Source organism: Dyella telluris, assembly GCF_014297575.1.
Classification (GTDB): domain Bacteria; phylum Pseudomonadota; class Gammaproteobacteria; order Xanthomonadales; family Rhodanobacteraceae; genus Dyella; species Dyella telluris.
Genome location: NZ_CP060412.1, coordinates 3,490,692 through 3,604,103 on the forward strand (window position 1 = coordinate 3,490,692; position 113,412 = coordinate 3,604,103).

Below are 113,412 nucleotides of genomic sequence, written 5' to 3' on the forward strand. Positions count from 1 at the left end.
CAGCAGGCCGATACCGGCACCAAGATGATCCACATCGGCAAGGGCACCAAGTCGAAGATCGTCTCCAAGGGCATCAGTGCCGGCCGCAGCTCCAACAGTTACCGTGGTCTGGTCAAGGTGGAGAAGGGCGCCGAGGGCGCGCGCAATTACACCCAGTGCGACTCGCTGCTGATCGGCAAGAAGTGCGGCGCGCACACCTTCCCGTACATGGAAGTGAAGAACCCCACGGCCATCGTCGAGCACGAGGCCACCACCTCGAAGATTTCCGATGACCAGCTGTTCTATTGCCGCAGCCGCGGCATCGGCGAGGAAGACGCCGTGTCGATGATCGTCGACGGCTTCTGCAAGCAGGTGTTCCGCGAGCTGCCGATGGAATTCGCAGTGGAAGCCAAGAAGTTGCTGGAAGTGTCGCTGGAAGGCGCGGTGGGATGAGCGTGGGCAACAGGTGCCGATGCATTGGTCGCAACATCGCACGCAACCTCACCCTTGCTCGTCATTCCTGCGAAAGCAGGAATCCAGTGTCTTCCGTGACACGAGCAAAGGCGCTGGATTCCTGCTTTCGCAGGAATGACGGTGTCTTTGAGATGTTCTAGAAATCGGTAGCGCAGCTCCATAGAGCGTGAGCTACCCGAAGCCGTACCGCTGATCGCTTTTCCCAAATCCACATTCAATCGCCGATACCCGCCATGCTAAAGATCGAAAACCTGCACGCCCGCGTCGAGGGCAAGGACATCCTCAAGGGACTCACGCTCACCGTGAATCCCGGCGAAGTGCACGCGATCATGGGCCCCAACGGCGCCGGCAAGTCCACGCTGGGCAACGTGCTTTCGGGGCGCGATGGTTACGAGGTAACGGCCGGCACGGTGACCTTCAACGGTGTCGACCTGCTGGCGCTGGAACCGGAAGAGCGCGCCGCTGCCGGCGTGTTCCTGGCCTTCCAATACCCGGTGGAGATCCCGGGCGTGAACAACACCTATTTCCTGCGCGCCGCGCTCAACGCGCAGCGCAAGCAGCGCGGCGAGCCGGAACTCGATTCCATGCAGTTCCTGAAGCTGGTGCGCGAAAAGCTGAAGATCATGCAGATCTCCGACGAGCTGCTGCACCGCGCCGTGAACGAAGGTTTCTCGGGCGGCGAAAAGAAGCGCAACGAGATCTTCCAGATGGCCGTGCTCGAACCCAAGCTCGCCATCCTCGATGAAACCGATTCGGGCCTGGATATCGACGCGCTCAAGCAGGTGGCGCAGGGCGTGAACGCGTTGCGTTCCAGCGAGCGTGGCTTCCTGGTGATCACGCACTACCAGCGCCTGCTTGACTACATCGAGCCGGATTTCGTGCACGTGCTGGCCGATGGCCGCATCGTGGAGAGTGGCGACAAGACGCTGGCGCTGAAGCTGGAAGAGCAGGGCTACGCGTGGGTGAACGACAAGGATCCCGCGCTGACCGGAGCCTCGGCATGAGCGAGCCGCAACGCACGCCCTTCGTCGATTCGCTGCTGGAGGCCGCCGCACAGGCGCGCCTGCCGGGCAGCGGCATCGGCTGGCTGGATGCCGCGCGCCGCGAGAACCTCGAGGCATTCGCCGAGGGTGGTCTGCCCGATACCCGCATGGAGGCGTGGAAGTACACCGCGCTGCGTGCGCTGGGCCAGCGCCGTTTCGCCGCCGCCGATGCGCAGGCCGCGACGCGTGCCACTGAGGTCAATGGCTTCGCCTTGCCCGGCATCGATGGCCCCACGCTGGTATTCGTCAATGGTGTGTTCCGTCCGGAACTTTCGCGCGTCGACGCGTTGCCTGCAGGCCTGAGCCTGCAGCCGCTGTCGCAGGCGCTGCAGGGCGATGCCGAACCGCTGCGCTTCGCGCTGTCGCGTCATTACCGCGAAGGCGGTGACGTGTTTGCGCGCCTCAACGCGGCACTGGCCGGTGATGGCGTGGTGCTTCACGTGGCTGCCGGTACGAAGGTGGAAGAGCCGGTTCGCCTGCTGTTTGTCGGCGCACCGGCGGACGAAAACGTGGCATGGCACGTCCGCCACGTGGTCGAACTGGGCGAAGGCGCTGAGCTGTCGCTTGTCGAACAGCATGTGGCCACGGACGCGCACCAGAACCTGTGCACTCAGGTCACCGACATCGTGCTGCGTCGTGGCGCGAAGCTGCGCCACGTGACCCTGCAGGACGCGGCCGAAGGCAGCACGCTGGTGCGCCACGACAGCGTCCATCTGGACGAAGAAGCCCATGCGGCGCTCTACGTGCTGGAGCTGGGCGGCTCGCTGGTGCGTCACGACCTGCACGCGGCGCTGGCGGGCGACCGTTCGCGCCTGGATACGCGCGGCGTGTTCGCGCTGCGCGGTCGCCAGCACGTCGACACGCAGATGGCCATCCGCCATCAGGCGCTCAACACGGCATCGGAGTCGGTGTGGCGCGGCGTGGCGGACGAGCGTTCGCGCGGCGTGTTCCGTGGCGCCATCGTGGTGGCCGAAGGTGCCGACGGCAGCGATGCCAGCCTCAGCAGCAAGAACCTCCTGCTGTCCGGCCAGGCGGAGATCGACACCAAGCCGGAACTCGAAATCTACGCTGACGAAGTGAAGGCGGCACACGGCGCCACCGTGGGCCAGCTCGACGAGCGCTCGTTGTTCTACCTGCGCTCCCGCGGCATTCCGTTGGCCGAGGCGCGCGCCATGCTTACCGCGGCGTTCTGTCGTGCGGTGTTCGAATCGCTGCCCGACGAAGGGCTGCGCGAGCACATCAATGAGCGACTGATGGCGCAACTGCCTTCCGCCTGACGGGCGGCCCGACAGCAACCGGTGAAACGAACACGATGAACGCACAGACCCAGCCGAGCCCCACCGTCTTCGACGTGCAGCGCATTCGCGCCGATTTCCCCTTGCTGTCGCGCACTGTGCACGACAAGCCGCTGGTTTATTTCGACAACGCCAACACCAGCCAAAAGCCGCTGAGCGTGATCGAGGCGGTGGACCAGCATTACCGCCTGCGCAACGCCAACGTGTCGCGCTCGGTGCATCAGGTCGGCGAAGAGGCCACGGCCGCTTATGAAGGCGCGCGCGACAAGCTGGCGCGCTTCATCAACGCCACCTCGCGCAATGAGGTAATCCTCAACTCGGGCACCACGCAGGCGATGAACATGATCGCCTACAGTTACGCGCTACCGCGCCTGAAGCCGGGCGACAGCATCCTCACCACCGTGATGGAGCATCACGCCAACATCGTGCCGTGGCAGCTGGTGGCCAGCCGCACCGGCGCGACGGTGAAGGCGGCGCCGATCGACGAGCGCGGCGAACTGATCCTCGAGAAGTTCTTCGAGATGCTCACGCCCGACGTGAAGCTGGCCTGCGTCACGCACGTCTCCAACGTCCTTGGCACGGTCAACCCGGTGCGCGAGATTGCCCGCGAGTGCCGCAAGCGCGGTATTCCGCTGGTGGTGGACGGCTCGCAGGCCGTGCCGCACCGGCCGGTGGATGTGCAGGCGCTGGGCTGCGATTTCTATGCCTTCACCGGCCACAAGATGCTCTCGCCCACGGGCACGGGTGGCCTGTGGGCGCGCAAGGAACTGCTGGAGGCCATGCCGCCGTTCTTCGGTGGCGGCGAAATGATCCGTGAGGTCAGCTTCGCCGGCACCACCTTCGCCGCGCCGCCGCACAAGTTCGAAGCAGGCACGCCGAACATCGCCGGTTTTGCCGGCGTGGGCGCCGCCATCGACTACTACGACTCCATCGGCTTCGACGCCATCCACGCGTGGGAACAGCAGCTGCTGGCCTACGCCACGGAACGCCTGCGCGACATCCCCGGCCTGCGCCTGTTCGGCGAGGCAAAGGAAAAGGAACCGGTCATCTCGTTCCTGATCGAGGGCGCGCAGGCCACCGACCTCGCCACGCTGCTCGACCTGCAGGGCGTGGCCGTGCGTTCCGGCCACCACTGCGCGCATCCGCTGATGCAGTTCTACAAGGTGCCGGCCACCCTGCGTGCCTCGCTCGCGTTCTACAACACGCGCGAAGAAGTGGATGCCTTCATCACCGCGCTGCTGAAGGTGCGCAAGCTGCTGATGTAATCATCGGCAGCCTCGCAGGCGCACGAGGTCATCAGTGCGCCTGTTCCAGCTTCTTCTTCTGTTCGTGGATATAGCCGATCTCCCCCAGCGACTTGGGTTCGCCGGGGATGAGCGTCAGGCATTCGCGGTATTTGGCTTCCGCCTCATCGAGGCGATGCAGTTCGACCAGTACATAGCCCTGTCCTCGCAGGGCAGCGCATTGCATGGGTGTCACGCCGTCGGCCGCCGTGAGCGGCGCGTATTCCTGGCCCGCCCGGTAGTGCTCCATGGCGCCGTTCCAGTCACGCTTCTGCATCAGCACATAAGCCAGTTCATTGCTGTATTGGGCATCAAACGGTGCAAGTGCGAGCGCCTTCTCCAGCTCGGCCTGTTCGTCGTCGTAGCGATTCATTTCGCCATAGGCATAGCCGCGTGCCCAATAGGCCATGGCCCAGGCGGGGCCGAGTACGACGACGTTGCGTTTGTCCTTGGCGCCGATGCCGGCGTACAGCAGGGCATCGGTGGCGCCTCGTGCGCTGTAGGTGTCCTTGGGATGCTGGCCGTACTTCGCTTCGTACTTGTTTATCACCGCATTGATGGGCCCGTCGATGGCGGCCAGGATCTGACCGGCCTGGATCATCTTCAGTCCCTCGAGCACTTGCTGCTCGTCCGCGTCGACCACCGGCTTGCCCGACTTGTCCATGGTTATGTTGATGGTAGTGCCGCCGGACTTGTTCGCGGTCACGCTGGCGGCGGTCACCTCCTGTGTCGCGGCGTTGGCAGGCGGTAAGGCCGCCGCGGCGAGCAGGGTGGTGGCGAGAACGGCGAGTGCTGTCGAGCCCATGGAGATCCTTCCCTGCAGGTTGTGGTGTCCGGTAGGTGAAACGCCTGTACGCGCGAAGCGGGTGATCTCAGTGTTTCACGTCCGCGGGTGCCACGCACTGGTGATCGCGGAACAGCGCCCATTCCTCACACTGCCGGCCATCGGCAAACACGCAGATCCCGGTGACGTTGCCGGCTTCATCCTTGCGCAGGTCCAGCTTGCCGCCTTGATTGACGCAGGCTACCGATGCGGGATTGGCCATGCCGACCGAAGGCGGGTTGTCGGGCGGGGGCACAGGTGTGCTGGAGCAGGCGCACACAGCGAGGGCGAATGCGATCGGGGTAGCGATTTTCATCAGGGCGTCCTGCACGGAGGGGCTGGGCGAAATATAGTCCCGTGCCGGGGCGGCAGCATCCGGCAGCGTCTGATGGCGCTGTTCCCGGGCCGGGCGACAATGTGCGACACACAGGGAGCTGGACAGATGGAACGACTTTTATCGCGCTTGCCCTCGATACCCGCGATGGCATGCGCATTCACGATATGGCTCCTGTTGCTCGCCGGGCCGGCGCACGCTACGGATGTGCCGGCCCTGCAAGGTCCGGTGAACGACTACGCGCACGTGCTTGGTGATGACGCCGCCGTCATCGGGGCAAGGCTCGCTGCGGACGAGCAGCGCACCGGCAATCAGGTCGTGGTGCTGACCGTGCGCAGTCTCGGCGGGCAGGACATCGAAAGCTACGCCAATGACGTGTTCGCCCAGTGGAAGCTGGGGCAGAAGGGCAAGGACAACGGTGTGCTGATGGTGGTGGCGGTGGATGACCATCGCATGCGCATCGAAGTCGGCTATGGCCTGGAAGGCACGCTGACCGACCTCGCCAGCTCGCGCATCATCCGCGAACGCATGCAGCCGCGATTCGCCGACGGCGACTACGCCGGTGGCGTTGAATCGGGGGTGGATGGCGTGCTGGGCGTGCTTGACGGTGAGGCGGCGGCGTCTCCGGCGCCAGCGGATGAATCGCCTGCCCAGGTCATTGCGCGCGAAGGTTTCTGGAAGTCGGGTGCCGGCATCTTCGTGGTGCTGGTTGCGCTGTTCTGGTTGCTGTTCACCTGGATGGCATCGCAGGGCGGCAGCTGGTGGTCGATGTTCTTGCTAGGCCCGCTCACGATACCGCTACTGCTGCTCCTGTTCCCCTGGTGGGGTGTGGCGTGCGTCTACGCTCTGCATCTTTGCCTGGCCACGCTGTGGCGTCGCAGGCAGATGCGTGGCGAATTCAGGCTGGGCAAGAAGACGAAGTACAGAACGACGGTACGCCAGTGGCCGCCGTCGCTTGCCGACATCCTGCTGTGGACCGGGCCGCGCAAGGGCGGCCTGACCGGATATGGCGGGGGTGGGCGTGGAGGCTCGGGTGGAAGCGGCTCCGGTTCGTCGTCCTCGGGCTATTCCGGCGGCGGTGGCAGCTCGGGCGGCGGTGGTGCATCGGGCAGCTGGTGACGCGAAGGCCAAAAAGAAAACCCGCGAGCATCACGCCCGCGGGTTTTTTCATGCACGTGCGGTGGTAACGGCTGTTACCAGATCTTCACCTGCTTGTCCGCCGGACGCACCATCGCGTCACCCGCCTTGCACTGGAAGGTCTGTGCAAAGGCCGGCATGTTCGACGGTGCACCGATGGCGCGGAACTGCGCCGGTGCGTGCGGATCGGTGTTGAGCAGGGTGAGCTGTGCTTCCGGACGGATGCTGCCGCGCCACACGCGTGCCCAGTTGAGGAAGAAGCGCTGATCCTGCGTGTAGCCATCGATCTTCTTCTTCGCTTCGGCCGGGTTGCGCTTCAGTGCCATCTGCAGGGCGTCGTAAGCCGCGTTGAGGCCGCCGAGGTCACCGATGTTCTCGCCCATGGTCAGCTTGCCGTTGACGAACTTGCCCGGCAGCGCTTCGTAGTGGTTGAACTGGTCGGCGAGCAGGTCGGTGCGGGCTTCGAAGGCCTTGCGGTCTTCATCGGTCCACCAGTTGACGTTGTTGCCCTGCGCGTCGAACTTGCTGCCCTGGTCGTCGTAGCCGTGGCCCATTTCGTGGCCGATCACCGCGCCGATGCCGCCGTAGTTGAGTGCATCGTCGGCGCTGGCGCTGAAGAACGGCGGCTGCAGGATGGCGGCCGGGAACACGATCTCATTCTTCAATGAGTTGTAGTACGCATTCACCGTCTGCGGAGTCATGCCCCATTCGGTGCGGTCCACCGGCTTGCCGATCTTGCCGACCATGTAGTCGTAGTTGAACTTGTCGGCGGCCTGCACGTTGGCGAAGTAGCTGCCGGTGGACGCAATGGTCAGGCCCGTCCAGTCACGCCACTTGTCCGGATAGCCGATCTTCGGGGTGAAGGTGGCCCACTTCTCCAGTGCCTTCTTCTTGGTGGCCTCGCTCATCCACGGCAGGTTTTCGATGCGGTTCTTGTAGGCGGCGCGCAGGTCGCCCACCAGCTGTTCCGCGCGTGCCTTGGATTCCGGCGAGAAGGTCTGCGCCACGTAGAGCTGGCCCAGTGCCATGCCCATGCCGCCTTCCACGCTGTCCAGCGTGCGCTTCCAGCGCGACTTCATTTCCTTCTGGCCGTTGAGCGTCTGCGCGTTGAACGCGAAGTCTTCCTTCTGGAACGGCGTGGAGAGGTACGGCGAGGCCGCGTCGATGGCGTGGAAGCGCAGGTAGGCCTGCCAGTCGCTTGCCGGCACGTCGGCCAGCATCTTGTCGAATTCTGCGAAGAACTTCGGCTGCGACAGCGAGAAACCGTCCGTCACGTCGGCGCCCTGTGCCTTGAAGAAGGCCGCCCATTCGAAGTGCGGCGTCACCTTGTCGGCATCGGCCATGCTGACGAAGTGGTAGCGGTTCTCCGGCTGGCGCAGCTCGGTCGGCACCAGCGAAGCGGCGGCGAGACGCGTTTCGAAGGCCATCACGGCTTTCGCCTGCTTCTGTGCGTCGGCCTCGCTGACGCCGGTCAACTGCAGCGTGCGCGCGATATGCGCCACGTATTCGGCACGGATCTTCTCGAAGTCCGGCTTGCTGTAGTAATCGGCGGTCGGCAGGCCCAGCCCGCCCTGATTGGCGTAGGCGATCTGGCGGCTGGAATTCTTGAAGTCGGCGTTGCCGTAGAAGCGGAAGCCAACCGGATTGCCCTTGGCGTAACTCTCGGTGATGTAGGCGACCACATCCTTGCTGTTCTTCAGCGCGTCGATGCGCGCCAGTTCCGGCTTGATGGGATCGAAGCCGGCCTTCTCGATGGCGGCTTCATCCATGCCCGAGGCATAGAAGTAGCCGATCTTCTGCTCGATGGAACCCGGCTTGGCGCTGGCGGCATCCTTGGCGGCCTTGTCCACGATGCCGTGCTGCACGTTCAGGCTGTCTTCGCGCAGTGCGTCGAAGGAGCCCCAGCGCGTGCGGTCGGCGGGAATCGGGTTGGCGGCAAGCCACTTTGCATTGACGAAGCCGTTGAAGTCGTTGCAGATGTTCTTGCTGGTGTCCAGTTCCTTCACATCGAAGTTGCCGGAGGGGCCGGCCAGTGCGCCGGTGCACAAGGCCAGGCCCATGGCCAGCGCCAGCGGTTTCACAATGCGGTTCTTCATGCGGATCGGTGCTCCCTCTGTCTTCGGTGTGCGGCGGCCCCGGTGTGCGGCCGCGTCGGATCAATCCGCGACACTAGTCAGCGCCGGAGAGGGCGGCACAGTGTCGAAGGTCATGTTGGCGCAAGGTTTGAGGTCGGTGGCGATCAGTGGCGGGATGGGAGTGCGCGGACGTGCATCGACGCGGGCTTTCTGCCCGTCATTCCGGCCCTTGCCCCCTTTTGCGGGGTGCGCCGGAATGACGGGCAAAAGGCGGGGGCCGGGGCCTTGATGCCCGCTGCCATGGCAGCCGCTATCATCGGCAGATGCCAAACCCGTCCGAACTCCTGTTCCGCCTGGCCAATCACCAGGACGTCGCCACCATCGTCGCCTTGGTCGAATCCGCGTATCGCGGCGAATCCGGCCAGCGCGGATGGACCACCGAATCCCATCTGCTCGACGGCCAGCGCACTGATACCGAAAGCGTCGCCGCGCTGATCGGCGTTGACGGCAGCGTGGTGCTGCTGGCGGAGCAGGGCGGTGAACTGGTGGCCTGTTGCCATATCGAGCGACAGGATGCCTCCGGCTATTTCGGCATGTTCGCCGTCAACCCGCTGCTGCAGCGCGCCGGCGTGGGCCGTGCCGTGCTCGCGGAAGCAGAACGCATCGCGAAGGAAACCTGGCAAGCCACCGCGATGCGCATGTCGGTGATCGAGCAGCGCGAGGATCTGATCGCCTGGTACGTGCGCCGTGGCTACGCGCTGACCGGAGAGACGCGTCCATTCCCCTATGGCCAGCCGCGCTTCGGCATTCCGCGACGCGACGACCTGCGCTTCGTCTGGCTGAGCAAGCCGCTGCACGAGGTGACGGCATGAACATGGCCGACTGGATCTTCGTGGGCACGCGCAGCGAACTGCTGCCTGGCGAGTTCAAGGTCGTGTGGGATGGCGACACCGCCATCGCCGTGTACAACATCGACGGTGACCTCTACGCCATCGAAGACGTTTGCAGCCACGACGGCGGTGAACTTGCCGGTGGCGAAGTGCATGGATTCGAAGTGGAATGCCCGCGCCATGGCGCGCGCTTCGACGTGCGCAACGGTGCCGTGACGTGTCCTCCGGCTTATGAGCCGATCGCCAGCTTCCCCGTGCACGAGGTTGATGGCCAGATCTGGACGCGCGACGACAGGTGAGTCGAGAAGTGAGTGAAGAGCATTGAGCAGCGAGAGGAGTATGCGTCTTCTCTCACTACTCACTCCTCTTTACTCACTCCTGCTCTAAAGCCGGTAAACAAACGCCAGCGTGGTGGTGAGCTGATTGGGCGTGCCGTAGCTGCGCACCAGCGGGCTGCCCGCTGCCTGGCCCAGCAGTCGCGTGTAGTTGAGGGCGAAAGCAAAGCCCGTGTGCAGGCTGGTGGGCATGAAGGCGTCGTATTCGAGGGATACCTGCTGGCTGCCCGCGCCGGGCGACCAGGGCGCGATGTCGAGCTTGGCCGCCTGCTCCGGCGAAACGCCGAAGAAGCGCCGCATGGCCGGGCCGTTCATGCCCTGCCACTGCAACTGCAGGCTGTGGTTGAGGTAGCCGATGGCGGGAAGGTCGTAGTCCGCGTACAGGTTGAGGTACGCACCCGCACCTTGCGTGTCATGGCTCAGGTTGCCGCCGATGTTGAGCTGCAGGGTGGCCTGGTATTCCAGATAGCCGCCCGCGTTGATGCGCGGACTGAGCGAATCGATGACGCCACCGAGTTGCGAGCCTAGCTCATCGTGATCACGGCCCCACATATAGTTGCCGTAGATGCCGCCGCGCCACTTGTCGCCGTGGATCAGGTCCACGGTGAGGCCATCGAGCGTCGACAGGGTGATATGCCAGGGCAGTTCGGCCTGGATATACGGAATGGCCTGGTTGCGATGGTCCTTCGAGCCCAGCCACGCCGGCATGCGCTGCACGCCGGCACCGAACATGTCGTTGGGGCCGTCGGTGGGGTTGTCGGCCAGTGCGTTCGTGGACAGGCCCAGCGCAAGCATCAGCGCGACGACGCGCATCGACGATGCGTGCGGGGAACGACGACAGCTCATGCGCCTACGACTCAGCTACCGGGTTTGGCAGGTGCCGCAGCGTTGCCGGTGAACTGCACGATCACCCGCTGGCCGATGCGCAGCGATGCAGGCGGCGGCTGGTCGAACACCAGCACGCACTGCACGGTGCGGGTGTTGGCGCGGATCAGCGGATCTTCCTCCAGCGCACTGGGGCCAAACACGGTACCGATGCGCTGCACGTGGGCGCTGAGCGTGGGGGCCCCGCTGCCGCTGTCGTCCACCACCTGGGCAGGCATGCCGTCATGCACGGCACCGACAAACGATTCATTGAGTTCGGCGCGCACGATGCGCGGCTGCTCGGGCAGCAGCACGAACGCTGGACCACCCTGCGGCGACACGGTGGCACCCGGCTGGATATCGCGCTCCACGATCTGGCCGTCGAACGGAGCCAGCAGGGTGCGCTGCGCCAGCTCGTAACGGGCGGCATCCAGCTTCTGCGTAGCCAGCGCCTGCGCGGCACGCAGGTTGTCGAGTTCGCCCTGCAGCTGCTGGGCGGCATCCTTGGCGTCATCCGCGCTCTGGCCATCGCCGGCACCGGCGGAGGCGGCAGCAGCCAGGCGCGTGGCGCGCTGCTGGGATGCCTTGAGGCGGGTTTCCAGCGAGCCGGTCTGGGCCTGCGTCTGCTTCAGTTCGGCCTCGGCGGCGTTAACGGCCAACTGCGCGGGTTTGGTGTCCAGCACGGCCAGCACCTGGCCTTTGTGCACATGGTCGCCTTCGCGCACCTTGATCTCGGCCACCACGCCTTCGCGCGGCATGCTGAGCTTGAGCAGGCCGCCTTCGATATCCACGCGCCCCCGTGCCACCGCCGTATAGGCAGGGGCCGGAGCCGCGGCCGACGTGGCGCTCTTGTCGGCGTCGCTGTGCGAGCAGGCTGCCAGCAACGACGAGGCAAGGGCCAGGGCGAGCAAGGTGTGGACGGGACGCAAAGTCATGCAGAAGGTTCCTCGAGGCCTGACGTTGGCGTCGATGTCTGGGATGGCACCCGGTCGCTAAGGATACGGCCATCTTCCATGGCGAGCACGCGGTCGGCGTGGCCCACCAGGCGCGGGTCATGGCTGACGCACAGCACCGTGGTGCCGTGCGCGCGGGCGATGCGATGGAGGATGTCGATCACGATCTGGCCGTTGGCTGCGTCGAGCGCGCTGGTTGGCTCGTCGGCGAACAGCAGGTCCGGTTCCTTGGCCAGCGCGCGGGCAATGGCTACGCGCTGCTTTTCGCCGCCGGAGAGTTCCGATGGACGAAGCTTCATGCGCGGCCCCAGGCCCACTTCTTCCAGCGACGCCATGGCGCGGCGGCGCGCTTCGGCCGGTGAGAGGCCCAGGTAGCTCAGCGGCAATTCCACCTGCTCCAGCGCATTGAGCGCAGGGAACAGGTTGAAGCCCTGGAAGACGAAGCCGGTGTGCAGCAGACGGAAACGTTCCAGCGCACGCGTATCGAGATGATTGAGGTCCTGCTCAAGCGCGAATACCTGGCCGCCATCGGGGCGTTGCAGGCCGCTGAGGATGGCCAGCAGCGTGCTCTTGCCGCAGCCGGAGGGACCCGAGATGAGCGTGAGTTCGCCCGCGCGCACATCCAGCGTCAGGTCGTGCAGCACCGTGCTGCGGATGTCGCCCGAGGTGAACGACTTGCTGACGTTGCGCGCCTGCAGCGACACCGTGGGCTTGGCATGGGCCATGGGTGATGGGTGACTCATCGCTTACCTCAACAACGTGGCCGGGTCGGCACGACGCAGGCTGCGCATGGCGGCCAGTCCGGAGACGATGGCCAGGCCCATGCAGAGCGACAGACAGGCCACCGTGGCCCACGGGCCCAGCGCCACCGGTACGCTGCGGCTGCGCGCGAGCGCCAGCGCGAGCACGCCGAGGACGGCACTGCCGAGCAAACCCAGCGCACCGACCCAGAAGGCCTGTTCCATCACCACCTTGCGCAGCGCGCCCACGCCCACGCCCAGTGCATTGAGCGTGGCGTATTCGCGGATCGAGCCGATCACCGCGGCGACCAGGGTCTGGCTGGTGATCACCACGCCCACGAGGAACACGATGCCGGCCAGGAACAACACGCCGGCGCCGGCACCGGTATCGAATATCCAGTAGAGCTGTGAACGGCGCGCAAAGTCCCTGGCCGTCCATACGTCGTAGCTGCCGAAGGCCGTGTTGCCGCGCAGGCGGGCCGCCACCTGGTCGGCCTCGGCCGGATTACGCAGCTTGGCCACGAAATAGGTCATGCGGCTGCTGTTGGACGGATCGGTATCCAGCGTGGAAGCCGTGGCCAGCGACGCCACCACATTGACGCCACCCAGCGCACGCAGGCCGCTGCTGACACCCACCACGCGCACGCGGTGGCCATTGATCACGGCGCTGTCGCCCACGCCGACGCCCAGGCCTTCCAGGTCGGCCTTGTCCACGATGACGGCATCGGGCTCGTTGAGGCGTGCGCGCAGGGCCAGCGGCAACGCGTGCGCGAACATCATGCCGTCCGGCCGTGCGTTGATGCCGGAGACGAACACCGAGACGCCGCCGGTGTCGTTGGGGCCACGCCAGTCGGCATCGACCCAGTGGAACGGTTCCACTGCGGTTACATCCGGGTCCATGCGCAGGCGCATTTCCACGCCTGCATCGATGGAGCGGCCAAGGTTGACGCTCTGCGTGCCGGGGTAGCCGGCCCACAGGTCACCGGACGAGCCGGTGATGTACACCGCGGCGCTGCCGAAGATGCCGAGCACCAGAGCCACCTGCAGCAGCTGCAGCAGGCCGGCGAAGCCCACTGCCACCACGGCCGGCAGGAAGCGGCGCCACTCATAGATGAGGGTCTTGCGGGCCAGCGCGACCATCAGTTGGGGCTCCCGCTCTCCGCCGCGGCGGGAGCCGGCGCCGGTGGATTGGGCATGTGCGCACCGCCCAGGGCCTTGTAGAGCGAGACATAGGCCAGGTCTCGCGCGGCAATGGCGCTGACCAGTTCAAGCTGGGCGCGCTGGTTCTCGATCAGGCCGTCCTGCACGTCCAGGTTGCTGCCCAGGTTGAGCTCGGCTCGCTTGTGCAGCGCGGCCATGCTGCTGCCCAGCGCCTCGGTGGCATGCTGCGTGGCCTCTTCGCGCATGCGCAGCTGCTCCAGGTCGCCCATGGCCGTTTCGGCCTCGGCCACACCTTGCAGCACCGCCTGGCGGTAGGCGTACACGGCGGCCTTGAGTTCATGGTCCTTGGCATGCGCGGCCGACACGCGCTGGCCCCAGTCGAACAGCGGTATGTCGATGACGGGACCGATCGACGAGATGGCCTCGCCCGTGTGCGCCCGATAGTTCGAGAGGATGTTCGCCGACCATTGCAGCGATGCACCCAGGCCGATGTGCGGCCAGATGTCCGCATGACTCATGCCGGCCTCGCCAGCGGCGCGCAGCACCTCGGCTTCGGCGCTGGCGATTTCCGGGCGGGCGCGCAGCATGTCGGCCGGCGCCGTGGTCAGCTGCCACTGACCCAGGCGGGGCTGCGGGCCCGGCGTGAGCCAGGCGGCATCAGGTTCGGGCTGGCCCAGCAGCACGGCCAGTTGCTGGGCGCTGGCATTGATCACCTGCATGGGCTCGGCCAGTGCCGCCTCGGAGCGGGCCAGCTCGGCCTGCACCTTGGCCACTTCGGCCGGCGGGACCAGCCTGAGCTGTTCGCGCACCTGCACCAGCCGGAGCTTTTCTTTCTGCGCATCGCGGATGCCGGTGAGCAGGCGTGCCTGTTCCTGGGCCGAGCGCAGCTCCACCCAGCGCCGGCTGACTTCGGCCACCATCGACACCTGTGCCCCACGCAGGGCGGCATCCGCGCCGTTTTCCTGCCCCTGTGCCACGCGCTTACTGCTCTGCCAGGCGCCGAACAGCGGCAGTTCCCACAGCGCGTCGAAACCGACCACGAAGTAGGACGCCGTGGTGTCCGGGTCGATCACGTCGTTGGTACGGCCGTGCAGCGAGGGCAGGTACGGGTCGTGGGCGTGGTGGTTCAACGTGCGCGCGGCGCGCAGGCGTTCGGAGGCCTGGGCCACGTCCAGATTGTTCTGCAGGGCACGGTTGACCAGGTCATCCAGGGCAGGGTCACCCAGCGCCTGCCACCAGCCGCGCAAATCGGCGGACGGCGGGGCGACACCGGCCGGCGCATTGCGCCAGGCGTCGGGTACGGGGGGCTTGAGCTCGGGCAGCGGGGCGACCGAGCAGCCGGCAAGCACCGCCAGCCCAAACGCCAGCAGACCGCTGACGAGCAGATGGCGATCCCGGCGAGGCGCAGCTTCCATGTTCGGCAGATCCGGGTTGTTTCGACGCTGGAGCACGAAATTCCTGAGGTTGACCAACGTAGCGTCAGGGGAGCTGCGGAGGATACCGGAGCTACCTGTGGACTACCTTATTGTGAACCAGTAGACCAAGAATATTCCGCCTTTGCGCAGCTTCTTTCGGAAAGAAAGGGGGCCGAAAGGGGTGGAAACCTATCGTGTGACCATTCTGAAAGCGTGGAGCTTCACCCCGTGACTGGCTGGACCATCCTGTGCGACTTCGACGGCACCATTTCTGTCGAGGACGTGATCGACTCTCTGCTCGACCGTTTCGGCCGCCCCGGCTGGGAAACCCTGGAGCAGGACTGGCGCGCCGGCCGCATCGGCTCGCGCGAGTGCATGACCGGGCAGGTGAGCCTGCTGGACATGACCCAGGAAGAACTGGACAAGCATCTGTCCTCGCTGTGGATCGATCACCATTTCCCTGAATTCGTGGCCATGGCCCGCGCCGCCAACACGCCCATCCGCGTGGTCAGCGACGGCCTGGATTACGCCATCCGGAGGATCCTGGGCCGTTACGGCCTGGACGACCTGCCGCTGGCCGCCAACCATCTCGCTCCGGCCACGCCGCCGCAGAAGTGGCAGCTCACCTCGCCGTTCCAGGCCGAGGGCTGCCGCAGCGGTACGTGCAAGTGCGCCGTGGCTGCACAGGCCAGCAAGGGTGGCACCAAGACCCTGCTGATCGGCGATGGCGCTTCGGATTTCTGCGCCGCCGACCGCGTCGATTTCGTTTTCGCCAAGCACCGCCTGATCGAACATTGCCGCGCCGCCGGCATCCCGTACGTGCCGATCACCGGCTTCGAGGATGCGCTGGAACTGCTGCCGCGCCTGCTCGATGGCAGCCTGCTCGCCGAACATGCGCCGGCCACGCCCGCGCTCGCCGTTGCTTCCTGATCAGTCCCCACCTGATCGTCCCCTTTCAAACGTTTCCGGATTTTCCTGATGACCGCTTACGACAAGAACGCCGCTGGCGTCGTTATTCCTGACGCGCAGCTGCTGGCGGACGAGGCCGAGTGGAGCTCGTTCGGCGATACCGTGCACTACGTCGACCCGCCGAAGATCTTCCGCCACGGCGAAGGCAGCTGGATGATCGACACCGCCGGCACGCGTTTCCTCGACCTGCAGATGTGGTACTCGGCCGTCAATTTCGGTTACGGCAACAAGCGCCTGAACGACACGCTGAAGAACCAGATCGACGTGCTGCCGCAGGTGGCAAGCCAGTACCTGCACCAGACCCGCATCGAGCTGGCCAAGACGATTGCCGTGGACGCGCAGCAGAAGTTCGGCGTGAAGGGCCGCGTGCACTTCAACGTGGGTGGCGCGCAGGCGGTGGAAGACTCGCTGAAGCTGGTGCGCAACTACACCGGCGGCAAGAGCCTGATGTTCGCCTTCGAGGGCGGCTACCACGGTCGCACGCTGGGCGCTTCGTCCATCACCTCCAGCTACCGCTACCGTCGTCGCTTCGGCCACTTCGGTGAGCGCGCGATGTTCGTGCCGTTCCCGTACCCGTTCCGTCGCCCCAAGGGCATGACGCCGGAAGAATACTCGGACGCGTGCGTGCGCCAGTTCGCCCGTCTGTTCGAAACCGAATACAACGGCGTGTGGGATCCCAAGGTCAACCAGGCCGAATACGCCGCTTTCTACGTCGAGCCGATCCAGGGCACGGGCGGTTACGTCCTGCCGCCGATGAACTTCTTCAAGGACCTGAAGAAGGTGCTGGACCAGTACGGCATCCTGATGGTCGTCGACGAAATCCAGATGGGCTTCTGGCGCACCGGCAAGCTGTGGTCGATCGAGCACTTCGGCGTGACGCCGGACATCATCGTGTTCGGCAAGGCGCTGACCAACGGCCTGAACCCGTTGTCGGGCCTGTGGGCGCGCGAAGAGATGATCAACCCGACCATCTTCCCGCCGGGCTCCACGCACTCCACCTTCAACTCCAACCCGCTCGGTACCGCGCTGGGTCTGGAAGTGATCAAGATGGGTTACGAGCTGGACTACGAGACCAGCGTGCCGAAGAAGGGCGCGCACTTCCTCGAAGGCCTGCGCGACCTGCAGAAGCGCCACAAGGAAATCGGCGACGTCGACGGCCTGGGTCTGGCCATGCGCGCCGAGATCTGCACCGACGACGGCTTCACGCCGAACAAGGCGCTGCTCGACAAGATGGTCGACATCGGCCTGGCCGGTGACCTGGAGCACAACGGCAAGAAGATCGGTCTCGTGCTCGACGTGGGCGGCTGGTACAAGAACGTGATCACCTTCGCGCCGTCGCTCGACATCACGCACGAAGAAATCGACCTGGCCATCGCGCTGCTTGATCAGCTGCTGACCAAGGCCAAGAAGGCGATGTAATCAGTACGAACGCCGCGGGGTAAAATCCCGCGGCGTTGTTTTAAAGGTTTGTCTCAAGTTGTTCCCATGCAGGGGAAGTGTGACAACGGCGGCGCTTATGCGTCGCCGTATTTTTTTGTGCGATCGGTCGTCAGCAGGCAGGATGGCGCGCGCGCCGGCGTCGACGCTCGCGCCGTGTCTCGGCTGGCCCGGGCGACGATGCGATGCTGGCGTCTGCATCTGCAGCCGTATCGGCATGAGGATCAGGATCGGCGGGAGCTTGCGCCGGAGGTTCCATGGCGGCCATGTCGGCGCCGTGGCGCATGTGGCCATTGACCTGCGCACCGACCGTCAGCACGAGTGTCGTGTAATGGATATTGCCGGTAACGCGTGCCGTTGCCGCAAGCTCGAGGCGATGTGTGGCATGGATGTCACCCCGCACGTGACCGTGGATGATGGCGAAGGGCACGCGGATATCGCCCTGCACATCGCCGTGCTCGCCCAGCGTCAATACGGCATCTGCGTCGCCCGACGATAGCTCGCCCTGCAGTTGCCCCTGCAGATACAGCGGGCCGGTGAAGGTCAGGTTGCCGCTGATGACGGTGCCGTGTGCGATCAGGCTGGTTCTATGGTCGGCATGGTCCGGCTTCTTGCGATGGAACATGTTCGTTTCCTGCGTTACGCCGTGACGGCGAAGCGGCTCAGGTTGACCTGGGGCGCGTCGAACTGGAGGTCTGTCCTTGGTCGCGCTGTGGGTAAGGCAGCGGTGTCAGTGGCACGGAAGGTTTGCTGCATCAGGTTGGCCGCGCGAACAGCGGAGCAGGGTAATGGCCAGCGCACCGGCCAGTCGGCGACGAACCGTTCCATGGTATCGGCCCATTTCCACGCATCCACGATGCGCTGGGTCGACAGGGCGCGCGCGACCTCGCAAGCAACGACGACGATGGCGCGCCTGAGCATGGCCCGCGAACGAGTCCGGTTGAACAGTGGGTTTTCATCCGCCCGCGTCACTTCATCGCGAGTGTTGCCAGGCATGGCGGACTGCCGGCGTTGCAATGCCTGTAGCGCCGCGCCTCGCATCGCAGCATCCGGGCTGCGAATGGCTACGTGCAGGCAGAGCGCCGGATCGGTGCTGGCACTCAGCAGTCGCAGGCGCTCTTGGGCCGGAGGCGTCTGAGTGTGGGTGCCGGCCATGAGCGAGAAATACAACGCGCGCGCCTGCGCGCGGAGCGGCGGATCCTCATCGTCGTGAGCGACGCGTTGCGCCACGGCGACGTCGGCGCAGCGCTGCAAGGCGGCTTGCCTGACGGCAGGCACAGGGTCGGTAGTCGCCAGCCTGGGTAATGCTTCGATCAGCCGGGGATCACGACCAAGTTCGATGGCAATGCGGCGGAACAGGGGGTTGCTGTGCTTCCACACAGGATGGTCTGTGGCTGTGGCCATGACGAAGAGGCTTGATGACGACGCAAGCCGGAAATGCAGCGGCGGGAGGCGCGTGCACGTGCATAGCCGGGACCAACGGGTGAGGAGGGCGGTCGAGAGACCGCGCATTACAAAAGCCTCGTCCACGAAGGGCGCCATGGTCCTCGGGCTGGAGGCCGAAGACCATCAGACACTTCGGAATTGGATGGTCGCTACACCGACGCAACAAGCCGCGGGAGAACAGGCTTCACGACGCAGTGCGTGACGTTCGTGCCGGCGGGAACACCACTTCCACGCGCAGCCCGCCGGTGCTGCCATTGAGGAAACGCACCAGCGCACGATGGCGTTCGGCGATGCGCGCCACGATGGCCAGGCCAAGGCCAGTGCCTTCCTCGGTGATGCCCGGCACGCGGAAGAAGCGCTCGCCCAGGCGTTCGAGGAACGCCGGCGGCACGCCGGGGCCGTTGTCTTCCACGCTGATGCACGGGCCTTCGCTGAGCACCGACACACCGATGGTGACGATGCTGTTGCGGCCGGCGTAGCGCATGCTGTTGTCGATCAGGTTGTCCAGCATTTCCTGCAGCGAGAGGCGGTCACCGTCGATCCATACCGGTCCGGCGGGGCCCTCGTACCCCAGGTCCACGTTAGCGGCGATGGCGTCGTGCACGCGCACGCTCAGCAGTTCGGGAATCAGTTGGGCCAGGTCGAGCAGGCACAGCGGCGCGGTTTCGCTCAGTTCCGGCGACTGCGCGCGTGTCAGCGCAAGCAATTGGCTGGAGGTGCGGCTGGCACGCTGCGTGAGGCGCAGGATGTGCTGCAGGGCATCGGTCACCGTTTCCTTGCTTGGATCAATTTGCGCACGCTCGACGTGCACGCGCAGGCCGGCGAGCGGCGTCTTGAGCTGGTGCGCGGCGTCGGCGATGAAGCGCTCCTGCAGCGCCAGCATGCCGCGCTGGCGGGCGAACAGTCCGTCGATGGTGCGGGTGAGCGGGAGAATTTCCACCGGCACGTCGGCATCGCCAATGGGGGCCAGGTCGTGCTCGCGTGCGGCAAGGCGCGCGGTGAGCGGATCGATCTGGCGCAAACCCACGCGCACGCCGTAGAACACCAGCAGGAACACGCTGGCAATCAGCAATGCCTGCGCCGGAATGCTCAGCAGCAGGATTTCCCTCGCGCGCTGGTGACGGTCATGGAAGGTTTCGGCCATGGTGACCGTGAGCTGGTCGGTGGGATCCTGCAGGTTGGGAATGCGCACCGTGGCGGCTCGCAGCTCGCGACGTTTCTGTGTGGGCGTGTAGAGCGTGGTGCTGTACAGCGCGGGCTCGCCATCGGTGCTGGCGCCACTCAGCGGGGCCGGCTGCAGTTCGGGCGAACCGGCCAGCAGGCCGTGCTTCTGGCTGCTGACGTTGAAATAGTTGTGTCCTTCCGGCGCGTACTCCAGCAGGAAGCGGGCCTGCGGCGAAATCTGCCCGCCAAGGTCTTCCTGGCTGAGCATCTGGGCGAGCGTCATGGCATCGTCGCCCAGGTCACGGTCGTGCACGTGGTTGGAGTAGATCAGCGCGCCGCCGTAGGTAATCAGGCTTTCCACGGCCAGCAGCAGCATCAGCGGCACCAGCAGCGATGAAAGCAGGCGACGCCGCAGGCTGGGACGGCCATCGGGCTCAAGCAGACGATAGAGCCATGACTCGTCCCGCTTTGGCGCCGCTTCGCTCATGCGTTCGATTCCTTGCCTTCCTTTATCTCTTCCAGCAGGTAGCCGAGGCCGCGGATGGTGCGCACCTGCGTGCCCGAATCGCCGAGCTTGCGACGCAGGCGGTAGATGGCGATGTCCAGGCCGTTGTCGGTGAGTTCCTCGTCCCAGCTGCACAGGGCTTCCACCAGCTGTCCACGGCTGGTGACGCGGTCAGGGCGGGCGGCCAGGGCTTCGAGCAGGCCGAATTCGCGCGCGGTGAGCTCCAGCGGCTTGTCGTCGATCCATGCACGGTGGCCGGGAAGATCCAGGCGCAGCCGCCCGATGACCAGTTCCGGTGCACCCTGCGAGGTGTAGCGGCGGAGCAGGGCGCGCACGCGCGCCTCGAATTCGGCCAGGGCGAAAGGCTTCACCAGGTAATCGTCGGCGCCCAGGTCCAGCACGCGTACGCGTTCGCGCAGGCCTTCGCGCGCGGTGATCACCAGCACGGGCAGGCCGGTGCCGCGCTTGCGCAGGCGTTGCAGCACGTCCGCGCCATCCAGGTTGGGCAGGCCCAGGTCCAGGATCAGCAGGTCGTACGGGGTGTCGCGCAGCGCCGCGTCGGCCTTGGCGCCGTCGGTTACTGCGTCCACCGCGTGACCGCCCTGGCGCAGGGAGGCACTTACACCGGCGGAAATGGAGGGGTCGTCCTCGGCAATCAGGATGCGCATATCAGTGTCCGGTTGGGGCGGTAGGCTGGCGCAGCCGAGGCGCGCCGTCCGTGGTCGTTGAATTGCGAGTGATTCTCATTTGTGGCAAGATCCCGCGTCGGTGTCAGGAACAGGCCGCCCGAGGCGGCAGCTTAGCGCCCCGACGGATGTTGAGACAGCGGGCAGGCGTGTCGGTTGCATGGCCAGCCGCTGAAATGGCGCTGATTCGAGAGACCATCAACGGGGTCTGAAAGGCAGGCATGGAATCGGCGGCACGGGTGCACAACAGCAGAATGGGATCGAGCCGTTCGTTCTGGCTCAAGCAGCTCCATCAATGGCACTGGATCAGCTCGGCCTTGTGCCTGGTGGGCATGCTGCTGTTCGCCATCACCGGCTTTACGCTCAATCACGCCGGCCAGATCGAGGCCCAGGCGAAAACCGTGCATCGCAACGCCCAGCTGCCCGCGCCGTTGTTGAAAGCGGTCAGCGGCGACGACGAGCGCAAGGGCGTGGCCCTGCCTGTTGCCGTGGCGGACTGGATGTCCGGTGCGCTGGACGTGGACGTCGCCGGACGCACGGGCGACTGGTCGTCCGACGAAATCTACATTTCCATGCCACGCCCGGGAGGCGACGCGTGGGTCAGCATTGATCGCGAAACCGGCAAGGTGGAGACCGAGCGCAGCACGCGCGGCGTCATCGCCTACCTCAACGACCTGCACAAGGGGCGCCATGCCGGCCCGGCCTGGGGCTGGTTCATCGACGTGTTCGCGCTGGCCTGCGTGATCTTTTCCGTCACCGGTTTACTGCTGCTGAAAATGCACGCCGCACAACGCGGTGCCACCTGGCCGCTGGTGGCGTTCGGCTTGGTACTACCGCTGTTGCTCGCCTTGATCTTCATTCATTGAAACAAGAAGTGAGTGGAGAGAAGTGAGCATTACGCCTTTCTCTGTCTTCTCACTCCTCTTCACTCACTTCTCGCCCTTAGAGGAACCGCCATGCGCCGCCTTTCCCTGACTCTCCCCGCGATCCTGCTGGCGGCTCCCGCTGCCGCAGCCGATCTCAATGTCACCGTGCAGATTCCGCAGCTCAACGTGGCGGAGTACCACCGTCCGTATACCGCCGTGTGGGTGGAGCGCGAGGATCACAGTGTCGCCGCGCAGCTGGCGGTCTGGTATGCGCAGAAGGAATCGAAGGAAGGCGCGGGTACCAAGTGGTTGCCCGAACTGCGCCAGTGGTGGCGTCGTGGCGGTCGCGACCTGCAGATGCCGGTGGACGGCGTGTCGGGTGCGACGCGCCCGGCCGGTGACCAGAAGCTGAGCTTCCATGACGGCAAGGCGCCGCTGGGCCCGCTGGCGCCGGGCAAGTACGAACTGGTGGTGGAAGCCGCGCGTGAAGTCGGCGGCCGCGAAGTGGTGCGTGTCCCGTTCACCTGGCCGGCAACCGCGCCGCAACAGTTGGCCGCGCAGGGCAGCAGTGAACTGGGCGCCGTCAAGGTCGACCTGGCCCCGTAACCGAAGGAGAACAACATCATGATGAAGCACTCGATGAAGTGGGGCGTGCTGGCCCTTGCCCTGGCGCTGCCGTTCGGTGCGCAGGCGCACAAGATGTGGCTGGTGCCCTCGGCGACCAACGTTTCCGGCGCGGATCCGTGGGTGACCGTGGATGCGGCCGTATCCAACGACCTGTTCTATCCCGATCACATGCCGGTAGCGCTGGATCGCGTGGTCGTCACCGCGCCGGACGGCCATGCCGCCCAGCCGGAGAACGCATTGACCGGCAAGTACCGCAGCGTGTTCGACGTGCACCTGACGCAACCGGGCACGTACAAGATCGCTGCGGTGAACGGCGGCCTGTTTGCCAGCTACGAAGCGGATGGCCAGAAGAAGCGCTGGCGTGGCGAACCGGCAGAGCTGGCCAAGGCCATTCCCGCCAACGCGAAGAACGTGGAAGTGTCCGAGTCGATCAATCGCGTGGAAACCTTTGTCACCAACGGCAAGCCCAGCGACGGTGCACTCAAGGCCGAGGGGAAGGGCCTGGAGCTGGCGCCGGTGACACGCGTCACCGATCTCGCTTCGGGCGAAGCCGCCACCTTCCAGCTGCTGCTGGACGGCAAGCCGGCATCGAACCTGAAAGTGATGGCCATCGCCGGCGAAACGCGCTACCGCAACGCGCAGGACGAGATCGACGTCACCACCGACAAGGACGGCAAGTTCAGCATCACCTGGCCGCACGCCGGCATGTACTGGGTGAGCGCCAGCACGCAGGATGACAAGTCCAGCATCAAGCAGGCCAAGGTGCGCCGCCTGTCCTACGCCGCCACGCTGGAAGTGTTGCCGCAGTAATGCACGTCCACGGCAGTGAACCACGCCGGTTGGCACGGCGGCCATGAGCGATCTCATCATGCAGTCCGTGCAGGGCGAAACCATGGGCACGTTCTGGTCAGTGCGCGCGGTGATGCCGGCCGAGTTGTCGCTGGTGTCGCGCGCGCGCGGTATCCAGTCAGTGCTCGATCTGATCGACGGGCAGATGAGCACGTACAAGCCTGCGTCGGCGTTGTCCCACTTCAACGCGGCGCCGGCGGGTACCTGGCATGTGCTTCCTGCCGAGTGCTTCGACGTGGTCAGGCACGCGTTGCAGGTGGCACGCGAGACCGATGGTGCGTACGACCCCACCATCGGTCCGCTGGTCAACTTGTGGGGCTTCGGCCCCGACGCCGCGCGTCACGAGCCGCCTTCGCGCGATGCCATTGACGCGGCACGCGAGCGCATCGGCTGGTGGCGTATCAAGCTGGATGCCGCCACCCACGGCATCTTCCAGCCCGGCGGCATCAGCCTCGACCTGTCCTCGGTGGCCAAGGGTTATGCCGTGGATCTCGTGGGGCAGCATCTGGACCGCGCCGGCATCGATGCATGGCTGGTGGAAGTCGGCGGCGAACTGAAGGGCAAGGGCAGAAAGCCCGACGGTTCACCATGGCGCATCGGCATCGAGCGCCCGGGCGCTGCGGTGGGCGCGGTGCAACGTGCTGACCAGCTCAGCCAGGTGGTATGCCTGACCGGGCGAGCCATTGCTACGTCAGGGGACTACCGCCGTCGCTTTGAAGTCGATGGCGTGACTTACTCGCATCACATCGATCCACGCACCGGCTGGCCGGTGCCGCACACCGTGGCCTCGGTGAGTGTGCTGGCGGCCGACGCCATGCACGCCGATCCCATGGGCACGCTGATGACGGTGCTCGGGCCGGAGCAGGGCATGACGTACGCACGCGAGCGTGGCCTCGCGGTGATGTTCATCCTGCACGGCGAACGTGGACTGGAAGAGCGGCTGTCGCCGGCGTTCGAGGCTGCGTTGGCATCATGAGCCCGGCACCTGCCGACACGCGACCCGCATGGGGCAACATCGTGCTGTGCAGCTTGCTCGGCGCGGTGCTGCTCGGCTTGATGGCCTTGCATGCGCGCGAGTGGGAGTGGCATGCGCCAACTGCGTCGCGCTGGTGGTGGGCGTGCATCGTGCTGGTGGCATGGGCTGGCTTCACGGGATGGCTGGGCTGGCATCGCCGCGCCGCCTCGCGCCGGCAGGCCGGTCCCGTCACCGCTGATCGAGTGTCGATCAGTGAAACGCTGCTGGTGGTCTTCGCCAGCCAGACCGGCACCGCGGAACAATGGGCGCGACAGACCGCGCAGAGCCTCCAGCAGGCCCGCGTGCCCGCGCGAGCGGTGGAGCTTGGCCAGATCGACGTGGCGATGCTTACCGAAGCGCGCCGCGTATTGTTCGTGGTCAGCACAACGGGTGAGGGCGATGCGCCGGATAGCGCGGCACGGTTCGTTACCCAGTGCATGCACGCGCCACAAACGCTTGCATCGTTGCAGTACGGCCTGCTGGCACTGGGCGATCGCGACTACAACGACTTCTGCGGCTTCGGCCGTGCCCTGCAGCATTGGCTGCAGCAGAGCGGTGCAACACCACTGTTCGATCCGGTAGAGGTGGACAACGGTGATCCCTCGGCGTTGCGCCACTGGCAACACCATCTGGCGCTGCTGTCCGGGGCGGCCGAATTGCCGGACTGGCAGGCCCCCGATTACCGGCGCTGGCAACTGACCGAACGCGTGCTGCTCAATCCAGGCAGCGCGGGTGGTCCCTGTTTCCATCTCGCTTTGCGTCCGCTCGAGGGTGAAACGACATGGCAGGCCGGCGATCTGGTGGAGATCGGACCGCGGCATGCCATGCCCGCCGTCGACGCATGGCTGGCGACCTATGGCCTCGATGGCAACGCACTGGTTGAACATGCCGGTCGCCGCGCAGCGCTGCGGGAATGGCTGGTCGCCAGTCATCTGCCCGAACACGATCAGGCGCGCGGGAAATCGCTGCAACAGCTCGCCGCCGCCCTGCAGGCGCTTCCGCATCGCGAATATTCCATCGCATCGATGCCGGCCGACGGCACGTTGCATCTGTTGGTTCGACGCATGTCGCGCGACGACGGTTCGCCGGGCATCGGTTCCGGATGGCTCACGCAATACGCCCAGATCGGTGAGGACATCGCCTTGCGCATTCGCGCCAATCCCGGGTTTCACATGCCGGCTGACGACCGGCCGATGGTGCTGATCGGCAACGGCACCGGCCTGGCCGGTTTGCGCGCCTTGCTGAAGGCGCGCATCGCCGCGGGCAGGGTGCGGAACTGGCTGTTGTTCGGTGAACGCGACGCCGCGCACGACTTCTATCACCGCGACGAAATCCTCAGCTGGCAGGCGCAGGGCCTGATCGAACGGATCGACCTGGCCTGGTCGCGCGAGGGCGATTCGCGCGACTACGTGCAGGACCGGCTGCGCAGGCATGGCGATGTTCTGCAGGCGTGGGTGGCGCAGGGCGCGGCGGTATACGTATGCGGCAGCCTTGCCGGCATGGCGCCGGGCGTCGATGCCGTGCTGCGCGACAGGCTGGGTGATGAGGCGGTTGAGCGACTGCGCGAAGAAGGTCGCTATCGCCGCGACGTTTACTGAGGCAAGAGCTCAGTTCGCCGGAAGGCGCGCCAGCACGATCTCGCCGCCGCCTTCGATCCGTATCGGGTGGCCGGGGATCGGGTCGATCCACAGCATGTCGTTGGCTTCCATCTGCTGCGAAAGGTGGTCGGCAATGACCTTGGCCTGTCCCGACAGCAGTAGTACGAACCAGCGCCAGCCCGCGGGAGCGAGCAATACCATGGCACCGTTGAGCGGCCGGGCGATCAGTTCGCCCTGAGTGTCGCCGCGCAGCTTGAGATTGAACGTGCGCGTGGGCTCCGTCGGCTGACAGGCCTTCGGATCACTGCGCTCGTCGAAATGCGCCATCTCGAAGCGTGCGAGGGATTGCCTGCGGCCGTCGGGGAAGAGGATATCCACCGGAGCGTCCAGCGGCACGAACTGCCGACGCAGGTCCACATGCGCCGGAAAATCGACATCCTGATCCATGTTGATCAGGGTCATCTGCCACTGCCAGTCATCCTCGCCCGGCCAGCAGGCGATGGGCGTGATCAATGCCGTGCCCTTGGCGCAGTGCGCGCCCAGCAGGGTATCGGCGGGCAGTCGGCTCAGCTGGCTCATGCCGAGGCGCGACGTTTTTCGACGCAGGGCCGGTAATAGGCAAATACGTGGTTGTGCGCGCCGAAGAAATCCATGTCTTCGATGTGCTCTCCGCCCAGTCGTTCGGCCACCCGGTCGGAAGCTTCGTTGCCGATCTTCACCAGGCTGATCACGCGCGGCGCGCCCAGCGTGTGCCAGACGAAATCGAGAATGGCGCTGCCTGCTTCCGTGGCGTAACCGTGATGCCGGAACTCCGGCTTGAGCATCCAGCCCAGCTCCAGGTCGGGCCAGCCCTCCGGGCACATCAGGCCGGCGCGGCCGATGAATTCGCCGGTGTCCTTCAACTCCAGCGCCCACATGCCGTAGCCGCGCAGTTGCCAGTGGCCAATCAACATGGCGAGCGAGCGCCACGCGTTGGTGCGATCCAGCGGTTGACCGTCGCCGACCCAGCGCGTGCTCGCGGGGTCCGCCAGCATGGCGGCGTAATCGTCGAAGTGACGTTCGGCCAGGGCAGTAAGACGCAGTCGCGCCGTTTCAATGACAGGTATGTCGATCATGATCTTCAGCTAGCAAGTCGGGTGCCATCGAGCAGTGACGCCAGGGCGTGCGTGCTCGTCCGAAGACTTTCGATCCACGGCAGGCCCACGATGCGCTGCCCGGTGGCAGCGTCGACGAAGGCTTCTTCCTCGCCCGGAGGCAACAGGTGGCGATAATCCACCGTCATTTCCGTGCCGGCCGGCAAATCGCGCGCGGCAAACACGAAACCCAGATGCCACAGCCCCGTGGGCGCAAAGCTGTGGTTGATGTAGCACTCGTCCGGCCAGTCCGGGGACACGGTGTAGCGGTCCTCGAACCAGCGGGCGCTTGCATAGAGTTGGGCCGACAACTCCGGCGAGCCGACCAGCTCGTCGTAGCGGTAGGTGCGGTCAATGGCGTCCGGCGCCGTGACTATCTGCCCGGCGGCAACGTCTTCGAGTAAGAACAGCCCCTGACCCGCACCAGCAATGTTCGACGCAGTTATGCGGTAACGCGGAACAATCATGGTAGCCCTAACCGATGGCAAGGCGGCCGAGTGTAGGCGCATCCGGCGAGGGATACCATACCTCGCCGGATACTATTTCTTGAACGCAAGTGGTTGATGGGTTTGGTTATTGGCCGGCGGGTTTGCTGGCCGCAGGTGCGGCCTTGGCCGGCGCGGGCGCTGCAGCAGCGGGCTTTGCCGGTGCGTCGCTGTCGCTCAGCAGGATGGCGCTGCGGTTGCGTTCCAGCGTGGCCGGACCGATGCCTTTGACGTGCGTCAGGTCGTCGACGCTCTTGAACGGGCCGTGCTCATCCCGGTACGAGACGATGGCAGCGGCCTTGGTTGGGCCGATGCCGTCGAGCGACGTGGCCAGCGTGGCGGCGTCTGCCTTGTTGACGTTGACGGGCGTGGCGGCGAACGCCGTCCAGCTGAGCGCGAGTGCCAGCAGCGACGCTGCAATCTGCTTGATCATGGTGAACCTCCCTGGTTGGATGCGGCCGCTCATCGGCCGCGCCATGACTGTGCCCAGACGCTGCATTCCTGACTGTCGGCAGGACGGAAGCCAGCGCGGGGATTCGGGCGTGATGCAGCGTGGGCCTGCATGGCAGGGGTGCTCTCGCGTGGGCTGATACAATGACGGTCTTTCCCCACGCCGCAGGAGTCGCCCATGGATACCGCTCGCCTCAACCGTTTCATCAGCGGACTGTGGGATGAGGAAATCGTGCCGCAGCTGGTGGAGTACATCCGCATTCCGAACAAGTCGCCCATGTTCGACCCCAAGTGGGTGGAGCACGGTTACATGGATGCCGCGGTGAAGCTGATGGAGACCTGGGCGCACAGCAAGCTCTCCGCGCTGCCGGGTGCCAAGCTCGAGGTGGTGCGCCTGGAAGGCCGCACGCCGCTCATCTATATCGAAGTGCCGGGCACGGGCGACGACACGGTGGTGCTGTACGGCCATCTCGACAAGCAGCCGGAAATGACGGGCTGGGCCGAAGGCCTGGGCCCGTGGACGCCGGTGATCAAGGGCGACAAGCTCTATGGCCGCGGTGGCGCCGACGACGGTTACGCCATCTTCGGTTCGCTCGCCGCGCTGCTCGCGCTGCAGGAGCAGGGCGTGCCGCACGCGCGTTGCGTGGTGCTGATCGAAGCCTGCGAAGAGTCCGGCAGCTACGACCTGCCGTACTACGTTGACCACTTGGCCGATCGCATCGGCAATCCCTCGCTGGTGGTGTGCCTGGATTCCGGTTGCGGCAACTACGACCAGCTGTGGCTCACCACCTCGCTGCGCGGCATGACCGGCGGCGAACTCACCGTGCAGGTGCTGGAAGAAGGCGTGCATTCGGGTGATGCGTCGGGCGTGGTGCCGTCGAGCTTCCGCATCCTGCGCGAACTGCTGAGCCGCCTGGAAGACCAGGAAACCGGCACGATCAAGCCGAAGGAGCTGTACGTCGACATTCCGCAGCAGCGCATCGAGCAGGCGAAGAAGTCGGCGCAGGTGCTGGGCACGGCGGTGTACGACAAGTTCCCGTTCGTGGAAGGCATGCACCCGGTGACCGAAGACCTCACCGAGCTGGTGCTCAACCGCACCTGGCGTCCCCAGCTCGCCGTCACCGGCGTGGACGGCATGCCGCCGCTGGAAAGCGCCGGCAATGTGCTGCGCCCGAAGACCTCGGTGAAGCTGAGCCTGCGCGTGCCGCCGACGCTCAACGGCGCCAAGGCCGGCCAGTTCCTCAAGCAGCTGCTGGAAAAGGATCCGCCGTACGGCGCCAAGGTCAACTTCAAGCTGGAGAAGGACGGCAGTGGCTGGAACGCGCCGCAGCTGTCGCCGTGGCTGGAAGAAGCCGTGGCCAAGGCTTCGGAAACCTACTTCGGCACGCCGGCGGCCTACATGGGCGAGGGTGGCAGCATCCCGTTCATGGGCATGCTGGGCGAGAAATTCCCGAAGGCGCAGTTCCTGATCACCGGCGTGCTCGGCCCGCACTCCAATGCACACGGCCCCAACGAGTTCCTGCATATCCCCACCGGCAAGAAGGTGTCGATGGTGGTGGCCGACGTGGTGGCTCGCCACTACGAACAGGGCGCCAAGGCCTGAGGCTGATCGTCGCCCCGGCGCCTTGCCGGGGCGACGCGTTTTCCACCCGCGCCCGTCGCGGGTATCGGCTGGCCTGATGCCTGCGTGGCGCATCGCCGGGGTTGCCAGCGATGTCCGAAGCTTCCAACGATTTCTCCTATCTCGCCGCCAACTGGGCGGACGTGCGCGCACGCGTGGACGCTGCTTGCCACGCCGCCGGGCGTGATCCAGGCGAGGTATCGATCCTGCCTGTCAGCAAAACGTTCGGGCCCGAGGTGGTGCGCGCGGCCATGGCGCTGGGGCTGCATCGCTTTGGCGAGAACAAGGTGCAGGAAGTGCGCAGCAAATCAGAGGCGCTCGCCGGCGAATCGGTCGAATGGGTGGTGATCGGCCACCTGCAGACCAACAAGGCCAAGGACGTGGCGCGTCTGGTCAGCGAAGTGCAGTCACTGGACCGGCTGGAGCTGGCCGAAGTGCTGCAGCGGCGCCTGGAGATCGAGGACCGCGCGATCGACGTGCTGGTCGAGGTGAAGACCTCGCCGGAGGAGAGCAAGCACGGCCTGGCTCCTGACCAGCTGTCGGCGCTGCTCGACGCCTTGCGTGGGTTCGACCGCCTGCGCGTCAGGGGCCTGATGACGCTGGCCGTGCAGTCGGACGACAGCGACGCGGTGCGCACCTGTTTTCGCCGGTTGCGGCAACTGCGTGACGCCGAACAGGCCCGCGGCCATGACCTGCCGCGCCTGTCCATGGGCATGAGCGGCGATTTCCCTCTCGCCATTGCCGAGGGCGCGACCGAAATCCGGGTCGGTACGGCCGTTTTCGGTGTGAGACAAGTCGCAAAACATACGGTACCGAACTGAATAATTAGTTCACTAATTGATCAATATGTAACCAGTTTGACACATATTTCATCGATTAATCAGCCACTTAGGTCTAATGCATAGGCCATGCCAAATTTCGAAACGACAGAGTTCAGTTAACCCCGTCCGAACAAACGATCTAGATCCCTTTGCTAAGTTCACGGCTCCATCACGGCCCGTCGAACTGAAGACGGCGTAATTAACGAATTGCAAAGGGATTTGTCCCACATGCCAACAAAGCGAATTTTCGCCGCTGCTGCGCTTGCTGGTGCACTGCTCACGTCCCTTCCGCTTTTCGCTGAACCGCTGACTGCCGCTCCGACCGCTACGCCTTCTGCTACCGCTGTTGCTCCGAACCTCATGGGTCAGCTGGCCGTGTTCTCGCCGGCCGCGATGCTCGCCCAGTCCGCCGCTCCCGTCGCCAAGGCCGTTGCCAGCAAGTCGGCCGGCTGGGGCGATGACGACGACATGGATAGCGGCATGCCGGATGCCGGCGTGGCCCAGAATTCGGTGGCTTCGCTGGCTGGCGACACCTCCGATCTGCGCAAGACCCTGATCAGCCTGGCCATGCAGCTGCGTGACATCCGTTACGTGCGCGGCGGGCGCGATCCCTCCACCGGTTTCGATTGCAGCGGCTTCGTCCGCTACGTGTTCGCCCATGCTGTCGGCCTCGATCTGCCGACCAACTCCGCATCGCAGTTCGTGGCCGGCCTGAAGGTCGACCGCGGCGACATGAAGCCGGGCGACCTGGTGTTCTTCCGCACGGCGGGCAAGCGCGGCCAGGGCCGCATCTCCCACGTGGGCATCTATATCGCCAACGGCCAGTTCATCCATTCGCCCTCGCGTGGCAAGACCGTGCGCGTGGACAGCCTGGACGAGTCGTACTGGGCACAGCGTTTCGCCGGCGCCAAGCGCCCGGGCGCACTCGCCCGCAGCTGATTTACGACGTTACCGTCAGTCAAAGGCCGCCCTTGGGGCGGCCTTTTTTTATGCGCGTCTGGCAGGGCGCGTCAGGCGCCCAGTTGCTGCAGTTCGTCCGATTCCACGATGCGCAGGCCGTCGCCGGGCGCGTTGGCCAGTCGCCACATGGCCTGGGCAACGGTATCGGCGCTGATGCCGCGCCAGCGCCCCGGCAGGATGCGAGAGAAGGGTGCGGCCAGCACCTCGCCCGCGCGGGGCTTGTGACGGGCGCCCAGCAGCAGCGAGGGCCGCACGATGGTCAGGCGTGGCCAGTCCTGCTTCTGCAGGGCCAGCTCCAACTCACCCTTGGTGCGGTTGTAGAAGAAGCGCGATGAAGGATCAGCGCCCAGCGCGCTGATGACCACGTAGTGGCTGGCCCCGAGTGCACGCGCGTGGCGACCCAGGGAAACAGGCAGGTCGTAGTCGACCATGCGGAAGGCCTCGCGCGAACCGGCTTGCCGGATGGTGGTGCCGAGGCAGCAGAACACGGTGTCGACGCGCCCCTGAAGCTGTGCGACCAGGTGACTGACCATGCCCACCGGATTCTCCAGCTTGGGGTGAGCAGGCAGCGCGCGGCGGGTCGGGGCGAGCACATGCGCGGTACCGGCATCGGCAAGCAGTAGCTCGAGCAGTTTCTGCCCGGTCAGCCCGGTGGCACCGGCAAGCAGCACTTGGCGTGGCGCAGTGGTCATGGCGACATTCTATGGGTGGATTCGTTATTCCGATGGAAGGCTTGCCGGGGCTCTCCATGAACCCCATGTTGAGAAATCGTTTTCACGGAACCGTTCTGATGTCGTTTACCCAACTGCTCGAGATGCCGGGCGTCGCCATGCCTGAGCCTGCCACCCGTGGCTTTGTCTTCAACCACACCATGATCCGCGTGAAGGATCTGGCGCGCTCCCTGGACTTCTATACCCGAGTGCTGGGCTTCACGCCTGTGCATCGGCAGGATTTCCCCGAGGCAGCGTTCACCATCGTCTATCTGGTGCTGGTGGCTGACCGTGCAGTGATCCCCGAGGATGACGCCGCCCGCCTGCAGTGGGTGCTTGGCCAGCCGGGCGTGCTGGAACTGACCCACAACCATGGCACCGAGCAGGACGACGCCTTCCATTACCACCATGGCAACGCCGAGCCGCGCGGCTTTGGCCACCTGTGCGTGTCCGTGCCCCATGTGGAAGAAGCCTGTGCGCGTTTCGAGGCGCTGGGCGTCACCTTCCAGAAGCGCCTGACCGACGGGCGCATGAAGCACATTGCCTTTATCCGCGATCCGGACGATTACTGGATCGAGATCCTGCAGCCGGCGGCTTACATCGCCTGAGGGGTTTGCTTCATAGCCCCTGCATGCTCTCCGGGCGGCGATAGTCGCTGCCCGGCTTCCATTGCGGATAGGTGTCCTCCATCGACAGCCGGCTGCCGACCATGAAGAGGGCACGGACGTCCTCGACAGTACCGTTGAGGTTCCAGTGCGGGTCGAAGGCATCCTGCACGCCAGGCGCGTCGCCTGCGCTGGGCGCGGCGTCGGGCTGCGTCGCCGCCGAGCGCGCATACAGCACCGGCACGCCGGCGCGAGCGAAGCTCAGCTGGTCAGAGCGGAAGAAGAAGCCCTTTTCCGGCGTGAGATCCGGGGTGACCCGTCGGCGTTGTGCGTGGGCGGCGTCCACCAGGTAATCATCCAGCTGCGATTGACCGAAGCCGATCACGGCCAATGCACTGGCAGGCCCGTTCACCGGCAGCATGTCCAGGTTGATGTCGGCAACGGTGTGCGCCAGCGGCACCAGTGGATGCTGCACGTAGTAGCGCGAACCGATCAGCCCGCTTTCGTCCAGCGTGGTGGCAATGAACATGATCGAGCGGTGCGGCTTGGGCGCGCGATGCGCAAACGCCTCGGCGATTTCCAGCAAGCCCGCGACGCCCGTGGCGTTGTCGACGGTGCCATGCGCCGGCTCGCCGGCGGCGGCGACATGATCCCAGTGCGCGGAATACACGATGGTTTCGTCGGGACGCCGGGTGCCGGTGACTTTTGCGACGACGTTGTGCGACTCGCCACGGACGATGCTGCTGTCGAACGCCGTGTCCAGCGTGGCGTCCAGCGACACGGCGGCAAAGCCGCGCTGCCCAGCCTGTTGCTTGAGTGCATCGAAGTCTGCACCGGCCTGCGCGAACAGTCGTCGTGCGGCATCGGTGGTCAGCCATCCTGCAACCGGCAGTCGCGGCGCGCCTTCGTCGGTCTTGGGCAGGTCGAACCGCGCGATGCTCCAGCTCTGGCGAACCGGTGACCATGGGTAACCGGCTGCATCGGTGTCGTGCACGATGAACGCGGCACTGGCGCCCTGGCGGGCTGCCTCTTCGAACTTGTAGTTCCAGCGACCGAAGTAGGTGTACTCGCGGCCATGGAACAGGGCCGGATCCTGATTGGCCCAGCCGGGATCGTTGACCAGGATGATCACCGTCTTGCCCTTGACGCTGGCGTCCGCGTAATCGTTCCAGTGCTCACCCGGCGCATGGATGCCGTAACCGACGAAGACCAGCGGTGACGAGGTCAGCGTGCTGTGCGCCTGTTCGTCCAGCGTGCCGACCACCATGTCCTTGCCGAACGCCAGCGACGTTGCGCCGTTCTTGCCATGCACGTCGAGCGTGGTGGTGCCGGCATGCTGCAGCGTCGTCGCCACGTAGGGCACCGATTGCAGCCACTGGCCGTTGTTGCCGGGCTCCAGTCCAATGCGCTTGTACTGCTGGATGATGTAGTCGACGGTGCGTTGCTCAGGCGTGCCACCCACCGTGCGTCCAAGCAGGGCGTTGGACGAAAGCACCTTCACGTGTTGCGTGACATCACCCAGCACGATGCCGGGCGAGAAGTTGTCGTACGAAGGCAGCGCCGCGTCCGCGGTGCCGTCGTTGCCGCTATTCATATGGTGATGCTGGCAGGCGCATAGCGCGAGGCACAGCATGATCAGGAAGCACGCGTGACGCATAGAAAAGGAATGGCGGAACGGTGCCTCACTCTAACGCGTCCGTGATGCTTGCATGGGTGCCGGAAGGCAGGTCTTTCGATCCTGCAAACACCGCAAAAAACTGCGAAAAACGCGGGATTTATCGTTGTTGGCAACTATCGCTGCGTGCACCCGAAGAATGGCCGGTTGCGCATCGCCGCAGTGCATCGAAGGAATACGCGGCGATGCCCTGTGCGGGACGGTTTGCGCAGCGATAGCGGCCATGGTTTTCGCAAGTCCGGTGCAAGTGACCGGGCGTTCGACGGCACCGGTGCGTTCGTCTTGTGCGAGAGCATGGGTGTGGCGGGTTCGAACGTCGGGCTGCGCCGGTGCGGGCAGCCGATGACGATGGGGTGCCCGCGTCCACGGTCACCCCGGCGAGTGCGGGGCGCGCTACCACGCCAGATGGCGTCATGGTCCCGGCAGGGCGGGCGTGGCGGCGCCGGGCGGGTGCGGTTACGCTTGGGGAGATTCGCCCCCGGAAAGCCCCCGATATGCCGTTCGATCTGCCACCCGTCACGCGTAACCTGTTGATCGCCAACGTGGCGGTGTTCCTGCTGCAGCAGGTGCTGGGCCAGGTGCTTCTGTACCATTTCGCCCTGTGGCCATGGGGGCCGGATGTGACGGAAGGCCCCCTGACGGTGGGCTTCCGCCCGTGGCAGCTGGTGACTTACGCCTTCCTGCACGGCAGCACCATGCACCTGTTTTCGAACATGCTGGCGCTCTTCATGTTTGGCGGCCAGATCGAGCGCGTGTTCGGCGCGCGCAATTTCGTCGTCTATTACTTCGTGTGCCTGATCGTCGCCGCGCTGGCCCAGCTGGTGGTGGTCAACTGGTATACGGGTGGCTTCTACCCGACGCTGGGTGCCTCGGGCGCTGTCTTCGGCATCCTGCTGGCCTTCGGCATGCTGTTTCCGCACGAGAAGATGATGCTGATCTTCCTGCCCATTCCGATCTCGGCATGGGTATTCGTGACGCTGTATGGCCTGGCCGAGCTCTACATGGGCGTCACCGGTACGCAGGCAGGCGTGGCGCATTTCGCGCACCTGGGCGGCATGCTCGGCGGTTTCCTTCTTATCCAGTACTGGCGCGGCAAGCTTCCCATCAAGCCGCAGCGCCGCATCATGCGCTGATCGCGCTTCCCCGTTTTTCCGGCAGTTCCTCATGACCCAGCATCTCCAGCGCCGCCTCACGCCGCGCCATATCACCTTCATGGCGCTTGGCATGGCCATCGGCGCGGGCCTGTTCCTGGGCTCGGCCGATGCGATCAAGCTGGCCGGCCCGTCCGTGCTGTTCGCCTATATGGTCGGTGGCGTGATGATCTTCATCATCATGCGTGCACTGGGCGAGATGACCGTGCGTGATCCGGTGCCCGGCTCCTTCGCGGTCTACGCGCAGCGCTACCTGGGTTCGTTCGCCGGTTACGCCACCGGTTGGAACTACTGGTTGCTGATGGTGGGCGTGGGCATGGCCGAAGCCACGGCCGTGGGCGCCTACATGCAGATCTGGTTTCCCGACTGGCCTCGCTGGATCTGGGTGCTGGCCAGCGTGGTGATGATTGGCGGACTCAACCTGCTCACCGTGAAGATCTACGGCGAGATGGAATTCTGGTTCACCCTGATCAAGGTGGTGACGGTGCTGGCGATGATCGCCGGTGGCCTGGCCATCATCTTCCTAGGCTGGGGCAACGGCGGCCAGCCGACCGGCTTGTCGAACCTGTGGTCGCACGGCGGCTGGTTCCCGCATGGCGTGCTGGGCATGGTCATGGCGCTGCCGGTGGTGGTGTTCTCCTTCGGCGGCGTGGAAACCGTGGGTATCGCGGCGGGCGAAGCGGCGCAGCCGGAGCGCACCATTCCTCGCGCGGTGAACTCCGTGCTGTGGCGCATCCTGATCTTCTACGTGGGTGCGTTGTTCGTGATCATGGCGATCTATCCCTGGACGGGCCTGGGCGAGCACGGCAGCCCGTTCGTCACCACCTTCGCCAGGCTTGGTATTCGGCAGGCGGCCGGCGTGATCAACTTCGTGGTAATCACGGCAGCCCTGTCCGGGTTCAACAGCACGACCTTCAGCGGCAGCCGCATGCTCTACAGCCTGGCCAGCAAGGGACAGGCGCCCGCGGCACTGGGCGCGGTGAACGGGCAGGGCGTGCCGATGCGCGCCATCCTGGCCACGCTTACGGTGCTGCTGCTGGCCGTGCTGCTGAACTACCTGCTGCCGGCCCGTGTGTTCGGCATGATGATGTCCATCCTCTCGTTCAACACCGTGTGGACATGGACCATGGTGCTGCTGGCGCACTACAGCTTCCGTCGCCAGCTGCGCCTGAAGGGCGAGGAGCCCACGGGGTTCCGCCTGCGCTGGTGGCCGTTTACCGGCGTCCTCTGCCTGGCGTTCTTTGCTTTCGTGATCGTGATGCTGGGCGTGAACCCTGATACCCGCGTCGCGCTTTACGTCGGCCTGGCGTGGATCGCCCTGCTCAGCGTGGCGTACAAGCTGTGCGGCGTGCGTGAGCGCATGCGGCTGCGTGACCACGTTGCCACGGAGGCGGCGTAACAGCGATTCGAAGCCCCTGTAGGAGCGCACCCTGTGCGCGACCGAGGCAAGGTCAGTCGCGCACAGGGTGCGCTCCTACAGAGGGCGGTCATGCCGAACAGCTAGACTTCAACTGGGCAAGCGTGGCCTGCGGCTAGCGGAGTTCTTCATGCGCACCATCGGCATCATCGGCGGCATGAGCTGGGAATCCAGCGCGCTTTACTACCAATGGATCAATCGCGGCGTCAGGGATCGGTGCGGATCGCTGCATTCGGCCAGGCTGCTGCTCGACAGTCTCGATTTCAGCCGTATCGCCCAATGGCAGCGTGAAGGCGACTGGGCGGCCGCGGGCGAGGCGCTTGCAGCCTCCGCGCGCAGGCTGGAGGCGGCCGGCGCCGAGTGCATCGTCCTGGCCACCAATACGATGCACAAGGTGGCCGATGCCGTGAGCCGCGCAACCCCGTTGCCGTTCATCCATATAGCCGATCCGACGGGCAACGCCATCCGGCAGCGGGGCATGGACAAGGTGCTGCTGCTGGGCACGGCCTTCACCATGAACGAGGACTTCTACCGGTCGCGCCTGCAGAATCGATACGGCGTGCAGTGTCTGCTGCCGGACGAGAACGAGCGGGCAGAAGTGCACCGCATCATCTACGAGGAACTGTGTGCCGGGGTGATCCTCGATGCATCCCGAGGCATCTATCGCGACATCGTCGTGTCCGCCCAGGCGCGCGGCGCACAAGCGGTGATCCTGGGTTGTACGGAAATCGGTCTGCTGCTCAAGCAAGAGGACAGCCCCGTGCCGCTGTTCGACACGGCGGCATGGCATGCCGAAGCAGCGGTGATGTTTGCGCTGGGTGACGAGGACGGCCTGCCGGCAGGTGCCGATTGAGCGCCGGTGCGCTCCTACAAACATGCATAATCAGACGTGCAGCGGACCGTCCCAGCCTTCCAGGTACTTGGGAAGCTCGTCGACGATGTCAACGACGCGCGATGCGTAGAACAGATGCATGGCCGGCGCGAGGCGTTCGGGCAGCTGGCCGTCGTGATGCCGTGCAAAGCGGGCGTTCGGAATCACGATCATGCCCAACCGGTTGCGCCCATGAACCAGCTCGCCACAGTGGCGGCAGCTGGTGCGGTGCATATTGCGCACCGGGTGCGCGTAGTCGAGCAAGGCCGGGCTGTCGCCGTGGTACTCGACCTGTTCCGGCATCCATGCGGTGGCCATCAGCAGGCTCGAACCGTAAAGATCACGGCAGGCGTTGCAGTGGCAGACAGCGCGGGCCACCGGCTCACCCGTTACCTTCATGACGATGGCGCCGCAATCGCAGCGCAATGTCTCTTTGTTCACTTCTGACATCGCGAGCTTCCTTTCCGTCGAGCCGACTCCTGGCGCTTAACGCAGCGTCAGGAAGTCCGGGCTCACGACAAAGCGCACTGCATCCAGGCGCACGCGTGCTTCGGGCAAGGCCTTGAGCAGGGCGGTGCGTTCGTCGGCGATGGTGGCGATTTCCGCTTCGCTGATGGCCGGGTTCACGGCGCGCAATGCCAGCAGGCGGGCGAGTTCCGCGTCGAGCACGTCGGTGGCCATGGCTACGGCTTCATCGATGTCCACCCGGGCGCGTTCGCCAGCGATGGCCTCGGCCTTCTCCAGCATCGGCGGCACCAGCTTGCCGAGGAACTTGCGGTAACGCGCCACTTCAATGGTGCGGTCCGCGGCCTTGCGCAGGCCGATGTCACTGGGACGGAAATCCGCGCGTTCGGCCAGGCGCGTGTCGATGGTGACCACCACGGGCTGCGGCGGCAGGAAGCGTTCCGCGTCCAGCTTGCGGTCGGCCACGCATTCGATCAGGAACACGGCCTGCAGCAGGGCGCTGCGCGGCGGCAAGGCATCGTCGACCAGGAAGGCTGCATTGCCCTGCTCGTTGGACAGGGTCAGGTCCAGCGCACCCATCACCATCGGGTGATCCAGTCGCAGCAGCGGCAGTTCTTCGCGGGCCAGTGCCACCTCGCGCGAGAACGTCACCGCCTGCGGGCCCTCGGCAAAGCCGGGCAGGGCATCGGTGGACAGGTATTGCGGATCGAGCAGCAGCACGTTGCCGCCCAGTTCCTCGGCGTGGATGCCGAAGCGCTCCAGCAGGCCCTGGATGAAGGCGTCTCGGCTCGGATCCTGATCTTCGCGGGTGAATGCCTGCTGCAGTTCATCGGCATGCAGGTCGCGGCTGGCCGCCAGTTCGAGCAGGTGGTCACGGCCATCGCGGATCAGTGCGGCCATTTCCTCGTGCGCGCCACGCGTTTCGGCGAGCAGCACGTCCAGTTCCTGGTCGCGGTTGTCGTCGCCACGGGCGTGCTCGTCGGCCAGGCGAGCAAGTGCCTCGCCGAAGCGGCGCAGCAGCTCGCGGCCATCGGCCGGGCTCACGCGGAACGCATCGATGCCTTCGTCATACCAGCGCGCAAGCACGTGTTGCGCGCTGTCTTCCACGGCGAGCACGTGGATGCTGATGTCGTGCTTCTGGCCGATGCGGTCGAGACGGCCGATGCGCTGTTCCAGCAGGTCCGGATCCAGCGGCAGATCCCACAGCACCAGGCGATGGGCGAACTGGAAGTTGCGGCCTTCCGAGCCGATCTCCGAGCAGAGCAGCAGGCGTGCACCGTCGGGCTGCGCGAAGTACGCCGCATTGCGATCGCGCTGCACGATGCCCAGGCCTTCGTGGAAGCGGGCCACGCCCACGCCGCTGCGCGTGCGCAGGGCTTCTTCCAGTGCGAGCACCTTGGCCTGGCTGCGGCAGATCAGCAGGAACTTGTCCTGCGGATGCGCCTCGAGCAGGGTGATCAGCGTGTCGATGCGCGGATCGTTGCTGTAGTCGACCTCGATGGCCGGCGCTGGCTGCTGGATGTCGGCGTGGAACTCGGCCAGCAAGGCCTGCCGGCCGTCGTCGCTCAACGTGTCCTTGTCGATCAGGTGCCATACCGGCACGCGCTTCGGGAAGCCGCCGATGCTGGCGCGACGGTTGCGGAACATGGCGCGGCCGGTGCCGTGGCGGTCGATCAGCGCAGCGAGGATCTCGCGCGCGTTCTCCGGCTTGATGGCGTCGGCGAGGCGGGCAAGCAGGGCGTTGTCGCCGGCGAAGGCATGCTTCAGCGCGGCCAGCTGTGCGTCATCCAGCGGCTGGTTGCCGAGCAGGCGGTCGGCGATCTTCGACAGGCTGTGGAACGTTTCGGACTCGGACAGATAAACGTCCAGGTCGTGATAGCGCTGAGGGTCGAGCAGGCGCAGGCGCGCGAAGTGGCCACTGCGGCCGAGTTGTTCGGGCGTGGCGGTCAGCAGGATGACGCCGGGCGTGGCCGCGGCAAGCTGGTCCACCAGCGTGTAGCGCGGGCTGGCGGCTTCCGGGCTCCAGGCCAGGTGATGGGCTTCGTCCACCACCAGCAGGTCCCAGCCGGCATCGAGCAGCTGTTGCGAGCGGCGCGGCGACTGCTCCAGGAAGGTGAAGTCGGCGATGACGAGTTGTTCGTCCTCGAACGGATTGCCGGCGGGGTCGGCCTGCTCCAGCGCCTCGCAGCGCTCTTCGTCATAGATGGCGAAGCTGAGGTTGAAGCGGCGCAGCAGTTCCACGAACCACTGGTACACCAGCGTGTCCGGCAGCAGCACCAGCACGCGCCCGGCGCGGCCGGTGGCGAGCTGACGGGCGATGATCATGCCCGCCTCGATGGTCTTGCCCAGGCCCACTTCGTCGGCCAGCAGCACGCGGGGAGGGCGGCGCGACGAGGCGATGCCGGCCACGCGCAGCTGATGCGGCACCAGGCCAATGCGCGAGGCACCCAGGCCCCAGGCGGGCGAGCGGCGCGCCTCGGCACGGCGCTTGAGGCCTTCCAGGCGCAGCTCGAAATGCGAGACGGGGTCGGTGCGGCCGCCAATCAGGCGGTCATCGGCCTGGCTCACGCTCTGCTCGTCGTCGAGCTGGCCTTCTTCCAGTTCGCGGCCTTCGCCGCGGTACACCAGCAGGTCCTCGCGTACTTCCACCCGCTCCACCAGGAAGGCGATGCCCTTGCCAGCCACGCGCTGGCCGGGACGGAACTCCGCGCGCACCAGCGGCGCCGAGTCGATCGCATAGGGGCGTAGCACGCCCGCCTTGGCGAACAGCACCTGCACGCCGCGCCCTTCGACGCGCAGCACGGTGCCAAGGCCGAGCTCGGGCTCGGCGGTGGAGATCCAACGTTGACCAGGTACGAACATCATGGGGTAGGGGCGATTGCAGGGCTGGGGATTATCCGCCCTGAGACGTCTGTTGACCATCATGAAAACGTGGATGGAGTGGTGCATCACCCGGGCCCGGGCCGCGCCTGGGCCGGCCCCAGGCCACATTTCCGGTGTGATCGGCGTCACCGACGTCAGCGGAGGCCTGGCCGCTCGTCGGCAGATTCCTGCCTTTTATCGGGGAGCTCGCTGCTACCCGGTGGACTTCGAATAGATTTGGGCAAGGGTAAAGGGGGAAATCTCATGCGAACCGGGTCGCGCCAGCGAGGCGTCTCGCTGATCGAGGTATTGATCTCGATTGTGATCTTCAGTGTCGGCGTGCTGGGTGTGGCGCTGATGCAGATCAAGGGGATGCAGTTCACCAAGCAGTCCGGGTCGCGTACGGTGGCCATCCAGCAAGCCCGCTCGCTGGCCGATGCCATGCGCGCCAACCCCGACGGGGTTTACGGCGTGCAGGCTCAGTCGGCCATTGGTGCCCTGAATGGCGATGTCTCGAGCAGCTACTACCTGTATGACGGTAAGACGGCGACCAACGCCGGCAGTTGCGCCCCCAGCAACGTGGCCTGCGTGCAGGCAGCGGCGGATCTGAAGAACTGGCTGGCGGCGCTGACTGCCAATACGGCATCCCCGACGGGTAGCGCGGTGCGGGCCAAAATCGCGAAGAACCCCAACACGGGTGCGCTGACCATCGCCGTCAGCTGGAACGGCGTGGTGCCCGACCTCAATACCGGCGCCACCACCACCGAGTCGTACCAATTTGACTATCAGCCCTGAGGCGGTGCGTTCTCTCATGCGTCGATCCCTGCTTCCAGCCGCCGCGCGCGGTTTTTCCCTGATCGAGATGATGGTGGCGCTCGTGCTGGGCGCCATTGTCGTGGCCGGCATGGTCAGCCTTTTCTCGTCGAGCCGGCAGTCCTATCAGGTCCAGTCCGGCGACAACCTGCTACAGCAGAACCTGCGGTTTGCCGAGGACCGGCTGGGCTGGTCCCTGCGCATGGCGGATTTCTGGGGCGGCGACTCGATCAGTGCCAACAACCTGACTGTGGACTCCACCGCTTCGAACGTCGTCACCGCACTGGGCAAATGCAATGGCGCCTGGGCGACGGCGGTCAATCCCGCCACCACCGGTGGTGGTGGTGTGTATGGCTACGACGGCGCCTCCGCCTTTCCGTTTGACACCACCTGCATTGGCGGCAGCGCCAATTACGCGCCGGGCTCGCCGGTGCTGGTGGTGCGTTACGCCGACCCACAGATGCTGCCGCCCGGGCCCGCCGTGAGCGGTTTTGCGCCGGCGGAGTCCAGCACCATCAGCGGCAGCCCCAGCCAGGTGTTCGTGCTCAGCGTGCCGGCCTCGTCGGCACAGCTGTTCGCGGGCACGCCGCCCAGCACGAACAGCCCCGGCCTGCACCGGTATGCCTATGCCTACCACGTGGACATGTACTACCTGCAGCCGTGCGATGTGTACGTGTCCGGATCTACCTGCTCGGCCAGCGCCGACGGTGGCCACCCGCTGCCGACGCTGATGCGTCTTTCGCTGCAGTCCGATGGCACGCTCAAGTCGGAGCCGGTGGTGGATGGCATCGAGCAGCTCGACTTCGAATACGGCGTGGTGGTGGATCCTTCCGGGGCGCAGCTGACGCCGACGTACAAGTCGGCCACGGATGTCACCAGCGCCAACCTGTGGAGCAAGGTGATCTCGGTGCGCGTGTCCATGGTGGCCGTCAACCCGAATCGCGACATCAAGGTGCCGCACGTGCAGACATTCGCGCTGGGCACCCTTGGCAATTGCACCTACACCATCAACAACGCCAGCAACCCGACGGTCACGGGCTGCACCAGCCTTGTGCCGTATGGCGACAACCCCTGGCAGTACACGCGCGCCATGCAGTCGTTCGTGGTGCAGCTGCGCAACCAGATCAGGAGCTGAGACATGCACATGCACAATCAGGCCTGTGCGCGCACGATCGCGCGGGAACGCACCGGCACCGTGCGCCAGCGAGGCGCGGCCCTGTTCATGGGCATGGTGTTGATGATCGTGCTGACCATCATTGCGCTGGTGGCCATGCGTGGCACCATGCTCGACATGCGTTTGACCTCCGCCACGGCGCAACACCAGCTGGCGTTCGAGTCGTCGGAAGCCACGCGCGCCATCCCGGAAGCCGTGCTCGGTGCCTATGCGTACTACCACGGCTGGCCGCAGAAGTGGGGCGGCACCATTCCGGATGCGCAGTATCAGCTGAGCGATACGTTTCTTAATCGCAACAACTGGCTGACTATGCTCACGCCCAATAGCTCCGCCGGTACCGGATTGCAGAAGTCGTGCAATGGCGCCCTGGCCAATTTCATCCTGAACGTGCAGTGCATCAGCGGGCAGACGGACGCGTACAACTACACGCCCTCGCAATGGCCAGCCACCTTCGTGCTCAATTCCTGTGCCAGTGGCGGGACGACGACCTGTCCGTCAAACCTGCAGGCGACCAGCAACGTGGCCATCGTGCGTGACGGCGTGTCCACCAACGTGGGCTCCGGCGCGGCCGCGCAGCAGGGTTACGCCAGCATCGGCGTGGGCAACGCGCGCGGCGGTGCTTTGCTGATCTTGCAGATACGCAGCAGTACCAGTGTGGCAGGGGGCGGCAAAGCCGTCACGGTCGCGCAGTACCGCGTCAATATTGTGAATTGAGGACACTCACGTGACGAAGCCCGGATTCTCTTTGCGTGGGTGGCTGGTGGCGCTGCCGATTGCGCTGCTGACCGTGTTGGCGGTGTGGACCGTCGGTGCCCAGACGTCTGGCGCGACCATCCCCTCGGGCCCCATTTCGACGGGCCTGAACTCCAACTTCTCGATGTCGAACTACACGGCCTATCCGGCCGGCATCAACGCGCTCAGCGCGCCCGATGTGCCGCCGATCATCATGCTGGTGATGTCGCGCGATGAGCAGCTGTTCAACAAGGCGTACTCCGACTACACCGATCTGAACAACGACGGCACGCTGGATACAACGTACCTGGACTCGTTCACTTACAACGGCTATTTCGATCCGAACATCTGCTACACCTACACGAAGACAGGCCTGCCCGGTGGCGGGGCCGGGTACCAGGCGGCTGCGTCGGTGAGCGTGGGCGTGCACGAGTGCGCGTCCGGCAACAGCTACTGGAGCGGCAACTTCCTGAACTGGGTGGCCATGAGCCGCCTGGATATCATCCGGTGGACCTTGTACGGCGGTACGCGCCAGACAGACACCGCCACCGCAACGGTGCTGGAGCGCGCTGAGATTCCAGTCGACCTGCATTCCTGGGCCAAGGTCTACAGTGGCTCGGATATCAAGAACCTGACGCCGTTCACCACCACGACGACGTTCTGCAACACGTCGGGTGGCAACACTGCGACGGCTACAGGCATAGCGACGGCGGGGAAGGCGTCCAGCACGTCACCGTCAGCTGGCAAGGGCCAGAACGACGTCAGTGATACCGGTATCTGGACAACGGCCAACCCGAGTACGTCGGCATCTGGCGTGATGAGTACGCCGTTCATCCGCACGGCGACAGGTGCATGGAACGACTGGGCATCCACCGCCAAGGTTCAGTGCATGAACCCGACCGGCATCAGCGACGGCAGCAATGTCGACAGCGCCAGGCCGCCAACCACGACCATCAAGGACTATGTGGCGCGCGTGCAGGTTTGCCAGAGTCCCACCAGCACGTCCACGCCGCCGGTGGAATCCTTCTGTGTCGCGCAGCCCAATGGCACCAGCACCAAGCCGGAAGGCCTGCTGCAGAAATACAGCAAGGGTGACAACTACGAGAAGCACTTTGGCCTGGTGACGGCATCGTCCGTGCAGGCCCGTGGCGCGGGGCAGGTGAGACGAAACGTCGGCATGCTTGAGGGCAATGGCAGTGGTACCGATACCTGTCATGTGGACAGCACCGGTGCGGGCGACAATGACGAGTTCGACAGCCAGACGGGCCAGTTCTGTTACAAGGAGAAAGGCGCGGTCCCATACGAGGGCATTGTTTACACCGTCGACCGTTTCCAGATTTCGGGGTGGACCTACGAGACATCGGGATCCGACGCGGGGTACTACGACTATGGCGTCGTGGGAAGCACCACCGGCTGTACAGCCGACAGCACCCCCTGGGGGGCGCGCGGCTCCAAGTTGCTTGGGGCTCCGAAAATGTGTCCGGATTTCGGCAATCCGCTGGCGGCCATGTATGCCACGACGCTTCAGTACCTTCAGGGATCGCCGGTAGCGCCGGATACGTCCGACGTTCTGCCGCATCCGGTATGGACGGACCCTTACGGCACGCCGGCGAACTCGTCGACTCAGCGTAATGCCCAGTGTGCGGGCTGCTCCATTGTGCTGATCAGCAGCGGCCTCAATACCTTCGATGGTCCGGGCGTGCAGACCCTGCCTTCGGTGGCCAGCCTGTCGCCCACGACACAGACGGGCAATATCTTCAGCACCGAGCAACTCAGTGGTAACTATCTCCTTTCGGAGAAGTACACCTCGTCTTCCGTAACGCCCACCTTGACGGTAGGCAATCAGACCACCAGCGATATGGCCGCGTGTCTGAGTGCGACCATATCCAACCTGAATTCGCTGGTCGGTATCTGTAACGGTGCGCCGGGCCAACAAGGCGGTTACCTGTTGGCGGGCATGAGCCTGGGTGCGTGGAATGCGGCGGGCAGTGCTCCCATCCGTTCCGACAGCCACGTGCCCAGCACGTTCCAGATCAAGACCTACGGGGTGGCGCTGTCCGACAACCTGCCGTCTTTCACGATCAACGTGGGCAGTGGTTCCATCACGCTGTCGCCGAGCTGCCGCTCCACCCCAAACAACCCGGCTGCAGCGACGAATCCTGGCCAGCCCACGTCGTGCTACATCGGCAGCGTGCAGATCGGTGCGCAGAGCACCTATAACCTCAGCGCGACAAAGACCGGGCTCAATACCTACGGCATGATGCCATCGACGGGCTATACGAACGTCGGTAGCTACTATTTTGTCTGGGAAGACTCGCAGTACGGTTCCGACCACGACCAGGACGTGAACAACATCATCTCGTACTGCGTGGGTGGGAGCTGCAAGCAGCCGTCCACGGTGATTACGGGCGGCGTCGCCATCTGTGACCCGGTGGTGGTCAATGGCGCAGTGTCGACTGCCGACAAGGTCAATAGTGCCAACGCCATTTTCGGCGGCGCCTGCAACTCGAACGGTACCCTGGCGGTCTCGGTCGGCGACAACGATGTGCTGATCCGCAACCAGATCGTGGCCTATAGCTCGAGCTACATGTATGTGGGTTACTCGATCAGCGGCACCACGGCGGATGGCCTCAATGAGACCTATATCACCAATGGTGGTTCGCTGAGCAGTCAGGCGCAGAACGGCGCGGTCTTCAACTGCAATCTGTTGAGCGGTTCCAGTGGCACCGACTGCAAGAGCGCGCCTGTTGTGCAGAGGTTCACGCTGGGCACCGCGGCGCCGGTGGCGCCGCTGCCCACGCCCATGTGGTACGCAGCCAAGTACAGCGGTTTCTCGGGTACCACGCCATCGTTGCCGGCGGGGCAGGACCCCTCCAACTACTTCTTTGCCCGCAACGCCGGTCAGCTGAAGGCCCAGCTGGATTCGGTGTTCCAGTCGATCACCTCGCTGGCGGCGAACAACTTCGGCAACGCCACCACGCCTTCGTCCAGCAACGACGTGCAGGGCGATGGCCTGGCGTACCAGGTTCAGTACTACATGCAGCGCAACGGCGTGAACTGGACCGGTGACCTGCTGGCGCTGTGGACCGATTCCAGCGGCTATCAGCGCGAAGGCACCGTAAGCAGCACCGGCAACCAGGAGCTGGATTCGTCGGCGGCGTACGTCGTCAACGGCCCGGACAAGTCGCAGGGTGCGTTGCCGGGCGCGATGGTCCAGTACCGCTGCTCGGTGGCTCCGACCTCTACCGGGTCTACCAATTTCGATCCTTCCGCGAGCAGCTCCTGCTCGCCGGTGAGTGCGTCCAACCCGCTGATTCCGGCATGGGACGCCGGCAACCTGCTGAATGCCTATTACGATCCGACCTCGTCGTCGGGCAAGGCGGCAATCGCCAACCTGGCCCTGCAGCGCGATTACGGTACGGATTCGGGTAGCGGCTCGGAGATTGGCCGCCGTTACATCTTCACCTACCTGCCGACGGTGGCCAGCGGCAACTGGGCGCCCAACGGCAGCACGGCCACCGGCACCATCGTCAACGGCGTCCAGACCGATTTCGTGTGGAACGCCAACAGTTGTTCGTCGACCGGCGTGTATACGCCCGGGGCGCAGGCGGGCTTCTGCGGCACCTACGACACGACCAACAAGGTGCGCAACGGCAATTACAGCCTGCTCAACGAGGCGAGCCCGACCCTGGCGCAGGAGCTGGTCAACTGGGTGCGCGGCGTGGAATCGACGGACTACCGCAGCCGCACCACGGTATCCAGCAATGCGGCGAACACCTATCGCCTGGGTGACATCATCGACTCGTCGCCGATGATCGTGGGCACGCCGGCCGAGTCGTATGACACGCTGTACAACAATGCCAGCTACGGCGCCTACCGGCTGAACTACACCAACCGTCGCCAGATGGTTTACGTGGGCGGCAACGACGGCATGCTGCATGCCTTCAATGGCGGCTTCTATGTGCCGGCGCAGACGGCGGCCACGGTGGGTGGCAGTTCGTCGACGAGTACGCCGGATCCCACGGCCTATCGTCAGCTGCCGTCGTCGCTGAGCCTTTCCTCGGGTGACAGCAACGTCAAGCTGGGCAACAACTGGACACTGGGCCAGGAGGTCTGGGCGTTCATTCCTGGCAACCTCTTGCCGCACCTGCGCTGGCTGGCCGACAAGAACTACACCCACGTGTTCTACGTGGACGGTTCTCCGGTGGCCAGCGACGTGCAGCTCTGGGGGAAAGGAACGAGCACGTCGTGCTTGTCCGGCCAGGCGGCGGCTGCCGACATCGATACCCAGGGCCATGTCTGCGGTTGGGGCACGGTGATCGTGGTGCCGTTCCGACTGGGTGGTGGTTACATTCAGGTCGATACGGTGGGTGGTACCGGTGCTACCGCAGCGACCAAGCAGAACTCCAACGCCGCTTATGTGGTGCTGGACGTGACCGACCCGGAGATTCCGCCGACGGTGCTCGGCGAGATCACCACGGCCAGCTACAACGCGACGTCGGGCTATACGGCCGGTACCTTGACCACCTCGGCCCCGAGCTTCGTGGCGCACAAGGAAACGGACGGCCTGCTGCACTTCCTGCTGGCCATTGCGTCGGGACCGGGCGACAACGGTGGCCCGCTGCCCAGCACCAACTCCACGGGCATTCCGAACAACGTGCTGTGGTGTGGTACCTCGCAGACTGCCGGCAACAAGGTGGTGCAGGCGCCGTGCAACAGCACCTTGGGTGTGTCGATCTACGATCTCTCGGCCATGGTGGGGAACTCCACCACAGCCCCGTCCAGCACCCCGGTGAAGACGTTCACCAACGGGCCGGCCAATAGCTTTGCCGGTGACCTGGTGGCCTCGGACTTCAACCTCAACTTCAGTGATGAAGCGGTGTACTTCGGCGTGACCACCAATCCGACAGCGGGGACGGCGACCGACGGTACCTATACCGACAAGACGCCGTTCTCCGGTGGCCTGTACAAGATCGACATGAACACCGGCGCGACCACGCTGAAGGGGCAGCCCAGCTCGACCGACGTGAGCGATCCCAGTACGTGGCTGTTGACCAAGATCATGGACCTGTCCCAGCCCGTGACCATCCGTCCGACGCTGGCAACGGACAGCACCGGACGGCCGATGATCTACTTCGGCACGGGGCGCTCCTACACGCAGGACGACAACAGCGGCAACTCGCTGCAGGGCACGCAGCAGCAGTACATCTATGCCATCACCGATGTCAGCCTGCTGACCGGCATGCCGACGAACTGCCTGACGTTGCCGATCAGCACAACGTCGCTCTACAACTCGTCCACCACCACGCTGGGCAGCACGGGAACCATTGCCGTGGGTAAGGGCAGTGGTCTGAGCAACTCGTCGAGCATCACGGACATCAATGCGCTCACGACGGCGTTGTCGTCCACGGATACGGTGGCCACCGATACCAACTACCAGTGCTATGTGTACAACGGCTGGATGTACGCATTGACCCCGGGCGTGCAGGCGGCCAGCACGGGCACCGCGGCAAGCACGGCGCAGCCGTCCGAACGCGTGGTGAGCAGCCAGGTGCTGTATGCGCAGATCCTGCTGACTCCGACGTATATTCCGCCGGGCGCCGCGGCGATTGCGGCGGCGAATTCCTCGGTGTGCAACCCGATTCCGGTGCCCGGCACCAGCAACTTGTACGGTATGAACTATCTGACCGGCACGGCGAGCATCGGCATGCTGAGTTCGTTCGGCGCAAAGGGCGGCGTGGTCAATATCGCCGTTTCCCTGGGCAGCGGCCTGGCGTCGTCGCCGGTGCTGCATACCGGCAACAACGCGGTGAGCGCCGCGTTTGGCCTGAGCGGCGGCACCACCTTGCAGAATGTCAGCGGAATGAAGACCCCCACCAACGCCGAAATTTCCTGGCGTGAACCGGCGACTAATCAATGAAGACGAACGCACGAGCCAATCATGGCTTCACTCTGGTGGAGCTGGCGATCACCATGGTGATTCTGGCGATTCTTGCTTCGCTGGCCTTGCCGTCTTACCGGCAATACATCCTGCGCGGGCACCGGGCGGACGCCACCCGGGCCCTGCAGGACGTGGCCAGCCGTGAGGAGAGCTATTTCTTCTCCAACAGTGGATACACTGCATCGCTGACAACGCTGGGTACCAACTCCAGCGTGGCGGGGCAGTATTTCACCGTGACCTTGGCATCAAGCAGCTCGTCGGTTTACACCGCGACTGCGACAGCACAGGGCTCGCAGGCGAAGGACGCACTGTGTACCTCGTTCTCAATTGACCAGGTTGGGCGCAAGACCGTCACTGGCACGGGTTCGCCGACCGATTGCTGGGGAACGCAGTAACCGCCGCGATGCAGCAGCGCAGTTTCCGCGAAACATGCAGCAGGCAGGGGCCTTGAGCGCGATGATGATCATGACCACACACAACCGCAGGATCGAAAGCGCCGACAGGCAGGCCAGTACGCGTGCCACGCGCAGCCGTGCCCAGGGTGGTTTCACGCTTATCGAAATGGTCATAGCGATCATCGTCGCCGGCATTCTCCTGACCATCGCCATACCGAGCATGCGCAGCTTCATGCAGCGCGATCGCGTGGCGGCCCAGGCCAATGGGTTGCTTGCCGACTTGCAGTACGCGCGTGGACAGGCGGTGGCCACGCATGGTTATGTGTCTGTGTGCGCGTTGTCGACGGCCAGTGGCACAACGTGCGACACGTCGGACGGCAACTTCGGTCAGGGGTGGATGATCTTCACCACGACAACGCCAGGTGCTGCATACAGTGCAACGGGCAGCACGCTGTTGCGTGTTCAGGAAGCGCCGACGACGACGTCGATCGCGTACTCGTCCAACGGCATTCTGACGTATGACACGTTTGGGCACCTGTGGGTTGGCAGCAGCAGCCAGAGCGGGGCATCGTCGTTCATCATCTGCGCGTATGCGGCGGGTGCCAGCATCAACACGCATCTTGTCCCCGGCTCAAAGCTCACCATCTCCGCTTCCGGACGCACGGTGACCGGGCCGATGAGTACGACCGATACCTGCAGCAGCTAACCGGCTGTGCCCGAGGCGGCGCAGCGTCGGACTGAGGGCAGGGGCATCAGGTCTGCGCCCACTGCCTGAGCAGGTTGTGATACACGCCGGTCAGTTGCAGCAGCGCCTGCGGATCGGCCTGGCTGCGGGTCAGCGTCTGGATGGAAGCATCCAGTTCAAACAGCAGGCGACGCTTGCTGTCGTCGCGGATCAGGCTCTGCACCCAGAAGAACGCGGCGATGCGTGCGCCGCGCGTTACAGGTGCCACGCGGTGCAGGCTGCTTGATGGATAGACGATGACGTCGCCGGCGGGCAGCTTCACTTCGTGCTCGCCGTAGGTGTCGCTGATGATCAGCTCGCCGCCGTCGTATTCCTCCGGTTCGGCCAGGAACAAGGTGCAGGAGACATCGCTGCGCAGTTGTTCACCGCCTCCCAGCGACATCACCGCGCCATCCACGTGGAAACCGTATTGCCCGCCGCCTTCATAGCGATTGAAGCGTGGCGTGAGCGTGCGCAGCGGCAGGGTAGCCGCGTGATAGAGCGGGTTCTTGGCCAGCGCGTCCAACACCACACTTCCAAGCTCTGCGCGCAATGGCGAGGCATCGGGCAGCTGCAGATTGCGCTTCACCTTGGCGCCCTGTGGACCGACGGTTTCGCGGCCGTCGGTCCACGTGGCCTCATCGAGCGAGGCGCGGATGGTGCGCAGCTGGGTCGCGTCGAGGATGTTGGGGATGTGCAGCAGCATGGTGAAGTCCGGTGTTGGATGCGCTGGCTTACGTGTCCAGCGCTTGCCTGTTATTCCCTCACCGTCATCCCTGCGAAAGCAGGGATCCAGCGTCTTTTGCCTTGGTGTGCAACTTCAAAGTCACTGGATTCCAGCTTTCGCTGGAATGACGAGCAGGGGCGGACGCATCGTCAGAAACGAACATTCGCCGTGATCATTGCCGAGCGCGCCGTGCCCGGCGTGTAACGGTAGCCGCTCTTGTTGATGGCCGCGACATAATCCTTGTCGAACAGGTTGTACAGGTTCAGGCGCAGATCGAAGTTCTTGTTGATGGGGTAGGACGCCATGGCGTCGAACACCCAGTAGGCCTTCGTGTAGGACGGCGTGCCGATGGCGCTGTCGGTGCCGCGCTGCATCTCGCCGTTGTAGCGCGCGCCGCCGCCGATGGTCAGGCCGAACGGCAACAGGTAGCTGGTCCAGCTGGTGAAGGCCTTGGTGGGCGTATAGGCTAGGTCGGAGGAGCCATCCTGTGCCACGGCGGTGCCGGACAACACGCTGGCATTCATGGTGGTGAAGCCCGCACTGACCGCCCAGTTGTCGGTGAGCTTGCCCACGGCGCTCAGTTCCACGCCCTGCACGCGTTTCTTGCCGATCTGGTAGTAGAGCAGGGTGACCGGATCCTGCACGAGGTCGTTGCTTACCGTGGTCTGGTACAGCGCGCCGGTGAGCAGGATCTTCTCGTCGAGCAGTTCCCACTTGGTACCGATTTCATAGGTGCGGGCGCGCTCGGGCTCCAGGTTCGGGTTGTCCAGGCTGTTGGATGAACTGGACAGCGTGAGCGTGTTGCCGCCCGGTGGCTCGGCCGACACCGCGTAGTTGACGTAGAACGAGCCGTTCGGCGTCGGCTTGTAGAGCACGCCGAGCTTCCAGTTCCACAGGTTGTCGCTCACGCTGGTGGTCAGGCCCGGCACCACGGCGCCGGTGGGCAAAGTGCCGCACGCGGGGCCGCTCTTGCCGCCACAGGCCACGGCGCTGGAGTAATCCGTGTCGTAGTGATCCATGCGCACGCCGGCGTTCACCTGCCAGTGCGTGCCGAACTTCAGCGTGTCGAACACGTACGCCGACGCGGTGTCCGTCTTGCCGTTGGTGTAGGCACCGTTCTGGCCGTAGAGCAGGCCCGTCACGTCCGAGTCCGGGTGGTACAGGTTGGCGGCCGGCCACGTGGTGCCGTTGAGGGCGACGTAGCCCAGCGAGGTGGCCTTCTCCTCCGTCAACTCGATGCCGCTGCTCAGGTTGTGCGTGACCGCGCCCGTCTCGAAGTTGTAGGTGACGTTGGCCTGGTCGGTAAGGATGCGGTTGGTCTGGTGCTTGAACGTCGGGTTGCTGCGCGCGATGGTCCACGTGGAGGGATCATTCGGGTTGGGCGTGAGCAGGTTGGCCGCCGTACCCATGAAGGAGGTCAGCAGATAATCCTCGAAGGTGCGGCCCCAGCGCAGCGTGTTGTGGAACACCAGCTGGTCGTTGAAGTCATGCTCGAGGCGCGCGGTGAACATGTCCGCGGTGACATGGTCGTGATCCGCCGTGGTGCCGTAGAAGTTGGACGAATCCACGGCCGGAGCGTCGGTGAGGAACGGGCGCTTGGGGTCGGGGCTGCTGTAGCCCGGCAGGCCGATGGTGGGCACGCCGCCATCGGGCACGTTGTTCTGCTTCACATGCATGTAATCCAGATACACGCGCGTGGCGGTGCCAAGACCGAAGGCAAAGCTCGGCGCCACGGCCCAGCGATTGTTCTCCACCTTGTCACGACCCGGCACGCCGCTGTCCTGGTCCATCACGTTGAGGCGGAAGGCCGAGGTGGCGGACACGCTCTGGTTCCAGTCCGCGGTGACGCGACGCTGGTCGGCGCTGCCGTAGGAGAACGATGCACTCACGCCGTTGCCCAGTTCCGGCTGCTTGCTCACCATGTTGATGGCACCGGTGGGCGCGGTGCGGCCGTTGTCCGTGCTGGCCGGTCCCTTGATCACTTCCACCGACTCGGTGTTGAACACGTCGCGCGAAATGGTGCCGAGGTCGCGCACGCCATCCACGAAGATGCTGCCCGAGGTATCGAAGCCGCGCATGTAGATCGCGTCACCGGTGGAAGTCGAACCGTTCTCGCCCACATAGAACGTGCCCACGCCCGGGCTGTTGCGCAGCGCGTCGGTCAGGGTGGTGGCGCCCTGCTGCAGGAACAGGTCCTTGGTGATCACGCTGATGGTCTGCGTGGTGTCCAGGATGGGCTGGGTGTACTTGGGCGAGGCAAGGTTGTCCGCCTTGTAGTCGCCGGTGGCCGAAGCCTCCACCTGCACGCCGGCCAGATTCTTGGCCGAGGCGGGCGCGGTGGTGGTGGTGGCATCGTCCGGCGAGTCCACGGCCAGCGCCGGCTGCGCCATGGCCAGTCCCGTCATGAGGGTGGCGGTGGCGACGCTGAGGGCGCTGCGGGAAACAGGGTGCTTGCGGCTCGTGATGTGGGCCATGGGGTGCTCGTCGTGAATGGTGGGGTATCGATCGGCCTTGGTAGGCCGGCGATTCGACGAGTAGCGGCGGCGGGCGTCGATCGCTGCATGAATCCAGTTGCCTGATTCGGTATGCCTTGCCAGGCAGGTGATCCGTCACCTGAAGCGACCCGCCGGCGTGCATTCAGTAAATGTTATTGGTAATGAGAATGAGTTGCAATTGATTGCATGAAACTGACACCGACCTTCGTAGGAAAGTGCGACTGCGTGTGTCTGGGTTAGCCTCTACCGCCTGAGTATTCGGAGGACAAACCATGCGGACGTTGGTGATTGGTGCAGGGGCAACAGGCGGCTATTTCGGCGGACGCCTGCTGGAAGCGGGGGAGGATGTGACGTTTCTGGTGCGCGAGAAGCGCGCGGCGCAACTGGCCGAGCATGGGCTGGTGATCCGCAGCAGCTTCGGCGATGCCACACTGCCCAACCCGCCCACGGTGCAGGCGGGCGATCTGCGCGGCACCTACGACCTGATCCTGCTGAGCTGCAAGGCCTACCACCTGCCGCAGGTGATCGAGGACATGGCGCCCGCCGTAGGGCCGGACACCGCCATCCTGCCCGTGCTCAACGGCATGCGGCACCTGGATTTGCTGGATGCGCGCTTTGGCGCACAGCGCGTGTTGGGCGGCCAGTGCGTGATCGCCGCCACGCTGGATGCGCAGGGCGTGGTGCGCCATCTCAACCAGTCGCATGGCGTGACGTTCGGCGAGCGCGATGGCACGCGTTCGGAGCGCGTGGAGCGGATTCTTGCCTCCATGTCGAAGGCGAAGTTCGAGCCGCGCCTGAGCACCAGCGTCCTGCAGGACATGTGGGACAAGTGGGTATTCCTGGCCTCCCTGGCCAGCATCACCTGCCTGATGCGTGCACCCGTGGGCGACATCATGGCGGCGCCGGGTGGCGAGAAGGCCACGCTGCAGCTGCTGGACGATTGCCGCAGCGTGGCGGAGCACAACGGCCACGCGCCCAGCGATGCGGTGCTGGCGCGCGCGCGTGGCGTGCTGACTGAAAAGGGCTCGGCGTTGAGCGCGTCGATGATGCGCGATCTGGAGCAGGGCGGCCAGATCGAGGCGGATCATGTGGTGGGCGATCTGCTGGCGCGTTCCGATGCAAGCGATGCATTGCCCATGCTGCGCACGGCGTATGCGCACTTGAAGGCGTACGAGGCGCGGCGTTCGCGCGGGAAGTAACCCGCCAGCCGTCCTCGCCCCTGTAGGAGCGCACCCTGTGCGCGACAGCTCTGCAATGAGGCATCAACGCGGCTCTTCGGTCGCGCACAAGTGAGCTCCTACAAGTACGCAGGGAGCGCTGTAGGAGCGCGCTTGCGCGCGACAACGCACTGCTCCTGTGGAAGCACACCCTGTGCGCGACAGCTCTGCACTGAGGTATCAACGCGGCTCTGCGGTCGCGCGCAAGCGCGCTCCTACAAGTACGCAGGGAGTGCTGTAGGAGCGCGCTTGCGCGCGACAACGCACTGCTTCTGTGGAAGCACGCCCTGTGCGCGACAGCTCTGCACTGAGGTATCAACGCGGCTCTGCGGTCGCGCGCAAGCGCGCTCCTACAAGTACGCAGGGAGCGCTGTAGGAGCGCGCTTGCGCGCGACAACGCACCGCTCCTGTGGAAGCACGCCCTGTGCGCGACAGCTCTGCACTGAGGTATCAACGCGGCTCTGCGGTCGCGCGCAAGCGCGCTCCTACAAGTACGCAGGGAGTGCTGTAGGAGCGCGCTTGCGCGCGACAACGCACTGCTCCTGTGGAAGCGCACCCTGTGCGCGACAGCTCTGCACTGAGGTATCAACGCGGCTGTGCGGTCGCGCGCAAGCGCGCTCCTACAGATACGCAGGTAGCGCTGTAGGAGCGCGCTTGCGCGCGACAACGCACTGCTCCTGTGGAAGCGCACCCTACGCGCGACAGCTCTGCACTGAGGCATCGGCGCGGCTCTGCGGTCGCGCACAGGGTGCGCTCCCACAGTTAACCTCCCGTGGTGCGTCACGCACCAAAGAAAAAGGGCGCTGCATCAGCAGCGCCCTTTCCTGTTACAGACGTCCAAACGTCAGTGACGCATTACCAGATCTTCACCTGCTTGTCGCCCGAGCGCACCATGGTGTCGCCCGGCTTGCACTGGTAAGCGCTGGCAAAGGCTTCCATGTTGGACGGAGCGCCGATGGCACGCAGCGAAGCCGGAGCATGCGGGTCGGTGTTCAGACGCAGCAGGGCTTCCTTCTCGCGGATATTGCTGCGCCACACGCGGGCCCAGCTCAGGAAGAAGCGCTGGTCTTCGGTGTAGCCGTCGATCTTCTCGCCGGCTTCCTGCGGGTTCTTCTTCAGCGCTTCCTGCAGGGCGTCGTACGCCACGTTCAGGCCGCCCAGGTCGGCGATGTTCTCGCCCAGGGTCAGCTTGCCGTTGACGTGCGCATCCGGCTTGTCCTTGACCGGGGTGTAGTCGTTGAACTGGGCCACCAGGCGGTCGGTGCGCTGGTCGAACTTCTCGCGGTCTTCCTTGGTCCACCAGTTGGCGTTGTTGCCTTCGCCGTCGAACTGGCTGCCTTCGTCGTCAAAGCCGTGGCTGGCTTCGTGACCGATCACGGCGCCGATGCCGCCGTAGTTGATCGCGTCGTCGCCGTTGGCATAGAAGAACGGCGGCTGCAGGATCGCGGCCGGGAAGTTGATCGTGTTGTCGGTCGGGTTGTAGTAAGCGTTGACCGTCTGCGGGGTCATGCCCCAATCCTTGCGGTCGGTCGGCTTGCCGATCTTGTTCAGGTCGTACTGGTAGTTGAACTTGGCGGCGGCCATGACGTTGCCGTAGTAGTCGCCTTCCTTCACGTCCAGGCCGTCCCAGCTACGCCACTTGTCCGGGTAGCCGATCTTGGGCAGGAAGGTATCCCACTTGGCGATGGCCTTCTGCTTGGTGGCGTCGCTCATCCAGTCGAGGTTCTGGATGCGCGTCTTCAGCGAGTTGCGCACGTTGGTCACCAGCACTTCGGCGCGTTCCTTGGCTTCCGGCGTGAACACCTTGGCCACGTACAGCTGGCCCAGCGCTTCACCCATCGACTCGTTCACGCCGCCGAGCACGCGCTTCCAGCGCGGCTTCTGTTCCGGCTGGCCGGAGAGCGTCTTGCCGTAGAAGTCGAAACGGTTGTCCTGGAAGGCCTTGCTCAGCAGCGGCGAGGCGTCGTCGATGGTGTGGAAGCGCAGGTAGGCCTGCCACTGGTCGATCGGGGCGCTGGCCAGCAGCTTGTCGAACTCGGCGAAGAACTTCGGCTGCGACAGGGAGAAGCCCTTGTCGACGGTCACGCCCTGCGCCTTGAAGAAATCTTCCCAGCTGAAGTGCGGGGTGATCTTGTCCGCTTCCTTCACGGTGACGAAGTGGTACTGGTTCTCCGGGGTGCGCAGTTCCACCGGCGCCAGCGAGGCCTTGGCCAGCTCGGTTTCGAACGCCAGCACCTGGTCGGCCTGCTTCTTCGCATCGGCTTCGGACACGCCGGTCAGCTCGAGCGACTTGGCGATGTGGGCGACGTAGGCGTCGCGGATTTCCTTGTACTTCGGATCGGCGTAGTAGTCCTTGGTCGGCAGACCCAGGCCCGCCTGCATGGTGAAGCCGATCTGCATCTTGGCGTCCTTGAAGTCGGCGCCGGAGCCGAACTGGAACACCTGCATGTCACCCGTGGCGAAGTTCTGGGTGAGGTAGCCGGCCACGTCCTTGCCGGACTTCAGCGCGGCAATGGCGTCGAGCTTGGGCTTGATCGGATCGAAGCCAGCCTTTTCGATGGCGGCCTCGTCCATGCCGGAGGCGTACAGGTAGCCGATCTTCTGCTCGATGGAGCCGGCCTTGGCGTTGGCGGCGTCCTTGGCGGCAGCGTCGACGATGTCGTGCTGGGTGTTGAGGCTGTCCTCGGCCAGCTTGTCGAACGCGCCCCAACGGGTGCGGTCGTTCGGGATCGGGTTGGCGGCGATCCACTTGCTGTTGACGAAACCGTTGAAGTCCTGGCAAGCCTGGATGTTGCTGTCCAGCTCGCCGATGTCGAACACGCTCTTGGGTGCGGCGGCTGCCGTGGCGGCGGTGCTGGCTGGGGCCGGCGCGGTGCTGCTGGCGGCCGGGGCCTTCTCGGCGTCTTCGTGCTTGCCGCAGGCGCTGAGCGACAGGGCAAGGCTCACGGCGAGAGCGATGGGCTTCAGATACGGTTTGGTCATGGAAATCCCTCTGTGGGTACGGTGGCCGCGCAGGACAGCCGGTAAGTTCAGCGATCGCGTGGGTCCCTGACGCGACCCGGCATGGCACGGATGACTTTTCAGGCTAGGCCGCAAGTCACGGCCCAGATAGTGTCAAAGGTCAGGGGCCTTGCCCGCAACCAGGGCCAGCCAGGCCCGGGCAGCGGGTGACAGGGCGTCGCCGTGGCGCCATGCCAGCACCAGTTTCCAGCGCAGGTCGTTGCCCGCCAGGGGCAGGGCGGCAACGCCGGTCAGGCGGCGGTCTTCCACCACCAGCTGCGGCAGCAGGGCCACGCCACCGCCCGCGGCCACCAGGGCCAGGATGAAATCCACCTGGGCACTGCGCACGGTTTCCCGTGGGACCACCCCGCGCCGGGCGCAAGCCTCACGGATCAGCCGGTTCAGGGCGAAACCCTCCTCGAACAGAATCAGCGGTGAGTCGTGCAGCCAGTCCAGCCGGAACCGTTTCGCCCCGGCGCGCGGGTGGATCTGCGGGAGCAGGGCCACCATGGGCTCGTCGCGCACGGGCTGGTGATCCAGGCCGTCGCCGATGGGCAGCAGGGTGGCGGCGACTTCGAGTTCGCCCTCCAGCACGGCGCGCTCCAGACGGCGACTGCCGTGCTCCATCAGGCGGATGTCGATGTGCGGATACTGCTGTCGATAGCGCGCCAGCAGCGGCGCAAACAGCACGCTGCTGCCCAGTGGCGGCAGGCCAAGTCGCAGCTCGCCGCGGCGCAGGCCGCGCAGGGCGTCCAGCTCGTCGCGCAGGCGCGACGACTCGGCCAGCATCGACAGCGCGTGGCGATGCACCACGTCTCCCGCGGCGGTGAGCCGCACGCCGCCGCGTCCGCGCTCCAGCAGGCGCGCGCCGAGTTCGTCTTCCAGTTGCGCAATGGCCTTGCTCAGCGTGGGCTGGGTGGCGTGCGCATGCTCGGCGGCGCGGGCGAAGCCGCCGTGGCGTACCACCTCCACCAGATACCGCAGGCTGCGCAGGTCCATGAGTATTCCTTATTGGAATGTCTGGAATGGAAACAATTCATTTCCATCATAGCTGTGCCGCGCCTAGCCTGTCGGCATGAAAAAGCTGCATGCCCGAATGCGCTGGTTGGCCTGGCGCAAGCCCCACGTTGCGCGCTGGTCGCAGGTGGTGTTGATCGTGCTGGTGTGGTTTGCCTGCGACCAGCTGAGCCGGCGCTTTCACTGGCCCGTGCCCGGCAGCCTGCTGGCCATGGCGCTGCTGTTGCTGGGGCTGATGGCCGGTGTGATGCCGGCCGCCGGCCTGCGTCGTGGCGCCGACTGGTTGCTGGCGGAAATGCTGCTGTTCTTCATCCCCGCCGTGATGGCCGTGTGGCAACACCTGCCACTGCTGCGCGAGCAGGGTGGTCGCATCCTGCTAGTGATTCTGGCCGGCACGGCCCTGGTCATGGCCACGACTGCCGTGCTGGTGGACCTGATGTTCCGCTGGAGTCGTCGTCGTGCGCACTGAGTGGCTTTCGTTGTTGTGGCTTGCGATCACGCTGGGTGGCTATTTCGCACTGAAACCGCTGTATCGCCGGCATCCGCGCTGGTGGACGTCGCCACTGCTCACCGTGCCGTTGCTGCTTGCGGCAGCGGGCTTGCTGCTCGGCATGGATTACCCGGTGTACATCCGCGACACGCATTGGCTGGTGTTGATGCTGGGACCGGCGACGGCTGCGTTTGCCTTGCCCATCTTCCGTTATCGCCGCCTGATCCAGCGGCATTGGGCGGCACTGCTGGTGGGCGTGCTGGGTGGCAGTGCGGTGGCCATCGGCAGTGCGTGGGCGCTGGCCTCGTGGTGTGGCCTGGACGACGCCGTGCGGCGCAGCCTGCTTGCGCGTTCCATCACCACGCCGCTCGCCATGCTCATGTCGGCAGATATCGGGGGCGTACCCGAGCTGACCGCGTTGTTCGTGGTGATCACCGGCGTTGCCGGCATTGCGCTGGGCGAACTGTTGCTGCGCGTGGTGCCACTGCGCTCCGCCCTGGCGCGCGGTGCACTGTTCGGTGTCGGCGCACATGGCGCGGGTACGGCCAAGGCCTATGACATCGGTGCCGAAGAAGGCAGCGTCGCCAGTCTCGCGATGGTGTTGGCGGGCCTGCTCAACGTGCTGATGGCGCCGGCGCTGGCCGTGTTTTTGCGATAAGCGTCTCAGGCTGGAAATCGCAGGAAAATACGACGTTTTTTGTTATTCGGCTGTCACCTTGCCGGCCTATCGTCAGCGACTTCAGCGCTTGAGGGGAAGCGCTCCATCGCGACCATAGGGGCTCTTCATGCGAAACAAACTCGCAGTATGTCTTGCCGCGTGCGTACTCAGCGCTTCGGCCATTTCCCTCGCCCAGCTCCCGGTGCACGCCGAGGATGCCGCAGGCTATGGCTGGCACCATGGGGACGTCCATACGGCTACGCCGATCAAGCACCTGGTGGTGATCTTCCAGGAGAACGTCTCCTTCGATCACTACTTCGGTACGTATCCGAATGCGGCCAATGCCTCGGGTGAGCCGACGTTCTACGCGCGTCCGTTCACGCCCAAGGTGAATGGCCTGACCACGGCGCTGCTGACCAACAACCCGAACAAGAACAACAGCAACAACGGCACGGGCGCCATCAACCCGTTCCGCCTGTCGCGTGCGCAGGCCGCCACGGCGGATCAGGATCACGATTACGGCCCGGAGCAGCAGGCGTTCAACGGCGGTGCGATGGACCTGTTCCCCGCCTTCACCGGCTCGGGCGAGACGCTTCCCGGTGCGCCCGCCGATGAAAACGGCAATGGCCAGGTGATGGGCTACTACGATGGCAACACCGTCACCGCGCTGTGGAACTACGCGCAGCGGTTTGCCATGAGCGACAACAGCTACGGCACCACGTTCGGTCCGTCGACGCCCGGTGCGATCAACCTGGTGTCCGGCCAGACCAACGGCGTGACGCAGACGCTCAACGGCACGGCCAACGAAATCGCCGATGGCCACGGCGGCCTGACCCTGATCAGCGACGCCGATCCGATTGGCGACGTGTGTTCCTCGCCCACCGGCAACCAGGTGCAGCTTGGCGGCAAGAACGTGGGTGACCTACTGAACAACGCCCATGTGACCTGGGGCTTCTTCGAGGGCGGCTTTGACCTGACCCAGGTGAATGCCAACGGCACCACCGGCTGCAAGCGCAGCACGACCTCCGCCGTCACGCAGACCAAGAAGGCCGACTACATTCCGCATCACCAGCCGTTCCAGTACTACGCGTCCACCGCCAACCCCACGCACGTGCGTCCCACCTCGGTGGCGATGATCGGCCACCAGGGCGATGCGGCGAACCACCAGTACGACCTCAACGACTTCTACAGCGCCGTTGAAGCGGGCAACTTCCCGGCCGTGAGCTTCCTCAAGGCATCGGGTTACCAGGACGGCCACGCCGGTTACTCCGATCCGCTGGACGAGCAGCAGTTCATCGTGCACGTGATCAACTTCCTGCAGCAGCAGAAGGATTGGCGCGACACCGCCGTCGTCATTGCCTATGACGACTCCGACGGCTGGTACGACCACCAGGCCGCACCGCGCGCCAACGCATCGGCCACCACGGAAGATGCGCTGGACGGGCAGGGCGTGTGCAACGCCCGCGGTACGCTGCCGGGCGTGAACAGCAAGGGCCAGCCGGTGCAGGGTCGCTGCGGCTACGGTCCGCGCCTGCCGCTGCTGGTGATCTCGCCGTGGGCGCGCAGCAACCATGTGGACCACACGGTGACGGATCAGTCCTCGGTCACCCGCTTCATCGAAGACAACTGGCTGCGCAGCGAGCGCATCGGTGGCGGTTCGTTCGATGCCGTGGCCGGGTCGCTCGAGCACCTGTTCGATTTCTTCCAGCCGTTCCCGGAGCATCGCAAGCTGATCCTGGACGAGCAGACGGGTGAGCCAGTGAAGCAGCCGCACTCGCCGCACGGCTGATCCAACGGCCAGCTATAACGCCCCGGACAGGTTCCGGGGCGTTTCCTTTTTCCAGGGAGGCAGTGAGCCTTGCATCCTTCACGTCGTCGTTTTCTGCAGGGCATGGGGCTGATGGCGGGTGCCAGCACCCTGCGCGCACTGGGCGCGCCCATGCACATGGCCATGCCGGCCCCGAAGGGCAACAGCTTGTGCAAGCATGCCGTTGCCGATCAGGCCGTGGTGCCGAAACTGCTCGATCCGGCGCGACTGACGCCCTTCGTCGACGCCCTGCCGATACCCGATGTGCTGCGCCCCCAGTCCGGGCAAACCCTGCGCATTGCCATGCGCGAAAGCAGCCAGCGTCTGCATCGGGACCTGTCGCCCACCCGCGTGTGGACCTATGGCAACACCATGCCGGGGCCCACCATCGACGCGCGCAGCGGCGAGGCCGTGCATGTGGAGTGGGGCAACAGCCTGCCGCTGAAGCACTTCCTTCCCGTCGACCACAACATTTGCGGCGCCGAGCGCGACAAACCCGAAGTGCGCGGCGTGGTGCACGTGCACGGCGCGCGCGTGCCTGCTACCGACGATGGCTATCCTACCGATTGGTTCGTGCCGGGGCAGTCGCGCCGGCAGACCTACCCCAACAAGCAGGATGCCGCGACGCTCTGGTATCACGACCACACCATGGGCATCGAGCGGTTGAATCTTTACGCGGGCCTGTTCGGCATGTACCTGCTGCGCGATGAACACGAGTTGTCGCTGGGCTTGCCTCATGGTGAGCACGAACTGCCGCTGGTGCTCACCGATCGACTGCTCACCGAAGACGGGCAACTCTATTACCCAGTATCCGGCGTGAGCGATGCGCCGTGGGTGCCGGAAGTGTTCGGCAACGTGATGTTGGTGAATGGCGCGATCCTGCCGCGTCTCGATGTGCAGGCGCGCCGCTATCGCTTTCGCGTGCTCAATGCCGCGAACGGTCGCTTCTTCCGGTTGAGCCTGCACGGCCAGCGCCCCTTCATGCAGATCGGCAGCGATCAGGGACTGCTTGCCTCACCCGTGCCGCAGACCAGCCTGTTCCTTGCGCCGGGCGAGCGTGCCGATCTGGTTATTGATTTTGCCGGCCTGGGTGGCACGGCCATCGAGCTGATGACGGATGCGCTGCCGCTGATGCAGTTCAAGGTGGCGGCGGGGCAGGTAGACGATACGAGTCGCGTGCCGGCAACGCTGCGCGACGTGCCCCGCGTGGCGGAAGCGAGCGCCACCAACACCCGCTTGCTCACCATCGACGAATACCAGGACTGCGTCGCCGACCCCATGCTCATGCTGCTCGACGGCAAGCATTGGCAGGATCCAGTGAGCGAAAAGCCCACGCTCGGCAGCACCGAGATCTGGAGCTTCCTCAACCTCACCGAAGACACGCACCCGATCCACCTGCATCTGGTGCGTTTCCAGATTCTCGACCGTCGCCCGTTCGACGTGGACAAGTACCTGTCGTCCAAAACCATCCGTTACACCGGCCCCGCGCAACCGCCGCCGCCACACGAAGCGGGCTGGAAGGACACCGCGCAGGTGTATCCCGGCATGGTCACCCGCTACATCATCACCTTCGACGGCTACAAGGGGCGCTACGTGTGGCACTGCCACCTTCTGGAGCATGCGTCCAACGAGATGATGCGGCCGTTCGAAGTGGTTTGAGAGGGCGAACGACCGTTCCCGTTACCGGCAGAATCGGGTGTCTTGTTTATTGAGCGGTCTAGTTTCCGGCAGTTTCTGTTCTGATGGAGGGCAGCTGGCGCGTTTCGCCTGCGGAGGTGCAGTCTCATGCAAGGCGCCATCCGCTCCTCCGTTGTGCGTGATGGCGCACTGAGCCTTCGCGAGGTCGTGGCGAGCCTGTAACACCATCCAATACAGCGCACTGGTGTTCAGCGCAGAGGCCAGCCGCAAGGCTTCCTCGGCATGGATGGGCGCGCCTACGAGCACGCGGCGGATGTGCCAGGCGGGCATGCCGGAACGTCTCGCCAGTTCGTTCGCGCTCACGCCGTTGGGCCGCATGAAGTCGTCGCGCAATACGACGCCGGGGGAACGCAGGCACGTGCTGGCATCAATCTGCAGGCTGGTGTGAAGCATCACCGGTGGTGGTGCCGATGGCGGCGGCAGGGTGCAGCGCATGGGTGCTTTCCTTCGGGTGCACGAAGCCAGCGGATGCCGTTGAGGGAATCCGTGTAGGCAAAAGCCGGGTTGGAGCGTCCGGGATGGCCGGGTGTGGCGCGCCGTCAAGGAGGCGACACGCCACAAGGCTCGATCATTCCGGTCCGCTTACGCGCTCGTCACCTGCCCGCTGCCGAGCTGCCGGGCGTACTGCGCCAGACACTGCATGGCCACGGTGATGCCTTGCAGGTAGTAAGTGGCCAGCGGCCGCAGCGGCGGCACATCAGGGTGCCGTACCGCGTGGCGTAACCGCTCGTCTTCCTGGCAAAGCAGCGTGAGCGCATTCAGTGCAAACGCCACGTCATCCAACGTGGATAACCGAAGCGATGGTGACGTGTGGTAGGCCGCCGGAGGGGCGGCGGCGGGCGAAGCGCGTGAGGCGTGGCCCACTGGAAGGGCTGGGCACAGGCGTGCCGTATGATCGACATTAGCCATTATCAACTTTCCATGATCAGTTGGTGATGGTTAGCGGGTCGTCGGTGTTGACGCACCGGCGGCCCGCGACTCACGACATTGCTGCCGTGACCGCCCGCAACCTCGTCCGAAGACGCCCGCGAGCGGTATTTCCACCCTAGCCGAGCAGGTAAAACGACGTCATCCGGGATTTCCCCATACGGCGTGTGGGGTTTTTCCAAAGCCGTAATGGCCTTCCGTTGGCACGGTGATGGTGTCTACCGACAAGATTGACGATCAGTCCGGACGGCCCGCTCTTCAGGGAGGGGCAACAACGTGCCACGGCAACGCCGTGCGTTGTCTGGTCGGTGCCCTATGCGATGGCAATGGCCACGGCCGACAACGTGAATGCGCTGAGGCGAAGGGTTTTTATTCGGTATCCGCCTGCGCGTCGCGCAGGGCGGCGGGCGCAGCCGGCAAGGTATCCGGCGCTACGGCACCACCGGAAATGATGAAAGCCATGGCCTGATCCATGGTCCAGTCGGTGGGCGTGAGCTCGTCCACCGCCACCACTTCCAGATAGCCGCCGGTGGGGTTGGGCGTGGTAGGGATATAGACGGCCGCCATCTCGCGGCCGGTGCCTTCTTCGATCATCACGCGCGTGACAAAGCCCACCACCTTCATGCCCTTGCGCGGGAAGTCGATCAGCACCACGCGTTGCACGCCTGACGGTTTCTGCTGAAGCACGGCCATCAGCTTCTTGGTGCCGCCATAGATGGTCTGCACCAGCGGAATGCGCGCAAGCACCGCGTCGAATCCATCGATCAGGCGCTGGCCGATCACGCGATTGGCCAGCCAGCCCAGGCTGTACAGCACGCCCAGCGTCAGCAGCAGCGCCACCACGAAAGTGATCCACGCGTTGTTGAGCACCATGCCCGCCCACGGGCTGGCGGAGGACAGCGTGGTCAGCAAGGCCGAGGCCAGCGGCGTACCGATGCCGGCGAGCATGCTCAGCACGAACTTGAACACCACCCAGGTCACCCACAGCGGAATGAAGGTGAGCAGGCCGGTGAACAGGTAACGCTTGATGCGCAGACGCTTCATGGGGGATGCCGTAGGAGGGGACAGGGCATTGTCCCATGCATGGCAGCCTCGTCGCCTGTGTGTCCCTCAGGCGCTTCTCTGTCCGGTGTTCGGAGAGTGCGTTTTTACGCGGCGCGCGCCTGTTCGACGTCCTGCGATGCCGCGCGAGCCTCAGGCTTCAGTCGGACATAGAGCTGCTTGCGCACCCGAGCCACCACCTCACCGCTTCTCGTGACCACATCCACGTCGAACCAGCGCAGCACCTTGTCCCCGCCGGCGGCTGCGGTACGCAGGTCATCGACCATGGCGGGCGTCAGCCTGAAGTGGGCGTAGACGTCTTCCCGACCCGGCGAAACGAAGTCGATCGAGCCGGCCTTGTCCCAGACGAAGTAGTCCTTGCCCAGCTGGTGCATGGCCAGCAGCATCCAGAACGGGTCGGTCATGGCGAACAGGTTGCCGCCGAACTGCGTGCGTACGTAGTTGCGGTTCCACGGCCGCAAGCGCAGCACTACGGTGAGCTCGGACCAGTCGTCGGATACGTGCTGGACGCGGATGCTGTTGAACAGGAACGGCGGCCACAGGTTCATCAGGCGGCGAAAGGTAGAGGCGCGCATCGGCAACAGGGTGGGCGGTGGGGAGGGGCAGTATAACCGAAACATACGTTAGCGTATGGTTTGGCGGACAGGGGGGAGGCGCGGCGCCGTGTAAAAGCCGGTGCCCGGCCCCTTTGAGCGCCCAGGTTCATGCCTATACTGCGTCCGCAGCGACGGTGCATGGGGCGCCTCGCTACAGGGGAGAAAGCATGGAAAAGCTATGTCGGCGCGCCTTCATCGGCGTGCTTGGTCTTTTGTCGTACCCGTTGCTTGCCGCGACCGTGCCGGTGACTCCGTTCGCCGACCTGGCGCGACATGCCCAATATGACCACGTGAAGATTTCCGGCGACGGGCACTACCTCGCCGCTACCACGGTGGTCAAAGGCAAGCCGATGTTGGCGCTGGTGGACCTGGTGAACCACAAGGGCACCATGCTCAAGCCGCGCGAAGGGAATCAGGTTGTCGACTTCTGGTGGGTCAACGATCACCGCGTGCTGTACACCGAAGGTACCAAGGTGAGCGGTTTTGAACGTCCGTTTTCCACGGGCGAGATTTTCGCCGTCAACGGTGACGGTTCCGGTGCCGACATCCTGTTCGGTTACCGCGCGGGCGGCCCGAACAAGGCCACGCATATCCAGCAGCCGCAGGCGGAGCGAGCATCGGCCGAACTGGTGGATACGCTGCGCAATGGCGATGGCAATCACGTGATGATCGCGGTGACGTCATGGGAAAGCGGGGCGGACGGTGCCTATACGCAGCTTTTCGTCATGGACGTGAACAGCGGTACCAAACGACCGGTGGGCACGGCGCCACTGCGCAACGCCTCTTTCGTGGTGGACAACCATGGCGTTGCACGGTTTGCGATGGGGGACGACAGCCACGCCTATCCGGTTGTGTACTTCCGCGCTGGCGAGGGCCAGCAGTGGGAGACGCTGTTCCAGGGTAGTTCGGTGCGTGGCGTGCCAGTGCCGGTGACCTTCAACCGGGACGACTCGCAGGTCTACATGTGGTGCGATGCGAAGGACGCGGTCGGGGCCCTGTGCCCATGGGACGTAGCAACGCGAACCATGAAGGAGGCCGTGTGGACCAGCGACGTCGCGAATGGGCAGCACCTGATGCGCACGCTGGATGGTCGCGATGTGGTGGGTGTCTACGCCATGCCGTCGACGCCTTCGGCGTCGGCCTTTGTAGCGGGGTCGGACACCATGAAGGCCATCGGTGCGCTGACCAAGGCGCTGCCGGGCGAAAGCATCCGCATCGTCTCGAGCACCAGTGATGGCAGCAAGGCGGTGGCGCTGGCCTCCTCGGACATGGATCCGGGTACCTACTATCTGTGGGACAAGACCACGGGGAAGGGCGAAGCGCTGCTGCAGCGGGCGGACTGGATCAAGCCCACCCAGATGGCCGCCATGCAGCCGGTTGAATTCAAGGCGCGTGATGGCCTGGTCATCCATGGCTATCTGAGCATGCCGCCGGGTCGCGAGGAGGCCAAGCACGTGCCGCTGGTGGTGATGGTGCACGGTGGGCCGTTCGGCATCCGCGATGACTGGTCCTTCGACAGTACCGTGCAGGCATTGGCGACGCATGGCTATGCCGTGCTGCAGGTGAATTTTCGCGGTTCGGGTGGTTACGGCGAAGGCTTCGAACGCGCCGGCTACAAGGAATGGGGCGGCAGGATGCAGGACGACGTGACCGACGCCACGCACTGGGCCATCGACCAGGGCATCGCTTCGGCAGGCCGCATCTGCATCTTTGGTGGCAGTTACGGCGGCTATGCCGCGCTTGAGGGAGCGGTGAAGGAGCCGGATCTGTATCGCTGCGCCATCGGCTACGTGGGGGTGTACGACCTGGCCAAGATGTACACCGATGGCGACATTTCAGACCGCGTTGTCGGCATGAGCTATCTGCGAGGCACGCTGGGCACGGACCCGGCCATGCTCGCGGCCCATTCGCCCATCAATCAGCTCGACAAGCTCAAGGCGAGCGTGATGCTGGTGGTTGGCGGGCAGGACAAGCGCGTGCCGCCGGTGCAGGGCGAGTCGCTGCATGCCGCCCTGAACAAGCGAGGCATTGCCCACGAGTGGCTGTACAAGTCCGACGAGGGTCATGGCTTCTACGACGAGCAGAACAACGCTGAACTCTATGAGCGCGTCGTGCAGTTCCTTGATCGCAACATCGGCGCCGGTGGTGCCGGCGCCGCGGTGGCGGGCGCACCGTGAAAAGCGCGAAGCCCATTCCCGTGAGGGAATGGGCTTCGGCGGACGTCATGGGGGCGGTGGCAAGCGCTGCCCACCGCCGGGCATCAGAACACCAGCGACGCCATGCGGCGACGGTAGCGGCCCACCAGCTCGGCATCATCCAGCGTGGTGAAGGCAGCCAGCAGGCGCTTCTTGGCCTGGCCATCGTTCCAGTCGCGGGCCTTTTCCAGAATGGCCAGGAACTGATCCAGCCCGGCGGAGGCATCGCCCTCCAGCAGCAGGCGCACGCCCAGCAGGTCGCGGGCGGCCCAGTCGGCGGCATCGGCCTGTACGCGCTGTTGCAGCTCCGGCAGTGACGGTGCGCCGGTCAGTGCGCGGGCCAGGTCGAGCTGGCTGCGCAGGCGCACCGCACGCGCGTCGGTGGCAAGGTTGGCGGGCAGGGACGCGAGCTCGGCTTCGGCCGCGTCGGCGTGACCGGCACGCATCAGGGCCAGCGCAAGGTCGAGTTTCAGCTCAGGCTGATCCGGGGTGGTGGCGATGGTCTGCTGGAGGCGGTTGATCGCCTCTTCCGGCGACTCGGGCACCACGTCCTCGTCGTTGGCGGCGGCGCCATCCAGCGGCTGCACGTGGCGCTGCAGGAACTCGCGCAGCTGGGCTTCGGGCAGGGCACCGGCAAAGCCATCGAGGATCTGTCCGTCCTTCACCAGCATGACGGTGGGAATGCTGCGGATGCCGAACATGCCTGCCAGCTGCTGGGATTTCTCCACGTCCACCTTGGCCAGACGGAAGGCGCCGTTGAATTCGCCGGCGAGCTTTTCCAGCATGGGGCCCAGGGTCTTGCACGGGCCGCACCATTCCGCCCAGAAATCCACCAGGATCGGCGTGGTCAGCGAGGCTTGCAGCACCTCGGCTTCGAAGTTGTCCTCGCGCACTTCAAAAACGTGCGTATCGGCGGTCGTGGCACTCACTGGGAACTCCCTTGGACGGATGCCCCCGAGATCAGGGCGCCGGTCAGCATATCAAGGTCAACGGGCGGCGAGCCCGTTGACTGGGCCGGGCCAGGCAAAAAAGCAGCTGAAAACAGGCGCTGCCGTGCCTTTCTGGCTGGCGCCTGACCGCCCCTATCGGCGCGGGGCCCGATATTTGCGAAAATCGCCGCATGACCATGCCATCGCAAGGCATCAAACCCGCCATCGCTCCCCCCACGCTGTGGATATGCGAGCACTGCGACACGGTATACCGGCGTCGCAAGCTGGGCCGTGGCGAAGTGGCGCGCTGTGCGCGTTGCGATGCCATCCTGGCACGCCATCACGGCCTGAGCATCAGCGGCATGCTGGCGCTGGTGATCACGGCCATGATCGCCTTCGTGCAGGCCAATGTCTGGCCCATCGTGACGCTGGGGCTCAATGGCCAGCTGATCAGCACCACGCTGTGGGGCTGCATCGTGATGATGTGGAACGAGCACGCGCAGGTGGTGGCGGTGATCGCGTCGCTGACGCTGTTCTTCTTTCCCATCATCAAGATGTCGCTGCTGTTCTGGGTGTTGCTGTATGCGCGCAAGCGGCGCAGGGCGCCCGGTTTCCGGCAGGTGATGGTGCTGCTGTATCGCGTGGGGCCGTGGACCATGACCGAGGTGTTCGTGCTCGGCGCGCTGGTGGCCGTGGTCAAGGCACACATGTATTTCGACGTGGCGCCGAACGCCGGCATCTTTGCCTATGGCGTGCTGATGCTGATCATCACCGCGTTCTCCAGCATCGACGTGCGCCGCCTGTGGGATCTCACGGAGGAGACGCCGGCATGACGGACCTGAGCCAGTTGCCTCGCGCCAGTGACCTGGGCCTGGTCGGTTGCCATGTGTGCCGGCTGGTGTGCCGGGACGTGAAGTCGGAGGACGCGACCTGCCCGCGTTGCGGTTCGGCGTTGCACCGGCGCAAGGCAAACAGTTATGCGCGCACCTGGGCGCTGCTGATCGCTGCATTTTTCTTCTATGTGCCCGCGAACCTGTTGCCCATCATGCGCACGGTGAGCCTGGGCGACGTGGACGACAACACCATCATGAGCGGCATCATCGAGCTGTGGGTCAAGGGATCGCCGGACCTGGCCGTTATCGTCTTCACCGCCAGCATCATCGTGCCCATGCTGAAGTTCGTCGCCCTGGCCTTGCTGCTGGTCAGCTCGCAGCAGGGCAGCCGGTGGGGGCTGCGGCAGCGCTCCAAGCTGTACCGGCTGGTCGAATTCATCGGCTACTGGTCGATGCTGGACGTGTTCGTGGTGGCGCTGCTGACGGCGCTGGTGCAGTTTGGTTTCTTCAGCCAGGTAGAGCCCCTGCCTGGTGTAGTGTTCTTCGGCCTCACCGTGGTGATTACCATGATCGCCTCGATGACGTTCGATCCGCGGCTAATCTGGGATGGAAGGGACTTCGATGACTGACGACAAGCAAATCACCGGAGATTTGCCCGAACCCGTGGTGCAGCGCCCGCGCATCAACGCGTCGCTGGTCTGGCTGGTGCCGGTGATCGCGGCGCTGGTGGGCCTGTCGCTGGTGATCCATGCCTGGTCCGAGGCGGGCCCCACCATCAGCATCAGCTTCCAGAGTGCCGAGGGCCTGGACCCGGGCAAGACCCCGGTGAAGTACAAGAGCGTGGTGATCGGCAAGGTCACCGCCGTGCGCCTGAGCGAAGACCGCTCGCACGTGGTGGCCAAGGTGGCGCTGGAAAAGAGCGCCCGGAGCTTTGCCACGGCCGACTCGCGTTACTGGGTGGTGCGTCCGCGCATTGGCCTGGGTGGCGTGTCCGGCATCGATACGCTGCTCTCCGGCGCGTTCATCGGTGCCGACGTGGGCCAGTCGCAGGAGCCCAAGGATGACTTCACCGGGCTGGAATCGCCGCCCACGGTGACCCACGGCGCACCGGGCAAGACCTTCGACCTGCACTCCGACGACCTCGGTTCGCTGGATATCGGTTCGCCCATCTACTTCCGCCGCATCCAGGTGGGTCGTGTCTCGTCGTATCACCTCAATGACGATGGCAAGGGTGTCACCCTGCAGATCTTCATTGATGCGCCGAACGACAAGTACGTCACCACCTCCTCGCGCTTCTGGAATGCCAGCGGCGTGGACGTGTCGCTGGGCGCGGACGGCCTGAAGGTGAATACGCAGTCGCTGGCCACCGTGCTTGCCGGCGGCGTGGCCTTCCAGGATCCGCCGGGGCCGCATGACGCCACGGCGGCACAGGAAAACGACGCCTTTACCCTGTTCAACGACAAGGGCACCGCGATGGCGCCGCCGGATGGCGAGCCGCGCTACATCCGCATGCGCTTCAACCAGTCGCTGCGCGGACTGGCGGTGGACGCGCCGGTGGAATTCCTGGGCGTACCGTTTGGTCGCGTGGTTTCCATCAATTTGGATTTCGACGAAAAGACCCGCACCTTCCCGACCATCGTGGGCGCGGTGGTGTATCCGGCCCGCCTGGGCAAGGCGCATGACAAGCTGGTGGCGCTGGCCAAGGCGCAGGGCGACGACGAGCAGATGTCGATGATGATGGGTCGCCTGGTCGAGGGCGGCCTGCGTGCCCAGGCGCGCACCGGCAATCTGCTCACGGGGCAGCTGTATATCGCCATGGACATCCTGCCCAAGGCGCCGAAGGTCGAATTCGACGGCCGCGCCAAGCCGCTGGAGATCCCGACCGTGCCGGGCGATTTCGACAAGATCCAGCAGCAGATCGCGGACATTGTCGGCAAGTTGCAGAAGATTCCGTTCGACAGCATCGGCAACAACCTCAATGACTCGCTGGCCGAGCTGCACAAGACACTGCAGCAGGTCAACGGCAGCGTATTGCCTGAGGTGAAGACCACCCTGCAGGGCGCGCAGAAGACGCTGGGCAACGCCAATACCGCGCTGTCGCCGGATTCACCGCTGCAGCAGAACCTGGGCGGCAGCCTGCAGGAGCTGCAGCGCGCCGCGCGCTCGCTGCGCGTACTCACCGATTACCTGGGCGATCACCCGGATGCGCTGCTGCGCGGACGTCGTGCGGACGACAAGCCGCTGCAGGCACCGCTGCCGCCTCCGCCGCAGGACGCACCGTCACAAGGGAGCAAGCCATGAACCGCTGGGGAACGCTGAACGTGGCCATCGCCACTCTGGCGCTGGTATTGGGCGCCTGCGGTTCGGTGCCGCCGGTGCGCTACTACACCCTTGTGCCTCCGGCCGGCGGGGACGCCACGGCGGCACCCGCAACCCAGCCGTTCCAGTTCGAGTTGCTGCCGGTCACCGTGCCGGCACAGGTCGATCAGCCGCAGATGGTCGTGCGCCAGGGCGGGCAGGGCGTGGCCATGCTTCAGGGCCAGCGCTGGATCGCTCCGCTGGGCGACGAGGTGCGCGGCGCGCTGTCGGCCGACCTGACCCGGGAATTCCGCGCACAGGACGTCACTGGCCTGCCCACCGAGGGCAAGTCGACCGTACGTATCAAGCTCGACCTTCGCCGCTTCGATTCCGTGCCAGGCAGCTACGCCTATATCGATGCCGCCTGGAGCGTGCGCCCCCTGAAGGGCGGGGACCCGCTGGCGTGCACCAGCCGCATCAGCGAAACGGTGGGCGAGGGGTATGACGCCCTGGTGCAGGGTCACCAGGAAGCCATCAACAAGCTGGCCGGGCAGGTCGGCGCGGTGGCCGGCGCCATCGCGGCCGGGCAGCCGGCACGCTGCCCCGAGGGCTGAAACGGGCTCTTGTAGGAGCGCACCCTGTGCGCGACCGCGGAGCCATGTCGATACCGCTCCGCCAGGTGGTCGCGCACAGGGTGCGCTCCTACAGAAAAGGCCCGCGGGACGGCCGTTTTTCGGCCTTCAAGCGCTGAACTACCGCCAATTCTGCTAGTCTGCCCAGTTCCCAGCTGACTGCCGGAAAACCCGTCGTCAGCCCAAAAAAACCTCACGGCGCCAGACATGCAGGACATTCAGGATCAAGGTACCCAGGACCAGGGCAACGAGCACGGCTACCAGCCGCAGGCGGTGGAAACCGCGGCTCAGACGTACTGGCGCGACGAGCGCGCCTACGAGGTGAAGGAAGACGCCTCGCGGCCCAAGTTCTACTGCCTTTCCATGCTGCCGTACCCCTCGGGTGCCCTGCACATGGGCCACGTGCGCAACTACACCATTGGCGACGTGATCAGCCGCTACCAGCGCATGCAGGGCAAAAACGTGCTGCAGCCGATGGGCTGGGACGCGTTCGGCCTGCCGGCCGAGAACGCCGCGATCAAGAACAAGACCGCGCCGGCCAAGTGGACCTACCAGAACATCGAGCACATGCGCGGCCAGCTGCAGCGCATGGGTTTCGCCTATGACTGGACCCGCGAATTCGCCACCTGCCGTCCGGATTACTACCGCTGGGAACAGTTGATGTTCACGCGGTTGATGAAGAAGGGCATGGCTTACCGCAAGAACGCAGTGGTGAACTGGGATCCGGTGGACCAGACCGTGCTCGCCAACGAGCAGGTGGTCGACGGCCGCGGCTGGCGCTCCGGCGCGCTGGTGGAAAAGCGCGAGATCCCGCAGTGGTTCCTCAAGATCACCGACTACGCGCAGCAGCTGCTGGACGGCCTGGACACGCTGCCCGGCTGGCCGGATGCCGTGAAGACCATGCAGCGCAACTGGATCGGTCGTTCCGAGGGCCTGGAAATCCATTTCACGGTGGAAGGCGAAAGCGAGCCGCTCACCGTCTTCACCACGCGCCCTGACACGCTGATGGGCGTGACCTTCGTGTCCATCGCGGGCGAGCATCCGCTGGCCATCAAGGCGGCGCAGAACAACCCGAAGCTGGCGACTTTCCTGGAAGAGCTCAAGCACGGCGGCGTGTCCGAGGCCGAGCTGGAGACGCAGGAAAAGCGCGGCATGGATACCGGCATCGAAGCCATCCATCCGCTGACTGGCGAGAAGATCCCGGTGTTCGTCGCCAACTTCGTGCTCTGGGGCTACGGCACCGGTGCGGTGATGGCCGTGCCGGGCCACGACCAGCGCGACTGGGAGTTCGCCCAGAAATACAGCCTGCCGATCAAGATGGTGGTGGTTGACCGCTCCGTGCTCGACGCGGTGGCGGAGATCCACCACGACCTGTCCAAGGGCGTGGGTTCGGACCCGCTGCGCGCCGCGCTCGGCGTCGGCAGTGTCGATGTCTACGACATCCCCGCCGCAGTGCAGCTGATCGAAGACTTCGAAAAGAGCATCCAGGAAGACAGCGCCTTCACCGAGCGCGGCTACCTGGTGAATTCCGGCGAGTTCGACGGCATGGATTACGGCCAGGCCTTCGAAGCCATGGCTGCGCGCTTCGAGCGCGAAGGCACCGGCGTGCGCCGCGTGAACTGGCGCCTGCGCGACTGGGGCGTAAGCCGCCAGCGCTACTGGGGTTGCCCGATCCCCGTCATCTATTGTCCGACGTGCGACGCGGTGCCGGTGCCGGAAGACCAGCTGCCGGTGGTGCTGCCTGAAGACGTGGCCTTCTCCGGCGTGCAGTCGCCGATCAAGGCCGATCCGGAGTGGCGCAAGACCACCTGCCCGCAGTGTGGTGGTCCGGCCGAGCGCGAAACCGACACCTTCGACACCTTCATGGAGTCGAGCTGGTACTACGCGCGCTACACCAGCCCGGGCGCCAGCGACCAGGTCGACGAGCGCGCCAACTACTGGCTGCCGGTGGACCAGTACATCGGTGGCATCGAGCACGCCATCCTGCACCTGCTGTACTTCCGCTTCTATCACAAGCTCATGCGCGACGCGGGCCTGGTCAACGCCGATGAGCCGGCCACCAACCTGCTGTGCCAGGGTATGGTGATCGCCGAGACGTTCTATCGCGACAACGCCGATGGCTCGAAGGACTGGATCAATCCGGCCGACGTGGAAATCGAGCGCGACGACAAGGCACGCGTGATCGGTGCGCGTTCGAAGTCGGACGGCCAGCCGGTGAAGATCGGCGGCACCGAGAAGATGTCCAAGTCCAAGAACAACGGCATCGATCCGCAGGCCATGGTGGACAAGTACGGTGCCGATACGGTGCGCCTGTTCTCCATGTTCGCCGCACCGCCGGAGCAGTCGCTGGAATGGAGCGAAGCCGGCGTGGAAGGCATGGCCCGCTTCCTGCGCCGCTTCTGGCGCGAAGTGACCACGCATGCGTCGCAGCCCGATCACCCGGTGGTCGATCCGGCAGCGCTGGATGCCGCGCAGAAGACGCTGCGCCGCCAGGTGCACGAAACCATCCAGAAGGTCAGCGACGATTTCGGTCGCCGCCACTCCTTCAACACCGCCATCGCCTCGCTGATGGAGCTGCTCAACGCGTTGAACAAGTTCGGCGACATGAGTGAGCAGGGGCGTGCCGTGCGTCACGAGGCCCTGGAAACCATGGTGCTGCTGCTCAACCCGGTGGTGCCGCATGTCAGCCACACGCTGTGGCAGGTGCTGGGTCACGCGCAGTCAGTGCTGGAAGATCAGCCGTGGCCGCAGGTGGACAGTGCCGCGCTGGTGCGCGATTCGCTGACGCTGGCGGTTCAGGTCAACGGCAAGTTGCGCGGTACCATCGAGGTTGCCGCCAACGCGTCGAAGGAAGAAGCCGAGGCCCTTGCGCTGGCGCAGCCGAACGTCGTGGCTTTCCTGGAAGGCCAGACCGTGCGCAAGGTCATCGTGGTGCCGGGCAAAATCGTCAACATCGTCGCAGGATGAAATCCATGAGCCGTGTGGTCAAAGCTTCGCTGCTGTTGATGTCCCTTCTTACATTGGCAGCGTGTGGGTTTCATCTGCGCCAGAACGTGGCCTTGCCGCCGGCGATGGAACGCGTGCACGTGGTCACCAGCAACATCAACCTGCAGCGCGGTCTTGAGCGCTCGCTGGTCGCTTCCGGCGTTACCGTGGAAGACCACGCCGGCGTCGATGTCGCGGAACTCAACATACCCGTGGCGGCTTTCAGTACTGAAACCTTGTCCGTGAGCGGCGCTGCACGCGTCACCGAATACACGGTGCGTTACCAGGTGCAGTTTGACGTGCACGACGGCAAGGGCCAGCCGCTGGTGGCGCATCAGCGCATCGACCTGCAGCGCAACTTCAGCTACGACGCGACCAACACCATTGGTACGGCAGCCCAGGTGGATGCGATCCAGAGCGCGCTCAACGACGACATGGTGACGTCTATCCTGTTGCGTCTGCAGGCCGCAGGTCGCCATCCGGGCCAGACGGCCGCTGCCGCCGCCGCGCAGGAAGCGCAGCCGGCGTCGTCCAGCAGCACGCACTGAGCAACGACCCTCGTCATGCCGCTCAATGCCGCGCAATGGCAGAAGTCGCTGACGGCCGACGGCCTGCAGCCGGTCTACCTGCTGGCCGGCGAAGAGCTGCTGGTGCTGGAGGCCGCCGACGCCCTGCGTGCCCAGGCGCGAAGGCTCGGCTACGCCGAGCGCGAAGTGCTGGATGTCGGCAACCATTTCGACTGGGACGACCTGGCGCGTTCGGCCGCCGGCATGTCGCTGTTTGCCACGCGTCGCCTGCTTGACCTGCGCCTGCCCACCGGCCGCCCCGGCACCGAGGGCGCCAAGGCCATCAACGAATTCTGCGCTAACCCGCCGCCGGACGTGACTCTGCTGATCACCGCGACCGAGTGGAGCAACAAGCACGAAGGCGCCTGGACCAAGAATCTCGATGCCGCCGGTGCGCTGGTGGTGTTCAGCGCACCGCGTCCGAACGAATGGGCTTCGTGGATTGGCACCCGCCTCGCATCGCGTGGCCTGTCAGCAACACCGGATGCGGCAGCCCTGCTGGCCGAGCGCGTGGAAGGCAATCTGCTGGCGGCTGCGCAGGAGATCGACAAGCTCGTGGTGCTCCATGGCCAGGGCAAGATCGACGCGCAAGAGATGGAAAATCTCGTGGCGGACAGTGCCCGCTACGACGCATTCAAGCTCACCGACGCCGCGTTCGCGGGTGACGGTGGGCGTGCCTTGCGCATCCTTGCCGGGCTGCATGCCGAAGGCGAGGAACTGATCGGCCTGATGGGCTGGCTGGTGAACCAGTTGCAGCTGGCACTGCGTCTTGCCAATGCCCGTGACTTTGCCGCGCAGGCACGTGCGGAGCGACTGTGGCCCGCGCGCGAGCAGTTGTTCCGCAAAGCGCTGCGCCGGGCGCCGCGCGAGCACTGGCTGCAATGCCTGGCGCGTGCCGCGCGTATCGATCGCATGGCGAAGGGGCGCGAGCAGGGCGATGCGTGGCTGGAAGCCGAGCGCCTGATCGCGGCCATTGCCGAACCACGGGCGGCCGGCGCGCTGGCATGAAGCCGCTGGCGCTTTTCGGCGGCACCTTCGACCCGGTGCATCTGGGGCATCTCAGCGTGGCCTGGGAGGCCTCTGAACTGCTCGACGCCGAAGTACGCCTGATGCCTGCCAACGTGCCGCCGCACCGCAACGCGCCGGCCGCGTCGCCCGCGCAGCGCGTGGCCATGCTCACGGCCGCTTTGCAGGGACAGGATCGCCTGACCCTGGATACGCGCGAGCTGCGCCGCGAAGGGCCGTCTTACACCATCGACACTTTGCGCGAATTGCGCGCCGAGCTGGGCGAACGCCCGCTGGTGCTGCTGCTTGGCGCGGATGCCTTCGCGGGCCTGCCGAGCTGGCAGAGCTGGCGCGAACTGTTCGAGCACGCGCATATCGGCGTGCTCAGCCGGCCGGGTATCGATGCGGCATGGTCGGTGGATCTGGCGCTGGAGATTCTGCCGCGTCGCGTGACCGATGCAGCGTTGCTGCACGAGCTGCCGGCCGGAAAGATGATCGAGTTGGCGGTGACGCCACTGGAAATTTCCGCCACCCGCATCCGCGAACTGTTGGCAGAAGGGCGCGATCCGCGTTATCTGCTGCCGTGCGGTTTGTTCGACGACCCGGCTGTGCTCGACCCCTACCGCAACGCAACTTTGTAGGAGCGCACCCTGTGCGCGACCGCAGCGTCATGTGGTGGACGCGTTGGTTGGTCGCGCACAGGGTGCGCTCCTACAGCTGCTGCCTTGCTGGAAATCTCCGCCACGCGTATCCGCGAACTGCTGGCGGAGGGGCGTGATCCGCGTTACCTGCTGCCCTGCGGATTGTTCGACGCCCCGGCTGTGCTCGACCCCTACCGCAACGCAACCTTGTAGGAGCGCACCCTGTGCGCGACCGCAGCGTCATGTGGCGGACGCGTTGGTTGGTCGCGCACAGGGTGCGCTCCTACAGCTGCTGCCTTCTGCCGTGACACACCACTACGACGTACGCGGCACAAACCTCAGCGCCACCGAATTCATGCAATAGCGTAATCCCGTCGGTGCCGGACCATCGTCGAACACGTGGCCCAGGTGGCTATCGCAACCGGCGCAGCTTACGGCGATACGGTCCATGCCGAACGTACTGTCGTTCTTCTCGATGACGTTCTGCTTCGCGATGGGTTGCCAGAAGCTTGGCCAGCCCGTGCCCGAGTCGAACTGCGTCGCCGCATCGAACAATGCCGTATCGCAGGCGGGACATCGGTAAAGGCCAGGGCCGGTCTTTTCATGTCGCCCGCTGAAGGCACGTTCGGTGCCGGCGCGACGCATCACGTAGTAGGCGTCGTCGCTGAGGCGTTCGTGCCACTGGGCATCGTTGAGCACGAGCTTGCGCGCATGGCAGGGGCCGAGCTTGTGTCCGTCATCGGCGAAGCACATGAGCAACACGTCGCCACCGGTGGCCATCGGCGTGGCGGCCATGGCTTCGCCGCCCAGCCCGCGGCGCCGGAAAAACGTCGGTAGTGCAAAGCCTCCAATGGCAGCCATCGCTCCTCCTGTCAGCGCTGCCCGCAGAAAGCGGCGCCTTTCCAGCTTGACGATGTCCTGTGTGCGGGACATGGCAACCTCCGTGAGGTCAGGGATGCATATCAGCCAAAGGTGAAGGCGTAAGCCTGGACGCCGGGATCAAGGAAGGTGATCTCGAACGTGCGCTCGCCGGTGCCGATGGCCTGGCGGACCAGCTGGTACAGGCGCTGCGATGTCACCGTGCCGTTGCCATCGGCGTCGGTATCCATCCCGTGGTCGGCGCCTGGCGACTTGCCGTCGATGGTCACGCGGAAGCGCACCGGCTTGCCGTCATGGCCCGGGCCCAGCACCAGGTGCAGGTCGCGCCCACGGAAGCGGTAGACGATGCGACCGTTCACGGCATCCGATTGGGCGTTCTCGTCGCGCACGGTCCAGCGGCCATCGAACGCCCACTGATTGACCATCAAGGTGCCGGGCGCCTGATAGGTCCATGCATCGTCATGCGCCACCTTGCCGCCGGCGAAATTCTCTGCACGTGCGTAACCCACGTAGGTTTCCGGCGAGCGCATGGCATCGCCCGAACCGGCGGCTTCCGCGCCCTGGGCACCGGGTTGCACGTAACCGCCCGGAAGGTCCTTCTGTCCGGCTTCGGTGAGCAGCTGGCGGATCACATCCTCACTCTGTTCGTACTCGCCTTCGCCGAAGTGGTGATGGCGGATGCGCCCCTGCGTGTCGATGAAGTAATGCGCCGGCCAGTACTCGTTGTTGAAGCCTTTCCAGATGGCGTAGTCATTGTCGAGCGCCACCGGGTAATCGACGCCCAGATCCTTGATCGCCTTGCTCACGTTTTGCGGGTCTTTCTCGAACGCGAACTCGGGGGCATGCACGCCGATCACCACCAGGCCGTGATCCTTGTACTTGTCGGCCCAGCCGCGCACGTAAGGCAACGAGCGGATGCAGTTGATGCAGGAGTAGGTCCAGAAGTCGACCAGCACCACCTTGCCGCGCAGTGACGGTGCCGACAGCGGGGGGCTGTTGAACCATTGCGTGGCACCGTCCAGCGACGGCAGTTCACCTTCCACTGGCAGCGGCTCGCCTTGTTTCACCACGGGTTGCGGTGCCGGGGCAGGGCGGGCGGCATCCAGCAGTTTCTGTTCGATACCGCCGGTACTGGCCAGCGACACGCGGGTAAGCACGCCGGTGTCCAGGCCAAGTGCAATGGCCGCCACGCCGGCGAGCACGAGTACGCCCAAGGCACGGCGTACCCATTCGCCAGCGCCCAGCGTGCGCTTCATGAGGGTGAACACGCGACCGCCGATGGCCAGCGCCAGTGCCAGCGACGTGGCCGCTCCGGCGGCATAGGTAAGCAGCAGCAATGAGGTCTGCAGGCTTGCGCCGTTGAGCGCAGCGCCGGTCAGCAGCAGGCCGAGGATGGGGCCGGCGCAGGGGGCCCACAGCAGGCCGGTGGCCACGCCCAGGCCGGCGGCGGACCAGATCGAATCCTGGCGCTCCGACTGTTGCGACAACCGGTTGCCCAGCGCCACGAACGGGCGGCTGATCCACTCGGCAAACCGGGTCGACAGCAGCGTCAGCCCCAGCACCGCCAGCACGGCCATGCCGATCAGGCGGCCGTACTGGTTGGCGCGAATGGCCCAGCCGCCACCCACGGCGGCCAGCGTGGCGACCAGGGCGAAGGTCAGCGCCATGCCGATCAGCATAGGCAGGCCGTTGCGGGCGAAGGGGCGGTCCGCCCGGGCGAACACGAACGGCAACACCGGCAAGATGCAGGGGCTGAGGATAGTCAGCACGCCGCCGAGGTAGGCAAGGATCAGCACGAGCATGGGTGCGAGGTCCGGTGGGAAGTCATGAGGTCATTCGTTCCTGACGTCGCCGAGGTTACCTGCCTGCTATGGAATGCGGGGGGCGCAGGCCTCCGGGGCCGGCTGCATCGACGTTCCCTGTCCGTATGCGGGCGACGGGGCTTCAAGGCCAAGGTTCCCCGTGGAGTGACGCCCTGGGAGCTTCCCGTATGTTGCCGCGTTGGTGGACCGGTGCGCGCAGCCTGGAAAGCCATGATCCGCGATGCACATCGTGCGCATGCGATGCGGTGGGGTGCCGGGAAACTGCACGAAACTCCGGTAATTCCGATAGATCCAACCCTTGAGCTACGGGCTCAATAGCAACGGCAGTTATTTGCGAACCGCCATGGACGGTGGCGATTGCCGTTGTTCCCCACCCCGGCAACGACATTCAACGTCTGCCTGATCCAGCCAGCGACGGTCGCGCCTATCTGCCAGTCCCGCAGTCTCTAACAGGATTCACTTCATGAAAAAGCTGATCTCCATCGTTGCCCTGTCGGCAGCACTCGTATCCCCCCTGACGGCCGCGCTGGCGTCCGACCAGAACGACGGTGGCTTCTTCGTCCGTGGCACCGCCGGCCAGTCCGACTATCGCGTCAGCAGCCAGTTCTTCTCCAGCAACACGAACTTCGGTTGGAGCCTTGGTGGGGGCTACCGCTGGGCAACCTCGTCCGGCAACTGGGGTATCGATGCGGGCTACGTCGATCTTGGTGAGGCCAAGCTCAACAATAACTACGTGGACTATGAGTCGGGCCTTGGCCTCAGCACCCGGGGCAAGCTTGCCACCCATGGCTGGTCCCTTGGCGGCAACTACCTGTACCAGTTCAACGACAACTGGAACTTCCAGGCCCGCACCGGCCTGCTCTTCAGCAAGACGCGCGCTACCGTCACGCTCAGCGGCGACGCCCTGGGTTTCACCACGGATCCGCTTCGCGCCAGCTCCAATGACACCAGCTGGTACGGCGGTATTGGTGTCGGTTACGACTTCAACCGGAACCTTGGCGTGGCCCTGACCTACGACTACTACCAAATTGGTAGCTACAAATACAGCCAGCGTAGCGACTCGATGCACGCCAGCATGCTTTCGGTGGCGGCTGAGTATCGCTTCTAAGGTTGAGCGTGGCGGGATGGGGCGGACATGGAGATATCACTTCAGTTCGCCTTGTCCGGCCAACTTTCCAGACGGCGAAGACAAAAAAGGCCCGGCATGTTGCCGGGCCTTTTTTTGTCTTCGGATCACGTGGATCAGAAGCTGGCGCGAACACCCACGTTGATGACGTCGGTGGTGTCATTGCTGACGCGAACGCCGCCTTCCACCGCCCACATCGGGGTGAAGCTATAGACCAGGCCGAACTGGCCAAAGACGTTGCCCTCGCCGTTGCCGTTGGCCACCTTGTCGTAGCCGATGTAGGCGTTGGCGGTGAGCTTGTCCGTCACGCGGCCCATCACGCCGGTGTTGACGGTCCACATGTTGTTGCTGGCGTTGTAGCGGATGCAGTAGTCATCCAGGCACATGTGGTTGCTGTTCTTGTTGTGCTGGTAGGACACCTGGGTGACCCAGTCGGCACGGCTGCCGATGCTGGCGTCGTAACCGAAGCCCAGCGACCACGGCTTGACCTTCGGGTGCCAGTAGAAATGACCGATGATCGGGTCGTAGCTCGACACCTTGTTGAAATCGATGGAGCCGTAGCTGCCGAACACCTGGTAGTTGTTGGCAAAGCCGTAGGAGCCGCTCAGCTGGCCGCCCTGCGCCACGCCGGCATTGCCCGCCTGGGTGATGTTGACGTAATCGAGCTGCACGTAGGTGTAGCCGATGCCGTTTTCCTGCGTGGCCTGGGCGGCGATGGGCGCGACCATGGCGGCGAACGCCATGGCCAAAAGAGTCTTCTTCATGGTGGTGCTTTCCTTGCGATGAGATACGGGAGTCAGGCTGCTCAGGCGAGCCAGCTGACAATTTGACCAATCGACGGAAAGCAGTGGCTATCGGAAGCCTCTGAAATAAAAAGAAAAGAACGGGTCTCCGGGGAACCCGTGGCCTGGTTGGTGTCGCGCGATGGCGTCCGGCAGGTAACCGCGGGTCGAGGTGCAGCGAACAGCCAGAAAGGATTTCGTGGCGTTCCGTGATGACCACCAGCTTGACCGCGCCCTGCACGATGGTTCTAGATAGCGTCCTTTCCCGTCGGGCAAGGATCCATGTCACCGTGAGCGATGCGGCTGTCTCCGTGGGCGACATGCAGGAGCGTCAGCGCGCGTCATGGATGGCTGCGGCCCAGGGTGGCGATCGACGGGCTTACGAGCAGGTGCTGGCGGCATCGGTGCCGCTGATACGCTCGGTGGCTCGGCGCCAGGGCGTGTCGGTGGATTTGCTGGACGATGTTGTCCAGGAGACGTTGCTTACGGTGCACCGGGTTCGCCATACCTACGACCCTTCGCGCTCCTACGATGCATGGCTCGCAGCGCTGGCAGGCCGACGCGCCATCGATGCCCTGCGCAGCCACGGGCGACGTGGGCGCAGGGAGGTGCACGACGACCTGGCGTACGACATGCATCCGGATATCGACGACGCCACTGCAGCGGCCGAACGGGAGCAGGAGGCGCAGCGCCTGCATGAAGCCATCGCGTCCCTGCCGCCGGGACAGCGCGAGGCGGTGGAGCAGCTGGGACTCAAGGAGCAGTCGCTGGCCGAAGCCTCCGCGCAAACAGGGCGCCAGACCGGCGCCCTGAAGGTCAACCTGCATCGCGCGATGAAAGCGCTGCGTACACGCTTCCACGGAGATTCCTGAGCACCATGGCCGAACCGCGACTCCCCGAGTCACTGATCCAGTCGCTGGGCGATCAGCTCACGCCGGTGCGGCGACTGCCGCCCCCGTGGCGCCGCACGCTCGGCTGGCTGTTGGTGGTGGCGGTGATGGCCGCGGGCCTGTTGGCGCACTTCGGCGCCGATCCCATGATTCGTCGTTGGATCGCCGAGCCGGATATCGCGGTGGCCGGCGTCGGCGCGGTGCTCACGGCCGCGTGCGCGGCGTGGGCTGCCTTCGAGTTGGGTGTGCCGGGACGTTCCTGGCGATGGACCTTGCTGCCGCTGCCCTGGCTGTTGCTGTGGGTGGGCGCCAGCGGGCTCGGCTGCCTGCACGACTGGCTGGGGCCTACGGCGCATATTGCTCACTTCAACGAAGCGAGCGATTGCCTGCTGTTCATCGTCAGCTTCTCCGTGCCGCTTTCCATCCTGCTCACCTGGCTGTTGCGGCGCGCCTGTCCGCTGCGCCCGGTGCTGGCGGCGGTGATGATCGGGCTGGCTTCGGCGGCCGCCTCCGCGGCGCTGCTGGAAATCTGCCATGCGTTTGCGGTGGCTGCCACGGATCTGCTCACGCACGCGCTGGCGGTGGCCATCGTGGTGCTGGCGAATGCATTGATGGGTGGTCGTTTGCTGCAGCCTTCGTTGAAGTAGCGCGGTTATGTGCAGGTCTGACGACAGTCGCCACGTCAGCGCAGCGTCATCAACCGCAGCAGCATGCTGGCTGCGGGGGCAGGTTGCAGCTGTTGCGTTGCAGCACCGCACAGTGATGGTCACGAACCTCCCGGCTGATTGTTCGTCCGCGAGTTCCGGTGATCAGTGAGACGGTCCCTGATGTGAGGAAAACGCGTCATGCCAAACCGTGTTGTGGGCAGCGCAGCAATCGCAATTTATTGCCGTGGCACTGTCCATATTCCAACTGAATGAAGGGATCGCTTCGTCGCATTCGTTTCGGGCGTGAAGGTATACGCTGTCTGAAGCAGGGGCGCCGGTAGCCCGGAAAAGCCGGCGAAGTGGATTCACGGACCAGGGACGGACCGTTCGCATCGCGCTGGAGTGCTGATGCGGCGTGGCCGGCGTCGATGTGCTCGGGGCCGGATTGCTGCAGTCGTTCAGGACGGACGATGGCGGCTGTTCCATGGAAGTGCGGCACGCCCGCACGTCACCTCACCGCTTCTGGAGATACCTGACCATGAAAGTTTCCCGTTACGCCGTACTCGCCTTTGCGACCGCCGTCGTGTTTGGTCTTGCCATGTCGCCTGTGATGGCACAGAGCACCGCGCCGCAGTCGGCCCAGGACGCCAGCAAGGACGCGATGAAGTCCAGTTCGGATGCGATGAAATCCAGTTCGGATTCCATGAAGTCTGCCAACGATTCGATGAAAAGCGATTCGATGAAGAGCGACAGCACCGGCACCAGCACGCACCACAAGAAGCAGCACAAGAAGAGCAGCGCGCCTGCCTCCTCGTCCACCGCCGGTCATTGATCCGCTGACGCTTCGCCGGAGGCCCCCTTCCTGCCAAAGGGGGCCTCTTTTTTTGGGGTTCGAGGGCACGGTTCGGGGGATACCTGTCGCGGCTGGCCGGGACAGGGTGGTGAGCCGGCCCTCTTGAGCCCCTTGCTGCCCCGTTTGACATGGGCTTGAGAAGGGTCCGTTATACTGTGCCTGCGCCATCCCGCGCATCGATCCCGCATCGAGGCAAACGCACTTGAGTCAGACCGCCAAGCGCAGCACCAAATCCGCCACCACGGCGGTGGTTCGCCAGCAAGTTCTCAACGCTCTGGACGAACTGAAGGCCAAGGACATCCGTGAAATCGATGTCCGCGGCAAGACCTCCATCGCCGATCTGCTGGTCATCGCTTCCGGCACTTCCGCGCGCCACGTGAAATCCATTGCCGACGAAGTCGTCAAGTTCGCCAAGCAGGCGGGCGTGATGCCGCTCGGCGTGGAAGGCGAGCAGGAAGCCGAATGGGTGCTGGTAGACCTGGGTGACGTGATCGTCCACGTCATGTTGCCGCGCATCCGCGAGTTCTACGGCCTGGAAAGGTTGTGGACCGTGGGTGATCGCGAAGTCGACGCCGAACTCGCCAGCGCGGGCTGATGCCCGCTTTCTGGCGGATCCTGTCGCGCGCTGCCACGCGCGCGACGCTCCCGCTGTTTCCTCGATTTTTGGGTTGTGACGCATGCGTGCCCGCCTGATCGCCGTCGGTGAACGCATGCCCGCCTGGGTGGCGGAAGGCTTCGCCGAATACCGCAAGCGGCTCTCGCATGAGCTTCCGCTGGAACTGATCGAGCTCAAGCCAGGCACCCGTGGCAAGGGGCGCGATGACGCGCGCGCGATCCAGGACGAGGGGGCTTCCATCCTGGCCGCATTGCCGCGCGACATCCATGTGGTTGCACTGGATGGCCGCGGCAAGACGTGGTCCAGCGAAGACCTTGCCGCGCAACTGGAGAAGTGGCGCATGTCAGGCCGTGATCTGGCCTTTCTCATCGGCGGTCCCGACGGACACGCGCCCGACGTGCTGGCGCGTGCGGACCAGTCGTGGTCGCTCGGGCCGCTGACCTTGCCGCACATGCTGGTGCGGCTGGTGCTGGCCGAGCAGCTCTATCGCGCCACCACGCTGTTGTCCGGGCATCCGTATCACCGCGCCTAGCCGGTTGCCCTGAAGGGCTGGTGTCCCGGCGCGCCGCAAGTCGCCCGGCGAGCGCGCCGCGTTGGGCCAGCCAGAGCCGCGCATTTTCTCCGGAAAGTGGTCATAGAGGCGTGCGCTGCGCACACGCATACTGGCGGTCACATCACCAGGGCGAGCACGCGCATGTCGATCACGGTACGCCAGGCCACCATCCATGATCTTGAACTCATCGCGCCCCTGTTCGATGCGTACCGGGTCTTCTACGGGCAGGCGTCGGATGTCGCGGCGGCGGCGCGCTTTCTGCGCGAGCGCTTCGAGCACCACGAATCGGTGGTGATGCTGGCGGTGGACGAGGACGGGGAGGGCGCCGGTTTCGTCCAGTTGTACCCGCTGTTCACCTCGGTACGGATGGCGCGTCTTTATCTGCTCAACGACTTGTTTGTCGCACCCGGGGGGCGCCGGCGCGGGGTGGGTGCGGCGCTGATGCATCAGGCAGCCGATGCCGCGCGCGCCCTCGGTGCCGTGGGCATGATGCTTACCACGGCGCACACCAATCTCGCTGCACAAAGGCTTTACGAGTCCCTGGGGTGGCAGCGCGACACGGAATTCCGCGAGTACGTCCTGCGGTTCTGAGCACCCGACCATCGTCTACCTTGCCAATCGTTTGACGTTTCCGCGCGCTACCATTCGCCGAATTGCAGTGCAGGAGACATCCACGTGGACAAGCGCATCCGCCATGCGGGGCTGGCCGCCAAGGTCATGACAGCCGCCGAGGCAGCGGAACTGATCGATCACGGCATGACGATCGGCATGAGTGGCTTTACCGGTGCGGGCTACCCCAAGTCCGTGCCGCAGGCGCTCGCGGCGCGCATGGTCGCCACGCACGAGCGCGACGAACCGTTCCGCGTGCGCGTGCTGACGGGTGCATCCACCGCGCCGGAGCTCGATGGCGCGCTGGCGCGGGCCGATGGCATCGACCTGCGCCTGCCGTACCAGTCCGACCCGGAACTGCGCGCGCGCATCAATCGTGGCGAGATGGATTACCTGGACATCCACCTGAGCCACGTCGCGCAGTACGCGTGGTTCGGTTTCTTCGGCAAGATCGACCTGGCCGTGATCGAGGCCACCGCGATCATGCCCGACGGCAGCCTGATGGCCTCCTCGTCGGTGGGCAACAACAAGACGTGGCTGGACCTCGCCGACAAGGTAATCGTGGAGGTGAACCACTGGCAGCCGCTCGAAATGGATGGCATGCACGACATCTATTACGGCACGGCCCTGCCGCCGCACCGCAAGCCGATTCCGCTGCTCAAGCCATCGGACCGCATCGGCGAGCCGTACCTGCGGCTTGATCCCGACAAGGTTATCGCGGTGGTGGAAACCAACGCGCCGGACCGCAACAGCGCGTTCGCGCCGCTGGATGACTGCTCGCGACAGATCGCCGGCAACCTGATCGAATTCTTCCGCCACGAGATTGCCAGGGGCCGCCTGGACAAGCAGCTGCTGCCGCTGCAGTCGGGCGTGGGCAATATCGCCAATGCGGTGCTCGCCGGCCTGCGCGAGGGCGGTTTCAGCGGCCTGAACGCGTTCACCGAAGTGATCCAGGACGGCATGCTGGACCTGCTCGAGCACGACGTGCTGTCGGTGGCATCGGCCACGTCGTTCTCGCTCAGCCCCGCCGGTATCGAGCGCTTCCTCGACAAGATCGACTTTTTCCGCAAGCGGATCATCTTGCGCACGCAGGAGATTTCCAACCATCCCGAGCTGGTGCGCCGCCTGGGCTGCATCGCCATGAACGGCATGGTGGAGGCCGACATCTACGGCAACATCAATTCCACCCATGTTGCCGGCACCAGCATCATCAACGGCATCGGCGGATCGGGCGACTTCGCGCGCAACGGTTTCCTGTCCTGCTTCCTCACACCGAGCACCGCCAAGAATGGTGCGGTGTCGTGCATCGTTCCCATGGTGAGCCACGTGGACCACACCGAGCATGACGTGTCGGTGATCGTCACCGAGCAAGGCCTGGCCGACCTGCGTGGCCTGTCGCCGCGCCAGCGCGCCAAGGTGGTGATCGAGCGCTGCGCGCACCCGAGCTATCGCCCCATGTTGCAGGACTATTTCGAGCGGGCCCTGCACAACAGCCGCGGCAAGCACACACCGCACCTGTTGCAGGAGGCGCTGTCATGGCACCAGCGTTTTCTCGACAGCGGCGATATGAGACCTTAAGGGTCCGTACCGCTGCCCGGGCTGCTGGCCATGCTCTACCTTGCTTCCCAATCCCCGCGTCGCAAACAGCTGCTCGAGCAGATCGGCGTGCACTTCCGCATTGTCGACGTCGACGTACCCGAGCAGCGCGCCCTGGGTGAATCACCCCGCGATTACGTCAGCCGCGTGGCCCGCGAGAAGGCGAGGGTGGGCATGTCGATGCTGGAGCAGGACGGCGTGGCCGTGCTCGGTGCCGACACCGAAGTGGTGCTCGACAACGAGGTATTTGGCAAGCCCGATGACGCGGAAGACGCGGCCGGCATGCTGCGTCGCCTGTCGGGTCGCGTGCATGAGGTGATCTCCACCGTGTGGCTGGTTACCCGTGCGGGCGAGTGGTCCGACACCAGTCTCTCGCGCGTGACCATGCCCACGCTGGACAACGCCACCATCGAGGCCTACATCGCCACCGGCGAACCCTTTGGCAAGGCAGGCGCGTATGCCATCCAGGGGCATGGCGCCAAACTGATCGAGCACCTCGATGGCAGCCATTCCGGCGTGATGGGCCTGCCGGTGTTTGAGACGGCGCGACTGCTGCGCGCGCATTCGCTGATTCGCGCCTGATCATAGACCTGCGCAATCCACTGCAGGAGCGGACTTGTGCGCGACTGGTGCCGCAGCCTGGGACGTGAGCGCCTGGTCGCGGGAGGCATGTTCTGCCATGACGGCATATTGTGGGCTTCGGTCGCGCGCAAGCGCGCTCCTACAGGACAGCTAGCCTTCACTGGCTCAGCATGAACCACGACACCACGGCCAGCAGGTTGTTCATGCCGTGGGCTACGACGGCGGGCCAGATCGAGCCCGACTGCACCCGCAGCCAGCCGAGGATGATGCCCAGCAGGGCCAGGTTGGGCAGGGCGTACCAGAGGAAGGACAGGTCGGGCAGATGCACGCAGGCGAACAGCAGCGCCGACAGCACGATGGCCGCACCGTTGCCGGTGTAGCGCGCGATGGCCGAGAGCAGTACCCCACGAAACAGCAGTTCCTCCACCATCGGGCCGATGCTTATCACCAGCAGCGCCAGCGGCACACGCAGTGCGAGCGAGGTGTTGGCGCCCAGTTGCTTGATGTCCTGGCTGACCTCGTGGCCTTGCGCCAGCCATTGCGTGAGCACGCCGCCGACGATGGGCATCATCACGCCAGCGGCCAGCGCGGCGACGTAGAAAGCGAGGTGTGGAGACGAAGTGAAGCCCAGGCCGGGCGGCGCGCCCTCGGACCATAGCCGTGGCCACCAGCGACGGCTCAGCTGGGTGATGACGGCCGCCGAGACCACCAGTGTGACGATGACCGCCGCCGCCGTGGCGTCGGATTGCCCCAGCCAACGTCGACCCAGGGGAATCAGGTCGCCGAACCCGCCGCCCTGGTGGAGCGTGGCGATGGCGCCGGCCAGCAAGGTGACCAGGCTCCCTACGGCAAGCTGCAGCAGGAAGTACATCGCAATGAGCGCGATCGCCTGCCATGGCGTCGGTGCGGGCGATGTCTGGTCCGGCGGCGAAACGGTCAGGTCGGTCAAACGGTTCGCATCCATCGAAAACAATCCAGGGCGCTGGCGCGCAGGGCAGGGCTGGCGGCCGGTTTCGCGCCCACCGGTCCACGTGTTCACGCTATTCCTTGCCGGCGTGCGTGCCAATCCTGTCCTTTGGCAGGGTCAGCGCACACCCTGCAGGCCGCGGGGCTGTCACCGCGTTCACGACAGTGCCCTGTATAGTGACGGGACGTTCCAAGGAGGAAACCGGCGCTCAGGCGCCAGCCCATGTTTGCATTCGACTGGCTGTCCGACCCGACTGCGTGGGCGGGTCTCCTCACCCTGGTGGTGCTGGAGATCGTCCTTGGCATCGACAATCTCGTTTTCATCGCGATCCTCGCCGACAAACTGCAGGTGAAGGAGCGCGACCGGGCCCGGGTGCTCGGTCTCTCGCTGGCCCTCGTGATGCGACTGGCCCTGCTGGGCGCGATGTCGTGGCTGGTGAAACTCACCACGCCGATCCTCACCCTGGGTGCCGTCTCTTTCTCGTGGCGCGACATCATCCTGCTGCTCGGTGGCGCGTTCCTGCTGTTCAAGGCCACGGTGGAACTGCACGAGCGCCTGGAACCGGACGACCACGGTGACGCGGCCAAGCGCGCGCCGGCGCGCTTCTGGCTGGTGGTGGCGCAGATCGTGGTGCTGGACGCGGTGTTCTCGATCGACTCGGTGATCACTGCCGTAGGCATGGTCGATCACCTGTCGGTGATGATGATTGCCGTAGTGGTGGCGATGATCCTGATGATCAGCGCGAGCAAGCCGCTGACCAGCTTCGTCAACGCACGACCGACGGTGGTGATCCTGTGCCTGTCGTTCCTGCTGATGATCGGTTTCAGCCTGGTCGCGGAAGCTTTCGGATTCCACATTCCGAAGGGCTATCTGTACGCCGCGATCGGTTTCTCGATCATGATCGAGGTGTTCAACCAGACCATGCGCCGCAATCGCCAGCGCAGTCTGTTGGGCAGCGCGCGCAACCTGCGCGACCGTACCGCGATGGCCGTGCTGAACCTGCTGGGAGGCGCGGGCGGGGACGACGAAGATGCCACGCCCAAGGCGGCCGCGGCGCATGCCGACGGCAATGTCGCCGTGTTCGGCAAGGACGAGCTGGCGATGGTGCAGGGCGTGCTGGATCTGGCACACCGCCCGGTCCGCTCGATCATGACGCCGCGCCCGGAGATCAACTGGGTGGATCCGCGTGAGAGCCCCGAACAGCTGCGCGCGGAAGTCACCGCCTCCAGTCATGCCTGGTTGCCGGTGGCTGGCGACGACCTGGATCAGCTGGTCGGCGTGGCATCGTCGCGCGACCTGCTGGCCAGCCTGCTGGAACACGGTCGCATCGATGTCGAACAGGTGGTGCGCAAGCCGCTCACCGTGCTGGAGTCGCTGAGCGTGTTGCGCCTGATCGAAGAATTCCGTCGCCAACCGCTGCAAGTGGCGCTGGTGGTGGACGAGTACGGCAGCGTGCTCGGTCTGGTGACGCCCACCGATGTGCTGGAAGTGATCGCCGGCGAGTTTCCCGGCGAGGACAGCGGCGACCCTTCCACCGTGCAGGAAACCGACGGCAGCTGGATGCTCGACGCCAGCCTGGACCTGCGCCGCGTCGAACACCTGCTCGGCTACCGGCTTACCGGCGACGACAGCTTTTCCACGCTGGCCGGTTACGTGCTGGAAAAACTGGGGCGCCTGCCCGGCGTGGGCGACACCTTCCTTAGCGAAGGGTTGCGCTTCGAGGTGGTGGCGATGGATGGCGCGCGTATCGAGCGGCTGAAGGTGAATCCGGTCGAATAAGGGGAGGGGAGTCGCGCACAGGGCGCGCTCCCGCGGTGGCCCGCACCCTGTGCGCGAGTCGGGCCGCCTCAGCCCGCCATGATGGCCCGTACCAACCCGACCACGCCCAGCAGGAGCGTCGCGGCCCAGCCGGCCATGGACACCATGAAGCCCGGGCCGCGCTTGGCCGCATCCTGCAGATAGCTCACCGCGTACCACGCCCGGCCAATCAACCACACCAGGCCCGCCAGGCCGGCCCACAGCGGCGCGCTGTACTGAGCAGCCAGCCACAGGGACGGCAGGAACATCACCGTCGATTCCAGCGTGTTCATCTGCACGCGCAGGGCCCGTTCAAAGCCCTCGTGCCCGGTGACGGCCGGCGCCTTGATGCCGTGCTTTTCGCGGGCGTGACCTACCGCCCACATGGTGCCGAACTGAAGCAGGACGGTAAGCACGACAATGATGGCGGGCAGGTGCTGGATCATGGGGAATTTCCACAAATGAAAGACCGCCCACTTTAGTGAGGGCGCGCCCATGGCGGGAGGGGGCGGGAGACGTTATCGTCTGGCGATCGTGGGACATGCGAGGGCCGTCATATGGATTGGCAGAAGGGCGAACGCAGTCAGAACGTCGAGGTCGACAGTGGCGGCGGTGGCGGACCCCGTTTCGGCGGCGGTCGCGGGCTGGGGCTGGGCGGCATCGTCATCCTGGCCATCCTGGGCCTGGTGTTCTTCAAGGATCCCACCGCACTGTTGAATCAGGTGGACACGTCTGGTCAGCAGCAGGTGGCCGCGCCCAGCGGCCAGCCGGCACAGGTCGATCCGCAGACCAAGGATTTCGTCAGCGCGGTGCTCGGTTCCACCGAGAAGACCTGGAGCGACATTTTTGCCGCCCATGGCCGCCAGTACGTGGACCCCAAACTGGACCTGTTCAGCGGCGGCGTGAATACCGCCTGCGGTGCAGCCTCCACGGCGGTCGGGCCGTTCTATTGCCCCGGTGACCAGAAGGTCTACCTGGACGTGGCGTTCTTCCAGGAGCTGGAAAACCGCTTCCATGCAGCCGGCGATTTCGCCCGGGCCTACGTCATTGCGCACGAGGTGGGTCACCACGTGCAGAACCTGCTGGGCATCTTCGACCAGGTGGAGCAGGCACGCCGGCGCGGTGCACCGATGGAAGGCGCGGACGGCCTTTCCGTGCGGCAGGAGTTGCAGGCGGACTGTTTCGCCGGCGTGTGGGCCAACCACAGCCAGCAGCGGCTGAACTGGCTGCAGCCGGGCGACATCGAATCGGCGCTCAACGCCGCCAGCAAGATTGGTGACGACGCGCTGCAGCAGCAGGCACAGGGCAGGGTGGTGCCCGACTCGTTTACGCACGGCACCTCGGCGCAGCGCGTGAAGTGGTTCAAGGCGGGCTTCGAGAGCGGCGACATGGCGAGCTGCAACACCTTCGCCGGGCAGCCGTAAGCACGCACGGCGGGCACCCGAACCCGGACATCGAAGGCCCGCGCCAAGCGGGCCTCCGGCGTTCTAGAATGACGCCGCCGCGCGCCAGGGGGTGCGCACCCGAACGCCTCGCATGCTCCATCCTTGCCTGAGTTGCGGCGCCTGTTGCGCCTACTTCCGCGTGGCTTTCCACTGGTCCGAGGCCGACGCCTCGCTGGGTGGCGTGGTGCCGCCGGAACTGGCGGAAACGCTGGACCCGCACCGGCTGGTCATGCGCGGCACGCAGGCTTCCCGCCCGCGTTGCACCTCGCTGCAGGGCGTGGTGGGCGAAGCGGCGCATTGCGGCATCTACGAGCGCCGGCCGTCGGTGTGCCGGGAAGTGGAGCCGGCATGGGAATCCGGTCGCCCCAGTGCGCAGTGCGACAAGGCACGGCTGGGGCACGGCCTGGCCGTGCTGACGCCCGATGACTGGCCGGTGGCCGTCACGGTGGCCTGATCAGCGCGTCATCGCCGGATTGGCCTCGTTCTGGAAGGCCAGCACGAACTGCTTGAGGTCGCCCTCGTTGACGTCCGAGATGGCGACGTAGCGCATGCCGTCGCCCGTCCAGCGGATCACCGTATAGCCGTGTTCCTGCGCGATGGCCTGGGCGGACGCCGTGCCTTCCGCCGGCCACTGGAACAGGTTGATCACGTGGAGGCGACGCTTGTAGACCAGCGCGGCCACGCTGTGGCCTTCCAGTGCGTCCAGCCGTCCGCCGACCAGTGGGAAACCCTCGGCCGCCAAGTCCTTCACGCGTGGCGAGAAATCCAGCTTGCCCTCGAACCAGGGCTTCACGGTGTGCTGATCGGTGGACACCACGTCCATCAGATGCTCGCCCTGGAGCGAACGTACATGGCTGGAAATGGCCTGCGCGACGACCGCGTCACCCACGCCACGCGCCGGCAGCCAGTGCAGCCACGCCGGCGTGGAAAGAAGCATGGCCGCGGCGAAACCCGCCGCTGCGGCAAACACCCACGGACTCCGGCGACGTGCTGCGTGCGGCCTGGCCGCGACGGCCGGTGCGGGTGTGCTCCAGCGCGCCCGCAGCGCATCGGGGGCGCGGCGATAGAGCGTGGGTTCGGACAGGGCTTTCTGCATGATCGCGTACGTCTCGTAGCGCGCCTTGCAGGCCGCGCAGGCGTCAAGGTGGCGAGCCATGGCAGCGCTGCCGGCCGCATCCAGTTCATCGTCGAGATAGGCGTGCATGAGCAGCCCGGCGTCATCGCACATCATGGCGACGTACCTCCTTGGGCCGGCAGGTGAGTTCATTGCGCAGGCGCTCACGGGCGCGCGCCAGGCGGGACATCACCGTGCCGATCTTTTGCCCGGTGATGCCGGCGATTTCCTTGTACGAGCACTCCTCCAGCTCGCGCAGCACGAGGATCTCGCGCAGCGGCGCAGGCAGTCGTTCCAGTGCGGCCTGCAGGGCGCCCACATCCACGGCCAACAAGGTCACGGCTTCCGGTGACGGTGCATCGTCGACCAGCGGATGGATGTCGTCGTCGAGCTCTTCGTGCAAGGCATCCGGCAGGCCGCGACCGCGCAGCGTGTAGAACGTGTTGCGCACGATCGCCAGCAGCCACACGCGCACGTCGCCGCCGTGGAAACTGTCGAAGTAGCGCAGCGCGCGGAGCATGGCCTCCTGCACCACGTCCTGTGCGTCGGCCGGGTTGTGCGCCAGCCAGAAGGCGAGGTTGTAGGCCGCGTCCAGGTACGGCACCACCTGCGCCTCGAAGCGCTCGCTTCGTGCGGCATCGGCACCACTTGGACGGGCATTCGGCTCGGTCGGCATAAGAGGGATTACCTCGCTTCCCGGCACTTTATTCCCATCCCCTGCGTTCCGCGTGTGCCGGGGAATAGTTCAGCGCGACGGCCGGTATCAGGGATGAAGGGCAGCGGGCGAGGTGCCTGTTGCCGATACCGGAGAGCTGACCATGAACGACCTTGAAGACCCGCAGATCGACAGCCGCCGCCAGTTCCTCAAATGCATGGCATGGGCGGGTGCCGGCACGTTGTGGCTGATGCACGGCGGCGTGTTGAAGGCGCAGCCGCTGACCGCCCAGGGCGCCGCGTCGGCAGCGGATGCCAGTTTCGGTTTCGTGCAGATCAGCGATTCGCATATCGGCTTCCACAAGGCGCCGAACCCGGACGTGGCCGGCACGCTGCGCCAATCGCTCGACATGATCAACGCGCAGAAGGTGCGTACGGATTTCGTGTTGCATACCGGTGACCTCACGCATCTTTCCAGGCCCGAGGAGTTCGATACCTTGTCCGGCGTGATGCAGGACGCGCACATGGGCAAGGTGTTCTACGTACCCGGCGAGCACGACGTGATCGGCGACAACGGTGCGGAGTTCTTCCACCGTTTTGGTGAGCGACAGACAGCAGGCGGCTGGTACAGCTTCGACCATCGCGGCGTGCACTTCGTCGGCCTGATCAACGTGCTCAACCTGAAGGCCGGCGGGCTCGGTTCGCTGGGTGCGGACCAGCTGGCATGGCTGAAGAAGGATCTGGCGGCGCTGTCGCCGGATACGCCGCTGGTGGTGTTTGCCCATATGCCCTTATGGCCGCTCTATCCCGACTGGGGCTGGGGCACCGACGACAGCAACGAAGCCGTGAGTTACCTGCGCCGGTTTGGTTCGGTCAGCGTGCTCAACGGCCACATCCACCAGATCCAGCAGAAGGTGGAAGGCAACATCACCTTCTACACCGCGCGTTCCACCGCGTATCCGCAGCCCGCGCCTGGCACGGCGCCGGCGCCCGGGCCCATGAAGGACATTGCGCCGGGCGACCTGCATCGCTATCTCGGCATTCGTGACGTGCGGCATGTGCGGGGTAGTCACACGCTGGCTGTGACCGAGGAGGTGATGTCGTGAAACGCGCCACGCCATCATTCAAGGTCATCGCTGCATGGTTGCTGTGTACCGCCGTTGCGGCAACGGCGATGGCCACTGATGCCGCGACGACCCCGGCGAAACCTGCCAGCGTGGATATCCGCAATTTCGCCTTCACGCCAAAGGCCCTGACCATTCACGCCGGAACACGCGTGGTATGGACCAATCGTGACGAGGAGCCACACGTGGTGGTCAGTGCCGGCAAGCAATTCGCGTCGTCACATGCGCTGGATACCAGCGACAGCTACGCGGTGACATTCGACCGCCCCGGCACGTACACGTACTACTGCGCCATCCATCCGATGATGGTGGGCACGATCATCGTGCAGTAGCGGCGCTGTCGAAGCGGTAGATGTCCATGGCCAGCAAACCATGCTCGATGCCGGCGTCGATGCGCTGGGCGTGCGCCTGCTCACCGGCCGCGCCCAGTGCCACGAACAGTGGCAGCAGATGCTCGTCGGTGGGATGCGCGCGCTCGGCAAACGGCGCCTGGCGACGGTAGTCGAGCAGGGCGTCGATATCGCCTTCGGACGCCTTGCGCTCGATCCACTCGATGAACGGACGCACGTAAGGCGCCTCGCGTTCTTCGCTGTATCCGGCGCGGAAGTCGTGCAGGTTGTGGGTGATGCTGCCCGAACCGATCACCAGCACGCCTTCCTCGCGCAAGGGCGCGAGCGCGCGACCCACTGCGTACTGGTGCGCGGGGCCCAGTTGCGGCTGGATCGACAGCGGCACCACCGGGATGTCGGCCTTCGGGTAAAGCAGGCGCAGCGGCACCCATGCACCGTGGTCGAGGCCCTGGGTGGGATCGAGCGTGGTGGGCAATCCTGCCTTGTCGAGCAACTCGGTGACGTGCGCCGCAAGGGCCGGCTCGCCCTTGGCCGGGTACTGAATATCGAACAGCGCCTGGGGGAAGCCGTAGAAGTCGTGGATGGTTTCCGGACGCGACGCACCGCCGACGTGCGGTTGTCGCGCCAGCCAGTGCGCCGTGGCGATCACGATGGCCTTCGGACGCGGCAACTCGCGCGCAAGTTCAGCCAGCCGCTCGCCCACGCGGCGCGGCTGGATCGCCGTCATCGGCGAACCGTGGGAGATGTAAAGGCTGGGGAGGGTGGTCATGGTGGTTACCTCGGGGGACCACCATAGGGTAGGGGTTTGTGGGCGGTTTGCAGCGTTCGTGGGGTGAACGATGCGTTGTCGGGAGGGAACGATGGGTGCTCGGCCCTCGGTCTCCTTCTCTAGCCGTGATCCCGGCGGAAGTTGGAGGTGCTTTTCAGGAACCGAAGGGGTGGTCAATCTGGCCTCGCCGCCTCGTAAGAGCCGTCATTCCTGCGAAGGCCGGGGGCGCCTTATGACCGCCGAGGTGCCTTTGCCCTCTGCCTTCGGTAGTCACGCAGGCGCCAGCTTGCCGCTTACGCAGCGGAGGCGTTTCGACCTCCTGCCGGAGGCCGAGTCACTTTTCTTTTGTTGGCCCAAAAGAAAAGTAACCCAAAGAAAATGGCCTGAAGAGCTGGCAGCATGCCGATGGGATAAGCCCGAACAGCTGAGGAACGTTGCTGCTTGGCAACCTCCGCCTCTACACAGCGGGTACTTCCAAGCGCTTCGCAACGCGCCGAAGCGAAGAGGACTTAACGCGGAGCGTCGTGCCGCTGCGCGGCACCTCCTTCCTTGCCACTTGGTGGTTCACGTTGAACATCACCTGTCGCTCGTCCTCTCCCGTTCGGGAGAGGACTGGGGTGAGCACTGAGGCGAGAGAGAAGCGGGCTTCACACGGTGCCAGAGGCCCCTGTAGGAGCGCACCTTGTGCGCGACCGCAGCGCCATGTCGATACCGCTCCGTCAGGTGCTCGCGCACAGGGTGCGCTCCTACAGACAGGCAAAGCCGGCACGTCATGTTCAGTCGCACCCTGCGACGCGATGTGCAGCGCAGCTGCACGAGCCTTCGGCTCTGGCTCTGGCTTTTGACCTACCCGACCCCTTGAGCGGCGGTGAGGGGCGGACGACAGGCCCGCAGGGGGATCGGCAGGGATGCCGATCCCTTTTCGACAGGACAGGGATGTCCTGTCGAAAAGCCCGGCCGACCCTCACGGACTGGCCGGCTTCACCGGCCAGCGCCGCGATGGGGTTGCCTTTTCTTTTGGTTACTTTTCTTTGGGCAAGCAAAGAAAAGTGACCCGGCCTCCGGCAGGAGGTCGGAACGCCCGCTGCGCAGGCGGCCAGGTCGCGGTAGCGTTAGAACCCGAAGGCCAAGAGCAAAGTCGCTGGACCCCTGCCTCCGCAGGGGTGACGGCTAAAGACGGAAGCGGTGATGCAGGCACCCAGCGCCAAAGATCTCGGCGACCAGCTTTGCGGCTGTCGAGTAGCGCCTTCTGTCTTCACAGGAATAACGAGCAGGGAAGAAGGAAGCGATCCTTGCCGGCCGAGGCGAAGCGCAAAAAGCAAAAGGGGCGCCTAAGCGCCCCTTTCCAAGACAACTGCGCGATTACTTCCCGCGCCGCGGCCCCTTGTGCCCGCCACTCTGGCCATGCGGCTTCGGCTTGCCGCCATGCTTCTTGAAGCCACCACCGCCACCGGGGCGATAACCGCCACCCGGGCGGCGCGGCGGTGCTTCGCTGGCGCCACTGTCGTCGCCGTCCCATTCCTTGATGCGCAGCTGCTGCTGGCTCACCCACACCTTCTGCAGGTGCTGGAACACTTCCGGCGGCATGCCGGCGGGCAGGTCGATCAGGCTGTATTCGCCGCGAATGCTCAGACGGCCGATATGCTGGCTTTCCAGGCCGGCTTCATTGGCGATGGCGCCGATGATGTTGCCGGGCTTCACGCCGTGTTCGTGACCCACTTCGATACGGAAGGTGGTCTTGCCTTCTTCCGTGTGGTGCGGGCGCACGGGACGGGGCGTGAAATCGCGCTGGCCGCCGTCGCGATCGCGCGAACGGTGCTCGCGCTCGCCGCGATCACCACGATCGTTGCGGTCGCCGCGATGGTCGCTGTGCTCGCGCGGGGTGAATTCGCGCTTGGGCGGCGGCGTCAGCAGCAGCGGCTGGTCGCCCTGCGCGATGCGTGCGAGTGCCGCGGCAATCTCGATGGCCGGGATGTTGTGTTCCTGCTCGTACTGTTCGATCAGCTGCTGGAACAGGTCCAGCTCGCCGACGGCCAGCGTGTCGCTGATGCGCTGCTTGAACTTGCTGATGCGTACGTCGTTGACCGCCTCGACCGTGGGCAGCTTCATCTCTTCGATGGGCTGGCGGGTGGCGCGTTCGATGGCGCGCAGCATGCCCTTTTCACGCGGCGTGACGAACAGGATCGCATCGCCGCTGCGGCCGGCACGGCCGGTGCGGCCAATGCGATGCACGTAGCTTTCCGTGTCGTACGGGATGTCATAGTTCATGACGTGGCTGATGCGTTCCACGTCCAGGCCGCGCGCGGCCACGTCGGTGGCCACGAGGATATCGAGCTTGCCGTCCTTCAGCTGCTGGATCACGCGCTCGCGCTGCGCCTGTGCGATGTCGCCATTGATGGCGGCCGCGGCGAGGCCCCGTGCCTGCAGCTTCTCGGCAAGTTCTTCGGTCGCCGACTTGGTGCGCGCGAAGATGATCATCGCGTCGAACGGCTCGGCTTCCAGGATGCGCGTCATCGCATCCAGCTTGTGCATGCCGCTGACGAACCAGTAGCGCTGGCGGATATTGATGTTGGTGGTGGTAGCCGCCTTGATGGTGACTTCCACCGGATCCTTCAGGTGCTGCTGGGCAATCTTGCGGATCGGCGGCGGCATGGTGGCGGAGAACAGCGCCACCTGGCGGCTCGGCGGCGTGGCCTGCAGCACCTTTTCCACGTCGTCGATGAAACCCATGCGCAGCATTTCGTCGGCTTCGTCGAGCACCAGGAACTTCAGTTCGGACAGATCCAGCGTGCCGCGTTCCAGATGGTCGATCACGCGGCCGGGCGTGCCGACCACGATCTGCACGCCGCGCTTGAGCGAGTGCAGCTGCGGGCCGTAGCTCTGGCCGCCGTAGATCGGCAGCACCTGCAGGCCTGGCATGTGGGTGGCATAGCGCTGGAATGCCTCGGCCACCTGGATGGCCAGCTCACGCGTGGGCGCCAGCACCAGCGCCTGCGGCTTGCCGGGCTTCAGGTCGATACGCGAGAGGATCGGCAGTGCGAATGCGGCAGTCTTGCCGGTGCCGGTCTGCGCCTGGCCAAGCACGTCGCGGCCTTCCAGCAGCGGCGGAATGGTGGCCGCCTGGATGGGCGAGGGCGACTCGTAGCCGACGTCGGTGAGCGCGCGCAGCAGCTCCGGATGGAGGCCAAGCGCAGCGAAGCCGACGGCTGCCGGCTGGGAATCGGAAGACGGGGAGGACATGGGGGAACCTCGACATGGCATGCACGGCGGCATGCGGGAGAATGACGCTATTGTAACAGGCCGGCCCGTCCCCCACCGGGATTTTTTCGGCCCAATCAACGAGGAACATTCATGTCTGGACGTCTTGATGGTCGCGTGGCGCTGGTCACCGGCGCTTCTTCGGGTATCGGCGAGGCCACCGCGCTGGGCCTGGCACAGGAAGGCGCCAAGGTGGCCATTGCGGCCAGGCGCCGCGACCGGCTGGAGGGATTGGCGGCGAAGCTGACGGCGCTGGGCGCCGAGCCGCTGGTGCTGGTGGCCGATCTGGCCGACGAGGCGGAGGCTGCACGGGTCGTGGCTGACGCGGAAGCCCATTACGGCCGGCTGGATATCCTCGTGAACAACGCCGGCGTCATGTACCTGGAGCCAGTGGAAGAAGCCGATCTGGGGCGCTGGCGGCACATGCTGGAACTCAACGTGCTCAGCCTGATTGCGTCCACGCAGGCCGCGCTGCCCGGCATGCGCGTGCGCCGCGACGGCCACATCGTGAATATCTCGTCGACGGCCGGTCGCGTTGCCAACCCTAATGCCGCCGCCTATTCGGCGACCAAGTTCGGCGTGGTGGCGTTTTCCGAGGCGCTGCGGCGCGAGGTTTACCAGCACAACATCCGCGTCACCGTGATCGAGCCGGGCGTGGTGGAAACGGAGTTGCGCGACCACATCGGGCACGCCACCACCAAGGACAACCTCAACGCATGGGCGAACAGCATGCGTCAGCTGCAGTCGGTGGATGTGGCCGATGCCATCGTGTTCTGCGTGTCGCGTCCCTCGCACGTCAATATCAACGAAGTGCTGATGCGGCCTACCGATCAGGAGCGCTGAAGCGACGCAGTATCATCGTCGGCAGTTCAGTACTTCAGAGGGAATGCGCATGGCAGGGATCGAAACGATCTCCGAGCAACGCTGCCACGGCGGCGTGCAAGGGTTTTACCGGCACCATTCGGACAGCTGCGGCGGGTCGATGCGCTTCGCGCTGTTCCAGCCGCCGCAGGCCGCGCATGCGGCCTGCCCGGTGCTGTATTTCCTTGCAGGCCTCACCTGCACGGAAGAAACGGCCACCATCAAGGCCGGTGCGCAGCGGCTCGCCGCGGAGCTCGGCCTGGTGCTGGTGATGCCCGATACCAGTCCGCGCCAGACCGGTTTCGACGGCGCCACCGGTGACTGGGAATTCGGTGAGGGCGCGGGTTTTTATCTGGATGCCACGCAATCGCCGTGGTCGTCTCGCTTCCGCATGCGCAGCTACGTGGTGGATGAACTGCCGGCGCTGCTGGCACAGCATTTTCCCGTCGACATTGCGCGCAGTGGCATCACCGGGCACTCGATGGGTGGTCACGGTGCGTTGACCATCGCCTTGCGCCACCCGGACAAATACCGCTCGGTGTCGGCGTTTGCGCCCATCGTGGCGCCGACGCAGGTGCCGTGGGGACAGAAGGCATTCCCGCGCTACCTGGGTGAGGACACCGCGGCGTGGGCCGCGTACGACGCCTGCGAACTGGTGCGCAAGCACCGTTTCGACGGCACCATCCTGATCGATCAGGGCGAGGCGGATGGCTTCCTCTCCACGCAGCTGAAACCCGAGCTGTTCGACCAGGCCTGCGCGGAAGGCGGACAGGCCTTGCTGCTGCGTCGTCATCCGGGTTACGACCACAGTTACTACTTCATCACCAGCTTCATCGACGACCACCTGCGCCACCACGCCGAGGCACTGGGCCGTCCGTGAACGTGCTGCATCCCATCACGACGCCTCGTGCCGTGCTCCGCCTGGCGGAGATGGCCGATGCGTCGCGCCTGCTGCGCTATCGCGAACAGAACCGCGAGCACCTGGCGCCGTGGGAACCGTGGCGGGATGACACGTACTACACGCTGGATCATTGCGTGCAGACGCTGGCCGATTCACGCGAGGCGGTGCGACTGGATCGTGCGTATCCGTTCCTGGCGCTGGACCTGTCTGCGCGGGAAATCCTCGCCACCTTCAGTTTTTCCAATGTGGTGCGCGGGGCCTTCCAGGCCTGCCATCTTGGTTACAGCATTGCGCTGCGCCGGCAGGGGCAGGGCTTGATGCAGGAAGTGCTGGAAGCGGCCATGCCGTGGGCGTTTCATGAGCTGGACATGCACCGCGTGATGGCCAACTACATGCCGCGTAATGAGCGCAGCGGGCGACTGCTGGCGCGCCTTGGTTTCGAGCGCGAGGGTTATGCGAAGCGTTACCTGCAGATTGCCGGCGTGTGGGAAGACCACGTGCTCACTTCACGCATCCGCGAGCCGTAAAAAAAGCCCCACCGGAGTGGGGCGTCTGGGTGCTGCGAGTGTGCTGCGGCTCAGTTTTTTGCGGTGGTGCCCGCAGGGGCCGGCGCAGGTGTTTGCGAGTTCACCGGGGCGGGTATGACAGGCGGTGGCGCCATGGCAGGCCGCGTGCAATGTTCCGGCATCCATTGCCCACTGCCGGAAATGATGTCGCAACTCCAGCTCAGCGTGGGGCTGCCGCCGCTGGCGGAACCATCGATGGGCGTCAGCAGGAAGACCGGATCGGTTGTGGCGCCGGTGTCCTTGGTGGCGATGGTGATGCGGCCGCTTTCGGAGATGTCGATCTTCGAGGTATAGGCGTTCAGCGCCGCCGTGGCGTTGAAGTTGAGGTCGCCAGGCTGCAGCCGGTTCAGGCCGCCGCGTACCGTGGCCGCTTCCATCACCACCAGCTTCGCCGCTTCACCCGCGCGCAGGGCCTCGTCGAGGTGTCCGGAAATGCGGTGATTGCGCCAGCCTGGAATGGCGATGGTGGCGATAACCGCAACAACGGCGAGCAGTGCCAGGCTGATCATCAGGGGACGGGACCGTTCGCTGCGCATGTTGTTTCTCCGTGGCTGCAGTGGCGCACCGGCCAACCTCGTCCTGCATGGGCGAGTGGTTTGTCCGGGCCAGGCGAGGCGACCCCGCTGGCCGACCCTCCCGGACACATTCGCACAGTTGCCCCGACGCAGGATTAACGCAGGGCAGCATGGCGTGCCAGGTGGTTAACCGGAGCCGTACAAGGCATTTCCGGGGAAACACGGTCATGCGATGGCGCCGTGAACGGCGCCATCGTGCTACGTCGTTCGATCAGGCCTTCGCGGCGGGGCGACGGCGACGCTGACGCTTGCGGTTGCCTTCGGCGGGGCGATCGCCGCCACCGTGGCCGTGACCACCCGTGTGGCCATGCGGGCGATGCGAGCCCTGCGGGCGGCTCTGGCCCTGCGGACGACCCGGACGCGGCTGGCGCTGACCCTGAGCCGGCTTGGGTGCATTGGCATCGGTACGCAGCGGGTGCGAGGGCTCGAAGCCCGGCACGTCGCTGACCGCGATGTCCGTCTTGAGCAGCTTGCGGATGTCGCGCAGCAGGCCTGATTCCTCATGGCTCACCAGCGACACGGCCATGCCGTCGGCGCCGGCGCGGCCGGTACGGCCAATGCGGTGCACATAGTCTTCGGCCACCATCGGCAGGTCGAAGTTGATGACGATGGGCAACTGGTCGATATCGATGCCGCGCGCGGCGATGTCGGTCGCCACCAGCACGGTGACGCGGCCGCTCTTGAAATCGCTCAGTGCACGCGTGCGCGCGTTCTGGCTCTTGTTGCCATGGATGGCGGCGGCACGTATGCCGGCGACACCCAGGTACGTGACCAACTTGTCGGCGCCGTGCTTGGTGCGGCTGAACACCAGCGTCTGGCGGCGGCTGTCCTGCGACAGCACGTGCAGCAGCAGGTCGCGCTTCTTGGCCGCATCCACCGGATGCACATGATGCGTGACGGTAGTGGCGACCGAGTTGGGCGGCGTCACCGACACTTCGCGCGGCTCATGCATGAACTGCATGGCGAGCGCCTTGATCGGCGGTGCGAAGGTGGCGGAGAACAGGAGGGTCTGGCGACGCTTCGGCAGCGCGGCAAGGATGCGCTTGAGCGCCGGCAGGAAGCCCATGTCGAGCATGCGGTCGGCTTCGTCCAGCACCAGCACTTCGATGCCGGACAGGTCCAGCGAACGCTGCTGCATGTGATCGATCAGGCGGCCCGGCGTGGCAATGACGACGTCCACGCCGCGACGCAGCGCCTGCATCTGCGGGCCCATGCTGACGCCACCGAAGATGGTCGTGCTGGTGATGCGCAGGTGCTTGCCGTAGCCACGCAGGTTGTCATGCACCTGCGCGGCAAGTTCACGGGTCGGCGTCAGCACGAGCGCGCGCGGACGGCGCGTGCCGGCCGGGGCACCGTGTGACAGGTGATGCAGCAGCGGCAGCGAGAAGGCGGCGGTCTTGCCGGTACCGGTCTGGGCGGCGGCGAGCAGGTCGCCACCTTCCAGCACTACCGGAATGGCAGCAGCCTGAATGGGGGTAGGTTCGGCGTAGCCCTGTTCGGCGAGCGCACGCAACAACGCAGGCCCAAGGCCCAACGATTCAAACGACATGGGAAGCTCCAGGCGCAACCCGGAGCGTTCAAGAACCGTGTTGCATTATTCAAGGGGAGGGGGACGACGCAAGGTCGTGCCCCATGAGTATAGCGTAAACGCCGTCAACCTGCCTGGCGCGCCCAAGGATCGGTTCAGCCCGGCCCGCGCTCGGCCACGATCAGATAGCTGTCAAACGGGGTTTTTCCGTGCAGGGGACGGATATTGACCGTCAGGCCGGCCCCTTCCAGCTGCGCCCGCAGCTCCCTCGCGCTGGGGTAGTACTGGGCGCCCACCCGCATCCAGCCACTGGCGCCCAGGAAGAACTCCGATACGCGCGTGAACGCATAGCGCCAGCTGCGTTCACGCAGCACATTGCGGATCACCAGGCGGCCGCCCGGGGCAAGGTGGGACACGGCGTTGTCCAGCAGCGCGTGCTGGCCATCGCGTGGCAGGTAGTGCAGCACGTCGAGCAGGGCCACGTGGCCCTGTATCGGCTGATGTGCCGCGCCTTCGTCGTGTTGCAATTGCAGCGCGCCGTCCAGTCCGGACAGGTGGAGTGCGCGGCGGCCGGCGTCGATCTTGCGCACATCGGTGTCCACCCCGAGGTAGCGCGTTACGGCGCCCCGCGCATGGAGGTAGCGGCCGAGCAGGCCCAGGCCGCAACCGATGTCGAGCAGCGGCATGGGACGGTGTTCCACCAGCGCAGCCGTCGCCGCATACGCCGGATCCGTGGCCAGCTTGCCTTTGATGTAGCGGCGCTGGAGCCAGTGATCGTAGGAGTCGGCAATGCGGTAGAGGGCGGTGTCCATGGTCGGCATGTCAGCCCACTTTATGCCTGTACGGCGTGAAGGCAAGCCGATGGTCGGCCTTGCGCTGTGGCGACGGTGATGGTTCGCTTGGCGCCCTGTGCACCGCCCGCGCGGTCGCGACCTTTACCGTGGAGTACTCATGTCGCCGTTCGCGCCCCTCCGGGAACTCACCACCACCCAGCGCCACACTGTTCTGGCGAGCTTCCTGGGCTGGACGCTGGATGCCTTTGATTATTTCCTGCTGACCTTCGTGATCGTCGCCGTGGCGAAGGAATTCCATTCTGACACCGGTCACGTGATCACCGGCCTGTTCCTCACGCTGGCCGCGCGTCCGTTGGGCGCACTGTTGTTTGGACGGCTGGCCGACCGTTACGGGCGACGCCCCATCCTCATGCTCGACGTGATCCTGTTTTCGGTGTTCGAGCTCGCAACGGCGTTCTCCACCTCGCTCACCATGTTGCTGGTGCTGCGCTTCCTGTTCGGCATCGCCATGGGCGGCGAGTGGGGCATCGGCGCGTCGCTGGCGATGGAGTCCATTCCGGCCAAGGCGCGCGGCGTCGTGTCGGGCCTGCTGCAGAGCGGTTATCCGGTGGGCTTCTTCCTGGGTGCACTGGTGAACTGGCTGCTGGTGGACCACATCGGCTGGCGCGGCCTGTTCGTGGTGGGCGCCTTGCCGGCGCTGCTGGTGCTGTACATCCGCCGCACCGTGCCTGAGTCCGAGGTATGGCAGCAGGAGCGTGCCTCGCCGCAGAAGAAAGGCCTTTTCGAAGCCATGCGGGGCCACTGGAAACTGGCCATCTACCTGATGGTGCTGATGATGGCGTTCAACATGTTCAGCCACGGCTCGCAGGACCTGTACCACACCTTCGAAGAGGAAAGCCTGCACCTGCCGACCGGGTCCGGCGCGGCTTTCATGCTGGTGGCCATGCTCAACCTGGGCGCGCTGGTGGGCGGCCTGTTTTTCGGCGCACTGTCCGAACGCATGGGCCGCCGCCGTACCATCATTCTGGCCGCGCTGCTGGCCATTCCGGTCATCCCGCTATGGATGTACGGCAGCTCGCTGACGGCGCTGGCGCTGGGCGCCTTCCTGGTCCAGGTGATGGTGCAGGGCGCCTGGGGCGTGGTGCCCACCCATCTGAACGAGCTGGCGCCCGAGGGCATGCGCGGCACGCTGCCCGGCTTTGCCTACCAGACCGGCAACCTGCTGGCCGCCGTGACGGCCAACGCCCAGCACTGGATCGCCGACTGGCGCGGTGGGGACCTGGCCTTCGCCATGTCGGTGTGGATTGCCGCCGTGGCGTTGCTGCTGGCCTTTCTGGCCTGGGTGGGCCCGGAGGCCCGGGGCGTGCGCTTCGGCCGGGCCGGGGCCGGCACGGGCGAGTAGCCGGGCAGGCTGCTAGAATCGGGGGTTTGATCCATCACGAGACATGCAATGAAGGCTGGCAAGGACAAGGTCATCTCGCTCCACTACACGCTGACGGTGGACGGTGAAAAGGTCGAGAGCTCCCTCGATCGCAACGAGCCGCTGTGGATTCTGCTGGGCCACGGCCAGCTGATCCCGGGCCTGGAAAAGGCGCTGGAAGACCGCGAAGCGGGCGAGAACCTGCAGGTCGAAATCGCCCCGGCCGACGGTTACGGCGAGCGCCAGGAAGGCATGACCCAGCGCGTGCCGAAGAAGTACTTCCAGCAGTCCGCCAAGCTGAAGCCGGGCATGAGCACGGTGCTGGCGCTGAAGGAAGGAGGCCACCGCGTGGTGGTGGTGCAGAAGGTGGGCATGAGCACGGTGGACGTGGATCTGAACCATCCGATGGCCGGCAAGACGCTCAACTTCGACGTGACGATCAATGAAGTGCGTGACGGTACCGAGGAAGAGATTGCGCACGGTCATGCGCATCCGCCGGGTGCCGAGGCTCACTGATTTTTTCTGTCCCTTGGGGGATGGATGTGGTTTGGAAAGCCGCTCCGGAAGGGGCGGCTTTTTTCTTGGCTGGAATGGTTGCGCTGGTGCAGGGCGAGGCGAGACCGTTTTACTCCCTCTCCCCGCCGGGTAGAGGGTTGGGGTGAGGGGTGGGTGCTCGCCGCACCGCTGCTATCCGTCATCCCGGCGCAAGCCGGGGTCCAGTTTCCGTAGCGGTCGGTTATCGACCCACCGCTGCATTCTTTTGACCGTCATTCCAGCGAGGCGCTTTTCAACCGCCGGAGGGCTGGTCGAGTTGGGATCCGGTGACTTTGCTCTCTGCCTTCGGTAGTCACGCAGGCGCCAGGTTGCCGCGTACGCCGCGGGGGCGTTTCGACCTCCTGCCGGAGGCCGAGTCACTTTTCTTTTGCTGGCCCAAAAGAAAAGTAACCCAAAGAAAATGGCCTTAAAGGCTGGCAGCATGCCGATGGGATAAGCCCGAACGGCTGAGGAACGTTGTTGCTTGGCAACCTCCGCCTCTACACAGCGGGTACTTCCAAGCGCTTCGCAACGCGCCGAAGCGCTGAGGACTTAACGCGGAACCTCGTGCCGCTTTGCGGCACATCCTTCCATGCCCCTAGGGTGTTCACGTTGAACATCACCTGTCGCTCGTCCTCTCCCGTTCGGGAGAGGACTGGGCTGAGCACTGAGGTGAGAGAGAAACAGACTTCACACGGTGCAAGACACCCCGTGTAGGAGCGCACTTGTGCGCGACCGCAGCGCCATGTCGATACCGCTCCGTCAGGTGGTCGCGCACAAGGTGCGCTCCTACAGAGAAGCCCGCGCCGGATACGGCGTCACGGCGAGAGACTCCATGTGCAGTGCAGTGGCACGAGTCGCGAACAGGGTTCGCTCCCACCGACAAGATAAGGCAGCACGCGATACGCCACCGCGCATACGACGCGATGTGCAGCGCAGCTGCACGAGCCTTCGGCTCTGGCTCCAGCTTTTGACCTACCCGACCCCTTGAGCGGCGGTGAGGGGCGGACGACAGGCCCGCAGGGGGATCGGCAAGGATGCCGATCCCTTTTCGACAGGACATGGAAGTCCTGTCGAAAAGCCCGGCCGCCCCTCACGGATTGGCCGGCTCCACCGGCCAGCGCCGCGATGGGGGTGCCTTTCTCTTTGGTTACTTTCTCTTGGGCAAGCAAGAGAAAGTGACCCGGCCTCCGGCAGGAGGTCGGAACGCCCGCTGCGTAAGCGACCCGGTCGCGGGAACAGCCGAGGCGAAGACCCAAAGCAAAGTCACCGGATACCGGCCTGCGCCGGCATGACGGATCGATACGCCGAAGCAAGCCTCATCCGCCCAACAACCCATCAACAACAACGGCGCCACAACGGCGCCGTCATCGTTTCCGCGATCAAGCAATCAGACCAGCGAAATCTCCACATCCACATTGCCACGCGTCGCATGCGAATACGGGCAGATATCGCGATGGGCGGTGTCGACCAGTTCCTGCGCTACGGCGCGGTCGATGCCCGGCAGGTTCACTTCCAGCTTCACGGCGATGCCGAAACCGGTCGGTTCGCGCGGGCCGATGCCCACGTGTGCGGTAACCGAGGCGTCCTTCAGGGTCACGCCCTGCTGGCGGGCGACGAAGCGCACGGCGCCTTCGAAGCAGGCTGCATAGCCGGCGGCGAACAGCTGTTCCGGGTTGCTGCCGTTGCCGCCCGGGCCACCCAGGCCCTTGGGCACGACCAGCTGCAGGTCGAGCACGCCGTCGTCGCTCTTGGCGTGACCTTCGCGGCCGCCGTGAACGGTGGCGGTGGCGGTGTAGAGAATCTTGCTGATGTTCATGGTTCAGTCCTCGCGTTGGGAGAGTTGGATCTGTCGGGTGAGTCGTTTCAGTTCATCGCGCAGGCCTTGCATCTGGTCGAGTGACAGCTGCATGCACTGGGCGAGACATTCGGGGATGCCGCTGGCCTTTTCCCGCAGGGCGAGGCCAACGTCGGTAAGGCGGATATCCACTTCGCGCTCGTCTTCGGCGCGGCGTTGCCGGGTCACCAGCTCCGCCGTCTGCAGGCGCTTGAGCAGGGGGGTGAGGGTGCCGGAGTCCAGCTGGAGGCGCTGGCCAAGTTCGCGCACGGTCAGCCCGTCCTGTTCCCACAGCACCAGCATCACCAGGTACTGCGGGTAGGTGAGCCCCAGCGGTTCCAGCAGCGGCCGGTACAGGCTGGTCACCGAGCGGGACGCGGCGTACAGCGCAAAGCACAGTTGCTGGTCGAGCAGGAGGTGGTTGGGGGTGGGCGTCCGGTTCATGAGTTAAATCCTAAGCGCAAAATTAAATTGTGTACAATTCAATTTCTCAATCGAAAGGATAGGCGGAGCCTAAGAGGTCTCTTGGGGAGGCAGGGGCTGACTGCCAACAGGAAGGGTCCCGAGGCTGCGCCCGGGACGGTGAAGTGCAGGTCTAGCTGGCTATGCCTGGCACCGCGAAGGCGCAGGACAGATCAGTCCAGCAGGCGCTTGCCGAAGGCGAAGTGATCGCGCCAGTAAGGGCCGTCGATGTCGTCCAGCCGCACCGTGCCGCCGCTGTTGGGCGCATGCACAAAGCGGCCCTTGCCCACGTAGACGCCTACATGGCTCACGCCGGTGGTGCCGCCGAAGAACACCAGGTCGCCGCTGACCAGGTCGGTCATCTGTCGCACCCGCGCGCCATCCATCTGCGACATCTCGCGGGAACTGTGGGGCAGGTTGAGCCCGGCGGCATTGCGGTAGATGTAGTCGACCAGCCCGCTGCAGTCGAAGCCGCCGTCCGGCGTGTTGCCACCCCAGCGATAGGGGGTGCCGACCAGGGCGATGGCGCGGAACAGCACGTCATTGGCGGTGCCGGTGGCGCCTGCCGGTGCGCGTGCCGGGAGGTTGGCCAGCGACGAGCGCGAATCCTTATAGGTGGGCTCGGGGCGGCGGTTGCCGCTGGAGCAGGCGGCGAGCATCAGCAGGATGGACACGAGCAGCGCATGGCGTGCCGTACGCCAGGACCCCAACCGGTGATCGGCAGGAACGGCAAACTGCGGGCGCATCTCGTATCCCCTGTGCTTGAGACGAGCCCGAGGTTATCAAATCAACAAGTTGGAAGAAAGTCGTGAGTGATCGCTGTAAGTGGGATCGCCGGCTGTCACGAACTCGGCTTGTCCACGGTGAGGCGGCGCTCGCTCAGCTTGCGACCCTCGCGGTCGCGGGCGGTGATCCGGTAATCCCCCGGCCACAGATAGAGCGAATTCATGCTGTCGTCGGTCAGGAATACGTAGCGGTCCGCCGGGACGGCATCGTCGCTCTCGCTGGCGTAGCGCGCTTCGACCACGCAGGGGAGTTGTCGCTGGCAGATTTCGCTGGAGATCACGCGGGTCTGTCGGGTGTTATCCAGTGACAGCCAATGGGGGCGCCGCTGGTGGCCGGACGGCGGCAGGATCACATCGACATCGTGGCGGTCCGGATCGGACGCCCACACGCTGCCGTTCTGGCGGCTTAGCAGCACCGACGGCCGGTCCACCGGGAAGGCCGCGATCAACTGGTTGTAGAGGTCTTTTTTCGGCATCGGCCCGATGTCGCGCCAGCGCGTCTGGTCGACGGACAGCGGGTCGAACCCGGTGAGCTGTTTCAGCTGCATCGCCATCGGGCGGATGGTCTTGCCAAGGTTGCCCACGGCCTTGTCGATGTGCGCGTAGCCGGCGTGTACGAACAGGCGCGCCTTGGGGTCCACCTTGAACACCTGGTTGTAGAGCAGCTGCGCCTGGCCTGCCTCACGATCGGCCAGCGCGTCGGCATCCGATTCATAGGCCACCACCTTGAAGCCCAGGCGGATTGCTTCGCGGATGATCTGGCCGTAGATCGGTTCGTGCAGGTACTCGCTGCCGCTGCTGAGAACCGGGTAGCCGCGCTTCATCAGGTCGGTGTCGCTGTTGCCCAGGGCTTCGGCGGCGAAATAGGTAAAGCCCTCGGCGCGCAGCTTGGGCAGCAGGGCCAGGGTCAGTTCGCGGGTGTGCGCATCGTGGTGTGCTTCATTGACCATCACGATGCGACGGTCGGTGGCGAGCTTGGCGATTTCCGTCGCCGCGTCGGCCGGCGTCCAGTCGGCGGGCGAGGGCATCGTCACCGGCGTCTGCACGCGGTTGTCGAACGGGAAGTCGAGCATGGCCTCGTCGTACAAGCCCAGTTCGTCTTCCACCGTGGCAAGCAGTTGCTGGTCGATCAAACGATCATCACGGGTGAGTTCGGGCATCACCTCGCGCAGGTACTTGTAGCGCGCCAGGTCGTTCTTCAGGTGCGCCGTTTCGGTAAACAGGTCGCGATTCACTGCCGTGTCGGACGACGCCCTGGCCGGCGCTTCAGGTGCGGCAGTCGACTGCGTCGGTGGCGGGGCCTTCTGCGCCCAAGCCGTGGGCATCCATGCGGCGGCCATCGACGCGAATATCAGCGCCAGGTACCGTTCGGACATCCACCTGCCGGACCTCATCTCTGACGCGTCCATCGCACTGAGTCCTTGAAGTCGGGAATCGCCTTGGCAACGCTACAATAAGCCGATGGATGCTTCACGCAGTGATGTGCTGATTCTTGGCGGCGGCGTTATCGGCCTGGCCTGTGCTTACTACCTGCTGAAGTCCGGGGCTACCGTGCGCGTGCTGGAGCAGGGTACCCCGGGTTGCGGCAGTTCGCACGGCAATTGTGGAACGATCACCCCCAGTCATGCGGCGCCCCTGGCCATGCCGGGCGTGCTGGGCGTGGCCATGCGCTCGATGCTCCGGGCCGACGCGCCGCTCTACCTCAACCCCCGCTTCGATGGCCCCCGCTTTCGCTGGTTGCTGGGCTTTGCGCGTCACTGCAACTGGCGCGATTTCGAACATGCCGCGCAGGCGCGTTCGGCCATGCTGCAACGCTCACGCGGGCTGCTGGCGGCGCTGGTCCGCGATGAGCAGTTCGACTGCGAGTTCGGCGAGGAAGGCGAGCTGTACGTCTACCGTACCGAGCGGGCCTTCCATGCGGACGAACGCCATCATGCGCAGGTGCTCGACCGGCTCGGCGTGGCGGTGG

The 113,412-nt window shown here is 65.2% G+C and carries 107 protein-coding genes (2 of these 107 running past the window's edge); 62 read left to right on the forward strand and 45 right to left on the reverse strand.

Annotated features, from left to right (window positions below; genetic code table 11):
* From sufB to H8F01_RS15265, 4 genes are all read left to right on the forward strand, one after another.
* On the forward strand, positions 1-432 hold the 3' end of the coding sequence (gene sufB / locus H8F01_RS15250) for a Fe-S cluster assembly protein SufB (protein ID WP_222615670.1). Its footprint begins 1,050 nt before the window's first position; 432 of the gene's 1,482 nt are visible here — the last part of the coding sequence; its start codon lies beyond the left edge, outside the window; the stop codon is at positions 430-432.
* A gap of 254 nt (positions 433-686) precedes the next feature.
* Positions 687-1,457, forward strand: coding sequence for a Fe-S cluster assembly ATPase SufC (gene sufC, locus H8F01_RS15255; protein WP_187055924.1), 771 nt, complete (start codon positions 687-689; stop codon positions 1,455-1,457).
* Positions 1,454-2,773, forward strand: coding sequence for a Fe-S cluster assembly protein SufD (sufD, locus tag H8F01_RS15260; RefSeq protein WP_187055925.1), 1,320 nt, complete (start codon positions 1,454-1,456; stop codon positions 2,771-2,773). The genes sufC and sufD overlap by 4 nt, the downstream gene beginning before the upstream one ends.
* 35 nt (positions 2,774-2,808) lie before the next feature.
* On the forward strand, positions 2,809-4,056 hold the full coding sequence (locus H8F01_RS15265) for an aminotransferase class V-fold PLP-dependent enzyme (protein WP_187055926.1): 1,248 nt from the start codon (positions 2,809-2,811) through the stop codon (positions 4,054-4,056).
* Between the two features lie 31 nt (positions 4,057-4,087).
* Here the strand turns inward: H8F01_RS15265 and H8F01_RS15270 are convergent, their stop codons facing one another.
* The gene (locus tag H8F01_RS15270; protein WP_187055927.1) at positions 4,088-4,879 is read right to left on the reverse strand and encodes a tetratricopeptide repeat protein; all 792 of its coding nucleotides are present in this window, start codon (positions 4,877-4,879) and stop codon (positions 4,088-4,090) included.
* Positions 4,880-4,946: 67 nt separating this feature from the next.
* Positions 4,947-5,213: a putative hemolysin gene (locus tag H8F01_RS15275; RefSeq protein WP_187055928.1), complete on the reverse strand. Its 267-nt coding sequence runs from the start codon at positions 5,211-5,213 to the stop codon at positions 4,947-4,949.
* A gap of 126 nt (positions 5,214-5,339) precedes the next feature.
* Between H8F01_RS15275 and H8F01_RS15280 the strand changes: the two genes are divergently transcribed.
* Entirely contained in the window at positions 5,340-6,350 is a 1,011-nt protein-coding gene (locus tag H8F01_RS15280) for a TPM domain-containing protein (protein WP_187055929.1), read from the forward strand.
* A 74-nt stretch (positions 6,351-6,424) separates the two neighbouring features.
* On the opposite strand, the gene H8F01_RS15285 is transcribed toward H8F01_RS15280, so the two are convergent.
* Positions 6,425-8,464, reverse strand: a complete 2,040-nt coding sequence (locus H8F01_RS15285) for a M13 family metallopeptidase (protein ID WP_187055930.1) — start codon at positions 8,462-8,464, stop codon at positions 6,425-6,427.
* Positions 8,465-8,766: 302 nt separating this feature from the next.
* Between H8F01_RS15285 and H8F01_RS15290 the strand changes: the two genes are divergently transcribed.
* Together H8F01_RS15290 and H8F01_RS15295 are read left to right on the forward strand one after the other, a co-directional pair.
* Positions 8,767-9,315 (forward strand): GNAT family N-acetyltransferase, encoded by a 549-nt coding sequence (locus H8F01_RS15290; RefSeq protein WP_187055931.1) that lies wholly within the window; start codon positions 8,767-8,769, stop codon positions 9,313-9,315.
* A gap of 2 nt (positions 9,316-9,317) precedes the next feature.
* Positions 9,318-9,632, forward strand: a complete 315-nt coding sequence (locus tag H8F01_RS15295) for a non-heme iron oxygenase ferredoxin subunit (protein ID WP_187059317.1) — start codon at positions 9,318-9,320, stop codon at positions 9,630-9,632.
* Between the two features lie 84 nt (positions 9,633-9,716).
* On the opposite strand, the gene H8F01_RS15300 is transcribed toward H8F01_RS15295, so the two are convergent.
* From H8F01_RS15300 to H8F01_RS15320, 5 genes are read right to left on the reverse strand one after another with little or no spacing between them, the layout of a single operon-like run.
* A complete protein-coding gene (locus H8F01_RS15300) occupies positions 9,717-10,514 on the reverse strand; it encodes a MipA/OmpV family protein (RefSeq protein WP_238481006.1) in 798 nt (265 codons plus the stop codon).
* A gap of 11 nt (positions 10,515-10,525) precedes the next feature.
* Positions 10,526-11,467, reverse strand: a complete 942-nt coding sequence (locus tag H8F01_RS15305; protein WP_187055932.1) for an efflux RND transporter periplasmic adaptor subunit — start codon at positions 11,465-11,467, stop codon at positions 10,526-10,528.
* Positions 11,464-12,210, reverse strand: coding sequence for an ABC transporter ATP-binding protein (locus H8F01_RS15310; RefSeq protein WP_187059319.1), 747 nt, complete (start codon positions 12,208-12,210; stop codon positions 11,464-11,466). The genes H8F01_RS15305 and H8F01_RS15310 overlap by 4 nt, the downstream gene beginning before the upstream one ends.
* 21 nt (positions 12,211-12,231) lie before the next feature.
* Entirely contained in the window at positions 12,232-13,365 is a 1,134-nt protein-coding gene (locus H8F01_RS15315) for an ABC transporter permease (protein ID WP_187055933.1), read from the reverse strand.
* Positions 13,365-14,837, reverse strand: a complete 1,473-nt coding sequence (locus H8F01_RS15320) for a TolC family protein (protein WP_187055934.1) — start codon at positions 14,835-14,837, stop codon at positions 13,365-13,367. Before H8F01_RS15320 ends, H8F01_RS15315 begins: the two co-directional genes overlap by 1 nt.
* A gap of 192 nt (positions 14,838-15,029) precedes the next feature.
* Between H8F01_RS15320 and H8F01_RS15325 the strand changes: the two genes are divergently transcribed.
* Complete coding sequence (locus H8F01_RS15325; protein ID WP_238481008.1) at positions 15,030-15,731, forward strand: MtnX-like HAD-IB family phosphatase; 702 nt, start codon at positions 15,030-15,032, stop codon at positions 15,729-15,731.
* Positions 15,732-15,779: 48 nt separating this feature from the next.
* Entirely contained in the window at positions 15,780-17,189 is a 1,410-nt protein-coding gene (locus H8F01_RS15330; RefSeq protein WP_187055936.1) for an aspartate aminotransferase family protein, read from the forward strand.
* 130 nt (positions 17,190-17,319) lie between these two features.
* Here the strand turns inward: H8F01_RS15330 and H8F01_RS15335 are convergent, their stop codons facing one another.
* From H8F01_RS15335 to H8F01_RS15350, 4 genes are all read right to left on the reverse strand, one after another.
* Complete coding sequence (locus tag H8F01_RS15335) at positions 17,320-17,832, reverse strand: bactofilin family protein (RefSeq protein WP_187055937.1); 513 nt, start codon at positions 17,830-17,832, stop codon at positions 17,320-17,322.
* A 14-nt stretch (positions 17,833-17,846) separates the two neighbouring features.
* Positions 17,847-18,611: a hypothetical protein gene (locus H8F01_RS15340; protein WP_187055938.1), complete on the reverse strand. Its 765-nt coding sequence runs from the start codon at positions 18,609-18,611 to the stop codon at positions 17,847-17,849.
* A gap of 226 nt (positions 18,612-18,837) precedes the next feature.
* Positions 18,838-20,304: a sensor histidine kinase gene (locus H8F01_RS15345; RefSeq protein ID WP_187055939.1), complete on the reverse strand. Its 1,467-nt coding sequence runs from the start codon at positions 20,302-20,304 to the stop codon at positions 18,838-18,840.
* Positions 20,301-20,990, reverse strand: a complete 690-nt coding sequence (locus H8F01_RS15350) for a response regulator (protein ID WP_187055940.1) — start codon at positions 20,988-20,990, stop codon at positions 20,301-20,303. Before H8F01_RS15350 ends, H8F01_RS15345 begins: the two co-directional genes overlap by 4 nt.
* Positions 20,991-21,229: 239 nt before the next feature.
* Here H8F01_RS15350 and H8F01_RS15355 point away from each other — a divergent pair, with 239 nt between their 5' ends.
* From H8F01_RS15355 to H8F01_RS15375, 5 genes are all read left to right on the forward strand, one after another.
* A complete protein-coding gene (locus tag H8F01_RS15355) occupies positions 21,230-21,874 on the forward strand; it encodes a PepSY-associated TM helix domain-containing protein (RefSeq protein ID WP_187055941.1) in 645 nt (214 codons plus the stop codon).
* Positions 21,875-21,964: 90 nt separating this feature from the next.
* Positions 21,965-22,480: a DUF2271 domain-containing protein gene (locus H8F01_RS15360; protein WP_187055942.1), complete on the forward strand. Its 516-nt coding sequence runs from the start codon at positions 21,965-21,967 to the stop codon at positions 22,478-22,480.
* Positions 22,481-22,498: 18 nt separating this feature from the next.
* Positions 22,499-23,311: a DUF4198 domain-containing protein gene (locus H8F01_RS15365; RefSeq protein ID WP_187055943.1), complete on the forward strand. Its 813-nt coding sequence runs from the start codon at positions 22,499-22,501 to the stop codon at positions 23,309-23,311.
* Positions 23,312-23,354: 43 nt separating this feature from the next.
* The gene (locus H8F01_RS15370) at positions 23,355-24,326 is read left to right on the forward strand and encodes an FAD:protein FMN transferase (protein ID WP_187055944.1); all 972 of its coding nucleotides are present in this window, start codon (positions 23,355-23,357) and stop codon (positions 24,324-24,326) included.
* Positions 24,323-25,963 (forward strand): sulfite reductase subunit alpha, encoded by a 1,641-nt coding sequence (locus H8F01_RS15375; protein WP_187055945.1) that lies wholly within the window; start codon positions 24,323-24,325, stop codon positions 25,961-25,963. The genes H8F01_RS15370 and H8F01_RS15375 overlap by 4 nt, the downstream gene beginning before the upstream one ends.
* A gap of 9 nt (positions 25,964-25,972) precedes the next feature.
* Here the strand turns inward: H8F01_RS15375 and H8F01_RS15380 are convergent, their stop codons facing one another.
* The 4 genes from H8F01_RS15380 to H8F01_RS15395 form a co-directional block, all read right to left on the reverse strand.
* The gene (locus H8F01_RS15380; protein WP_187055946.1) at positions 25,973-26,542 is read right to left on the reverse strand and encodes a HutD family protein; all 570 of its coding nucleotides are present in this window, start codon (positions 26,540-26,542) and stop codon (positions 25,973-25,975) included.
* Positions 26,539-27,078: a GNAT family N-acetyltransferase gene (locus tag H8F01_RS15385; protein WP_187055947.1), complete on the reverse strand. Its 540-nt coding sequence runs from the start codon at positions 27,076-27,078 to the stop codon at positions 26,539-26,541. Before H8F01_RS15385 ends, H8F01_RS15380 begins: the two co-directional genes overlap by 4 nt.
* 5 nt (positions 27,079-27,083) lie before the next feature.
* Positions 27,084-27,563, reverse strand: coding sequence for an SET domain-containing protein (locus tag H8F01_RS15390; RefSeq protein ID WP_187055948.1), 480 nt, complete (start codon positions 27,561-27,563; stop codon positions 27,084-27,086).
* Between the two features lie 106 nt (positions 27,564-27,669).
* Entirely contained in the window at positions 27,670-28,014 is a 345-nt protein-coding gene (locus H8F01_RS15395) for a ComEA family DNA-binding protein (protein WP_187055949.1), read from the reverse strand.
* A gap of 195 nt (positions 28,015-28,209) precedes the next feature.
* Between H8F01_RS15395 and H8F01_RS15400 the strand changes: the two genes are divergently transcribed.
* The 3 genes from H8F01_RS15400 (at position 28,210) to H8F01_RS15410 (ending at position 31,412) form a co-directional block, all read left to right on the forward strand.
* Positions 28,210-29,634, forward strand: a complete 1,425-nt coding sequence (locus tag H8F01_RS15400; protein ID WP_187055950.1) for a M20 family metallopeptidase — start codon at positions 28,210-28,212, stop codon at positions 29,632-29,634.
* 110 nt (positions 29,635-29,744) lie between these two features.
* Entirely contained in the window at positions 29,745-30,473 is a 729-nt protein-coding gene (locus H8F01_RS15405; RefSeq protein WP_187055951.1) for a YggS family pyridoxal phosphate-dependent enzyme, read from the forward strand.
* A gap of 228 nt (positions 30,474-30,701) precedes the next feature.
* The gene (locus tag H8F01_RS15410) at positions 30,702-31,412 is read left to right on the forward strand and encodes a C40 family peptidase (protein WP_187055952.1); all 711 of its coding nucleotides are present in this window, start codon (positions 30,702-30,704) and stop codon (positions 31,410-31,412) included.
* 71 nt (positions 31,413-31,483) lie between these two features.
* Here H8F01_RS15410 and H8F01_RS15415 read toward each other — a convergent pair whose 3' ends face one another.
* Positions 31,484-32,125 (reverse strand): oxidoreductase, encoded by a 642-nt coding sequence (locus tag H8F01_RS15415; RefSeq protein WP_187055953.1) that lies wholly within the window; start codon positions 32,123-32,125, stop codon positions 31,484-31,486.
* 98 nt (positions 32,126-32,223) lie between these two features.
* On the opposite strand from H8F01_RS15415, the gene gloA reads away from it, so the two are divergent.
* Positions 32,224-32,751, forward strand: coding sequence for a lactoylglutathione lyase (gloA, locus tag H8F01_RS15420; RefSeq protein ID WP_187055954.1), 528 nt, complete (start codon positions 32,224-32,226; stop codon positions 32,749-32,751).
* 10 nt (positions 32,752-32,761) lie between these two features.
* On the opposite strand, the gene H8F01_RS15425 is transcribed toward gloA, so the two are convergent.
* Complete coding sequence (locus tag H8F01_RS15425; protein ID WP_187055955.1) at positions 32,762-34,342, reverse strand: M28 family peptidase; 1,581 nt, start codon at positions 34,340-34,342, stop codon at positions 32,762-32,764.
* A gap of 575 nt (positions 34,343-34,917) precedes the next feature.
* Here H8F01_RS15425 and H8F01_RS15430 point away from each other — a divergent pair.
* The 3 genes from H8F01_RS15430 (at position 34,918) to H8F01_RS15440 (ending at position 37,844) form a co-directional block, all read left to right on the forward strand.
* On the forward strand, positions 34,918-35,556 hold the full coding sequence (locus H8F01_RS15430; RefSeq protein ID WP_187055956.1) for a rhomboid family intramembrane serine protease: 639 nt from the start codon (positions 34,918-34,920) through the stop codon (positions 35,554-35,556).
* A gap of 31 nt (positions 35,557-35,587) precedes the next feature.
* Positions 35,588-36,973 (forward strand): amino acid permease, encoded by a 1,386-nt coding sequence (locus H8F01_RS15435; RefSeq protein ID WP_187055957.1) that lies wholly within the window; start codon positions 35,588-35,590, stop codon positions 36,971-36,973.
* A 148-nt stretch (positions 36,974-37,121) separates the two neighbouring features.
* Positions 37,122-37,844, forward strand: coding sequence for an aspartate/glutamate racemase family protein (locus H8F01_RS15440; RefSeq protein ID WP_187055958.1), 723 nt, complete (start codon positions 37,122-37,124; stop codon positions 37,842-37,844).
* A gap of 30 nt (positions 37,845-37,874) precedes the next feature.
* Here the strand turns inward: H8F01_RS15440 and H8F01_RS15445 are convergent, their stop codons facing one another.
* Positions 37,875-38,312 carry a GFA family protein gene (locus H8F01_RS15445; RefSeq protein ID WP_187055959.1) on the reverse strand — a complete coding sequence of 146 codons (438 nt, stop codon included), beginning with the start codon at positions 38,310-38,312 and terminating at the stop codon, positions 37,875-37,877.
* Between the two features lie 36 nt (positions 38,313-38,348).
* Positions 38,349-41,189, reverse strand: a complete 2,841-nt coding sequence (gene rapA / locus H8F01_RS15450) for an RNA polymerase-associated protein RapA (RefSeq protein WP_187059320.1) — start codon at positions 41,187-41,189, stop codon at positions 38,349-38,351.
* A 264-nt stretch (positions 41,190-41,453) separates the two neighbouring features.
* Here rapA and pilV point away from each other — a divergent pair, with 264 nt between their 5' ends.
* The 6 genes from pilV to H8F01_RS15480 all read left to right on the forward strand — a co-directional run bounded on the left by pilV (position 41,454) and on the right by H8F01_RS15480 (position 50,950).
* On the forward strand, positions 41,454-41,984 hold the full coding sequence (gene pilV, locus H8F01_RS15455; RefSeq protein WP_187055960.1) for a type IV pilus modification protein PilV: 531 nt from the start codon (positions 41,454-41,456) through the stop codon (positions 41,982-41,984).
* A 16-nt stretch (positions 41,985-42,000) separates the two neighbouring features.
* Positions 42,001-43,137, forward strand: a complete 1,137-nt coding sequence (locus tag H8F01_RS15460) for a PilW family protein (protein ID WP_187055961.1) — start codon at positions 42,001-42,003, stop codon at positions 43,135-43,137.
* 3 nt (positions 43,138-43,140) lie between these two features.
* Positions 43,141-43,890 carry a pilus assembly PilX family protein gene (locus tag H8F01_RS15465; RefSeq protein WP_187055962.1) on the forward strand — a complete coding sequence of 250 codons (750 nt, stop codon included), beginning with the start codon at positions 43,141-43,143 and terminating at the stop codon, positions 43,888-43,890.
* Positions 43,891-43,900: 10 nt separating this feature from the next.
* Entirely contained in the window at positions 43,901-49,828 is a 5,928-nt protein-coding gene (locus H8F01_RS15470) for a hypothetical protein (protein ID WP_187055963.1), read from the forward strand.
* The gene (locus tag H8F01_RS15475; RefSeq protein WP_187055964.1) at positions 49,825-50,244 is read left to right on the forward strand and encodes a type IV pilin protein; all 420 of its coding nucleotides are present in this window, start codon (positions 49,825-49,827) and stop codon (positions 50,242-50,244) included. Before H8F01_RS15470 ends, H8F01_RS15475 begins: the two co-directional genes overlap by 4 nt.
* A gap of 70 nt (positions 50,245-50,314) precedes the next feature.
* Positions 50,315-50,950 (forward strand): GspH/FimT family pseudopilin, encoded by a 636-nt coding sequence (locus H8F01_RS15480; RefSeq protein WP_187055965.1) that lies wholly within the window; start codon positions 50,315-50,317, stop codon positions 50,948-50,950.
* A 46-nt stretch (positions 50,951-50,996) separates the two neighbouring features.
* Here H8F01_RS15480 and H8F01_RS15485 read toward each other — a convergent pair whose 3' ends face one another.
* Positions 50,997-51,674: a Fe2+-dependent dioxygenase gene (locus H8F01_RS15485; protein ID WP_187055966.1), complete on the reverse strand. Its 678-nt coding sequence runs from the start codon at positions 51,672-51,674 to the stop codon at positions 50,997-50,999.
* Positions 51,675-51,844: 170 nt separating this feature from the next.
* A complete protein-coding gene (locus H8F01_RS15490) occupies positions 51,845-54,169 on the reverse strand; it encodes a catecholate siderophore receptor Fiu (protein ID WP_187055967.1) in 2,325 nt (774 codons plus the stop codon).
* Positions 54,170-54,462: 293 nt separating this feature from the next.
* Between H8F01_RS15490 and panE the strand changes: the two genes are divergently transcribed.
* Positions 54,463-55,389, forward strand: a complete 927-nt coding sequence (panE, locus tag H8F01_RS15495) for a 2-dehydropantoate 2-reductase (RefSeq protein WP_187055968.1) — start codon at positions 54,463-54,465, stop codon at positions 55,387-55,389.
* 873 nt (positions 55,390-56,262) lie between these two features.
* On the opposite strand, the gene H8F01_RS15500 is transcribed toward panE, so the two are convergent.
* Both H8F01_RS15500 and H8F01_RS15505 read right to left on the reverse strand, forming a co-directional pair.
* Entirely contained in the window at positions 56,263-58,389 is a 2,127-nt protein-coding gene (locus H8F01_RS15500) for a M13 family metallopeptidase (RefSeq protein WP_187055969.1), read from the reverse strand.
* A 132-nt stretch (positions 58,390-58,521) separates the two neighbouring features.
* On the reverse strand, positions 58,522-59,406 hold the full coding sequence (locus H8F01_RS15505; RefSeq protein ID WP_187055970.1) for a LysR family transcriptional regulator: 885 nt from the start codon (positions 59,404-59,406) through the stop codon (positions 58,522-58,524).
* A gap of 76 nt (positions 59,407-59,482) precedes the next feature.
* On the opposite strand from H8F01_RS15505, the gene H8F01_RS15510 reads away from it, so the two are divergent.
* From H8F01_RS15510 to H8F01_RS15525, 4 genes are all read left to right on the forward strand, one after another.
* Positions 59,483-59,893, forward strand: a complete 411-nt coding sequence (locus H8F01_RS15510) for a CidA/LrgA family protein (RefSeq protein WP_222615671.1) — start codon at positions 59,483-59,485, stop codon at positions 59,891-59,893.
* Positions 59,883-60,572 carry an LrgB family protein gene (locus H8F01_RS15515; protein ID WP_187055971.1) on the forward strand — a complete coding sequence of 230 codons (690 nt, stop codon included), beginning with the start codon at positions 59,883-59,885 and terminating at the stop codon, positions 60,570-60,572. The genes H8F01_RS15510 and H8F01_RS15515 overlap by 11 nt, the downstream gene beginning before the upstream one ends.
* 127 nt (positions 60,573-60,699) lie before the next feature.
* Positions 60,700-62,361: a phospholipase C gene (locus tag H8F01_RS15520; RefSeq protein ID WP_238481009.1), complete on the forward strand. Its 1,662-nt coding sequence runs from the start codon at positions 60,700-60,702 to the stop codon at positions 62,359-62,361.
* Positions 62,362-62,430: 69 nt separating this feature from the next.
* Complete coding sequence (locus tag H8F01_RS15525; protein WP_238481010.1) at positions 62,431-64,038, forward strand: multicopper oxidase family protein; 1,608 nt, start codon at positions 62,431-62,433, stop codon at positions 64,036-64,038.
* Positions 64,039-64,059: 21 nt separating this feature from the next.
* Here the strand turns inward: H8F01_RS15525 and H8F01_RS15530 are convergent, their stop codons facing one another.
* From H8F01_RS15530 to H8F01_RS15545, 4 genes are all read right to left on the reverse strand, one after another.
* Positions 64,060-64,512, reverse strand: coding sequence for a HigA family addiction module antitoxin (locus H8F01_RS15530; protein ID WP_187055972.1), 453 nt, complete (start codon positions 64,510-64,512; stop codon positions 64,060-64,062).
* 147 nt (positions 64,513-64,659) lie between these two features.
* Complete coding sequence (locus H8F01_RS15535; RefSeq protein ID WP_187055973.1) at positions 64,660-64,851, reverse strand: hypothetical protein; 192 nt, start codon at positions 64,849-64,851, stop codon at positions 64,660-64,662.
* 522 nt (positions 64,852-65,373) lie between these two features.
* Positions 65,374-66,048: a DUF502 domain-containing protein gene (locus H8F01_RS15540; protein ID WP_187055974.1), complete on the reverse strand. Its 675-nt coding sequence runs from the start codon at positions 66,046-66,048 to the stop codon at positions 65,374-65,376.
* 104 nt (positions 66,049-66,152) lie between these two features.
* Complete coding sequence (locus tag H8F01_RS15545) at positions 66,153-66,641, reverse strand: DUF4442 domain-containing protein (RefSeq protein ID WP_187055975.1); 489 nt, start codon at positions 66,639-66,641, stop codon at positions 66,153-66,155.
* Positions 66,642-66,829: 188 nt separating this feature from the next.
* Here H8F01_RS15545 and H8F01_RS15550 point away from each other — a divergent pair, with 188 nt between their 5' ends.
* Complete coding sequence (locus tag H8F01_RS15550; protein ID WP_187055976.1) at positions 66,830-68,839, forward strand: alpha/beta hydrolase family protein; 2,010 nt, start codon at positions 66,830-66,832, stop codon at positions 68,837-68,839.
* An 83-nt stretch (positions 68,840-68,922) separates the two neighbouring features.
* On the opposite strand, the gene trxA is transcribed toward H8F01_RS15550, so the two are convergent.
* On the reverse strand, positions 68,923-69,786 hold the full coding sequence (trxA, locus tag H8F01_RS15555) for a thioredoxin (protein WP_187055977.1): 864 nt from the start codon (positions 69,784-69,786) through the stop codon (positions 68,923-68,925).
* 191 nt (positions 69,787-69,977) lie between these two features.
* On the opposite strand from trxA, the gene H8F01_RS15560 reads away from it, so the two are divergent.
* The 9 genes from H8F01_RS15560 to H8F01_RS15600 all read left to right on the forward strand — a co-directional run bounded on the left by H8F01_RS15560 (position 69,978) and on the right by H8F01_RS15600 (position 78,959).
* Positions 69,978-70,619, forward strand: coding sequence for a paraquat-inducible protein A (locus H8F01_RS15560; protein WP_187055978.1), 642 nt, complete (start codon positions 69,978-69,980; stop codon positions 70,617-70,619).
* 5 nt (positions 70,620-70,624) lie between these two features.
* Positions 70,625-71,248 carry a paraquat-inducible protein A gene (locus H8F01_RS15565; RefSeq protein ID WP_187059324.1) on the forward strand — a complete coding sequence of 208 codons (624 nt, stop codon included), beginning with the start codon at positions 70,625-70,627 and terminating at the stop codon, positions 71,246-71,248.
* Positions 71,241-72,920: a PqiB family protein gene (locus H8F01_RS15570; protein WP_187055979.1), complete on the forward strand. Its 1,680-nt coding sequence runs from the start codon at positions 71,241-71,243 to the stop codon at positions 72,918-72,920. Before H8F01_RS15565 ends, H8F01_RS15570 begins: the two co-directional genes overlap by 8 nt.
* Positions 72,917-73,531, forward strand: coding sequence for a PqiC family protein (locus H8F01_RS15575; RefSeq protein WP_187055980.1), 615 nt, complete (start codon positions 72,917-72,919; stop codon positions 73,529-73,531). The genes H8F01_RS15570 and H8F01_RS15575 overlap by 4 nt, the downstream gene beginning before the upstream one ends.
* 225 nt (positions 73,532-73,756) lie before the next feature.
* Positions 73,757-76,516, forward strand: a complete 2,760-nt coding sequence (gene leuS / locus H8F01_RS15580) for a leucine--tRNA ligase (protein ID WP_187055981.1) — start codon at positions 73,757-73,759, stop codon at positions 76,514-76,516.
* 5 nt (positions 76,517-76,521) lie between these two features.
* On the forward strand, positions 76,522-77,082 hold the full coding sequence (locus tag H8F01_RS15585; protein WP_187055982.1) for an LPS-assembly lipoprotein LptE: 561 nt from the start codon (positions 76,522-76,524) through the stop codon (positions 77,080-77,082).
* A 15-nt stretch (positions 77,083-77,097) separates the two neighbouring features.
* A complete protein-coding gene (gene holA / locus H8F01_RS15590; RefSeq protein WP_187055983.1) occupies positions 77,098-78,108 on the forward strand; it encodes a DNA polymerase III subunit delta in 1,011 nt (336 codons plus the stop codon).
* Entirely contained in the window at positions 78,105-78,746 is a 642-nt protein-coding gene (gene nadD / locus H8F01_RS15595) for a nicotinate-nucleotide adenylyltransferase (protein ID WP_187055984.1), read from the forward strand. Before holA ends, nadD begins: the two co-directional genes overlap by 4 nt.
* An 84-nt stretch (positions 78,747-78,830) precedes the next feature.
* A complete protein-coding gene (locus H8F01_RS15600; protein WP_425490031.1) occupies positions 78,831-78,959 on the forward strand; it encodes a hypothetical protein in 129 nt (42 codons plus the stop codon).
* Between the two features lie 102 nt (positions 78,960-79,061).
* On the opposite strand, the gene msrB is transcribed toward H8F01_RS15600, so the two are convergent.
* The gene (gene msrB, locus H8F01_RS15605) at positions 79,062-79,679 is read right to left on the reverse strand and encodes a peptide-methionine (R)-S-oxide reductase MsrB (RefSeq protein ID WP_187055985.1); all 618 of its coding nucleotides are present in this window, start codon (positions 79,677-79,679) and stop codon (positions 79,062-79,064) included.
* Positions 79,680-79,708: 29 nt separating this feature from the next.
* Positions 79,709-81,427 (reverse strand): cytochrome c biogenesis protein DipZ, encoded by a 1,719-nt coding sequence (locus H8F01_RS15610; protein ID WP_187055986.1) that lies wholly within the window; start codon positions 81,425-81,427, stop codon positions 79,709-79,711.
* A gap of 484 nt (positions 81,428-81,911) precedes the next feature.
* Between H8F01_RS15610 and H8F01_RS15615 the strand changes: the two genes are divergently transcribed.
* Positions 81,912-82,556, forward strand: coding sequence for an outer membrane protein (locus H8F01_RS15615; RefSeq protein ID WP_187055987.1), 645 nt, complete (start codon positions 81,912-81,914; stop codon positions 82,554-82,556).
* Positions 82,557-82,690: 134 nt separating this feature from the next.
* On the opposite strand, the gene H8F01_RS15620 is transcribed toward H8F01_RS15615, so the two are convergent.
* Positions 82,691-83,338, reverse strand: a complete 648-nt coding sequence (locus tag H8F01_RS15620) for a TonB-dependent receptor (protein WP_187055988.1) — start codon at positions 83,336-83,338, stop codon at positions 82,691-82,693.
* A gap of 365 nt (positions 83,339-83,703) precedes the next feature.
* Here H8F01_RS15620 and H8F01_RS15625 point away from each other — a divergent pair, with 365 nt between their 5' ends.
* The 8 genes from H8F01_RS15625 to H8F01_RS15660 all read left to right on the forward strand — a co-directional run bounded on the left by H8F01_RS15625 (position 83,704) and on the right by H8F01_RS15660 (position 89,702).
* Positions 83,704-84,228, forward strand: coding sequence for an RNA polymerase sigma factor (locus H8F01_RS15625; protein ID WP_238481263.1), 525 nt, complete (start codon positions 83,704-83,706; stop codon positions 84,226-84,228).
* 5 nt (positions 84,229-84,233) lie between these two features.
* The gene (locus H8F01_RS15630; RefSeq protein ID WP_187055990.1) at positions 84,234-84,893 is read left to right on the forward strand and encodes an NrsF family protein; all 660 of its coding nucleotides are present in this window, start codon (positions 84,234-84,236) and stop codon (positions 84,891-84,893) included.
* 538 nt (positions 84,894-85,431) lie between these two features.
* Positions 85,432-85,725 (forward strand): hypothetical protein, encoded by a 294-nt coding sequence (locus H8F01_RS15635; RefSeq protein ID WP_187055991.1) that lies wholly within the window; start codon positions 85,432-85,434, stop codon positions 85,723-85,725.
* A gap of 223 nt (positions 85,726-85,948) precedes the next feature.
* Entirely contained in the window at positions 85,949-86,341 is a 393-nt protein-coding gene (gene rsfS / locus H8F01_RS15640) for a ribosome silencing factor (protein WP_187055992.1), read from the forward strand.
* An 82-nt stretch (positions 86,342-86,423) separates the two neighbouring features.
* Positions 86,424-86,894: a 23S rRNA (pseudouridine(1915)-N(3))-methyltransferase RlmH gene (gene rlmH / locus H8F01_RS15645; protein WP_187055993.1), complete on the forward strand. Its 471-nt coding sequence runs from the start codon at positions 86,424-86,426 to the stop codon at positions 86,892-86,894.
* A gap of 162 nt (positions 86,895-87,056) precedes the next feature.
* A complete protein-coding gene (locus H8F01_RS15650) occupies positions 87,057-87,506 on the forward strand; it encodes a GNAT family N-acetyltransferase (RefSeq protein WP_187055994.1) in 450 nt (149 codons plus the stop codon).
* Positions 87,507-87,584: 78 nt separating this feature from the next.
* The gene (gene scpC, locus H8F01_RS15655) at positions 87,585-89,102 is read left to right on the forward strand and encodes a succinyl-CoA:acetate CoA-transferase ScpC (protein ID WP_187059325.1); all 1,518 of its coding nucleotides are present in this window, start codon (positions 87,585-87,587) and stop codon (positions 89,100-89,102) included.
* 30 nt (positions 89,103-89,132) lie between these two features.
* On the forward strand, positions 89,133-89,702 hold the full coding sequence (locus H8F01_RS15660; RefSeq protein WP_187055995.1) for a Maf family protein: 570 nt from the start codon (positions 89,133-89,135) through the stop codon (positions 89,700-89,702).
* Positions 89,703-89,859: 157 nt separating this feature from the next.
* Here the strand turns inward: H8F01_RS15660 and H8F01_RS15665 are convergent, their stop codons facing one another.
* Positions 89,860-90,741 carry a CPBP family intramembrane glutamic endopeptidase gene (locus tag H8F01_RS15665; protein ID WP_187055996.1) on the reverse strand — a complete coding sequence of 294 codons (882 nt, stop codon included), beginning with the start codon at positions 90,739-90,741 and terminating at the stop codon, positions 89,860-89,862.
* 150 nt (positions 90,742-90,891) lie between these two features.
* On the opposite strand from H8F01_RS15665, the gene H8F01_RS15670 reads away from it, so the two are divergent.
* Complete coding sequence (locus H8F01_RS15670; protein WP_187055997.1) at positions 90,892-92,448, forward strand: TerC family protein; 1,557 nt, start codon at positions 90,892-90,894, stop codon at positions 92,446-92,448.
* A gap of 68 nt (positions 92,449-92,516) precedes the next feature.
* Here the strand turns inward: H8F01_RS15670 and H8F01_RS15675 are convergent, their stop codons facing one another.
* Complete coding sequence (locus H8F01_RS15675; RefSeq protein WP_222615778.1) at positions 92,517-92,909, reverse strand: MAPEG family protein; 393 nt, start codon at positions 92,907-92,909, stop codon at positions 92,517-92,519.
* 114 nt (positions 92,910-93,023) lie between these two features.
* Between H8F01_RS15675 and ypfJ the strand changes: the two genes are divergently transcribed.
* Both ypfJ and H8F01_RS15685 read left to right on the forward strand, forming a co-directional pair.
* Positions 93,024-93,890, forward strand: a complete 867-nt coding sequence (gene ypfJ, locus H8F01_RS15680; RefSeq protein WP_187055999.1) for a KPN_02809 family neutral zinc metallopeptidase — start codon at positions 93,024-93,026, stop codon at positions 93,888-93,890.
* Positions 93,891-94,002: 112 nt separating this feature from the next.
* Positions 94,003-94,365, forward strand: coding sequence for a YkgJ family cysteine cluster protein (locus tag H8F01_RS15685; RefSeq protein ID WP_187056000.1), 363 nt, complete (start codon positions 94,003-94,005; stop codon positions 94,363-94,365).
* Here H8F01_RS15685 and H8F01_RS15690 read toward each other — a convergent pair whose 3' ends face one another.
* Together H8F01_RS15690 and H8F01_RS15695 are read right to left on the reverse strand one after the other, a co-directional pair.
* The gene (locus H8F01_RS15690; protein WP_187056001.1) at positions 94,366-95,142 is read right to left on the reverse strand and encodes an anti-sigma factor family protein; all 777 of its coding nucleotides are present in this window, start codon (positions 95,140-95,142) and stop codon (positions 94,366-94,368) included.
* Positions 95,129-95,701 (reverse strand): sigma-70 family RNA polymerase sigma factor, encoded by a 573-nt coding sequence (locus tag H8F01_RS15695; RefSeq protein WP_187056002.1) that lies wholly within the window; start codon positions 95,699-95,701, stop codon positions 95,129-95,131. The genes H8F01_RS15690 and H8F01_RS15695 overlap by 14 nt, the downstream gene beginning before the upstream one ends.
* 142 nt (positions 95,702-95,843) lie before the next feature.
* Between H8F01_RS15695 and H8F01_RS15700 the strand changes: the two genes are divergently transcribed.
* A complete protein-coding gene (locus tag H8F01_RS15700) occupies positions 95,844-96,785 on the forward strand; it encodes a metallophosphoesterase family protein (RefSeq protein ID WP_187056003.1) in 942 nt (313 codons plus the stop codon).
* Complete coding sequence (locus H8F01_RS15705; RefSeq protein ID WP_238481011.1) at positions 96,782-97,135, forward strand: cupredoxin domain-containing protein; 354 nt, start codon at positions 96,782-96,784, stop codon at positions 97,133-97,135. Before H8F01_RS15700 ends, H8F01_RS15705 begins: the two co-directional genes overlap by 4 nt.
* Here the strand turns inward: H8F01_RS15705 and H8F01_RS15710 are convergent.
* Both H8F01_RS15710 and H8F01_RS15715 read right to left on the reverse strand, forming a co-directional pair.
* Positions 97,122-97,922, reverse strand: coding sequence for a dioxygenase family protein (locus tag H8F01_RS15710; protein ID WP_187056004.1), 801 nt, complete (start codon positions 97,920-97,922; stop codon positions 97,122-97,124). The genes H8F01_RS15705 and H8F01_RS15710 overlap by 14 nt on opposite strands.
* Before the next feature lie 1,362 nt (positions 97,923-99,284).
* Positions 99,285-101,162, reverse strand: a complete 1,878-nt coding sequence (locus tag H8F01_RS15715; RefSeq protein ID WP_187056005.1) for a DEAD/DEAH box helicase — start codon at positions 101,160-101,162, stop codon at positions 99,285-99,287.
* 111 nt (positions 101,163-101,273) lie between these two features.
* On the opposite strand from H8F01_RS15715, the gene H8F01_RS15720 reads away from it, so the two are divergent.
* The 3 genes from H8F01_RS15720 to rimJ are packed head-to-tail and all read left to right on the forward strand — an operon-like array spanning position 101,274 to position 103,469.
* Positions 101,274-102,023 (forward strand): SDR family NAD(P)-dependent oxidoreductase, encoded by a 750-nt coding sequence (locus tag H8F01_RS15720; protein ID WP_187056006.1) that lies wholly within the window; start codon positions 101,274-101,276, stop codon positions 102,021-102,023.
* A 49-nt stretch (positions 102,024-102,072) separates the two neighbouring features.
* Positions 102,073-102,921: an S-formylglutathione hydrolase gene (gene fghA, locus H8F01_RS15725; protein WP_274380551.1), complete on the forward strand. Its 849-nt coding sequence runs from the start codon at positions 102,073-102,075 to the stop codon at positions 102,919-102,921.
* Positions 102,918-103,469: a ribosomal protein S5-alanine N-acetyltransferase gene (rimJ, locus tag H8F01_RS15730; RefSeq protein ID WP_187056007.1), complete on the forward strand. Its 552-nt coding sequence runs from the start codon at positions 102,918-102,920 to the stop codon at positions 103,467-103,469. The genes fghA and rimJ overlap by 4 nt, the downstream gene beginning before the upstream one ends.
* A 50-nt stretch (positions 103,470-103,519) precedes the next feature.
* On the opposite strand, the gene H8F01_RS15735 is transcribed toward rimJ, so the two are convergent.
* The 3 genes from H8F01_RS15735 to H8F01_RS15745 form a co-directional block, all read right to left on the reverse strand.
* Complete coding sequence (locus H8F01_RS15735; protein WP_187056008.1) at positions 103,520-104,044, reverse strand: hypothetical protein; 525 nt, start codon at positions 104,042-104,044, stop codon at positions 103,520-103,522.
* A gap of 250 nt (positions 104,045-104,294) precedes the next feature.
* The gene (locus H8F01_RS15740) at positions 104,295-105,632 is read right to left on the reverse strand and encodes a DEAD/DEAH box helicase (protein WP_187056009.1); all 1,338 of its coding nucleotides are present in this window, start codon (positions 105,630-105,632) and stop codon (positions 104,295-104,297) included.
* Between the two features lie 134 nt (positions 105,633-105,766).
* Positions 105,767-106,423, reverse strand: coding sequence for a class I SAM-dependent methyltransferase (locus H8F01_RS15745; protein WP_187059328.1), 657 nt, complete (start codon positions 106,421-106,423; stop codon positions 105,767-105,769).
* 139 nt (positions 106,424-106,562) lie between these two features.
* Between H8F01_RS15745 and H8F01_RS15750 the strand changes: the two genes are divergently transcribed.
* Both H8F01_RS15750 and H8F01_RS15755 read left to right on the forward strand, forming a co-directional pair.
* A complete protein-coding gene (locus tag H8F01_RS15750) occupies positions 106,563-107,807 on the forward strand; it encodes an MFS transporter (RefSeq protein WP_187056010.1) in 1,245 nt (414 codons plus the stop codon).
* A 48-nt stretch (positions 107,808-107,855) separates the two neighbouring features.
* The gene (locus tag H8F01_RS15755; protein WP_187056011.1) at positions 107,856-108,341 is read left to right on the forward strand and encodes an FKBP-type peptidyl-prolyl cis-trans isomerase; all 486 of its coding nucleotides are present in this window, start codon (positions 107,856-107,858) and stop codon (positions 108,339-108,341) included.
* A gap of 1,408 nt (positions 108,342-109,749) precedes the next feature.
* Here the strand turns inward: H8F01_RS15755 and H8F01_RS15760 are convergent.
* The 4 genes from H8F01_RS15760 to H8F01_RS15775 form a co-directional block, all read right to left on the reverse strand.
* Positions 109,750-110,178, reverse strand: a complete 429-nt coding sequence (locus H8F01_RS15760) for an organic hydroperoxide resistance protein (RefSeq protein WP_187056012.1) — start codon at positions 110,176-110,178, stop codon at positions 109,750-109,752.
* A 3-nt stretch (positions 110,179-110,181) separates the two neighbouring features.
* Positions 110,182-110,640, reverse strand: coding sequence for a MarR family winged helix-turn-helix transcriptional regulator (locus tag H8F01_RS15765; protein ID WP_187056013.1), 459 nt, complete (start codon positions 110,638-110,640; stop codon positions 110,182-110,184).
* Positions 110,641-110,831: 191 nt separating this feature from the next.
* Entirely contained in the window at positions 110,832-111,404 is a 573-nt protein-coding gene (locus tag H8F01_RS15770; protein ID WP_187056014.1) for a C40 family peptidase, read from the reverse strand.
* A gap of 95 nt (positions 111,405-111,499) precedes the next feature.
* Entirely contained in the window at positions 111,500-112,819 is a 1,320-nt protein-coding gene (locus tag H8F01_RS15775) for a hypothetical protein (protein ID WP_187056015.1), read from the reverse strand.
* 85 nt (positions 112,820-112,904) lie between these two features.
* Between H8F01_RS15775 and H8F01_RS15780 the strand changes: the two genes are divergently transcribed.
* Positions 112,905-113,412: the 5' end (the start) of an NAD(P)/FAD-dependent oxidoreductase gene (locus tag H8F01_RS15780; RefSeq protein ID WP_187056016.1), read on the forward strand. The gene runs 752 nt beyond the window's last position; 508 of the gene's 1,260 nt are visible here — the first part of the coding sequence; it begins with the start codon at positions 112,905-112,907; its stop codon lies off the right edge, out of view.

Bases quoted from the DNA above. Each gene is read 5' to 3' on its own strand.
- H8F01_RS15370 (WP_187055944.1), top strand. From the start codon at position 23,355: ATGAGCGATCTCATCATGCAGTCCGTGCAGGGCGAAACCATGGGCACG.
- H8F01_RS15760 (WP_187056012.1), bottom strand. From the start codon at position 110,178: ATGAACATCAGCAAGATTCTCTACACCGCCACCGCCACCGTTCACGGC.
- rlmH (WP_187055993.1), top strand. From the start codon at position 86,424: ATGCGTGCCCGCCTGATCGCCGTCGGTGAACGCATGCCCGCCTGGGTG.
- H8F01_RS15560 (WP_187055978.1), top strand. From the start codon at position 69,978: ATGACCATGCCATCGCAAGGCATCAAACCCGCCATCGCTCCCCCCACG.
- H8F01_RS15465 (WP_187055962.1), top strand. From the start codon at position 43,141: ATGCACATGCACAATCAGGCCTGTGCGCGCACGATCGCGCGGGAACGC.
- H8F01_RS15410 (WP_187055952.1), top strand. From the start codon at position 30,702: ATGCCAACAAAGCGAATTTTCGCCGCTGCTGCGCTTGCTGGTGCACTG.
- fghA (WP_274380551.1), top strand. From the start codon at position 102,073: ATGGCAGGGATCGAAACGATCTCCGAGCAACGCTGCCACGGCGGCGTG.
- H8F01_RS15415 (WP_187055953.1), bottom strand. From the start codon at position 32,125: ATGACCACTGCGCCACGCCAAGTGCTGCTTGCCGGTGCCACCGGGCTG.
- H8F01_RS15625 (WP_238481263.1), top strand. From the start codon at position 83,704: ATGGCTGCGGCCCAGGGTGGCGATCGACGGGCTTACGAGCAGGTGCTG.
- H8F01_RS15400 (WP_187055950.1), top strand. From the start codon at position 28,210: ATGGATACCGCTCGCCTCAACCGTTTCATCAGCGGACTGTGGGATGAG.
- H8F01_RS15340 (WP_187055938.1), bottom strand. From the start codon at position 18,611: ATGGCCACAGCCACAGACCATCCTGTGTGGAAGCACAGCAACCCCCTG.
- H8F01_RS15380 (WP_187055946.1), bottom strand. From the start codon at position 26,542: ATGAGCCAGCTGAGCCGACTGCCCGCCGATACCCTGCTGGGCGCGCAC.
- H8F01_RS15440 (WP_187055958.1), top strand. From the start codon at position 37,122: ATGCGCACCATCGGCATCATCGGCGGCATGAGCTGGGAATCCAGCGCG.
- H8F01_RS15270 (WP_187055927.1), bottom strand. From the start codon at position 4,879: ATGGGCTCGACAGCACTCGCCGTTCTCGCCACCACCCTGCTCGCCGCG.
- H8F01_RS15285 (WP_187055930.1), bottom strand. From the start codon at position 8,464: ATGAAGAACCGCATTGTGAAACCGCTGGCGCTGGCCATGGGCCTGGCC.
- H8F01_RS15430 (WP_187055956.1), top strand. From the start codon at position 34,918: ATGCCGTTCGATCTGCCACCCGTCACGCGTAACCTGTTGATCGCCAAC.
- H8F01_RS15305 (WP_187055932.1), bottom strand. From the start codon at position 11,467: ATGACTTTGCGTCCCGTCCACACCTTGCTCGCCCTGGCCCTTGCCTCG.
- H8F01_RS15585 (WP_187055982.1), top strand. From the start codon at position 76,522: ATGAGCCGTGTGGTCAAAGCTTCGCTGCTGTTGATGTCCCTTCTTACA.
- H8F01_RS15275 (WP_187055928.1), bottom strand. From the start codon at position 5,213: ATGAAAATCGCTACCCCGATCGCATTCGCCCTCGCTGTGTGCGCCTGC.
- H8F01_RS15520 (WP_238481009.1), top strand. From the start codon at position 60,700: ATGCGAAACAAACTCGCAGTATGTCTTGCCGCGTGCGTACTCAGCGCT.
- H8F01_RS15395 (WP_187055949.1), bottom strand. From the start codon at position 28,014: ATGATCAAGCAGATTGCAGCGTCGCTGCTGGCACTCGCGCTCAGCTGG.
- H8F01_RS15345 (WP_187055939.1), bottom strand. From the start codon at position 20,304: ATGAGCGAAGCGGCGCCAAAGCGGGACGAGTCATGGCTCTATCGTCTG.
- H8F01_RS15280 (WP_187055929.1), top strand. From the start codon at position 5,340: ATGGAACGACTTTTATCGCGCTTGCCCTCGATACCCGCGATGGCATGC.
- H8F01_RS15735 (WP_187056008.1), bottom strand. From the start codon at position 104,044: ATGCGCAGCGAACGGTCCCGTCCCCTGATGATCAGCCTGGCACTGCTC.
- H8F01_RS15765 (WP_187056013.1), bottom strand. From the start codon at position 110,640: ATGAACCGGACGCCCACCCCCAACCACCTCCTGCTCGACCAGCAACTG.
- H8F01_RS15300 (WP_238481006.1), bottom strand. From the start codon at position 10,514: ATGAGCTGTCGTCGTTCCCCGCACGCATCGTCGATGCGCGTCGTCGCG.
- H8F01_RS15360 (WP_187055942.1), top strand. From the start codon at position 21,965: ATGCGCCGCCTTTCCCTGACTCTCCCCGCGATCCTGCTGGCGGCTCCC.
- H8F01_RS15720 (WP_187056006.1), top strand. From the start codon at position 101,274: ATGTCTGGACGTCTTGATGGTCGCGTGGCGCTGGTCACCGGCGCTTCT.
- sufD (WP_187055925.1), top strand. From the start codon at position 1,454: ATGAGCGAGCCGCAACGCACGCCCTTCGTCGATTCGCTGCTGGAGGCC.
- H8F01_RS15330 (WP_187055936.1), top strand. From the start codon at position 15,780: ATGACCGCTTACGACAAGAACGCCGCTGGCGTCGTTATTCCTGACGCG.
- H8F01_RS15480 (WP_187055965.1), top strand. From the start codon at position 50,315: ATGACCACACACAACCGCAGGATCGAAAGCGCCGACAGGCAGGCCAGT.
- H8F01_RS15690 (WP_187056001.1), bottom strand. From the start codon at position 95,142: ATGATGTGCGATGACGCCGGGCTGCTCATGCACGCCTATCTCGACGAT.
- H8F01_RS15350 (WP_187055940.1), bottom strand. From the start codon at position 20,990: ATGCGCATCCTGATTGCCGAGGACGACCCCTCCATTTCCGCCGGTGTA.
- H8F01_RS15265 (WP_187055926.1), top strand. From the start codon at position 2,809: ATGAACGCACAGACCCAGCCGAGCCCCACCGTCTTCGACGTGCAGCGC.
- H8F01_RS15295 (WP_187059317.1), top strand. From the start codon at position 9,318: ATGGCCGACTGGATCTTCGTGGGCACGCGCAGCGAACTGCTGCCTGGC.
- H8F01_RS15355 (WP_187055941.1), top strand. From the start codon at position 21,230: ATGGAATCGGCGGCACGGGTGCACAACAGCAGAATGGGATCGAGCCGT.
- H8F01_RS15745 (WP_187059328.1), bottom strand. From the start codon at position 106,423: ATGGACACCGCCCTCTACCGCATTGCCGACTCCTACGATCACTGGCTC.
- ypfJ (WP_187055999.1), top strand. From the start codon at position 93,024: ATGGATTGGCAGAAGGGCGAACGCAGTCAGAACGTCGAGGTCGACAGT.
- H8F01_RS15530 (WP_187055972.1), bottom strand. From the start codon at position 64,512: ATGCGCTGCACCCTGCCGCCGCCATCGGCACCACCACCGGTGATGCTT.
- H8F01_RS15505 (WP_187055970.1), bottom strand. From the start codon at position 59,406: ATGGACCTGCGCAGCCTGCGGTATCTGGTGGAGGTGGTACGCCACGGC.
- H8F01_RS15550 (WP_187055976.1), top strand. From the start codon at position 66,830: ATGGAAAAGCTATGTCGGCGCGCCTTCATCGGCGTGCTTGGTCTTTTG.
- H8F01_RS15630 (WP_187055990.1), top strand. From the start codon at position 84,234: ATGGCCGAACCGCGACTCCCCGAGTCACTGATCCAGTCGCTGGGCGAT.
- H8F01_RS15435 (WP_187055957.1), top strand. From the start codon at position 35,588: ATGACCCAGCATCTCCAGCGCCGCCTCACGCCGCGCCATATCACCTTC.
- msrB (WP_187055985.1), bottom strand. From the start codon at position 79,679: ATGTCCCGCACACAGGACATCGTCAAGCTGGAAAGGCGCCGCTTTCTG.
- H8F01_RS15635 (WP_187055991.1), top strand. From the start codon at position 85,432: ATGAAAGTTTCCCGTTACGCCGTACTCGCCTTTGCGACCGCCGTCGTG.
- H8F01_RS15775 (WP_187056015.1), bottom strand. From the start codon at position 112,819: ATGTCCGAACGGTACCTGGCGCTGATATTCGCGTCGATGGCCGCCGCA.
- H8F01_RS15660 (WP_187055995.1), top strand. From the start codon at position 89,133: ATGCTCTACCTTGCTTCCCAATCCCCGCGTCGCAAACAGCTGCTCGAG.
- H8F01_RS15405 (WP_187055951.1), top strand. From the start codon at position 29,745: ATGTCCGAAGCTTCCAACGATTTCTCCTATCTCGCCGCCAACTGGGCG.
- H8F01_RS15540 (WP_187055974.1), bottom strand. From the start codon at position 66,048: ATGAAGCGTCTGCGCATCAAGCGTTACCTGTTCACCGGCCTGCTCACC.
- rapA (WP_187059320.1), bottom strand. From the start codon at position 41,189: ATGTTCGTACCTGGTCAACGTTGGATCTCCACCGCCGAGCCCGAGCTC.
- H8F01_RS15750 (WP_187056010.1), top strand. From the start codon at position 106,563: ATGTCGCCGTTCGCGCCCCTCCGGGAACTCACCACCACCCAGCGCCAC.
- H8F01_RS15615 (WP_187055987.1), top strand. From the start codon at position 81,912: ATGAAAAAGCTGATCTCCATCGTTGCCCTGTCGGCAGCACTCGTATCC.
- H8F01_RS15485 (WP_187055966.1), bottom strand. From the start codon at position 51,674: ATGCTGCTGCACATCCCCAACATCCTCGACGCGACCCAGCTGCGCACC.
- H8F01_RS15425 (WP_187055955.1), bottom strand. From the start codon at position 34,342: ATGAATAGCGGCAACGACGGCACCGCGGACGCGGCGCTGCCTTCGTAC.
- H8F01_RS15510 (WP_222615671.1), top strand. From the start codon at position 59,483: ATGAAAAAGCTGCATGCCCGAATGCGCTGGTTGGCCTGGCGCAAGCCC.
- H8F01_RS15700 (WP_187056003.1), top strand. From the start codon at position 95,844: ATGAACGACCTTGAAGACCCGCAGATCGACAGCCGCCGCCAGTTCCTC.
- H8F01_RS15570 (WP_187055979.1), top strand. From the start codon at position 71,241: ATGACTGACGACAAGCAAATCACCGGAGATTTGCCCGAACCCGTGGTG.
- H8F01_RS15290 (WP_187055931.1), top strand. From the start codon at position 8,767: ATGCCAAACCCGTCCGAACTCCTGTTCCGCCTGGCCAATCACCAGGAC.
- H8F01_RS15475 (WP_187055964.1), top strand. From the start codon at position 49,825: ATGAAGACGAACGCACGAGCCAATCATGGCTTCACTCTGGTGGAGCTG.
- H8F01_RS15375 (WP_187055945.1), top strand. From the start codon at position 24,323: ATGAGCCCGGCACCTGCCGACACGCGACCCGCATGGGGCAACATCGTG.
- H8F01_RS15460 (WP_187055961.1), top strand. From the start codon at position 42,001: ATGCGTCGATCCCTGCTTCCAGCCGCCGCGCGCGGTTTTTCCCTGATC.
- H8F01_RS15695 (WP_187056002.1), bottom strand. From the start codon at position 95,701: ATGCCGACCGAGCCGAATGCCCGTCCAAGTGGTGCCGATGCCGCACGA.
- H8F01_RS15500 (WP_187055969.1), bottom strand. From the start codon at position 58,389: ATGACCAAACCGTATCTGAAGCCCATCGCTCTCGCCGTGAGCCTTGCC.
- holA (WP_187055983.1), top strand. From the start codon at position 77,098: ATGCCGCTCAATGCCGCGCAATGGCAGAAGTCGCTGACGGCCGACGGC.
- H8F01_RS15755 (WP_187056011.1), top strand. From the start codon at position 107,856: ATGAAGGCTGGCAAGGACAAGGTCATCTCGCTCCACTACACGCTGACG.
- H8F01_RS15670 (WP_187055997.1), top strand. From the start codon at position 90,892: ATGTTTGCATTCGACTGGCTGTCCGACCCGACTGCGTGGGCGGGTCTC.
- H8F01_RS15685 (WP_187056000.1), top strand. From the start codon at position 94,003: ATGCTCCATCCTTGCCTGAGTTGCGGCGCCTGTTGCGCCTACTTCCGC.
- H8F01_RS15710 (WP_187056004.1), bottom strand. From the start codon at position 97,922: ATGACCACCCTCCCCAGCCTTTACATCTCCCACGGTTCGCCGATGACG.
- H8F01_RS15575 (WP_187055980.1), top strand. From the start codon at position 72,917: ATGAACCGCTGGGGAACGCTGAACGTGGCCATCGCCACTCTGGCGCTG.
- sufC (WP_187055924.1), top strand. From the start codon at position 687: ATGCTAAAGATCGAAAACCTGCACGCCCGCGTCGAGGGCAAGGACATC.
- leuS (WP_187055981.1), top strand. From the start codon at position 73,757: ATGCAGGACATTCAGGATCAAGGTACCCAGGACCAGGGCAACGAGCAC.
- H8F01_RS15310 (WP_187059319.1), bottom strand. From the start codon at position 12,210: ATGGCCCATGCCAAGCCCACGGTGTCGCTGCAGGCGCGCAACGTCAGC.
- H8F01_RS15490 (WP_187055967.1), bottom strand. From the start codon at position 54,169: ATGGCCCACATCACGAGCCGCAAGCACCCTGTTTCCCGCAGCGCCCTC.
- H8F01_RS15445 (WP_187055959.1), bottom strand. From the start codon at position 38,312: ATGTCAGAAGTGAACAAAGAGACATTGCGCTGCGATTGCGGCGCCATC.
- gloA (WP_187055954.1), top strand. From the start codon at position 32,224: ATGTCGTTTACCCAACTGCTCGAGATGCCGGGCGTCGCCATGCCTGAG.
- H8F01_RS15315 (WP_187055933.1), bottom strand. From the start codon at position 13,365: ATGGTCGCGCTGGCCCGCAAGACCCTCATCTATGAGTGGCGCCGCTTC.
- H8F01_RS15545 (WP_187055975.1), bottom strand. From the start codon at position 66,641: ATGCGCGCCTCTACCTTTCGCCGCCTGATGAACCTGTGGCCGCCGTTC.
- H8F01_RS15390 (WP_187055948.1), bottom strand. From the start codon at position 27,563: ATGATTGTTCCGCGTTACCGCATAACTGCGTCGAACATTGCTGGTGCG.
- H8F01_RS15385 (WP_187055947.1), bottom strand. From the start codon at position 27,078: ATGATCGACATACCTGTCATTGAAACGGCGCGACTGCGTCTTACTGCC.
- H8F01_RS15335 (WP_187055937.1), bottom strand. From the start codon at position 17,832: ATGTTCCATCGCAAGAAGCCGGACCATGCCGACCATAGAACCAGCCTG.
- H8F01_RS15620 (WP_187055988.1), bottom strand. From the start codon at position 83,338: ATGAAGAAGACTCTTTTGGCCATGGCGTTCGCCGCCATGGTCGCGCCC.
- H8F01_RS15650 (WP_187055994.1), top strand. From the start codon at position 87,057: ATGTCGATCACGGTACGCCAGGCCACCATCCATGATCTTGAACTCATC.
- nadD (WP_187055984.1), top strand. From the start codon at position 78,105: ATGAAGCCGCTGGCGCTTTTCGGCGGCACCTTCGACCCGGTGCATCTG.
- pilV (WP_187055960.1), top strand. From the start codon at position 41,454: ATGCGAACCGGGTCGCGCCAGCGAGGCGTCTCGCTGATCGAGGTATTG.
- H8F01_RS15770 (WP_187056014.1), bottom strand. From the start codon at position 111,404: ATGCGCCCGCAGTTTGCCGTTCCTGCCGATCACCGGTTGGGGTCCTGG.
- H8F01_RS15610 (WP_187055986.1), bottom strand. From the start codon at position 81,427: ATGCTCGTGCTGATCCTTGCCTACCTCGGCGGCGTGCTGACTATCCTC.
- H8F01_RS15715 (WP_187056005.1), bottom strand. From the start codon at position 101,162: ATGTCCTCCCCGTCTTCCGATTCCCAGCCGGCAGCCGTCGGCTTCGCT.
- H8F01_RS15740 (WP_187056009.1), bottom strand. From the start codon at position 105,632: ATGTCGTTTGAATCGTTGGGCCTTGGGCCTGCGTTGTTGCGTGCGCTC.
- panE (WP_187055968.1), top strand. From the start codon at position 54,463: ATGCGGACGTTGGTGATTGGTGCAGGGGCAACAGGCGGCTATTTCGGC.
- H8F01_RS15365 (WP_187055943.1), top strand. From the start codon at position 22,499: ATGATGAAGCACTCGATGAAGTGGGGCGTGCTGGCCCTTGCCCTGGCG.